The organism is Neobacillus canaveralius, from assembly GCF_047237705.1.
Classification (GTDB): domain Bacteria; phylum Bacillota; class Bacilli; order Bacillales; family Cytobacillaceae; genus Neobacillus; species Neobacillus niacini_K.
Genome location: NZ_JBDFLL010000001.1, coordinates 3,945,007 through 4,060,349, shown reverse-complemented (window position 1 = coordinate 4,060,349; position 115,343 = coordinate 3,945,007). Strand labels below are relative to the sequence as shown.

Below are 115,343 nucleotides of genomic sequence, written 5' to 3'. Positions count from 1 at the left end.
TTCTCTGCTAAAAATTTGAAGATATCCTCTAGGCTCATACGCTTATTTAAATATTCATCCTGCAAACTATACAAACTTACGCATGTTTTTAATTTGCTCATTAAAAAATCTCCCTTCGTCTTTTCTTATTTGATGTGTTTTACATATGTATCATAACCTGTGTTCTCCCCCATTCCTTTTCATTAATTATCTTAGTAGATAGATATTTTCGTCTCATTTTCGTTTCTTTTTCTTAATGAGTAATAGAGGTTAAAAATAACAGTTAAATTTTTAACCTCTTCATTATTTTGATATGTTATGAAAACAAAATGAATTAAAATCTATAATAAATTGGTTAACAGCTGGGGAGATGAGTATAAACAAATTGATTAAAATAAGATTGTAAGCGTTACTTAAAAACAATTTGTTATATAGATGGGAAGACCAATAATAAAGATGAAAAGAGTGGATTAAATATGATGCAGCTTGGAATTATTGCCACACCTACAGAGGAAAGTTTTCAAAAAGCAAAGCGAAAAGGACTTGATTTTATTGAAGTCTGTGTGAATGAAGGTCAAGATGTAGACGTTTTTTCTCGCAATCGAGATAATCTAAAAAGATGGAAAGATGAATACGGTGTTGCAGTTGCCTCTATAGGAAGATGGAAGTCTTTGCGCATTGATGAAAAGGGAAGCGTCATAGAAGAAGAAGTAGAGAGATGCTTTCGATTGATTGATGTGGCAGAAGAATTAGGATGTACCAATTTTGTAAGTGGATGTAATTATGTCGAGGAATTATCCTTTTATGAAAACTGTACAGCAGCAATAAACTTTTTCTCACTGCTTATTGACTATGCTAAACCAAAAGGAGTTAAAGTCTCTACTTACAACTGCCGAAAAGTAAACTATGTCAATACTCCTGAGGTATGGAAAATCGTTCATGGTCATCTAAAAGACTTGGGCATTAAGTTTGACCCATCTCACAGCCGATATTTTGGCGGAGATTACCTGCAGGAAACCTTGGATTGGGGAGAGCGTTTTAATCATGTGCATTTAAAGGGTTCTATGATCATCAATGGTCAAAGAGTGGATGATCCGCCAGCAGGTTTGGATCAAACAGATTGGAAAACCTTCCTTTCATTATTAAGAGTAAAAGGCTATACCGGGGGCTTAAGTATCGAACCGCATTCACCGGTTTGGACGGGTGAACTTGGTGAAAGAGGAATCGATTTTACAATCGAATACATGAGGAAGCTTGTATTTTAGATATAAAGGAGAGGATTAGACATGAATAATCGAAAATTGAGATATGGGTTAATAGGTGCCGGGAGTAATGCGGAAAGAAAACATTTAAATAATTATATGAATCTCCCTAATATTGAATTAGTCTCCATCTGTGATGTGAATATTGAAAATGCCAACAGATTAGCTGATAAATATAAGATTGAAAAAGTTTATAGCAATTATAAAGATATGCTTAATGCTGAAGAATTGGATCTTGTAAGTGTTTGTACACCAAACTACCTGCATGCTGAAATTTCCGTTTATGCCCTTGTAAAGGGAGTAAATGTTCATTGTGAGAAACCATTAGCAATAAATGCAATCGAAGCTAAAAGAATTGTTGAAGCTAAAAATAAATCAGGGAAAAAGGTAATGCTTGGCTTAAATAACCGCTTTACAAATGAAGCTGTTTACCTGAAGAAATATATTGATGGTGGCTACCTAGGTGAAATATACCAGGCAAAGGCTGGCTGGATTAGAAGAAGTGGTATACCGGGCAGAGGCACTTGGTTTACCAATAAAGATTATGCCGGCGGCGGAGTAATGATTGATTTAGGTGTTCATTATCTTGATTTAGCCATGTACCTAATGGGTATGCCAGAACCTTCCTATGTGACCGGAGCCACTTATAATAACTTTGATCAAACGACTACACGTAATCGAAATGGATATAAGGGAAATCCAAATGGTATTTTCAATGTAGAAGATTCTGCCATGGGTTTTATAGGTCTTAAAAATGGAGCAACTGTAAATTTTGAATTCAGCTGGGCCTCCAATATTGAAAAAGACAAGCAGTATGTAGAAATACTAGGAACAAAAGGTGGAGTTTCTCTCATCAATGGTGAGTTGAAGATTCATTCTGAACTGCTGGATACGTGTGTTGATATTTCTCCAATTTTGAATCCAAATATTAAATTAATGAATGAATTTGAACATTTTACTAATAGTATCCTATCAGGTAGTACGTTAATCGCTCCTGCTGAGGATGGGGTTTATACGATGAACATTATTGATCATTTTTATCAAGCTGCAAGTAAAAATGAGCCTGTTTTTTTCGAAAAAGATAAAAATAATATTCTACGACTCTCTTCATCGTTTTGATGAAAAAGTATCCTCTAGTAGATTTATGCAAGCTCTACTAGAGGATACTTTATGTATTTTTATATAAAAGTTGAAAGGAATGATTATAGTAATGGTAGAAATGGCTATGCAGGAAAAAATGATAGTTGAAGATCAAGAAAGTAAAATAAATGAATTAATTGGTAAAATGACTTTAGAAGAGAAGGTTGGTCAATTAACACAAATAGTTCCATCCCTTTATGGTGCATTTGAAGTGATTATAACAAAATTAGTTGAAGGCGAGATTTCCTATCAGGAATTTCAAGCGATGGAGAAGAATTATCATAAGGATGAAATAAGAGAAGGTATCCTTGGCTCAATGGGTGGAGTGACAGGAGCAGAAATCTCTAATGAATTACAAAAAATAGCTATAGAGGAGTCAAGACTTGGAATTCCAATGCTTTTTGGCTTGGATGTTATCCATGGATATAAAACCATTTTTCCCATTCCGCTTGCAGAAGCGTGTAGTTGGGATTTGGATTTGATCGAGAAAACAGCAGAAATTGCGGCAAAAGAGGCATCGGCTGCTGGAATTCATTGGACCTATGCGCCGATGGTAGATATAACCAGAGACCCGCGTTGGGGACGAATTGCAGAAGGTGCAGGAGAAGATACTTATTTGGGCAGTTTGATTGGAGCTGCGCGAGTAAAGGGGTTTCAAGGCGATGACTTATCTGGCTCTCAAAGGATTCTGGCATGTGCAAAGCACTTTGCTGCCTATGGGGGAGCTGTGGGCGGTCGAGATTACAATACAGTGGATATGTCGCTTCAAACACTTCATGAGGTTTACCTGCCTCCTTTTGAAGCAGCTGCAAAAGCAGGTGTCGGAACATTTATGAGTGCATTTAATGATTTAAATGGAATCCCGTGCACAGTTAATAGCTACCTTTTAACAGATGTCTTAAGAGAACAATTAGGATTTAAAGGCTTTGTTGTTAGTGATGCAAATTCTATAGCGGAAGTGGTAGTTCATGGGGAATCCGTAGATCGGAAGGAAGCTAGTAAGAAGGCATTATTGGCAGGCCTAGAAATGGATATGAGTCACGGTACGTACCAACAGGATTTACCAGAACAAATCAAAAATGGTGATATACCTATAGATGTATTGGATGAAGCAGTTCGACGTGTCTTACGTGTGAAATTCCATTTAGGACTATTTGATAACCCATATAGAACGAATAAAGATATGGAAGAAAAGACTCTGCTTGCTCCTGAACATGTTGAAGTGGCTAGAGAAATGGCGCAACGATCCATTGTATTGTTGAAGAACGAGGACAAGATTTTGCCATTAAAGAAGAATCTTAAGAAAATTGCTGTTGTTGGTCCATTAGCTGATAATCAAAAGGAAATGTTGGGTACATGGGCTATAACAGGTGATCCAGAAGAGGTAGTTACTGTTTTGTCCGGAATCCAATCTGCGGTTGATAAGGATACAGTAGTCGTCTACTCAAAGGGCTGCGAAGTAATAGGGAATGAAAATATGGACTTTGATGCGGCAGTACAATTAGCAAATGAATCTGATGTGATCGTTGCTGTCGTTGGTGAGAGTGCTGACATGAGCGGAGAAGCTTCAAGTCGTATGGATCTTAACTTACCTGGCAGACAGGAAGATTTATTAAAGGCGTTGCATCAAACAGGAAAACCGTTAGTTGTCGTCCTCATTAACGGAAGACCTTTAACGATTCCTTGGGCAGCTGAGAACGTATCTGCCATTGTGGAAGCATGGCAATTGGGCACCAAGAGCGGTAATGCGATAGGTGATGTTTTGTTTGGAGACTACAATCCAAGTGGTAAACTTGTAGCTACATTTCCTTATTCAGTTGGACAAGTGCCAATCTATTATAATCATCCTAAAACAGGAAGACCGGCAGGTAAAATAAAATTCACATCAAAATATATAGATGGTCCTTCGGAGCCATTGTATCCTTTTGGTTTTGGATTAAGTTACACAACGTTTGAATATGAAAACCTTCTTATTTCGTCTTCTGAAGTTACGAAAGAGGGTAAAGTTACAGTAAATATAGATGTAAAAAATACAGGCGGCCGTGCAGGAGAAGAAATAGTCCAGCTTTATATTTCTGATGTTGTTGCAAGCAGAGTAAGACCAGTTAAAGAGTTAAAAGGATTTAAAAAAGTAGCGCTTCAGCCAGGGGAGTCAAAAACCGTTTGTTTTGAGATTGAGATCAAGAATCTTGGTTTCTACAATGAGGCAATGGAGTACATTATTGAACCAGGTTTATTTAACGTTTTTGTCGGTCCTAATTCGAAGGAAGGGCTCGAGGGAGAATTTACACTAGTTGGAAATTAATTTATTTAATAAATAGTTTAATTTTAGACGCAACCATTTAATTTATTATTAATGGTTGCTTTTTTTTGACTACTATTTGTTCAGTTAAGCTAGTTAATAATGTGATAAAATGCTAGAAAATAGTCAATATGACTATAAATACTTAATAAATTCCGAATATTGGAACAGTAGATTAAAAATCACAGTTAAATTTTTATCCTAATATAAATGAAAGCCCTTTAAATATGAAAGAGGTTAAAATAATAGAGTTATATGTTTAATAATATGAAGGCGTTTGCATAAAGGGTCAGATAATATAATGGTAACAGTAGCTACTGTAATGAAGAAATATACATGTTGGGGTCAGTACTTAATACTAGGAGGAGAAATATGGCAAATGTTGTTGTTCAGCAAACTAATGATATAATTGCACCTCAGACTACTGAAAAGCTAAGTTTTATGACCAAGTTAAGTTATGGTTTTGGTGAGTTTTCAGCTAGTGTTGTATGGAGTTTAGCGTCATCCTATTTATTATTCTTTTATACGGATGTTTTCGGTATCGCTGGTGGTGTGGCTGCTATCATTTTATTAGTTGCTAGGGTTTGGGATTGTTTCGTAGATCCAATACTTGGCCTAGTGATGGAACGCACGAAAAGCAAACACGGACGTTTTAGACCATATATTCTTTACGGGGCATTAGCTCTTTGTGCCCTAAATATCTTGACTTTTTACACTCCAGATCTTTCAACTGCCGGCAAGGTGATTTATGCTACAATAACCTATTTATTATTAGGTACAGTTCACTCAGTGGTTAACGTACCATATGGTGCACTCGCCACCGTAATGACAAGGGATACAAACGAAAGAACGAATTTAAACGTTTATAGAGGAGTTTTTGGACAATTAGCAGGTATTCTAACAGGTGCTGCTGTAATGCCTTTAATTACTTTTTTAGGTAAGGGAAATCAACAAAACGGTTTCTTCTATGCAGCAATTGTTTTATCACTGGTATCAGCTCCACTTCTAATTTTAACGTTTAAAAACTGTAAGGAAGTTGTTACTCCAGCAAAAGAAGAAAGACCAACTATTAAGGAATCATTAAAATCTGTTTGGTCTAATAAACCAGTATTATTAATTCTAACTAGTCTTTTCATTGTTTTACTTGGTGTATTTGGTCGAATTGGAACAATCGTTTATTATGCAATTTATGTATTAAATCGACCAGATTTAATCGCGGTATTATTTACAATATTATCGGTTTGTGGAGCAATCGGAGCATTTGGAGTTTCTTTTATCGCGAAATACTTTGAGAAGAGAACTCTATTAATTGGTGGATCCATCATTATGGGTCTTGGTTGGATTGTATTGTATTTAACACCTGTGACAAATTTTACAATGATTTATATTGTGTCAGCGATTTCATGTATTCCTCTTGGTTTTAGCGGTCTTATGGTGTTCAGTATGGTTGGTGACGCTATCGATGAGAGTCAATTGAAGACAGGCGTACGTGCAGATGGTGCAATCTATTCCTTTACAAGTTTAGTAACCAAAATTGCAAGCGCTTCAGTAGGAGCCTTAAGCGCAACTATTCTAGGAGTAATTGGCTATGTTGCGAATACACAGCAAACGCCGGAAGTAGTGAACGGAATAAACATCCTAGTAAATTTAGGACCTGGTATATTATTAATTATCGGAACGATTCCTTTGTTCTTCTATCATATTACAAAGGCAAGAGCTATGAAGAATACAGAAGAACTTCTAAAAAGACAAGGATTAACAATGTAATAAAACTACATGGAGCTTATAAGTTACGCAGGATTTGTGTAGCTTATAAGCTATTTTAATAGGAGGATCCATCATGGAAAGAACCCTAAAGGACTTAATCAATAATAAAAATGAAAATTACATTCTTCCTTTTCTTTGGATGAAAGGGGAAGATGAACAAATAATCAGAGAAGAAATTTCAAAAATCTATGAATGCGGAATACGAGGCATCTGTGTAGAAGCACGCCCGCATCCCGATTTCGCCGGTCCAGGCTGGTGGCATGACCTAGATGTTGTTATGGAAGAGGCCAGAGAGCGAGGTATGCGTGTTTGGGTGTTGGATGATGCTCATTTTCCAACCGGATATGCAAATGGTTTAATTGAGAAAAAATATCCAAACCGGAAGAAGACCTATATTAACTTCAATACACTCGATATCTTAGGAGCACAAAATGAGGTAACGGTACATATTCCCCCAATGTTAAAACCAAAGAGTTCTTGGCTTGATATTGGTAAACCGATCGACAAAGAAGAACAAAAAAACAATAAGTTAATGTGTGTCGTAGCAGCTAAGTTAGTAACAGACGGAATTATTTCAGAAGAGTTGATCGATTTAACTGAAAGTGTTTATGAAGATTTCTTAACATGCACTTTGCCAGAGGGACCGTGGAGACTGTTTGTGATTTATGAAACGAAAACAGATGGCGGTAACCCGAAGTATATTAATATGATCGATGAAGAGTCTGTTAGTACGCAGCTTGAAGCGGTATATGAACCACATTTTGAACGTTATAAGGATGAATTCGGAAAGACTTTTGCTGGGTTCTTTTCTGATGAGCCAGCTTTCGGTAATGTAAATGGATTTGACTTTAATGAATCGATTGGTAGAAAAGATATGCCATTACCTTGGAGTGAAGAAGCAAAAAATATGATTTTAGACGCTCATGGGGAGAATTGGAGATTGTACCTGCCATATTTATGGGCTAATTCTGAGGAAATGAATCAATGTGTCCATACTCGATATACCTATATGGATATCGTTACTCGGTTATATCAGAAGAACTTTAGTAACAAATTAGGAAATTGGTGTGAAGAACACAATGTTGAATACATTGGCCACGTTATTGAGGATAATGATCAGCATAGCCGATTAGGCAGCGGGGCGGGGCATTTCTTTAGAGCTTTGTCTGGTCAGCATATGTCGGGAATTGATGTGATAGGCGGTCAAGTAATTTTTGGTGGTGCCGGTCTAGAGAGAAGGGGAGTCTTCAAAGGAGATGGAGAATTCTATCATTATACACTAGGAAAACTCGGGTCTTCTTTTGGACATCTTGATCCGAAGAAAAAAGGAAGAACGATGTGTGAACTTTTTGGAGCCTATGGATGGAAACTTGGAGTAAGGGATATGAAGTATATTCTCGACCATTTGTTAGTCCGAGGTATCAATTATCTTGTGCCTCACGCATTTTCCATGCGAGAATACCCTGACTTCGATTGCCCGCCACATTTTTATGCAAGAGGACATAATCCACAGTTTAAGCATTTTGCCCATCTCATGCATTATGCAAATCGCTTATGTCATATTTTTAATAATGGTACTCATGTTGCTCCTGTGGCCGTTTTATATCACGGTGAAAGTGAATGGACTGGGGAATATATGAAAATGCAAAAAACAGCCAGATTACTGACTGAAAATCAAATTGATTTTGATTTTGTTCCGATTGATATCTTAAGTGACCTAAGTACTTATAACGGAAAAGTAGAGAATAGCGCTTTACACATTAATGGTGAAGAATTTAAATGTTTAGTGATTCCTTACAGTCAATATATTACGAAAGAGTTGGCTGCTTTTATTAAAAAAGCAGAAGACTTAGAGATTATTTTTGTAGATGGAAGACCTGAAGGGATTTCGAATATAGTAGATGGACAGGAAGAATTAGAACTTTTGGGCGCTATTGAAAAATGTAAAGTGGTTGCTTTAACTGAGTTGGCTGCTAATCTTAAGGCACAAGGGATATTTGATGTTCAATTAAAGACACCTTTTAAGGATTTAACTTATTATCATTATATGAAAGACAATAATATCTATATGTTTCAGAACGAATCCGCACATGAGACATTTAGTGGTGAAATTGAACTAACCTCTGGAGAATTTGCTATTGTCTATAATGGGCTAGAAAATACATTCGAAAATCTACCAGTTAAAAAGGAAAATGGAAAAGCGATTATTTATTTAGAACTTAAGCCTTATGAATCTTGTGTAGTGTTTGTTAGTGATGAAGAACAAGCAAGTGAGTTCAGAGATTATCGTCCAGTTTCTATGAAGCTCTCTGAGTGTGAGGAGACAATTGATCTATCAACAGATTGGAACTATTCTCTAGTAAAGAATATTGAATACCCAAATTTCGGCGAAGAGAATCAAATGAAAGAATTAGCGCCGATTTCCAAAGAATATCCAACTTTCACTGGAATCATTAAGTACGAAAAGAAGATTGAAATTGAAGAAGTAACAAAACAAGGGATATTAACTTTCGAGAATATTTATGAAGCAGTAGAAATATGGATCAATGATGAATATGTGGGGATGAAAGTGTGCCCGCCTTATGTTTTTGAGGTGGCAAACTATTTAAAGAAAGGGACTAATACCATTCGTGTGGAAGTAGCCACAACATTAGATCGAGATCGTTTCAATCACCCAGAACCACCATTTATTGTTTGGCACGACGCAATCGATCCTACAGGTATGTTTGGAAAAATAACTCTTTCGATATAATTACACAGGAGATAAATGAGGTGTGATACACAAAGTATCGCACCTTTTTTCTGTTGATTAGTCCCAATATATTAATAGATTAAAAAAAACATTATAATATTTAACCTAATTTTATCTCGAAAAATAAGAAAAATACAAAAAAGACGAAAATCTATACCTGAAAAGGTTAATTAAAGAAAGGGAACATGTTTAAAAAGAGGTTAAGATATATATGTAAGCGGAATCAATGTATAAAACTTAATCGAAACAACATAGGAGGAGGAACAGACAGCAATGAAACTTGGATTTAACAGCGCCATTTTGAGTGAATGCAGCTTTGAAGAAGTAATTGACTACGCAGCTGAAAACGAATTTTCATGTGTGGAGATATGTGCATGGCCGCAAGGTAAAGCAGCCCGAAAATATGCGGGTGTTACCCATATAGATGTTGATAACTTAGATGTGGATTATATCAAGAACTATAGCGAAGCTAAAGGAATCAAAATTTCCGCTATTGCATATTATCCCAATGCCCTAGATCAGGATCCAGAAAAAAGTGATTACTATGTGGAACATATTAAAAAATGTATTGAGGCTGCCAATAAGCTTGATATTAACATGGTAACAACCTTTATCGGAAGAGACCAAAAGAAAACAGTAGAAGAAAATTTAGCAATTATGACTACTGTGTGGAAGCCAATCGTAGAATACGCTGAAGAACTTGGAGTAAAAATTGCAATTGAAAACTGCCCGATGCTATTTACTGAAGATGAGTGGCCAGGCGGACAAAACCTAATGACAACACCAGCCATCTTCCGTCGTGTGTTTGAACTAATTCCTAATAAAAATTTCGGATTGAACTTCGATCCTTCTCATTTTGTATGGCAGCAAATGGATTATATTAAGCCAATCTATGAGTTCCAAGAACGGATGTTCCACATCCACTTTAAAGATATTAAGGTATACAGTGACAAATTAAATGATGTTGGAATCATGGCAACACCACTTGAATACATTTCTCCTAAACTACCTGGTCTAGGTGATGTAAATTGGGGACAATATGTATCTGCTTTAACCGATATCGGTTACCGCGGATATGCTGTCATTGAAGTAGAGGACAAAGCATTTGAAGATTCACTTAAATCTAAAAAAGATTCTATTAAAATTAGTAAAAACTATTTGAGTCAGTTTTTTGCTTAAATAGATTATTAAATATAAAACTAAAAAATCATTTAATAATGAAGAAAAAGGAGAATGAAAATTATGGGTAAATTAAAGATTGGTATTATTGGCTGCGGTGGTATTGCAAATCAAAAGCATTTTCCGGCATTAGCACAATTTAAAGAAATTAGTGAGATCGTTGCGTTTTGTGATATCGTCGTTGAGCGTGCAGAACAAGCAGCGAAAGAATTTGGAACACCAGATGCTAAAGTTTACGCAGATTATCGTGAGCTATTAAAGGATGAATCTATTGATCTTGTACATGTTTTAACTCCGAACGTTAGCCATAGCCCAATTACAGTTGCAGCCTTTGAAGCAGGCAAGCATGTTATGTGTGAAAAACCAATGGCTCACACTACAGAAGCTGCTCAAAAAATGATCGATGCTTGGAAGAAATCTGGCAAGAAATTCACAATCGGTTATCAAAACCGTTTCCGTCCAGAAGTACAATCTCTTCATAAAGCTTGTGAAAAAGACGAGCTTGGGGATGTTTATTTTGCAAAAGCGCATGCTCTTCGCCGCCGTGCCGTACCAACTTGGGGAGTATTTCCTGATAAATCACAACAAGGTGGCGGTCCATTAATCGATATCGGTACGCATGCTCTTGATATTACCTTATGGATGATGGATAATTACAAACCAGTTTCTGTAACAGGTTCTGTTTTCAATAAATTAGGTAATCTGCCTGAAGCTGTTGAAGGCAATATGTTTGGACCATGGGATCCAGAAACTTATGAAGTAGAAGACTCTGCTTTTGGTTATATTAAAATGGAAAATGGAGCGACAATTTTCCTTGAATCATCTTGGGCACTTAACGTATTAGAATCCAGAGAAGCGGCTACTACTCTTTGCGGAACAAAAGCTGGAGCACAAATTAATTCTGGCATGAGCTTCCGTACAAATGAATTAGTTTATAATTCTGCACGCAATGGTATGTTAACAGAAGAGAAAAACTCAGCTGGTGGAGCGATTGCGTTCTTTGAAGGCGGAGCGAATAAACCAGAAGTATTAGAAGCAAAACAATGGCTAGAGGCCGTTTTATATGATAGAGAACCACTTGTAAAACCAGAACAAGCATTTGTTGTAACGAAAATTTTAGATGCGGTTTATAAATCTGCGGAAACTGGCAAAGAAATTGTGTTTGAAGACGAGACTGTTTTAAGCAAATAGGAGAGAAGGTAGAACCATGGCATTTAGTATGAGGTTGCCATTCGTCGATGTTGTTTGTGATGAAAGTCTAGTAAACACATACGTGAATGGGAAAAAGCTAGGATATGAATTCCAAATCCGTTTGAGTAACTACCGTGGACATTTCTTATCTTGTATTGAGGAGTTTGTTGTTACCGTTGATGGTAATGAAGTAAATTCAGATGATATAACGTTTTGTCTTAATGAAAAAGAGTTTACCTTAAGGCAATTACCAAGTCTTATTTCAGAGTTTTGGAATTTAATAGAGCCAGCTACGATTAAAGTGTTTGCACCAGGCGGTTTAACTGAAGGAGAACATCACATCGATGTGAAATTGATGCTGCGCATCCCTTATATGGCGGTTCCTGGAAGTAAAAAAGAGCACGATTATGCTAAATTAGATTCTTGTGGAAGTAAAACATTATCAGTTAGAAATTAAGAGAGAGGAGGTTACGTCCAAGTGGGTAATATTAAGTTAGGAATTTCTTTATATAGCTTTACAGATGAATATATTAAAGGTAAATTTACATTAGAAGATTGTATTCGTACTGCTGCGGAATATGGAGCAGAAGGATTCGAATTGGTAGGAACCCAAATGCTGCCTTCTTATCCATATGCTAGTGACAAAGTAATAAATGAATTCAAAGCGATGACAGATCATTATGGGATTGAATTTGTTTCTTACGGAGCCAATGCGGACCGCGGGGTAAGATCCGATCGCGATTTGACGGAAGACGAATTGCTGCAATCGGCCATTATTGATTTGAAAACGGCCAATAAATTGGGATGTAAGATCATGCGTGCCCAGTACCTTTTATCGCCGACAGCATTCGGCAAACTAGCCCCTTATGCGGAAAGCTACGGTATTAAGGTTGGGGTTGAACTTCATAATCCAGAGACACCATCATCTCCTAATATTCAAAAATATTTGGAAGTGATTGAAAAAACTGGATCAAAATATCTTGGAATTGTAACAGATTTTGGAACTTTTGCGACTCGCCCGAATAAACCTCATTGGGATGAGGCTCTTGCGAATGGGGCACCTCTTGAATTGCTAGAAATGGCCGCACAACTCCGTTATGACGGTGTGCCAAGAGAGGAAGCAAGACAGCGGCTGATTGAAGCTGGTGCGAATGGTCCTGTAATGGGTGCTCTCCAAGGAATGTATGGATTTGTGACATTCTATAATGAGCCTGATTTGGAAGGATTAAAGAAAATCATGCCATACAATATCCACTTCCACGGAAAATTTCATTATATTGATGAAAACCTTAAGGAAGCGAGTATTCCATATCAGGATATTCTACCAATTATCCAAAACTCTGATTTTGATGGATATATTGTATCAGAATATGAAGATCATCTATCGGGCAGAGCTGAAGTAATGACGAAACGTCATTTAGAAATGCAAAGAAAAATACTAGGACTATAATTTATGAGAATACAGGTGAAATTCACCTGTATTCTTTGCCAAGGGTGGGGAAAAAATGAAAAAATTAATTGGGATTGATTTAGGTGGCACGACTGTCAAGTTTGCCATTTTGACGGAAGATGGAGAGGTCCAACAAAAATGGAGTATTGAGACTGATATTCAAGAAGGCGGGAAGAACATTGTCCCAAACATTATTGAATCGATTAACCATCGTCTAAGTTTATATGGACTTTCAGCTGATGATTTCCTTGGAATTGGAATGGGTTCTCCTGGAACGGTTGATCGTGAAAGAGGAACTGTTATCGGGGCATATAATTTAAATTGGACTACCTTGCAGCCTGTGAAAGAATTGATTGAAGCTGGTACAGGAATTCCGTTTTGTATCGATAATGATGCGAACGTTGCAGCATTAGGCGAGCGCTGGAAGGGTGCTGGTGAAAATGGTGCGGATGTGGTCTTTGTTACACTTGGAACAGGTGTTGGCGGCGGAATTATTGCAGATGGCAATCTGATTCATGGTAAGGTTGGAGCAGGCGGAGAAATTGGCCATATTATTGTAGATACAGAAGGTTATCAGTGTACTTGTGGAAATAAAGGCTGTTTGGAGACGGTAGCTAGTGCAACAGGTGTTGTCCGCTTGGCTAGGGATTTTTCTGAAAAATTTTCCGGAGAATCTGAATTGAAATGGTTAGTTGACGATGGACAAGAAGTAACAGCAAAGACCGTGTTTGATCATGCCAAACGTGGAGATAAATTAGCGTTAATCGTTGTTGATAAATTTTATTATTACTTAGGACTTGCTTGCGGCAATATTGGGAACATGTTAAATCCTGAAACTATTGTGATTGGCGGGGGAGTTTCAGCAGCTGGAGAAATGCTGTTAACAGGAGTGGAAGAATACTTCCATAAGTTTGCCTTCCCAACCGTAAGAACAAGTACAAAATTGAAATTAGCACAGTTAGGCAATGATGCAGGAGTAATTGGGGCTGCATCATTGGTTAAAGAATCAAGTAAGAATTAAAAAATAAAAGATGCCAACTATTCACTAAAGAATGAATTGGCATCTTTTTTATTGTCATATTAATATTTATTATTAATACTCATATAACTGAATTTTGTAAGCTGATGGCATATCTTTCAACTGTATCATCATCTTTTCGTCACCGTTTAAGATACGTCCCGCTTTCCATTCTCCGTTAACAAATTCGCCTTCTTCAAATCGTAGTAAATCCACGTGTGTATTTTTTCCTGGTTTTGAAAAGAACTGAACCTTCATCATAGTTCCAATAACGACAAACTCATTATCTGATACCTCAAAAATCATACCGCCAGAAGTTGGCTTATAGGGTGTTTTCGGCGAGTAAGATACGAGAATATCATATTCGTCAAAATGAAGAAGTTTACCAAAGTCATGTTCATTTCTCTTTACAAAACTCTGTAAACGGGTAGTGTTTCTATATTTAAAATAGAGCGGCTTGATATTCTCGATAATAGAATAGCTCTTGGCAAGATACGCTGCGCTGCCTTCAATTTCGAATGCTGAAGGATCAATATTTAATGCCACCATCAATTCTAGTGGTGGTTTTTCAATATTTTCAGGATTCATTAATAGTTCCTCAATGCCAAATGGTGAGTAACAAATTGCGTTACAGCCTCCAACCGCATATAAAGCATAGGTAGCAGACACTGCATCTTTCCTGACTTCTGGGACGAATAGTGGGTTGCCATTTTGACTATATTGGTCTAAGACCTCAGGTACATTTGGAACATAAATATCCGGTGCTAGACAAAATAGAGAGGGAGCCATTAAATTCCACATTTTTTGCATCTTCATTACAGGTCCGCCGCTCGGATAGGTTCCTGCACGCCACGGGTATTGTTCCAACCATGCATTGGCGTAGCATGGAAGTGGATAAGCACTTTGTCCAGCCTGAGTAATTTTTTCTACTGCAGATGCAAAATTATAAGCCATAAAGTATTCTGTTGCATCATAGCCAAATGCTTCTTCCCATGTTCCAGAAACTTGGAATTCTTCCACTACGATACCAGGAATTTCCTGAGAAAAAGCTTCATTTGCATTAACAGAATAATCCCGGTCAGTACCTAAAAGTCCGATTTCATTTTCAACCTGCATAACAATTACAGTATTTTCTTTTGAATCAATAGATTTGATAAAATTCATAAGGTGATAAAAAGCTTTTGCATCCTTTTCCACTGCTGCTTCACATAATGGTGAAATAGTATTTAAAGGTTCTCCGGTAGCTTTACAAGCACGGAAATAAGTTCGTGTATCTTGCTTCATCCAATGTGGTACATATTTTGATTCTGAATTTTTCCATAAGCCAAACCAGAGGAAAATAAGATGCATGTTATTTTCCCGCGCTTGATTGATTAGTCCTTCAACGAGGCTAAAGTCAAATTGATTTTCTTCAGGTTCGATTAATTCCCAGTAAACAGGGACAATAACGGAATTCATGTTTAATGTTTTTATATTTGGCCAAACGTTTTTTTCCATATATTCGAGGCTAGAGGCACTGGAATTACGGATTTCCCCCGCTAAAGCAATAAAAGGTTCGTCATGAACGTATAACGTTGGAAGATCATTGCTCATTTTAATGTGAGGTATAGTTGACATACTATAAGCACCCTTTCATAATAAGAATATATTAATATGATAATAAATAATGAGTAGATAAAAAATCTTAAAATGTTATAGTTGATATGAATATATTAAGAAAAAGAGATGGAGATTCTCTCAAATATGAAAAAGACATTTTTTACAAAATATACAGACCAAAATATAAAACTTCCTTTTGTATTATATTCCCTTGGTTTAGATCATAGGCAGGAATACATTAACAGACCCACAGGCTTGCCATTTTTCCAGTGGATCCAAGCTGTCAAAGGGAATGGTGTGCTTGAAATTGATAATAAACAGTATGTGGTAGAAGAAGGTAGTGGGATGTTATTCTTCCCAGATGTTGGTCATAGATATTACGGAGTGAGCAATGATTGGATTGTTCATTTCATGTGTTTTACAGGCTATGGAATAAAAGATTTTTTTGAGAACATAGGAATTAAACAATCTGGTATTTATAAACATAACGATATCGAAATAATAGAACAATTAATGGAAGATTTACTTCTAGTAAATACACGGAATAGTCCAACAGAAATGTATGATTTTTCAAGAGTACTTTATGAAATCTTATTGGAAATTGCAAAATCAACAACGATACAAAATGAAAAGTCCTTTCCAAATCAGAATAAGAAAATACATCTCATTATGGACTACATAAACGAAAATTATAAAGAGCCTATTGTGTTATCTGATTTAGCAGAAATAGTAGATTTGTCAAAAGAATATCTTTGTCAATTATTTAAAAAAATGAATGGATTCTCTATTTTTGACTATATTACAGATGTTCGTTTAGCCAATGCGAAAACCCTACTCATTCAAGAGAGGAACGAGAAAATTAAGAACATAAGTAGATTGTGTGGATATGAAGATGTTAGTTACTTTGGGATGGTATTTAAGAAACATGAAGGTATGACGCCTGCAAAATTTCGAGAAATGCATTAGAAGTGGTATTTGCTCATGGTTAACATTATTTTTCCCATTCGACACAGATAGACTATGTATTTAGCAAACTGTTAATATAAAGGAAGAATGGTTTTATATAAAGGTTTTGTTTCTATGAGGGGGATGGAATTGGTTGGTACGCAAGGTTTTCAGTCTTCAATTGGCTCAAAGTTAGTCACTATTTCAATTATGAACAATAAGAATAACTTGGATCATGCACATCGTGATATTGAATTAATTTATATGATAAAGGGTAATTTGCATGTAAAAGTGAATAATGAAATCCTTCATTTGAATAACTCAGATTTTATATTGATAAATTCGAATGAATTTCATTCATTTCAATCCGAAAAGGATAGTTTATTTGTTATCATCCATTTTAATTATTCCGAACTAAGTTCACTGCTAGGTCAAAAGAATCTATTATTTACTTGTAACTCAATCGAACATGCTTCCCCATATGATCAAGATTTAAGATACGTTATAGAAGAGTTATTAACCATTTATATGAAAAAGAACAATGATGTTCTTGTAGAATTTTTAGAAAAAGCACTTAAATTAATTTCAAAATTAAAAATTAATTATTTGAAGAATAGAAACTTAGAAATAGCTAATTCTCCTGGAAAAAATCAAAATGAAAGATTAACTGATATTATTGATTTTATTCAAAGCAATTATCGCGAACCCATTACATTGGAGGAAGTTGCAAGACTACATTACATATCTGTACCTTATTTGTCTAAAATCTTTAAAAAACAAACAGGTAAAAACTTTTCTCAATACTTAAGTGAAATTCGTCTCGCTTATGCTGTTAATGAATTAGAAAACTCGGATAAACCGATTACACGTATTGCTTTAGATAATGGATTCCCTTATTTAGCAGCATTTAACAGAGTTTTCTATGAATATTATCATTTAAAACCCGTTGAATATAGAAAGAAAATGACAAAATTGGCAAAGAATACGGAAGAAGATACCGCAGAATTACGTTACCAGGAGGAGAATCAAGCATTATTTGAATTGGGAAGATATCTAAGTAGTACGACGACGAATAGAAACCAAACAGCAATTGAAACACTTGATATGGTAGAATCTCAGGTTGTTAGAATAAAGAATACGGAAGCATTCATAAAGTATTGGAGTAAGTTAATCAACATTGGATATGCAAAGGATATTTTAAACTCGGATTTACAAGAGCAAATTACCATCCTGCAAAATGAAATCGGATTTACATATGCTAGATTTTGGGGATTGTTTGGCGATGATATGCATATTGAAGACCGATCCGATGGGATGATTAGATACAATTTTTCCAATACGAATAAATTATTAGATTTTCTTATTAAAAATAATTTTAAACCCTTTATCGAACTAGGTCCTAAGCCCAAAATAATATCCAAAACGCTTGATGAAATCTATATTATCCAAACAATCAGTGATAAGTCATTGGAGGAATGGAAAAACCTAACGAAGGCTTTTTTATTACACAGTATTGAACGATATGGGTTTGAAGAAGTTGAATCTTGGTATTTTGAAATATGGAGTGAACATATCGATCCATTTACCGATGAGACACAGGATGGAAATAACAGTACAAAGAGTATTAAATATCAAGAGCCTAGCCAATTTGAAGAGTATTTTAAAATATTTACAGGATTTAAAACAATTATTAATGATATTGTCCCATCCGCAAAGGTTGGTGGATGTGGGTTAAGTATGGAATTGGAAGGTGATAAACTGGAATTGTTACTCAAACAATGGAAATCAGAAAAACTCCAGCCTGATTTCCTATCGGTTTATCTTTACCCTATTGAAATAGAAAAAGAAGAAAAACGAATTCCGATAAAAAATCTGCAATCTGCCAATCCCAATTATATTAGTAATAAATTGACTCAAATTAGAAAGTCTATGAAAAAGTCAGGATACGAGGATCTTGAATTGAACGTAACTGAATGGAATATCTCACCGGTTAACCGAGATTTTCTTCACGATAGCTGCTTTAAAGCAACCTATATGGTAAAGAACATCATTGAAAACTTATCACAAAATAAGGTTAACATGGTCGGATACTGGTTATGCTCAGATATCTTTAGTGATTTTAGGGATGCTAAAAACCTTCTGCATGGCGGTGCAGGTTTGCTGACGAAAAGTGGGATAAAAAAGCCAAGTTATCATGCTTTTGCTCTGTTAAAACAGTTAGGAGAAATACTAGTTGCAAAAGGTGACAATTATCTTGTTACGAAAAAATCAGGAGAGCGGTATCAAGTATTATGTTTTAACTATAAACATTTTAATTATTCCTATTATTTACATCCTGAAGGAAGTACCGGAATTCACGAGCAATATGAGATTTTTGAAAACAATGATCCGGTAAATCTTTCACTAGAAATACAAGGAATTGCTAATGGGAAATATCGTATAAAGGAACTTAGACTGAACCGGGATCAGGGTAGTATTCTGGATGAATGGTTAAAGTTTGGTGCTGTTGTTGAAATGAAACCGGATGAAGTTGAATATTTAAAGCAAATTTGTGTCCCTTACATGAAAGTTGAGTATGAAAGTGTAGAGAATAATTCAATCGTTTTGAATGGAAGGCTCCAACCGCATGAAGTAAGATTATACGAGCTTAGTTTGTTATTAGGTGGAATGTAAAATAAATTAAATACACTGAAGGTTAATAACCTTTATTTTTGATATTAAGGTATAACAAAAGCCAGCAAATTAGTAACTTGCTGGCTTTCATAAATATTATTTTGCAACCACAAATTGCATGGTCTCCCTTTTCTTCCTCAATGCTATCGATGATAATTTAACTCTCCTGGCAGGAACCCTTTTCATAAGAAAGAGAAATTAATTTGATTTTACCTGCTTAAATACCCATTCGATCATTTCTTTATTTTCGTAAGCAGGTACCCATGATCCATGATTATAACCCAGTTCTGCCGGATACTCCGTGTAAATTGGGTTACCGCCTGCATTTTGTATTGCTGAAATAATATTTCTTGAGTAGGATACAGGAATGACGACATCGTCTACTGCATGGAATGCCCAGATTGGTTTATTAACAAGCTTGTGCGCCTCAGAAGGATTTCCACCGCCTGCAATCGGAACCATAGCGGCAAACAAATCAGGGTACTTTAGATTTATATTAAACGTCCCAAAGCCGCCTTGTGATAACCCAGTTGAATAAAGACGAGTGCTATCGATATTGTATTCGCTTCTTACTTTTTGAAGAATATCATATGCTTTTTCCAGGTCTGGAGAAAACTCAAAAACTCGGCTTAAACTAATCATATTATTAGAGTCACGAGTAATACCGAACCCACCCTCGTGTACATTACGTGCTTGAGGTGCAAGTACAAAGGCCTGATGTTTTACTTGGTTCTCAGGTGCAGCCCATATTACTGCCCCATCATTCCCCAAAATTTGTTTCTCATTGTCTGTACCTCGTTCTCCACCACCGTGTAAAAATAGTACAAGGGGATAAGATTTAGAAGGATCATAATTCTCAGGTACGTAAAGGCGATATGGCATTTCCTCATATGTAAAGCTTAAAAATTTAGAAGCAATGTCTGCTTTTGTTACAAAATTGAATGTAAAAGTAGCAACTTCACTATGCGTATTTCCATTGTTGGCAGCTATTGCTTTACTATTTACATTCCCACGAATTGCAACCGCCTTAATTGTCATGTCTTGATTAACTTTGATAGGTTCTACATATAAATTACTTTCTTTTGATGGGTTACTTCCATCAGTAGTATAGTAGATTTTTACGTTAGGTGTTGGTGAACTTAAATTAACAGTTTGAGCTTTATAGTAAGAGCCTGGTTCGACACTGGAAATTGGAGCTGCCACCTTACCATTATTCTCAAGATTATCTGCATAAGCATTTAAGCTTAAAACAGGCAGGATAAGTATTGCCAACAATATAGAACTAATAATTTTTTTCATTTAATTATATTCCTCCTACTAATACAATGATAAACTGTAAAACTTGTAATAAACCTTTTTGTTTGTAGATTTAATTAAAGAGAAGTCCACATCCTTTCCGGAATTACAGTAGCTACTGTTTCGATAATTGTAGCAGGACAAAAATGTAAACGCATTTATTAAATTAACCACCTAACAACACTATCTTATCCTCCTTGGACAATATTTCTGGGACGCTAGGAAAAAGAATAAACATTCACGCAATATTTTTAAACTATTTTAAGAATATTTGGAAAGTAGATTTTATGTTGAAATTGCTTTGTACTTCTAAATTATCCTTAGTAACAATTAGTAGGATAAAATCTTGTCTTAAATTATTAATTTCTATTACAAACTTAATAAAAAAAAGAAGAAAAGGAGAGCGATTTTTATAACAACTTGGTTAATTAATTAAAGGGAATACATGTATAGAACGGTTAAAATAATATTGTAAGCGAAACCAATTTTCGAAATAATGCTAGATACAGGAGGAACAAAAATGAGCAAATTAAAGATTGGTATTATTGGGTGCGGTGGAATTGCACATGCTAAACATTTTCCAGCACTATCAAAATTAAACGATAAGGTTGAACTGGCAGCCTTCTGCGATATTATCTTAGAAAGAGCGGAAGAAGCTGCAGCGAAATACGGAGTACCAGGTGTTTTGGTAACAGAGGATTATAGAGAAGTGCTTGAAGATAAGTCCATTGATGTTATTCATGTATTAACACCAAATGTGTCCCATTCGGAAATTACTGTTGCAGCCCTTGATTCAGGAAAACATGTTATGTGTGAAAAACCAATGGCTATTAATTCTGCAGAAGCACAATTAATGATAGATGCTGCAAAAAGAAGTGGTAAGAAACTAACAATCGGGTACCAAAACAGATTCCGTGCTGATTCCCAACAGTTATATAGTGCCGTTCAAAACAATGAACTAGGTGAAGTTTACTTCGCAAAAGCTCATGCCGTTAGACGTCGCGGAGTACCAACCTGGGGGGTGTTCCAAGATAAGGAAAAGCAAGGCGGGGGCCCACTTATTGATATCGGCACACATGCACTTGACCTTACTTTGTGGTATTTGAACAATTATAAGCCAAAGAGTGTTTTAGGTTCAACATTCCAAAAGCTGAAAGACAAGCCAGAAGGTAATATGTTTGGACCGTGGGTTCCAGAAACATTTGAAACTGAGGATTCTGCTTTTGGATTAATAAAAATGGAGAACGGGGCAACAATCTATCTTGAAGCATCCTGGGCATTGAACATTCTAAATGGTAAAGACGCCCAAGTAACACTTTGCGGTACGGAAGCAGGAGCAGAAATGTTCGGTGAGACTTGGAAGGATCAAGGATATGTTGTCTATAACAAAGTAGCGCATAATCAAATGGTTGAAACAAAACCTTCTGGTGCAGGCGGGGTATACGGATTTAGTGGAGCAAATATTGCAATGCATGACGCTGAAGCGATTCAATGGATTGATTCCATTCTTAATGATACAGAACCACTAGTAAAACCTGAAGAAGCGCTGGTTGTTACTCAAATTCTTGAAGGTATTTATAAATCTGCTGAAACAGGTCGAGTGGTAGAATTTGATAATCGCGATTCTCTATAAATTAAATAATACAACAAAGAAGGAGGAGATTTTAAATGCCAACAGTATTCATAAAACTGGGATTTGATAACAAAGTTCTTTGTGAAAAAAGCTTTAGAAATATTTACCTTAATGAAGTTCCAGTAGGGTTCAATTTAGGGATAAATTTAAATTATTATCGGGGTTTACATGTTTCCTGCATCGAAAAACTCGAAGTTAAGGTGGATGGAGAGATCCTCCCAGAACATTTATATTTATTCGGTATTAATGGTAAAAAGTTTGCTATAAGTCAATTAAAAGACCTTTACGCTGAATTTTGGGGAATTAAAGATACCGCAAATCTTGAAATCTACAACAATGGATTATCTGAGGGAGAGCATGATGTGGAGTTGACTTTACACTTCCGATCTCCATATATGAAATTTGCGCCAAGATTTTATGGAACAATAGACAGTTCATCCCGGAAAAAGATGACTTTACAACGAAATAAACAGGAGGTCCATATTCAATGATTAAGAATATAGATTTCGGAGTATCACTATATGGTTTCACGGAAAAATGGTGTACTGACAATAGCTATCATTTTGAAGATATGTTTAAAGAGTTAAATAGATTAGGGATCAAGAAATTTGAAATTGTTGGCTCCCAAATGTTTAATCATTACCCAATCCCATCTGACGAAGAAATAAAAAATTTGCTTTCCTTATGCAAAAAGTATGATGTAGAGCCATTTAGCTATGGAGGCTATGTGGATGTTGGAAAATATTCTGATCATGATATGAACGATCAAGAAATCATTTCAGAAATCACTTTTGATCTTATGACTGCACATAGATTAGGCTGCAAATATATACGCGGTTTTGGTATTCCTGCTCATTTGGTTAAGGATGCAGCACGTTTTGCTGAATTTTATAATGTAAAAATAGCGTTTGAGGTCCATGCACCATCCCGTCCAAGTGATCCAGAGATTCAAGAACTTTTAAGAGAAATAAAAGAATCAGGATCGTCGTACGTTGGTTTTGTGCCTGATTTTGGATGCTACATAATAAGGCCAAATCCTTTAGTAGTTGAAAGATACATCGGGTTAGGTGCAAATAAAGAACTCTTAAATTACATTGTGGAAAATAGATATAATGGTTATTCAGAAGAAAGCATGTGGCAGAAAATCCAAGAAATGGGTGGAACTGAAGCAGAGAGAATTGCAATAAGTGAATTATTTGGGTTTTTAAGTTTTGCCCCAGCTGCAGACTTAGAAGGCTTTAAAACACTGTTGCCGTATAGTTTTTACTTCCACGGAAAGTTCTACCATATCGGTGAAGATTGTGTAGAAACGACAATTCCTTATGAGGATTTACTAAAACTGATAGTAGATTCAGGATTTGAAGGTGTCATCATGACTGAATATGAGGGACATTGTTTTTACTTAAATGATGCAGAAGAACAAATAGGACGCCACTTACAAATGGAACGAGATATATTAAGCGCACTTTAATAGAAAACATTAACACGAACAGCTTAAAAGTTTACGATCTTTTAAGCTGTTTTTTCAATCTAATTAAAGGATGTGGAGAAATGAGTGATTTCCTTATTAAGCAGGAAGCGCAAGAGTTGAATGTCGGAAAGCGGGTAGCTATTATTGGTGCTGGTCCGGGGGGATTGTCTGCTGGTATTGCACTTCAACAAGCAGGGTTTGACGTCAAAATCTTTGAAAGACATAAGCAAACAAAGGCACTTGGCGGAGCCATTATTCTTAATGCAATTGGAATCAATATCTTACGTAGTTACGGAATTAATACGGATGACATGGCGACAACCGCCATTCAAAGATTTCGGCGATTTGATGGGCACCAAAGAGTACTGCAACAATTTGATCCCAACTTGCTAAACAAGGCCAATGTATCAGGCTGGATGGCAGGCTTAATGCGCTCAGAACTTTATGGTAAACTCTTAAACAAAATACCGGACGATAAGATTGTAAATGACCATGAATTTATATCATTTATAGAGGGGCCAGAGGGAGTAAAAATCTTTTTTGAAGGTGGAAAGACCTATACAGCAGATTTGCTAATTGGAGCAGATGGGGTAAATTCACTCGTGCGTCAACAACTATGGGGTAATTCTGAACTGCAGCATCTAGGTATAGCGGTCTGGCTGGGATGGACTGAATATGAAGGAACTGACAGGAATGAAATTGTCCTTAATCACAGTGATATCCACCAATTTGGATATGCCCCGCTTGTCTTTAAAGGGAAAAATTGTTTTGAATGGTGGTTTGTAGAGCCCTGTGAGGAAAACCAGCCAGAACCAAGTGATCCATTAACATATATTCGAGAACGAGTGAAACACTTTGCTTCTCCTGTACCAGAAATGCTTAAGTCAACGAACTCCCAAAACCTATTTCGCTGGCTGATTAAATATAGAGAACCATTAAGTGCTTGGTCAAAGGGGCGTGTAACGATTCTAGGGGACTCAGCTCATCCAACCTCACCTTATGCTGCATATGGAGCAGGTATGGCACTTGAAGATGGCTATTTCTTAGGCAAGTATTTACAGGGTGTGGACCTCTCGGATGTTAACGCACTTAAGAATGGGTTATTGAAATATGATAACCAACGTGTCAATTATACTAATGGTGTGGTTGGATTTGCTAGGACCTTAGGGAAGGCGTTTCATAATGCTCCCAAACCAGTGCGGATGGTAAGAGATTTTATGCTTGATCATACAAAAATTCCTGAACGCCAAATTATTAAAAACAGTGTGAAGGAAGCAGAGACTCTTCTAAAGACAGTTCTTGAACTGGAAAAAGGAATCAATCTTAAACCGTTTACCGAGATTGAATACAAAGAAGATAAATCTATTAAACTCTAAATAGAAAAGTGGACCATGTATAGAGTTGAGTTTTTTTATTGTATGGATAAAAATTAGACTATAATTTTTATCCTATTTTTAAAAATAAATGAATGGGCGTTAAAAGAAACAAGAATCTACATCTATAAAGTTAATTTAACGAAAGGATGAAGAGAAAACAAACGGTATGATTGTATGTAAGCGGAACCATTGTAAAGTGAATAAAAAAGGAGTGTAGGTTGGAATGACTAATCAGGTGGAGATTAATACCAAACCAAAACGGGGAGTTTCTCTATATAGTTATGCTGGTGAATATGGAGTTACCATGAGTTTGGAAGATATGTTTGCAGAAATGCATGATATGGGGGCAAGGGGATTAGAAATATTAGCAAACTCTCATATTGAAAGCTATCCAAATCCTAGTGAAGAATGGCTAGAGAATTGGGATAGATTAATTGAGAAATATGATATTGTACCAGTTGAGTATGGGCATTGGGTAGATTCACGGCTTTATCAGGGAAGACATCTTACCCCCGAAGAATCATATGAAATGTTGGTTCGCGATTTCAAACTGGCCAACCGACTTGGATTTACTGTTCTTCGTACAAAATTAGGTGTAATAGACAATGATTTGACTCCTGTAGAAAATTGGAGAGAGATTATTAAAATGGCCCTTCCAATGGCAGAAAAATATAATGTACGTATGTGTCCGGAGATTCATGCTCCTACTCTTCTAAAATCTAAAATGGTGGATGAATATGTTGAGTTAATTGAAGAGACTGGAACGAAACATTTTGGACTAAACATCGACTTCGGTGTTTTTACGACCCAGACAATTCCTGCGAGTGAATGGGGGCCAAATGAATTTATCATGCCTGAAAGTGATCACAGCCCGGTAGAGGATATTATTCCATTGTTACCTTATGTATATTGCTGCCATGCAAAATTCGTAAAAATGTCAGATGATTTCGAAGAGATGACGATTCCGTACGAAAATATCATTAACACACTGATAGAGCACAATTGGGACGGTTATATGGTAAGTGAGTATGAAGGACCAAAGAAAGATGTGCCTGGTTATGCTGTTGAACAGGTTCGGAAACACCATGTTATGATGAAAAGAATTTTGGGAGAATAGGAGAGAATCGAAATGTTAGAAAAACCTTGTATTCAATCGAGAGGATTTAAAAATGTAGAAAGTAATGGAAAAGTCACAGGTTTTCAAGTTAATATCCGTTCCTTATATTATAGAGGCCTCTGGCTTTCCCAGTTGCGCCCTGCTACGGTTACAGTGGATGGCGAAACATTTTCTGGAGATCAGATTACCTGGACAATTAATGGTGTTACCTATACACAAGCAGAAATGGCGGAACTCGGAGATGTTCACTGGGGTCTTTTAGAACCTGCCACTCTAACTGTTGCAAAAGAAGGCGGCTTGGAATCAGGAAGTCATGAAATTGAAGTCAACTACACGTATAGCTGCTCCTATTTTCCTCCGGTGGTGGATACGATTCTTGGTGGAACACAAAAACGGACACTGATTTTGGTTTGATTATTTCTTAAGTTATGAGTGAGGAAAGGGACTGAACCTTTTACAGGACCGTGCCACAGTCACCTGCTAGGGCTCTTGGTGCCCTAGCAGGTGAACGGAACCGGTGCCGCGGTCACCAAAAAGTGCTCTTGGTGCCCTAGCAGGTGAACGGAACCGGTGCCGCGGTCACCAAAAAGTGCTCTTGGTGCCCTAGCAGGTGAACGGAACCGGTGCCGCGGTCACCAAAAAGTGCTCTTGGTGCCCTAGCAGGTGAACGGAACCGGTGCCGCGGTCACCAAAAAGTGCTCTTGATGCCCTAGCATGGGAACGGAACCGGTGCCACGGTCACGAATATGGACTATTACAATATCCCAAGTAAAAGGGAGTGAAGGCAAATGGAAATCATACATACAAAGTATGGCAAAATTTCAGGTGTGGAGGAAAATGGTTTTACCGTTTATAAAGGTATCCCCTATGCAAAACCGTCAATTGGAGAACTTCGATTTTGTGCACCAGTGGAAGTAGAACCGTGGAACGACATTTATCAGGCTGATTCCTTTAAAAGCAAATGCATACAAAGTGAACTGCCGCCAGAAATTCAATTTTATATTAAGGAATTTTATTCAAACCCAGAGTTTATGCCTGAGGGCAGTGAAGATGGTCTTTATTTGAATATCTGGACTCCGGCAAAGAATCCTTCTGAAAAATTACCGGTTGCATTTTGGATACATGGCGGTGGTTTCTTAGGTGGATTCGGCTCGGAAATGGAGTTTGACGGAGAAGCATTTTGTAAGCAGGATGTCATTTTAGTCACGATTAATTATCGGTTAGGATTATTTGGTTTCCTTGCTCATGAGTGGTTGAGCGAGGAAAATGAAAAAGGTGTATCGGGTATTTATGGAATATTGGACCAAATGATGGCGTTAAAATGGGTGTATGAAAATATTGAAGCTTTTGGGGGCGACCCTGAAAATATCACGATTTTCGGGCAGTCAGCAGGTGCCATTAGTGTGCAGACGTTAATCTCCTCACACCTTACTGGCAACATCATTAAGAAAGCAATAATGCAAAGTGGTGGAGGCTATAAAAACCCATTAATTCAAGGTAAAAGCCTACAAGATGCAAAACAATTGGGAGCGGACTTTATCAATTTCGGAAAAATAAATAGTTTGCAAGAATTACGTGAAAAACCTGTAGAAGAACTATTGTTTTTAGCAGGTGAGTTCTCAAAGCAAAAAAGGTTGGCCGGAGAAGTAGGTTTGTTGTTTACACCGATTGTGGACGGTTATGTATTGGCAGAAGGATATGACCAACTGGTCGAAAAAGGAGAAATAAAGGATATTCCTTATATGCTGGGATGCTGTAAGGAGGATGTAACGGTTACCTCTGAAGGTGGGGAAAATTCACCTATTTATTTGGGGTGTCTCGGTTTTAGTCAAAAATTAGAAGAACTCGAAAGAAAACCAACATACCTCTACTATTTTAAAAGAGATCTTCCTGGGGATGAAAGTGGTGCATTTCATTCCGGAGAACTGTGGTATATGTTCGGAACATTAAAGAGAAATTGGCGTCCAAATTCTGCAGCTGATTATGAACTGTCGGATAGAATGGTAACGGCATGGACCAACTTTATAAAAAACGGAGATCCTAACAACACGAACCAAAATATTGGATGGATTCCATATTCCAGTAATAACCCTTATGTAAAAGAATTTGATGTAACTTCAGACTAACTGCTTTTTCTAGTAGATTAATAGATATAAAATCAAAAATTCACAAATAAAGAGGCGATTTACTTGGAGAAAAAACAGTTAATAAATCCGATTTTACCAGGCTTTTATCCTGATCCCTCAATCTGTCGGGTAGGTGATGATTTCTACATGATTACCTCAAGTTTCTCCCTATTCCCAGGAGTTCCGATTTTTCATAGTACGGACCTGGCAAATTGGGAGCAGATTGGGAACATACTCGACCGAAAGTCTCAACTGCATACGTCGGCTGATCATATGACAGCGGGAATCATGGCCCCAACACTTCGTTATCATGACGGTACCTTTTATATGATTACGACAAATGTCAGCGACAAATGGAATTTTATTGTGACTGCTACTGATCCAAAGGGTCCATGGTCAGATCCGTACTGGATCGAAGGCTGTCCGGGAATCGATGCATCCTTATTTTTTGACGACGATGGGAAGGCATACATCACCGGTACCAGAGGAGAAGTCAGTCAAGAAGGAACACATGGAAGTCAAGTAATCTGGATTGGTGAAATTGATCTGGTCAATATGCAACTTGTCGGTGAAAAAAAGACGATTTGGGGTGGGGCCTTAAATAATTGTGCTTCACCTGAAGCTCCACATCTTTACAAGAAGGATGGGTATTACTACTTGATGATTGCAGAGGGAGGTACGGAACACTTCCATGCAGTTACAATTGCTCGCAGCAGAAATATCTTTGATTATTATGAGGGCTATGCGGGGAATCCAATTTTGACACATCGCCACCTGGGAAGAGATTATCCTATATGCAATGTTGGACATGCGGATTTTGTAGAACTGAAAAGTGGAGAATGGTATAGTGTTATGCTAGCCTCTCGCCTTATTGAGGGCTATCATAAAAACCTTGGAAGGGAAACCTTTATTGCACCAGTTGTTTGGGAGGATGGTTGGCCGGTAATAAGCCCTGGAACAGGAAAAGTAGAATGGAGCTATCCCGCACCTGAACTCCCTGCCACTGCGCAAAAGCCTAGAGCGGTAAGGGATGATTTCGAGGGCGAAATGCTAGGAATGGATTGGGTATACTTCGGCACACCTTATGAAGATTTTCATACGCTCTCAGATAGCAAGTTGACTTTGAAATTGCTGCCGCGTTCCATGAGCCCGGAGTTACGTAAAATCGACTTGTCTGCAACCGAAACGGTTAAGGGTGTTCCGAGTTTAAGCTTTATCGGACGCAGACAACAGCATGCAAACTTTCGAATTTCGGTTAGTATGCGTTTTGATGCATTATCAGAGAATGAGACAGCAGGACTTGTCGTGATGCAGGCATCTAATCATCAATTCCGGTTTGAACGGTCGATGGAGAAAGGACAGCAAATTCTTAGGCTGACCCAGTGTACCAGTGAGCTAACTGGATACCCGCACCAACCGCACTTTAAAGGTGTTACCACTGAAACAGAGCTAGCCAAAACTGTAGTCGATGGTGGAGATATCATTCTGAGCATTATTGCAGAAGGACAAGATTATAGCTTTTATTATGGCAAAGTGGACGAGAGCCTCACCTTACTATACGAGAACGCAGACGCGAGAAAAATAAATCCCGAAATTGTTGGCGGTATGGTGGGAACAATGCTTGGCATGTTTGCAAGTTCGAACGAACAAAAGAGTACTAACAATGCAGAATTTGATTGGTTTGACTATAACGGAACAGAACAATAAGTGATCGTTGCTAGAGAGATTAAAAATCATAATTAGATTTTTAATCTCTCTATTTTTTAAAGAAGTTCCCGAAAAACAAGGATAAGAATTGTACCATTAAGAGATTAAATAAGAGAAATGAAATTAGTGTAATGGCAGGTAAAATTAAATAAGTATCGTTTTAATTTTTAGAACAGGAGAAAGGGAATGCAAAGATTTAATTTTTTAAAAGTAAAAAGGAATATGCCGCTACTAATTCTCATGATAAACACATTTATTGCATTAGTAGGGGTTGGGCTTGCGATTCCAGTTCTTCCAAAGTTTATTCTTGAGATTGGTGCCAGCGGTAAAGATATGGGGTACCTTGTAGCCGCAACAGGACTAACTCAGTTTCTTTTTTCACCTCTGGGTGGGAAGCTTTCAGATCAACATGGTCGTAAAATCATTACGATAATTGGGTTATCAATCATTGCGATATCTCAATTTATGTTTAGTGTCGGTACCGACCTCTGGATCCTCTATCTATCACGCTTCATTGGGGGAATCGGTGTTGGCTTGCTTATACCCGCTACGATGGCATATGTGGCCGATGTTACCACATTAGAAAATCGCGGGAAAGGGATGGGGTTACTGGGTGCTTCCATTTCGCTAGGTTTTGTTATTGGTCCAGGAATTGGTGGATTTCTTGCAGAGTTCGGTATACGTGTACCGTTTTATGCTTCAGCACTTGCTGCAATTATCGCAATGATTGTCTCTCTATTATTTTTACCTGAGTCATTGTCAAAGGCACAACAACATGAGTTTAAAAATTCAACGTTGGAACAAAATGGAATGATTCACGACATTAAAAGGTCTTTTAAAGTTTCTTACTTTGTACTTTTGCTGCTAATTTTCACCATGACGTTTGGCTTGGCAAACTTTGAAACGATCTTTGGATTCTATGTTAGTGAGAAGTATGAGTATACCCCTAAAGATATTTCCATCATTATGACGATTGCAGCTTTGGTCGGGGTTATCATTCAGGCGCTTTTAGTAGACAAACTTCTTCAACGATTTGATGAGATTAGAGTTATTAATGTTTGTTTCTTTCTATCTGCTCTAACGATGGTTGTCATGTTACTATCTGGTAATTTTTTATTTATGTTGACGATGAATATCTTGTTTATTTTATTTACATCGATTCTCCGCCCGGCAATTAATACGTTGCTATCGAAATTGGCAGGAAGTGAGCAAGGCTTTGCTGCAGGTATGAACAATGCTTATAGCAGTTTAGGTAATATTATCGGACCCTCTTTAGCGGGAATCTTATTTGATATATCATTTAATGTTCCATTTATATTTGGTGCCGTTATTTTGTTAGGCAGTATTGTCATGTGTGTGGCATGGAATCAAAAGGCTAGACAAAATTCTGATTTTGTTTCGATTTTAAGCGGTCAAAAATAAACAAGTGAAGGAGAAAATGATATGACAATGGAAATTGGATTAAATTTATTCTCAGTATTTAAGGAACTTAACGAAGATTACTTTGGTACCTTGGAGCATGTTGCAGAAATGGGATATAAGAATCTTGAATTGCTAACGGTGAATTTTTCCACGGGAGAGCGATATACTGATGCTTTTTCCCTTCCGGTTATTAAACAGAAGTTGAAGGACTTAGGGTTGAATGCATTTTCAGCACATGAAGGTGTTGCTCCAGGAAGCGCAATAATGGATGCTGATTGGGATCGGATTGTTGAAGAAAATGCAGCACTTGGATGTCAGTCGATTGTTTTCCCCATGGCGTTTATTTCAGGCCGTGAAGACACATTGCAAACAGCAGAACATCTTAACCAAATAGGGAAGAAATGCAAAGAAGCGGGTTTAAGCTTTTATTATCATAACCATGCTCATGAGTTTAGGAGAGTGGGAGAAACATCATTATTTGAACTACTTGCAGAAAATACAGATCCAGCACTCGTTAAATTTGAATTGGACCTGGTATGGGTGATGAGGGGTGGATATGATCCCTTGATATTACTAGAAAAACTGGGCAGTCGCTGTGATATGATCCACCAAAAGGATTTAGGACAGCATGTAAATCCTGTTACTATTTTTCCATCTTCACCGCAAGAAACTGACCTAGATACGATGAAAATTTACACAGAGATTGTTAAACCAAATGATTTTGTTAATCTAGGGACTGGTATCGTCAATTTCCAAGAGACGTATCAAAAACTACATCAATTAGGATACGTTCGATATGCAATCGTAGAAAACGAAGGACAGCTGGGGGATAAATTCACAAGTATTGCAAACGATTTAAAAGTCATGGAGAAATATGTTCAGGGACTTTAAAGGATATTACATTTTTTTGTAGGATTGGTTAACCGCAAAGTTATAGAAAAACTTTTGCGGTTTTTTTGAATTTTTTCAAATCTATTACCTTATTCATTTGTTCAGGAGGTTTTATGAAATATCCATATGAAAGTGTAGTAGTGAATGAAGAAATACCGATGTTTATGTTGATGACGAGTGTAAAATATGTAGCGATGCACTGGCATGACCGGATTGAATTCCTGTTTGTTCTGAAAGGAAGGATTCATGTATTTGTCGGCAGAGATGAGTATTTTTTACAAGAAGATGACTTGCTGCTAATAAATAGTAATGAAGTTCACGGAGTAGAATCGAGTGAGGATAATAAACTAATAGTCCTTCAAATCCCTGTCTCATATATCAAAAAATGGTACAAAAACATTGAAAATGAAACGTTCTACTGCCAATCCTTTCAATATGTGGAACAAGACAGATTTAGTGAGATACGATCGTTAATGGCACGTTTAATGCTAATCTCAAGAAACAAAGAGGAAGGGGATGAAGTTAAAATACATTCCCTATTGTTAGATATAGTTTACAAACTTCTTTGCAATTTTAGAGTGAAAAATAATCTTCAATTATACAGAAACAGCAAGAAAGATATAGAAAGACTTACTAGGATAACAAGCTATATTCAACAGAATTTTATGCACCCACTAACATTAAATGAGATAGCAGAAAATGAACAACTAACGGTCCCTTACTTATCCAAGTATTTTCAACAACATATGGGACAATCCTTTTTAAAATATTTAAATGGTATTCGCCTGGAACATGCTGTCCGAACGATGCTGGAATCAGATTGGCCCATTATTCAAATTGCAATGGAGTCTGGCTTTTCTAACCTAAATACCTTTCATAAACTGTTTAAAGAAACCTTCCACTCAACTCCCTATCAATATCGAAAAAAGCAATCGTATAAAGCTATCAGTATACGACAAAAGAAAAAAGGAGTAGAAGGGTATCAATATCAAGAAGAAGATGATTTGAATTATTTGAATGAATATTTGTTATTTTCTGAATAATAATAAAAATTGATATCATTTATATTAAAATACTGAACGTTTTCTAGTAAATTCCTCTCTATAATAGTCAATAATAAACCGCTTTCATAAAGATGAATTCTAATAATGAAGGAATCTTTCTAAAAGGCGGGTTATTGCTGAATAAAAATAGGGGGTAAATGAATGAGAAAATTAATTAGTATTATTTTAGTAGTTTTTTTACTGTTGATTACAGCGTGTAGTCCGAAACAGGAAACCTCATCGAAAGAAAGCTCAGGATCTGATAAAGGTACATCAGAGGTTAATGTTGTATTATTTTCAGCATCCGTTCCGAAAGATTTAAAAATAGTAGAAGAAGAAATTAACAAGATTACCAAAGAAAAGATTAATGTAAAAATTAAATTGTCACCCATTAATATTGGTGCTTATGTTCAACAAACGAATTTGATGTTATCGAGCAATGAAAAAGTAGACTTAATGCTGGTTGCTTCCTTTTTTGGCTACACATCCCAAGCATCAAAAGGACAATTACTCCCTCTGGATGATCTGGTAGACAAATATGGCCCAGATATTAAAAAGGTAATGGATAAAGATTATCTGAATGCATCGAAGGTCGGAGGAAAGTTGTATGCGGTCCCAACACTACGTGATATGGCTTCAGCCAGTGGAATTTTAATGCGCAAAGATTTAGTAGAAAAATATAACATTGATGTTAGTAAGGTAAAAACGTTAGATGATGTAGAGACAGTATTGAAAACGATAAAGGAAAACGAGAAAGATTTGACTCCACTTGTTCCTTCTAATCCAGGACAGCAGCCAACAATGATCTATAACTGGTTCGATCGTCTAGGTGATGGTTTGGGTGTACTACCAAATTATGATAATAATCTGAAAGTAGTTAACTTGTTTGAAACAGACGAATATGCAGAGTATGTTAAGAAAATGAGGAAATGGCAGAACGAAGGACTTCTTATGAAAAATCCAGGAACAAATACGGAAACGGGCGGAAACTTAGTAAAGTCAAATGTAGGTTTTAGTTATTTAAGTCCGTTAAAACCTGGGATAGATTCACAAGAATCTAAGAATACGCAAATGCCTATGGTTTCTGCATCACTTGGAGAACCAGTGTCGACAACATTTGGTGTAACAACGATGATGTGGGGAATTCCTCAAAGTTCTAAGATTCCAGAAGACGCGATGAAATTTCTTAACTTAATGTATCAAGACAAAGAAATAGTCAATTTGTTAAGTTGGGGTATTGAAGGAAAGCATTATGAAAAAGTATCAGAAACCTTAGTTAAGTATCCGGAAGGCGTGGATGCAACAAACAATGGTTACAATTTAAATATGAATTTCGCTATGGGCAATTCCTTCCTCTCTTATATATTTGAGGGTAATGACCCAACCCTTTGGAATCAAACTGATAAATTTAACAAGAGTGCGATTAAATCTAAGGCACTAGGTTTTAATTTTGATAGTTCAGCAGTTAAAACAGAAGTTACAGCGGTTACCAATGTCGTAAATAAATATACAATCGGCTTGGAGAACGGTGTGTTAGATCCCGAAACGGAATTACCAAAATTTATTAAAGAATTAAAGGCTGCTGGTATTGATAAGATTGTTGCTGAAAAACAAAAACAATTGGATGAATGGGCTAAAATGCAAAAATAATTATTAAATATGGAGATTAAAAATCCAACTATGATTTTTAATCTCTTTTTTTTAAATAAGCTTATAGGTAAAAATCATAGCTTCAGTAACTAACTATTACTTTTCTATAAGTATACAAAATATCTCTATGAAAATAAAGTGAAAATTACTGAAAATTAATATTGAGTTTCTGAAAACAATCAAGTATATTTATATTGAATTACAGAAAATGTTTACAATTTAAATAGGATAAGGGGGAATAGCTTTGTCAGAAGTTACTGTAAAGAACATGGAATCAGGTGTCCATACCATACCTGTCAAAAAGGTAAATACCAGACTAATTAAATTTAAAAGGGCTTTACCACTTTTAATCATGATGCTTCCTGGTTTGATTTATTTGCTAGTCAACAATTATTTGCCAATGTTTGGACTTATCATTGCATTTAAAGATATTAACTATGCAAAAGGGATCTTAGCTAGTGATTGGATTGGATTTAAAAACTTTGAATATTTGTTTAGTACAAGAGACGCATTTATCATTACCCGAAATACAATTCTCTATAACGGAGGATTTATCATATTAAATACGGTACTCGCAATCGGTGTAGCTATTATGTTAAACGAAGTTAAAAATAAACTGGCTAAGAGTTTTTATCAAAGTGTGATTCTTTTGCCATTCCTAATCTCAATGGTTATTGTTAGTTATTTGGGATTTGCTTTCCTTAGTGAAGATGCAGGTTATCTGAACAATACAATCTTACCGATGCTTGGTCTAGACAGTGTTTCGTGGTATTCAGAAGCAAAGTATTGGCCGTATATATTAACCTTTACTAATATGTGGAAGGGTATTGGGTTCTTGTGTGTCATTTACTTGGCCGCTATCATTGGAATTGATCAAGAGTATTATGAAGCTGCTACACTAGATGGAGCAAATAAATGGCACCAAATCATTCATATAACGCTTCCTTCGATTATGCCAGTTATTATAATGATGACATTATTGGCAATAGGACGGATTTTCTACTCTGATTTCGGATTATTTTATCAAGTTCCAATGAATTCAGGAGCCATTTATGACACAACAAACGTTATAGATACATATGTTTACCGAGGGTTAATGCAGCTTGGAGATATTGGAATGTCAGCAGCAGCTGGGTTGTATCAATCCATTGTCGGATTTGTTCTTGTGTTGCTATCAAACTATCTAGTGCGCAGAAAAAGTAAAGAAAATGCATTATTTTAAATTGGAGGTGGAGTAGAATGTATAGAACAGATCGAATAACACAAGGGGTTTCCCATTTCTTCTTAATCATCTTGTCGGTGGGCAGCATAATTCCGCTTATTATACTTTTGTCTTCTTCCTTTTCAAGTGAAGCGTCTATCTTAAAGGAAGGATATTCCTTTCTTCCGAAGGAGTTCAGTTTTGCTGCTTATGAGTACCTGCTAACGAATTCAGCAAGCATTTTACGTGCATATGGAATCACTATTTTCGTTACGGTATTTGGCACAATTGTAAGCTTAGCGATGACGGCGCTATTGGCATATGGACTTTCTCGCCGGGATTTACCTTACAGAAATGTGTTTGCTTTCATCGTTTTCTTTACATTATTGTTTAACGGAGGGCTCGTTCCAACTTATCTCGTTTATACGCAAGTATTTGATATAAAAAATACAATCTGGGCATTAATCGTGCCAGGTTTACTCATGAACGGGTTCAACGTGTTACTTATGAGAACCTTCTTTATTACTTCAATACCGGAACCAGTCATTGAATCAGCCCGGATGGATGGTGCAGGTGAATTTAGGACCTTTTTTTCAATCGTCCTGCCACTTTCATTGCCAATCCTCGCTACAATTGGCCTGCTTCAAACGATTTTTTATTGGAATGATTGGTTTAATGGACTTATCTACGTCACAGAGCCAACCTTATTCAGTATTCAGAACATCTTAAACAGGATGCTTTCGGACATTCAATTTTTAGCTAGTAGTAATCTAGGAACAAATACAAGTGCAGCTGCTGCACAAATTCCTACCACAGCAGTACGAATGGCCATTGCGGTAATTGGTTTCTTACCAATACTCATCGCCTATCCTTTCTTTCAAAAATACTTGGTAAAAGGAATTGCGTTGGGTTCTGTTAAAGGATGATCATTTCTTATTTTACCGTGGAGGGCCGTTTTATTAAAAATGGCCCTCTTTTGTTAAAATAAAGGCACGAAATCTGTTCTTTTTAACTTCTAATTGTTGTGGTACTATTAAATCAATAATCATTGAAAAAAGCAGAGTTATTTACAGAAAAACAGGTGATATAATGGTAACAGTTGTAGATGTTGCAAAAAAAGCAGGAGTATCAGTTGCGACGGTTTCTCGTGTATTAAATAGTAATTATATGGTGACAAAAGAGAAAAGAGATAAAGTCTTAAAAGCGATTAACGAGCTTGGATATGTACCTAAAACTACCGTTCGAAGTGAAAAAAATGGTGATAAAAAAGTAATTGTTGTGGTTGCAGCAGCGATTATTCATGAAGTTATTGCTGGAATACAGGATTTTGGTGAACAACATGGTTATGAAATCATGATTAGTTATCATGCGAGTCAAACGAAAACTTCACAACCCTGGAGTTTTTTGCCAAAGGAACAATTAGGCGGAATAATTATCTTAAATATGTTACTAGATGAACAAGAACTTCAAGATATGAGTGACAAAGTACCAGTTGTTCAATGCAGTCAGTATGCTTCTATCCCAAATGCTTACGCCGTTACAGTTGATGATGAAAATGCCACTAATCATGCAGTTTCACATTTAATTGAGACTGGTAAAAGAAATATTGCGTTTATTGGGCTTGGAATAGATGACAGAGAGGGACTTATTTCACCAAACTTTTCCAAAGATCGATATATAGGTTATCGAAGAGCATTGGAAGACAATGGTATCTCATTTAATCCAGACTTAGCAAAGTTTGGTGACTATACCTATGAAAGCGGTGCCCAATCAGCAGGAGAACTATTGGAACAAGAAATTCCATTTGATGGGGTTTTCTGTGTAACTGATAATTTGGCTGTAGCATGTATAAACACGTTTAAAGAGGCGGGGTATCGAATTCCAGAGGATATTGCAGTTTGTGGATTTGATAATCAGGAAATTTCCGAGATGACTAATCCGAAGTTAACCACTGTGGATCAGCCTTTTTATGAGATTGGATATGAATCAATGCGTATGCTTGAAAGTATTATCAGAGGCGAAATTTCTACTGGCAGAAGGGTTTTAATTGAACATAAACTGATTAAACGTGGATCAACAGTATCGAAATGATATAGCCACTAAACCTGGGGAATTAGTTCACCCAGGTTTTTTTATATTTAGATAAATATTTTTCTGAATATTTATGTAATAAAAAGAAAAAATATGAAAATACTATATTGTTTTTCTGAAAATTAAGTGCTATATTTTTAATAGAAAGTATCATAAAGCGCTTTCATCTTATGAAAACCAAGGAGGTGAGGAAATTTATCCGTCTTTTTACTGTAATTTGTGGTGAAAAATGAAAAATATTATTTTTGGGGGAAAAAAATGAAAAAGAATTACACACTATTGTCTATCGTTATTTCTATCTTCATTCTTCTTGCTGCATGTAGTAATACCACCACGAACTCAGATGAAAAAAATGAATCACAAAGCGATAATAAAGATGGTAAAACAGTTGAATTAACCATGGCCTTTTTAGCATTTGGACCGCCGCCAAAAGACTTAGAATTAGTACAAAATGAAATTAATAAACTGACCAAAGAAAAAATTAACGCAACTGTTAAATTATTACCGATTAATGCTAGCCAGTACACACAACAAACGAATTTAATGTTATCAAGTAAGGAAAAGCTAGATTTACTTATAACTGGAAACATTCCGGGATTTCTTGATTATTCTGGACAGTCTGTGAGGGGACAACTTCTACCTTTAGACGAATTGATTGAAAAACATGGAGAAGGTATTTCTACTGCTCTTGGCTCACAATTTATCGGTGCCAGCAAAATTGACGGTAAAACGTATGGTATTCCAACAGTAAGAGATTTGGCTGGAGATCGCAGTTTAATTATGAAAAAAGATTTAGTAGATAAATATAAAATCGATATTACTAAAATCAAATCTCTTGATGACGTAGAAGCTGTTTTAAAGACAATTAAGGAGAATGAACCTAATGTTTCTCCATTAATGCCGGGTCAAGTAGGGGCTGCAACAGTTGTTGATGGAGTCTATCTTCCAGAAGGTGATCCGCTAGGTGATAATTTTGGTGTTCTCCTTGATTCATCTAAATTAGAGGTTAGCAATTATTACGAATCTGATGAGTATTCGGATTTGTTAAAAACTGCTAGAAAGTGGTACAAAGCAGGCTATATTTTACCAGGTGCAGCAACAAATAAAGAATCTGCCGAATCGTTAATGAAGGCAAATAAAATTTTCGCATTCATTGCAAGTTCAAAACCGGGTATTGAAGGACAAGTAACAAAAAATGTTGGTGCTGAAGTTGTTAGTGTACCATTAACTCCAATTTCAACCAACACGCAAAAAGTAACTGGTTTTATGTGGGCTGTCCCACAGTTTGCAGAAAATCCTCAGAAATCAGTTGAATTACTTAACCTGTTATACTCTGATCAAGATCTAGTCAATTTGATTGACTGGGGCATTGAAGGAAAACATTATGTGAAAACAGATTCCGGTGTGATTGATTACCCTGAAGGTCTTGATGCGACCACAACTGGGTACGCGTTAAATTCAGGTTTCCAATTCGGTAACCAATTTTTATCGCATATTTGGAATGGAGACTCTCCGGAGCTTTGGAAGGAAATGGATTCGTTTAATAAAAATGCAAAAGCATCCAATGCTCTTGGATTCTTATTCGACTCCTCTCCGGTTAAAACTGAAGTTGCGGCAGTATCAAACGTTATGAACCAGTTTAAGGGCAGCTTAGAAAATGGTATGGTTGATCCGGAAACGGAATTGCCGAAATTTCAAGAAAAACTAAAAGCTGCCGGAATTGAAAAGATCATTGAGGAAAAACAAAAACAACTTGATAAGTGGTCGAAAGAAAAATAGAATACAAGATTTGAGGACCTAATTTGGAATAGCTAGTTAGGTCCGTTTTCATGAAAAATATGAAAATAATAGTGAAAATATTCATTGATTTTCGAAAATAAATTGATATATTAATAGTGTGGTTACAGAAAACGTATACAAAAATTAGGGGAGTGATTTCCGTGTTTGAACAATACATGGTATGCGAAGATGGATTTAGGAATGTGGTAAAAGACGGAGATGTCGTTGGATTCGAAGTGAAATTAAGGGTTCCATACTATAGGGGGATTGCACTATCCTTGATCAATAGCATTGATTTATTGGTAGATGGGGTCTCTTTTTCTCATGATGATATGGTCTTTTCTGTGGAAACAGGCAGTTTTCCTTATAACGAATTATCAACCGTAATCAATAATCGCTGGGAATTTGGCGAAAAGGCAATCTTGTTTGTAAAAAAACAGGGTGGCTTAGCAGAAGGAATACATAAAGTGCACGCTGTAGTAAATCTAAGAATTTCATACTTACCGTGGCCGAATATCGGGGTAGATACCAAAGATATTACACTTGAGAATGATAACGTTTTAGTTTAGGAATGGAGGGCAAATCAGATGAATAAACAACATACTATTAAACGCGGTGTTTCACTATATAGTTTTCAAGAAGAATTTTTTACAAGAAAGTTATCTTTGGAAGAGTGTATTGCTGAAGTAGCAAAAACAGGTGCCACAGGCATTGAATTGTTACCAGAACAAATGATTAAAGGATTCCCTAAAATTACTGATGAATTTGTGGATCAATGGTTTGGGTGGATGGATAAGTACGGAACAGAACCTATTGCATATGACGCCTTTTTAGATACAAAGTTATTTCCTAATCGCCTATTAACTTTAGATGAATCTGTGGATATGATGGTTCGAGATTTAAAAATTGCCAATAAACTAGGCTTTAAAGTGTTGCGTACATTAGTATCTACGCCTTTGGAAGTCATTGAAAAAAGTCTTCCATATGCTGAGGAGTACGGAGTGAAAATTGCATTGGAAGTGCATGCTCCATTTACATTTGGGACTCCTTGGTTTGAAGAAAGATTGGAGTACATTATAAAAAGTGGCACGAAATGGTTTGGAATTATGCCGGATCTTGGGATTTTTGTAAAACGAATGGCGCCTGTTATGGAGCAGCGATATGTGCGTGACGGGGGAACACCGGAAATTCTTAAATTTGTTAGTGATAACTATGCTGATGGTGTAAACAAAAATGAAACCTATGAGGCTGTAAAGAAAATGAATAATGCAAATGAGATTGATATAAAGTATGCAGAATTAGCCACTCATTTTGTTTATACCGATCCGAAAATATTAAAAGATTATATGCCTTACATCATGCATGTTCATGGTAAATTCTATGAAATAAATGAAAGCTATCAAGAACCGAGTATTCCGTATAAAGATATTATCGAGGTCTTAATCGAAGGAGGGTATGAAGGATATATTGATAGTGAATACGAAGGGAATCGCCATATCCAAGATTTCATGGAAGTGGATAGTGTAGAACAAGTACGACGCCACCAAGTATTATTAAAAAATATACTTGGTGAATAATAGAGTAGGGAAGGCTAGTCGCCTTCCCTATTTTATTTTAAAGGAAACATCCGCTTCAAACAGAATTTCTTAATGAATATTCGGCTAGCCAGGCAGGTTGCGGTCCTCGTTTGTTTGATTTAGTGTCGCATTCAATTCTTTCCCGACCCTTCTTTATCCATTCCTGTAACGTGGCAGGAACATGATTTTCTTCAAAGTGGAATACAGCAATATCACCAATGGCAGGAGGAAAGGGACTTTTCCGAATGTGGTTTTTCAGGTTCGATAATACCTTTTCATAATCCATTTCAGAACAAAAATGAAACCATTGCTGAACAGTTTCGTCTTTAAATATGCAATTGGAGTAAACCGATTCAATCATTACTAAGAGTTTGACAACCTCTTCCTTGGTCATAGATTTTCCTCCTGTTACAAGATTTTACCTTCCTGAATCAACCGTTCAACATGATAAGATATTAGCTTTTTCTTTAATTTTTCTTCTCGTTGGCATTCTCTCCGCTTCTAGTTTTGTCCCAATGACCTTTTCTCAATACAATACGCTGCTAATTTTGCGTCGTTAACCTACTAAAGAATAAATTTTAAATTTTATTTGTTTTAGGTGACATAAATGCTGCACTGATTCGACTAATTTATGAGTATAAAAATTTGGAGGAAAAATGGAGTTGACCAGCTGATGATTAGTGACAAGATTTCGGAGTGGTTTTCCTTGTACAACAAAGATATATACCATTTCTTAGTTTATTACATTGGGTCAAGTGATGTAGAAGATCTGGTGCAGGAAGTTTTTATCCGAGCCATTAAAGGCTTTGATACTTATCAGAAAAAATCAAGTCCTAAAACCTGGCTTTTTTCGATTGCACGCCATTTGGCGATAGATGAAATGAGAAAAAGGAAGCGTTTAGGGATGATGCAAAAGATTTGGTTCTGGGATGAGCAAACAGATAAGGAAACACCTGAGAAAGTTCTCCAACTAAATGAAAATAACAAGGTGCTTTATCAAGCAATCCAATCCTTAAAAGTCAATTATCGAGATGTCATCATCCTTCGAGGGATTAAAGAATTTTCTGTATCAGAAACCGCATCCATATTAAATTGGAATGAAAATAAGGTTAGAACTACCTATCATCGTGCGTTAAAGACACTTCAAAAAAATTTAGGAGGAATTTCTCTATGAAAGATAATGAGAAATTTTATGAATTGGAGAAGAAAATTCGAGCATTACCTGAACCTGATTATGATAAAAAGTTTACGAAAGAGACTCAAGATAACATCCATGAAAATCTATTACAAATTGCAAGGGTATATGACAAGAAGAAAAAGAGAGCTGCAATAATGAAAAAGATTTCAGTAGGTTTAGCAAGTATTGCTGCTTTCGTGTTAATCTCCATTCTTACGATTCCAATAATAGGTCTTGATTCAAATCAACAAGGGCAACCAGGTAAAGGAGAACCTACTGTAGATAAAAACAAGGATAAAGAGGATATAGATCAAAATAAACATGAAGAAAACCTGTATGAAAATGCAGAATATGGATTTAGCTTTACGTTACCCGTAAGTTGGGAAGGCTATCAGATTGTTTCGGATTCTTGGGAAGGAATTTCTACTGATCAACAACAGATAGAAAATGGGCAAATTCTTTTAATAAGACACCCTGATTGGACGGAAGAAAAACCGAGACAAGATATTCCTATTATGATTTTCACTCTTAAACAATGGTCATCACTTCAAAATGGGGAATTTCATATTGGTGCAGCACCGATTGGTCCAACCTTGCTAGGACAAAATACTGAATATGTTTTTGCACTTCCAGCTAGATATAACTTTGCATTTCTAGAGGGCTATGAAGAAGTGGAAACCATTATAGAAAACAACCCGCTTCAACCGAAAAATGTAGTGAAGTAGCTTTGTTAAGTATCACTTTAACCAAATTCGGTTTATGCAAGATTATGGTAAAATGATATTACTATCTTAAATAATCCCTATCCATTACCTGGTCAACACCTTCAGGGGTAAACTGCTTAACAGGCTCTTAGGAAAATTCCTAAGGCCTGAATATTATTATTAATTTGGATATTTTTAACTAATGATAAATATTGCATTCTTATATTTTTTTTGATAATATCGTTTCATAGCTAACGATTATGAAAATTAAAAGAGGTGATTCAACATTCATTCATTTAATGAGGATGGACAACTGCTTCCTGAAGAAATAGATACTATCAACAGCTTAACTAAAATCCCTATACATTCGTTAAATCTTGATGCAATTGCTGTCGTTACGAATATTTATCGAGTCGCACAAGGATTAAGAAACAAAATGGAACAGGAAGTTTTATCTCAATATGGATTATCATGGACAGCATTCTCCATGCTTTATGATTTATGGATATGGGAGTCAATCGAAACAAAAAAGCTAGCACACTCAGCAGGGGTCTCAAAAGCAACAATAAGCAATATAACCAAAACACTTGAGAGAAAAGAGCTTTGTTTCAGAAAAAGTGACCCCAGGGATAGAAGAATGACCTACGTTTTTCTAACAGAAAAGGGAAAGCAAGTGATGGAGAAACTATATCCACTTTTCCACAAAAACGAGGTCGAGATTGTATCTGGTTTGTCAGTAGATGAACAAAAACGGATGACAGTACTACTTAGAAAAGTAATTCGGGAAAATCAGTTTTAAAAAATCACACTAAAATATAGGAAAAGCTAGGACAGGAAACCCAGTAGTAGTTATCTCCCTGTTAACAGAGAGTCGATGGTTGGTGAAAATCGATACAAAGATAACGATGAATTACATTCCTTGAGCTTTCTTTGTGAAAATAAGTAGCAAAGAACGGACGAGCCGTTAATCGTTGAGTGGAAGGATTGTGTCCTTCAATTAGGGTGGTACCGCGTGTAAGAGTTAAAACCACGTCCCTTTTTATGGGATGTGGTTTTTTTATATTTATTTTAGGAGGAAACGAACATGACCAATTTTTTAGAACTATTGAACGAAATGCAAAGAACCGAGGTAAAGAGACAAATGGCTATTTACAGCCAAGGTGTCCAGGAAATTATTCCAACTGAAGAATTAGAAAATAAAATTGCCAGGTCAATTTTAGAGAAAAAACCGTTAAAAATAAAGTTAGGCTTAGATCCTTCTGCTCCGGATGTTCACCTTGGACATACAGTGGTACTTAACAAAATGAGGCAATTTCAAGAAAATGGACATATCATCCAACTCATTATTGGTGACTTTACTGGGAAAATTGGGGATCCGACTGGAAAATCCATAGCTAGAAAACAATTAACTGATGAGGAAGTCAAACATAATGCTAAAACCTACTTCGAACAATTTGCCAAGGTGATTGATATGGCAAAGGTCGAATTACACTATAACTCTAGTTGGTTGTCCAAATTAAATTTTGAAGATGTCATTCAACTTGCCGGAAAAATCACTGTAGCTAGGCTTTTAGAAAGGGATGACTTTGAAGAAAGAGTTGCTTTAGGGAAGCCTATTTCCCTGCATGAATTCTTCTACCCTTTAATGCAGGGTTATGATTCTGTGGTATTAGAATGCGATATAGAACTAGGTGGAACGGACCAGCATTTCAATATTTTAATGGGTAGGCATTTTCAAGAAAAGTTTGGAAAAGAGAAGCAAGTCGCCTTGTTAATGCCTTTATTAGAGGGGCTTGATGGTGTTGAGAAAATGTCTAAATCAAAGAAAAACTACATTGGTATAGATGAAAGTCCACAAGAAATGTACGGAAAAGCAATGTCTATACCTGATGAGTTAATGAATAAATACTTCCAATTGATTACAGATTTTACACCTGAACAAATTCAGAACATTAAAGAGCAAATTCATTCGGATATATTACATCCAAGAAATGCGAAAATGCTGCTGGGGAAGACAATCGTTAGAATGTACCACGGACCTGAAGAAGCGGAAAAGGCTGAACAGCACTTTATTTCGGTATTCCAACAGGGGTCAATTCCTGAAGAAATCCCAGTAAGGGAGTGGCAAGGAGATTTATTAATTTCAATTATCGACCTACTGGTTGATTTGGAATTGTTTAGCTCTAAGAGTGAAGCTAGAAGAATGATAGAAAATAGAGGCGTAAAAATAAATGGAAATACGATTGAAGATACTAAAATGGAGCTTACTATCGTTAATGACTTAATTGTTCAGGTTGGTAAACGTAAATTTGTAAAGATACAGCTCTAAATGAGAATGAAGACTAGACAGGCTTTTTTAGTAAACTAAAGGTAAGAAGGTGTAATATGAAAAAGGTTATTTTTATGGATGTTGATGGAACGCTGGTGAATGATAATGGTGTGATACCAGAATCAGCTAAAATTGCAATACGTAAGGCTAGGGCCAAAGGACATCTTGTCTTTCTATGCACAGGGCGTTCTAAAGCTGAACTATTTCCAGAAATATTAGAAGTTGGATTTGATGGTATTATTGGTGCAGCTGGAGGCTACATTGAGGTAGGACAAGAGATATTATTACATGAACGTGTGAAAAAAGGGGACGTTTCCCATCTCGTTGATTTTTTTAACAAACACGAAATTGACTTTTACTTAGAGTCAAATGGGGGCTTATATGCCAGTAAAAACTGTAAACAACATATCAATACGATAATAGAGAAATTACTAATTGATAAACCTGAAGCCAGAGAAGAAGTTGAAAAGGGATTACAGCCTTTTCATGACTGTTTAATTGATGATGAGGATTTGGTTCGAGATGATATTAATAAAATCTCATTTTTAGGGTCAGATTTACCCATTGAGATTATTAGAGGAGAATTTGAATCAAAATTCAACGTTATTCCCAGCACCGTACCACTATTTGGAAAGAATAGTGGAGAATTATCAGTTCCTGGTATTCATAAGGCAACAGCCATTACAAAGCTGCTTCAGCATTTAAAAATAGATAACGAAGATACCTTTGCATACGGAGATGGTTTGAACGATTTAGAAATGCTTGAATTTGTTCAGCATGGTATTGCCATGGGAAATGCGAAAGAAGAAGTTAAGAAAGCAGCTGACGATATTACCGATACACACGACAATAATGGTATTTATAACAGTTTTAAAAAATATGGTTTGATTTAAATAGACATTGAAAAATCAGAGATTAATTAGTCTCTGATTTTTTTATATATTGACCATTATTACGAACAGAACCCACTTAAACATCGTTTCTGTTCCTTCGTGAACAAAATGGACAAAATGATTATTAAGTTTTTAATGCTGTTTAAATGTATAATCTATAAAATATTCAAAAATTTTGTAAAATTAAGAAAACGTTTACAAGGGGGAATTGAAATGTTTTCTATCAAAAAAATCTCGGCAGTAATGTGTGCAGGTGCATTAGCACTCAGCTTAGGTGCTTGCAGCAGCAGTAAAGAAACAGCAAGCACAGGTAAAAAGGAAGAAAGTACTGGCTATCCTACGAAAGCGATTACAATTGTGGCGCCATCAGGGGCAGGGGGCGGCTGGGATTTAACCGCTCGAGCGTTTACAAAGGTACTGGGTGAAACGAAGCTGGTCGAACAGCCTTTAACGGTAGAGAACAAGCCTGGTGGCGGTGGTGCTGTTTTTATGGCGGAATACGCTACCCAACAAGTTGAAAATAATGACATGCTGTTTGTTAATTCACCACCGATTGTTATTAACAATCTGAAAAAAGAAGGAAATAGTCCTTATGGCTATAAAAATACAACACCATTGGCACAGCTGACAAAAGATTTCGGTGCCATTGTTGTCAAAGCGGATTCCAAATATACAGACTTAAAATCAGTGCTAGAAGAGGTAAAAAAAGATCCTAGTAAACTAACATTTGCAGGTGGATCTGCACCAGGCTCAATGGACCATTTAATTTCCATTCTCCCTGCTTACAAATATGGGGTGGATCCAACAAAGGTTAAATACGTTTCCTATGATGGAGGCGGTGAAGCGATTACTGCCCTGCTTGGCGGTAATGCAGATGTCATTGGTACCGATGCCTCTAGTGTAAAAGAATTTTTAAAGGCGGGTAAGGTGCGCGTGTTGGCGATTACCTCAGATGAGCGTTTAGCAGGTGATTTTAAAGACGTCCCAACTGCCAAAGAACAGGGTGTTGATGCAGAGTTTACAATTTGGCGCGGGGTTTTTGGACCGGAAAAAATGTCTAAAGAAGCCAAAACCTATTGGGAACAAGCCATTGATAAGCTCGTTAACTCTCCTGAGTGGAAAAAAGAAGTAGAGACGCAAGGCTGGGAATTGGAGTATAAAAACAGTTCTGAATTCAGTAAGTTTTTAGAAGAGCAAGAAGACCAAGTTCAGCAATTATTAACAGCATTAGGAATGGAAAAGTAAACAGGTGGGAAGGAGTTAACTTTCTCCTTCCTCTATTTTCTCTGAAGGGGGATTCCGAATGGCTTTAAAATTTGATTACATTGCATCAGTATTGTTCCTTACGGTAGGAGTTCTTTTTATTATTGGGAGCAAGCAGCTCGAAAATTCGTCCTATGGAAGTGCAGTTGGACCAGATATTTTTCCATTAATTCTAGGAAGCGCACTTGTTTTATTAAGTATTCGTTTATTTTATGAAACATTTATTACGAAGAACCAACAGGGAACGAAAGAAAAATTACAGTACAAGCCTTTCATCATCATTTTTGCGGCGACATTGGTTTATATTTTAACCTTAGAAACGATCGGGTATGTCATCACTACCTTTCTATTTTTATTTGTGTGTTTTCAAACGATGGAACGATCAAAAGTGATTCTTTCCCTTATCATATCTGCATGTTTTTCAGGACTTGTTTATTTTTTATATGTAGAGATTTTAAAAGGTACACTGCCAGACTGGCCAATTTGGTTATAGGCATGATAGAAAGGAGGAGACAAAATGAGTACACTAGATTATTTATTTCAGGGATTTGGAACGGCACTTATTTGGTATAATATCCTTTTTGCTTTTGTTGGGGTTTTAATTGGGACCGCTGTTGGTGTTCTTCCAGGTATTGGACCAATGAGTGGTGTTGCTCTTCTCATTCCAGTGACGGCTTCTATTACGGGTGGTCTTCCGCCAGAACATGCAGCAACGAGCGCGATTATCCTGCTTGCTGGAGTCTATTATGGGGCAATGTATGGAGGATCAACCACTTCCATTCTATTAAATACACCAGGTGAATCCTCCTCTGTCGTTACGACATTGGATGGTTATCAGATGGCCAAGAAAGGAAGAGCAGGAAGTGCCTTATCCATTGCGGCAATCGGTTCTTTTGTGGCGGGGATTATTACCCTTGTCGCACTGATTGCATTAGCCAAACCATTATCAGCTATAGCGCTTAAATTTGGGCCGGCAGAATATTTTTCCTTAATGCTTTTAGGGCTCGGGGCAGTCAGTGGATTAGCTGGAAAATCGGTTACAAAAGCATTAATTATGACCATTTTCGGTTTATTACTTGGTACGATTGGGATCGACAACGTTTCTGGTATTGCCAGATTTACCTTTAATGTTCCATGGCTGTATCAGGGAATTGAGTTTTTAACCATTGCGGTAGGGTTGTTTGCAGTAGGTGAGGTTTTTAAGACCATTTTGGAAAAAGAAGAGGAAGATAACGAGATTGCAAGGATTAATAATTTACTTCCATCAAAAGCTGAACTAAAAGAATCCGCAGGACCAATAGCCCGAGGTTCGCTCTTAGGCTTCTTTGTAGGAATTTTACCTGGTGCGGGTGCAACACTTGCTTCCTTCTTTTCCTATATTCTCGAAAAAAAGATTTCAAAAACACCTTCAAAATTCGGAACAGGGACGATTGCAGGGGTTGCTGCACCAGAATCTGCGAATAACGCTGCATCTGGTGGGGCGATGATTCCATTATTAACATTAGGTATTCCAGGTTCAGGTACTACAGCAATATTAATGGGAGCATTAATGATGTATAACGTCCAGCCGGGGCCGTTATTGTTTGAAGACCATCCACAAGTAGCGTGGGGACTAATTGCCAGCATGTTTATCGGGAATATCATGCTATTAATATTAAATCTACCACTAGTCAAAGTGTTTGCGAAAATTATTCAAACACCAAAGCAGTTCTTGATTCCTATGATTATTGCCATTTCGATTTTTGGTGTCTACGCGGTCCAAGTATCAACTTACGATCTTTTACTTTTATTGGGATGTGGAATTCTTGGCTATTTCTTAAACAAAAACGATTATCCAATTGCGCCTCTCGTTCTTGGATTGGTCTTAGGGCCGATGGTAGAGAATAATTTACGAAGAGCTTTAACAATATCTAATGGAGATTTCAGTGTATTCTTTACACGACCGATTTCACTGCTTTTTCTGATCATTACCTTCCTTTGGCTGATAATACCGTTCCTCATGAAAAAAAGAGGAAAGGATGTAATTATAAATATTGAAGGATAATTTTTTAATAATGCGAAAACTCCTTTATTTAAGGAGTTTTTTTACTATAATAAGAATGGAGGCGATTGTGTGCGTTTACATTCGAAATTAATGCTAGTCATTCTTCTTCTTATTATCTCAATCGGAGGTATTTTTGAAATTACGTTTAAAAATCTAATGGAGACCAATCTAAAACAAGAAATAGGTTCTAAAGCCTTATCTGTAGCCCAATCGATTGCTAGTATGCCAGATATCCAGGAGGCATTTCAATCGAAAAATCCTGCTTCTACTATTCAGCCAATCGCAGAAAGCATTCGTAAACAGGTTGGGGCAGAATTTATTGTTATCGGGAATCGAGATGAAATTCGATATTCGCATCCTAATCCAAAGCGTTTAGGACAAAAAATGGTTGGGGGAGATAATGGACTTGTTTTTAAAGGAGAATCTGTCATCTCAGAATCTACCGGAACACTAGGTCCTTCACTAAGAGGAAAAGCACCTATCTTTAGCCAGGGAGAAGTTATCGGCGTAGTTTCTGTTGGTTATCTCCAGACGGAAATCGAAAAGGAAGTTTCAAAAGTACAGAAAAAAATCTTTTTTGCTACGCTGCTTATTTTAATAGGAGGATTACTAGCAGCACTACTCATTTCTTTAAATATAAAAAAAGCAATGTTTGGACTAGAACCGAAGGAAATCGCCTGGATGTACCAAGAAAAACATGCGATATTAGAGTCCATTCATGAAGGAATCATTGCGATCGATACGAATGGAAGAATCACCGTAGTGAATGAAACGGCTCATAAAATTTTAAGAGTTCCAAATGAGACACTGCTCCGAGGAAAAAGAATTGAAGAGGTTCTAGAAAATACGAATCTCCTAGAGGTGGTTCGAAATGGACAAGCAGAATATGATAAGGAAATCATCATCTTTGGGGATGTATTTTTGGCAAATCGGGTTCCGATTTTTAATAAAAAAGGTGTTGTGATTGGTGCTGTAGCAAGCTTACGAAATAAATCAGAGCTGGCCCAATTATTGCAGGAATTGTCGCATATAAAAGCCTATGCAGAAGGTTTGCGTGCTCAAACCCATGAGTATTCCAATCGTCTATATACCCTGCTAGGATTGATACAGCTTGGATCTTATAAAGAAGCGATTGATTTTATCTCAAAAGAGGTGGATGTTACACAAGGATTCATTCAATTTTTAATGAAGGAAATACCCGATCCAATTATTGCTGGATTTATATTAGGGAAGGTAAGTCTAGCAAGCGAATTAAAAGTTAATTTTTCAATAGATAGAGAGAGTAGTTTCAAAGAAATCCCACATGAAATAAGCAGAGATTCATTAGTGACTATTATTGGCAACCTTGTCAATAACGCCTTTGAAGCAGTTAGAGAGAATGAAAAAGAAGAGAAAAGAGTCTCGCTATTTTTAACCGATCTTGGAAAGGATCTGATTATTGAAGTCGAAGATAACGGGAAAGGAATTGATAGCACAAATTACGAGCAGATTTTCAATCAAGGATATACAACAAAGAATACGAATAGCAATGCAGGGCTTGGGCTTAGTCTAGTTCAAAAGGCAATTAAGGGCTTAGGTGGATATGTCACATTTTCATCAACTATTGGGGAAGGTACGATTTTTACTGTGGCGATACCAAAGAGCAGGGGGAGTGTGTATGATGGGGAATCGGGATATTGAAGTTTTAATTGTTGAAGATGACTTAAGGATAGCAGAAATACAAAAGAGGTTTCTTGAACAGATTGAAGGCTTTCAAGTGGTCGGGATTGCAGCCAGCTACCTAGAGGCAAAAACCTTAATTGATATTTTGCAGCCGGACTTGCTTTTGTTAGATGTTTATTTTCCTGATATGAATGGAATAGATTTACTAAAAGAAACAAAGCAACAATTGAAACAAATGGATGTTATTATGATTACAGCTACAAAAGAAATTCATAGAGTGCAAGAAGCTATTAGTATAGGAGTATTTGATTATATTATAAAACCGGTAGTTTTTGACCGTTTTCGGCAATCACTACTAAGATTTAAGGATTATCATACGAATTTATTACAGTTAGGAAAAGATCATACTCATGTGACACAGCAGCAGGTGGACAAGCTATTACGTAAAGAAGGTGATGGAGGAGCCGGAAACGAAAAGTCTTACCTCCCGAAAGGAATCGATCCACTAACACTTGAAAAAGTGATGGAGGTTCTTGGTAAGTTTGAATATGGTCTAACTGCAGAGAGTGTTGCGAAGGAAATTGGTGTAAGCAGAACAACCGCAAGAAGGTACCTTGAACATTTAGTATCCAATGAAAGCATAGAAGCAGATTTATCATATGGAACAGTCGGACGACCAGAACGTGTTTATATCGTTTTAAACAAAGCAACTAAGATTTAATCAAATTTTTTTTACTAGGAGGTTTTCTGCCTGAGGACAATAAAAGTTTCCCTACAAACAAAAATATTCGGGCTGGCTCTCTCACTAGGTTTATTGTTAATCATCCTAATGTCAGGATTTTATAGTTATATGGAAAGTAAACAAATTGAGGAAAATAAGGGAAGGCTGGCATTGGAATTATCAAAAACCGTTTCATTTATGCCGACTATCATCGATGCTTTCCAAACGAGCGACCCTTCTAAAACGATACAGCCTATAGGAGAGAAAATACGAAAAGAAACAGGTGCGGAATTTGTAGTCATTGGAAATAAAGATGGCATACGATATTCGCATCCTTTGACCACAAAAATTGGGCAGAAAATGACAGGTGGAGATAATGAACGAGCACTTGTTCAAGGAGAGTATTATATCTCGAAGGCAGAGGGTACACTGGGGCCATCTATTAGAGGAAAATCCCCTATTTTTAATCATCAGGGGGAGGTTATCGGAATCGTTTCTGTAGGATATCTACTTGAAGATGTCAACCAGCAAATCCTAAATAATCTCAGAAGAGTACTCATTGTTTCTTTCTTTGCCCTTTTGATTTCACTTATTGGGAGTGTTTTACTGGGGCGCAATATCCGCAGGGATACGATGGGACTTGAGCCCTATGAAATTGCTTCTCTCTATAAAGAAAAAAACGCTGTACTGCACGCGGTAAAAGAAGGTATCTTAGCAATTGATAAAGAGGGCTACATTACGATGATGAATCAGCAGGCGAAGCGGCTTCTACATCTTCATGGATCAGTCAGAAATATGAAAGTGGATGGGCTGTTTCCATCTAATTATTTGTATGAGGTATTACGAACGGGAAACTCTCAATCGGATAAAGAAATGGTCTGGAATGATAAAACCATCATCGTTAATAGTACTCCCATCGTTGATGAAAATGGTATTAAAGGGGTTGTTGCTTCTTTTCGTGATAAAACAGAAATAGAGCAAATGCTAAATACTATATCTGAAGTAAAAAGATATTCGGAAGATCTTCGTGCCCAAACGCACGAATTTACCAATAAATTATATGTGTTATTGGGTCTGCTTCAACTTGGTGAATATAATGAGGCAATAAATATGATCCAAAGCGAAACACAAACACTGCAATTTCAGAATTCAGTCGTTTTTAACCAAATCAAAGATACAAAAGTGCAGGCCATCCTTTTAGGGAAATTAGGAAAAGCATCAGAAAAGAAAATTAAATTTGAGATTATTTCAGACAGCTATTTGGATCGTTTACCGTCTCATATTAAACTCTCAAACTTGATCGTAACCCTTGGAAACTTAATAGATAATGCCTTTGAAGCAGTCTTAGAATGTGAGATCCCAACGGTTACGTTTTTCGCTACAGATATTGGTCGAGATATCATTTTTGAGATTTCAGATAATGGGAAGGGCATCAGTGAAGGAGAATTTCCTCTTCTTTTTGAAAGAGGCTATACCTCTAAAAATGCCAATGAGCCGAGAGGATTTGGTTTATCTAATGCTGAAGAAGCTGTATTGGAAATGAATGGGATTATCGAGGTGCAAAGCAACCTAGAAAGTGGAACTGTTTTTACAGTTTATCTACCTAAGAATCTGCAAGGGGATGAGAATTTTGGATAAGATAAAAGTGGCTATAGCCGAAGATGATTTTCGAATAGCGGATATACATGAGAAATTTTTAGAGAAGTTTAAGGAAATCGACGTAATTGGAAAATCATTGAATGGTGAGCAGACGTTGCAATTATTAGAGCAGGAAATCCCCGACTTACTGCTTCTAGATGTATATATGCCGGATATGCTAGGTTCTGAGTTACTCCCCATCATCCGGGAGAATTTCCCCAAGGTCAGTATTATTATGATAACAGCAGCAACTGATAAAGTTTTTCTTGAAAAAGCTTTAAGGTATGGAGTTGAGAATTACTTAATTAAACCTGTAAGCAGGGAGAGATTCGATGAAGTCATACAGGAATTTATAAAAAAACACTCGCTTCTTTCGGATGCTCAAGAAGTAAATCAGAATTATGTAGACCTTCTATTTCGTAAAGGAAAAAGTGAAGATTCAGCAAAGAGTATCGGATTGCCAAAGGGAATTGATGAAATCACGCTAGGAAAAGTTAAGGCTGTTTTCCAAGGGAGAAGAGAAGGTCTTTCCGCAGAAGATGTTGGTAAGGAAATTGGTGCTTCTCGAATAACTGCACGAAGGTATTTGGAGTATCTCTCCTCCATACAGGAAGTAAGGACAGAAGTGGTTTATGGAATAGTTGGAAGACCGGAAAAGAAATATTATCCAGTAAAGTGAGGGGGCAAACAATTGCCTCCTCTTCCTATGAACAAAATGAACAAAAACTATTTAATTTACGATAATAACTTTATTTTGGTAACGTTTTCACATCTGAATATTTAGATTATATTTAATTTACTAACAAAAGAGGTGAGGACGATGCTTGCAATATTAGGATTTTTGATGATTATCACTTTTATGATTTTAATTATGACTAAACGCCTTCCTGCTATGATTGCGCTTATAGTGATTCCAGTAGTTTTTGCATTACTTGGCGGATTTGGTAAGGAAATGGGGCCAATGGCGCTCGAAGGTATAAAAAGTGTTGCCCCAACTGGAATTATGATCCTGTTCGCTATTCTCTTTTTCGGTATCATGATTGATGCAGGAGTATTTGATCCGATTATTTCGACTATCTTAAAAGTTGTAAAAGGAGATCCCGTTAAAATAGCCATCGGAACCGCCGTTCTTGCACTTTTAATATCCCTTGACGGGGATGGAACTACCACATACATGATTACGATTTCTGCCATGTTACCTTTGTATAAACGTATTGGTATGAAACCGTTAATCCTTGCTGGAATCGCTGTATCTGCTTCAGGTGTCATGAACCTTCTTCCATGGGGTGGGCCAACTGCTAGAGCAATGACAGCTTTACATCTTGAGATGTCAGATGTCTTTACGCCGGTAATACCTAGCATGGCGGGTGGAATAATATTCGTATTGTTCATGGCCTATTTCCTTGGGAGAAAAGAGCGGAAACGAGTTGGCATCCTGCAGATTGATTACAATACGATGGCGATGACAGCGGCTACATCAGAAGACGCCTACCTAAAACGTCCTAGGTTAATTCTTATTAACTATTTAATTACAATTACTCTATTAGTTGCTCTAATCAACGAGGTGCTGCCAACAACTGTATTATTTATGCTTGGATTTGCTTTGGCGATCACGATCAATTATCCAAAATTAAGTGATCAAAAAGAAAGAATTGCAAATTATGCAGATAATGCGTTATCCGTAGTTTCTATGGTTTTTGCCGCAGGTATTTTTACTGGTATCCTAACTGGCACGAAAATGGTTGATGCTATGGCAAACTCCATGATTTCGTATATTCCAGATGTATTTGGTTCACATTTTGCACTTATTACCGCGATAATCAGTGCCCCTTTAACATTCTTTATGTCAAATGATGCCTTTTACTATGGTGTTTTGCCATTGCTTGCCAAAGCAGCAAGTGTCTATGGAATTGATCCTGAGTTCCTCGCGCGTGCATCACTATTGGGGCAGCCTGTCCATTTATTAAGCCCGCTTGTACCTTCAACATACTTATTAGTCGGTATGGTGGGAGAAGATTTTGGGGACTTACAGCGCGCATTCCTTAAATGGGCATGTGGTTCAACTCTTGTTATGATGGCCGTTGCAATACTATTGTCAATTATTCCTTTTTAACTATATGTAGAACAAAGGAAAATCGATAGGGGATGAATGTTAATGTGGATAATCACTGTTTATTCAAAGGGAAACAATATTTCAATGTTTGAATTTAATTCTGAACAAGAAGCCAAAGAAGCTTTTAACAAAGTTTCAGGATGCAAAATTCTTACAGAAGTTATATATTTTAACGATTAGGTAGTGCAAGCAGTAGGAAAATGCCTTTTATTATTTAATAATAAACTGCATTTTCCCTTTTTTCATTAGAGAGAGAAGGTAAGTTGTATGAATATTTTGTATCATATATTACTAGATATTATTTTTCCAATATTCGTGTTAGTAGGGGCTGGCGCATTACTTCAACGTTTCATTAGGCTTGACTTATCAACACTGTCAACATTGACGGTGTATTTTTTGTTGCCTGCCGTTTGCTTTGTCAATATATATGAGAGCAATATGTCAAGCGAGTTAATTAGCCGAACATTATTATTTTTAATGCTTTTTAATATTCTCCTTATCTTAACCAGCATGTTGATTGCGAAAGTGAATAGGTTTGATCGTAAGCTGTCAGCTACTTTTAAAAACAGTATGGTCTTGAGCAATTCAGGTAATTACGGTCTCCCAGTAAGTGAACTAGTTTTTGCCGCTAATCCTGGTGGTATGTCAATACAGATTATTGTCTCTATTTTTCAAAATCTCCTTACTTTCACATATGGTTTTTTCAATAGTGTCTCGGCCGAGAGCAGCGGTAGAGATATCTTACGTAATATTATACGTCTTCCGGTTATATACGCTTTATTATTGGCTATATTGTTGAAATGGCTCCATATTGAAATTCCTGAATTTTTGTGGAAGCCAATTGAAAATTCCTCGAATGCGTTTTTAGCGGTTGCACTTGTGACACTTGGTGCTCAAGTAGCGTTTTTAAAGATTACACGAATTTCAAGCCCGATTGTTTGGATTGTAATCGGCAGACTGATTATTTCTCCTCTCATTGGGTTATTAGTTATCTATATTCTTGGATTAACAGATATTACTGCTCAGGCACTTTTTATCGCCAGCTCATTTCCTTCCTCAAGAAATAGTGCTTTACTGGCTCTAGAGTATGATAATTACCCGGAATATGCCTCACAAGCAGTCCTATTGACTACCATCCTAAGCGGAATCACTGTTACGATTGTAGTTTATCTATCAAAAATCCTTTTTTAGATAATATATTTCTTATTTAACCGTACGGTGATTCTTCACTCGTGCGGTTTTTACTTTTTTATAGATGTAAATACTTCATCTCTATTTATTTTTTAAAAGATATTAATCTTCCACCAAGTTTTCACCAACCTCTACTAAACTAAATCCATCGAGAACGAAAGGAGGAGAAAAAGATGAATACTAAAGTGAAAAAAAGAATTTTCTGGGGAGCGATGATTACTCCCATGATTTTAGGGGTCTACTTTCTTTTAGGAGGAAACAGTGCCTTGGCAGCAGGACCACATGGACATGGTCGAGGAGGAATGGGGCAACGTGGAGGCTTCGGGGGTCAACAGGTAATGAACGGAGCACACCATGGAGGTTTTTCCTGGATTGGATTCCTACTATTCCTGATTATTGGGATTGCTATTGCGGTTCTATTAGTAAAGTGGTTGAGAAAAAAATCAAAAGCTTCTTCCATGCAACAGTTTATCGATACATCTATTATCAGTTCACCTAAACCAATGATGAACCAAAATACAAGTATTTTAGATCAGTGGGAAAAAAATATAACAAATAAAAAGGAGAATTACTAACATGGGTATTTTTAAACGAATTAAAACAATTGCTAAGGCTGATATGAATGGTCTTTTGGATGGCTTAGAAGATCCGATTGCGATGTTGAATGAATATTCAAGAGAAATGGAACAACAAATTGCGAAGGCCGAGAGTGCACTTTCACGTCAGATTTTTGTGGAAAATAAACAAGCGGCACTAATTCTTGATACTAAGCGTTTAATGGAAAAAAGAACACGTCAGGCGAAACTAGCCCTTGAACAGGGTGAAGAACAAATGGCAAAATTGGCCGTTCAAGAAAAAATGAATCAAGAAAACCAACTCAAGGTTTATGAGCAGCAATATGAAACAATCAAAGGACAAACACAAATCCTCAAAGATAAATTGCTTGAATTGCAAGAAACATACAATGAATTGCAGCATAAGAAAATTCTATTAGCATCCCGTGCGAACGTGGCACAATCCATTAAACAGATTCAAAAAACTACTGTGTCCTTCCAAACGGATACTATTTTACGGGGTGTTGCACGGGCTGAGGAACGGATTTTATTAATGGAAGCAGAGGTACAAGCAGGCAGCCAATTAGCAAAGCCTTTGATACAGCATGAGGCAACTTACCGGAACTATGTAAATGAAGAAGAATTAAATCGAGAGTTAGAAAAACTAAAGACTGAAAAAGTGAGTCTAGTCTAAACAGGCAAGTATAAAAAGAATAAAAATAGCAGCCTCTATTCACAAATAGGGGCTGTTATTTTTGTGAAAATCTGTTACAATTTTTAACATTTTGTTCATAATTTGGTAACAATCTTTGGACATCCTATCATCGTAATACCCAAACTATTTTTAGGAGGAATATACAAGATGAGAAAGATGTACATGTTATTTGCCCTTACATTGTTGTTTGGACTTTTCGGTTCCCTCCAGACTTATGCAGCAGCAGAGGAAAAATCAGAAGTACAGAGTCGTGGTCATCATTTCAAGCACAATTCTGAGTTTATTAAAAAGCAGGCTGAATCGCTGGGAATTGAAACAGAAGGAAAAGACACTGAGACCATCGCTAAAGAAGTTAGGGAAACCGTAATTAAACAAAAGGCTAAAGAACTGGGGATTGACACCACTGGTAAAGATTTTGAGGCATTAGCGAAGGAAGTATGGGAAACCGAAATAAAAAAAGAGGCAAAAGAGTTGGGAATCGCGACAGAAGGAAAAGATCTTCATAATCTAGCTAGAGAAGTCCATGAAACCCAAATTAAAAAGGATGCAAAAGAGCTGGGTATTTCGACTGATAATAAGGATCTTCACACCATAGCACACGAAGTCAGGGAAAAAAGGATATTCCAAGCGGCAGAGAAGTTAGGAATAGAGACAAAAAATAAGTCCTCTGACGAACTTTTTAAAGAAATCATGACAAACCATGCTGATAAGGCAAAGGAGCTAAATCTTTTTCCTCGTAAAGGCGGAAAGATGCATTTCTTTGACAAGTCAAAAGAAAATTAATCCGATTTTTAATAGGATAGCTACAGGCTATCCTATTTTCTTTTTTTTAAAATTACACCGTCGAAAAATAGCCTTTAAAGCTTCTAAGTCTATTACAGTATTATTAATATTTTATTCATATGTTGACGGTATCATAGATTTAACAAGTAAGTTAATCCTATGAGGAGGCTATTAAAATGATTGAAACAAATAAATATAAATCTGATGAAATTATCAAACCAGTAAGACGCAAAAGATGGAGGGGAGTTTTACCAACAGTAAGTGCTGGCGTTATTGGTTCCATGCTAACCATAGCAATCATTCCCTATTCTGATCAGATAGAAAGCTTGTATTCTGCTATTGAGCAAAAAGTCTCCAATCAGACCGAGAGCAGTAGAAGTAATAATTCGGATCAAGTCATTGCACAGCAAACATCAGCAACTAATACATCTAGTACTTCAGGTACCATGGCAGACATGGTAGAGGAAGCTTCCAAAGCTATTGTAGGTATTGTAAATAAACAAACACAAGGTAACAATTACCCAAATGCCAATAATTCCCAAACTATTGAAAGTGGTAGTGGAACAGGAGTTGTTTTTAAGATCGATGATGACAGTGCATACATTGTGACGAATAATCATGTGATTGAAAATGCATCTGAGCTAGAAATCACTGTTTATGGCGGGGAGAAGACAAATGCTGAAGTGATTGGCGCAGATTCACTAACCGACTTAGCGGTATTAAAAATTGATGCGAAATATGCGACAACGAAATTGGATTTTGGCGATTCTAGTGTTCTGAGAGCTGGAGATTCGGTCTTAGCGATTGGAAACCCGCTTGGTTTAGAGTTTTCCAACACCGTAACGCAAGGAATTGTAAGTGCGGTTAACCGAACTGTTGCCGTTTCTACTTCTGCTGGAGAATGGGATTTAAATGTCATTCAGACCGATGCAGCGATTAACCCTGGAAATAGTGGCGGGGCATTAATCAATACTTCTGGTCAAGTAATTGGTATTAATAGTTTGAAAATCTCAGAGGATGGGGTTGAGGGATTAGGATTTGCCATTCCAAGTAATGATTTGATCCCAATTATTAATGAAATTATGGAAACAGGACAAGTAGAGCGCCCTTATATTGGAATTGGATTAGCCAGTTTAGATGAAATTCCCTCAATGTATTTGCAAAATCTTCCCCAAAATATTGAAAGCGGAGCAATGGTAACAAATATTGATTCGAACTCAGCTGCTGCAGAAGGTGGCCTTAAAGTACAAGATATTATTACATCTATTAATGATAAGACGATAACAAGTTCTGATAACTTAAGACAATATCTATATTCTGAGCTTGAAGTGGGAGATCAGGTGTCCCTTGGCGTATACCGTGGAGGTGAAAAAATCACGATTGAATTAACACTAACTAGCAGTAATTCTCCGAAATAGTTTATAAAATTGTAGGGAGCTATATTAAGCTTCCTTTTTATACGTGTAAGGAAGGAAGGAAAGAATGATAGAGAAGAAGGGAAACAAACTGCTCTACTCTCGGTTACGTATTCTATTCATTATTGTAATTTTACTATTTTCAATATTGATTATTCGCTTGGGCAAAATACAAATTGTACAAGGGGAAGAATTTAGAGAGGAAAGTCAAAAAACTACAAAAACAGTCTATTCTTGGAATACCCCCCGTGGGAAAATCTATGATCGAAACGGAAATGTGTTAGTCGAAAACGAGCCGATATATACGTTAACCTACACAAATCTTTCAAATGACGATTCCCAGCAGGACAAGCTAGATTTAGCCAAGGCGTTAGCTGGAATCATTACCATGTCAACAGAAAAAGTAACCGAGCGTGATAAAAAAGATTACTGGATTTTAACGAAAAAGCAAGAAGCCTTTGCAAAATTAACAAATGAAGAACAAAAGAAACTAGATGATAATGAAGAATATCAACTTATTCTTGAGCGAATTACGGAACAAGAGCTAGCAAGTATACCAACCGATGAAATGGAAGTCCTGGCAATTAAAAGAGAAATGGATGTAGACTCTTCTTCAGCAAATCGAATCAAATCTGGATTAACAGTTGAAGAAATCGCGATTGTGAATGAGCGGTTAGAAGAACTTCCTGGGGTAGAGGTGAAAATTGACTCAGAACGTAATTACGTATACGGTGACACCCTTCGCCAGTTATTTGGAAATGTAGGACAAATCCCAGAAGAAGAAGCAGAATCCTACAAAAGTGAAGGATATGCGTTGAGTGACATGGTTGGAACGAGCTTTCTTGAACAGCAGTACGAAGAGGTACTTCGTGGAACAAAAGAAAAACAAACCTATGTTGAAGATATTACTGGAGCCATTTCTGACGTAAAGCTGACTTCTGGGGAACCCGGTAAAAATTTGATGTTGACCATTGATCTACCGCTTCAACAAGAATTGGAAAAAATCATTGAAGAAGAGTTAATAAAGGACGAAGGTGCAACAAGTGCCTACGTGGTAATGAGCAATCCTACTACTGGTGAAATATTAGCGATTGCAGGGAAAAAGGAAGTTGATAATCAACTATCAAATGAATTATATGGTGCATTTTATAACTCATATGCCATGGGATCTGCTGTAAAGGGCGCAACGGTATTAACGGGGTATGAAACAGGTGTAATATCACCTGGAGATACATTCGTCGATTCACCTATTAAAATTAATGGAACACCTGTTAAAAAATCTTACGTAAATATGGGGACAATCAATGATTTAACCGCACTTGAACGGTCATCCAATGTTTATATGTTTCATATTGCGATGAAAATCGGAGACTATGATTATGCTAGAAAATTAGGTTTTAAAAATCCAGAGAAAGCTTATGAAATGATGAGAAAGTATTTTGCTCAATTTGGACTTGGAGTAAAAACAGAAATTGACTTACCTGATGAAGCAACAGGTTATAATGGCGGGGTACAAAAATTAGGAAATTTAATGGATTTCTCCATCGGCCAATTTGATACATACACTCCTCTTCAACTGCTTCAGTATGTATCAACCATTGCCAACGACGGTGTGCGGGTTCAGCCACATTTCATGAAGGAAGTACGTGAATCAAGTAATGAAAATGGCAAGTCTGGAGAAGTCATTGAAGAATTCCAAACCAATGTATTAAATACTGTAGATATGGACCAATCCTATATCGAACGCGTTCAGAATGGATTTCATCTCGTTATGAACGGAAATCAGGGAACTGCGACATCGACATTCAAGGGTGCAACCTATGATCCTGCCGGTAAAACGGGTACAGCTCAAGTTTCCGATGGAAGTGGAGGCTATAATTATAACTTAACGTTAGTTGGGTATGCGCCATATGAAAATCCTGAGGTGGCAATTTCAGTAGTCGTTCCTAATGTAGAAAATGATAGTAGTGGCATAAATAAGTCAATTGGAAGAAAGATTCTTGATTATTATTTTCAGAATAAGTAAAAGAAGGAAAGGGCTACTCCGAAAATAGAGCAGCTTTTTCCACGTGTTTTATATACCTTATAATTTTACAAAAGGGATACCTTTTTGAAAAAAGAAAGAATGTTAACGTTAACAATATGTATTTACATTGTTTTTCAGATTTGTTAGACTGAAAACAAAGGGTTTTGTTAACGTTAACATTTTATAATAGGATGGTGCACAATGGAAAAATTTATGGATGAAAACTTTTTACTTAAAAATGAAACGGCGATCTCATTATTCCATGATTACGCAAAAGACATGCCAATTATTGATTACCACTGTCATTTAAGTCCGAAAGAAATCTATGAAAATAAGAAATTTAAAAATATTACCGAAGCCTGGTTGTATGGTGATCATTATAAATGGAGAGCCATGCGGGCAAACGGAATTTCAGAGGAATATATAACCGGCAATGCAAGTGACTATGAAAAGTTCCTCGCATGGGCAAGAACAGTACCAATGACAATAGGAAATCCGCTATATAATTGGACGCATTTAGAATTACAGCGTTTTTTCGGTATCTATGATGTATTGAATGAAAAAAGTGCACCAGAGATTTGGGAAAAAGTAAATGCCAAACTTAACGAAGAGGAATTTAGTGTAAGAAATTTGATTGAAAGATCAAAAGTTAAAGTTGTTTGTACAACAGACGACCCTGTAGATAGCCTGGAATATCATCTAAAGTTAAGAGAAGAAAATAACTATCCTGTTAGTGTTGTACCAGGTTTTAGACCTGATAAGGGATTAGAAATTAGTCGCGAGGGCTTTATTAATTGGGTAGGTAAGCTCGCAGAGGCTGCTGAAATTGAGATTACTAGTTATGAAGATTTCCTTGCAGCACTTGAATCAAGAGTCCATTTTTTTCATGCATCAGGCGGCAGAGTGTCGGATCATGCTTTAGATTCTATGGTATATGAAGAGACCAGTTTTGAAGAAGTGGCTGAAATTTTTGCTGCAAGAATATCAGGCAGTGGTATATCCCTTGAGGAAGAGAAGAAGTTCAAAACGTTTACGTTAATCTTTCTTGGCAAGCTTTATGCAGAGCTGGACTGGGCGATGCAATTACATATCAATGCTCATCGTAACAATAATAACAGGATGTTTAAGATTCTTGGTCCTGACACCGGTTATGATTCTATTAATGATGACCAAATTGCAAAGCCGTTAGTAAAAATTCTAGACGCGTTAGAGCAGGAAAACAAGCTTCCAAAAACCATTATTTATTCATTGAATCCAGGTGATAATGTCGTTATTGCAAGTATCATTAATAGCTTCCAAGACGGGAAAACTCCAGGGAAAATTCAATTCGGTACAGCATGGTGGTTCAACGATACAAAGGAAGGCATGCTCGAACAGATGAAGGCATTGTCTTCTGTAGGTCTCTTCAGCCGTTTTATCGGAATGCTGACCGACTCAAGGAGTTTTCTTTCTTATACAAGACATGAATATTTCCGGAGACTGATTTGTAATTTAATTGGAGAATGGGTTGAAAATGGTGAGGTTCCAAATGATTTAGAGTTGCTTGGAAATATTGTTCGTGGAATTTCTTATAACAATGCCAAAGATTATTTTGCTTTTCAGGAAACATCAATAGTTGAACAGACCTCTCACAATTAATAGATGAAAGCTGGCGGGGCAGGGCAGATAAGGTATAATGAACGAAAGAGAGAATCCAAAAGGAAGGTCAGACTATGGTTACCATAAAAGATATTGCAAAATTGGCCAATGTTTCACATACAACTGTATCAAGGGCACTAAATAACAGTCCCCTTATCAAAGAGCCTACAAGGAGGAAAATCCTTGATATTGCCTCACAGCTAAATTATACCCCTAATTACAATGCTAAAAGCCTGGTCATGCAAAAGTCGCATACGATTGGTTTATTTTTAACAAGCATTAGCAATGGAACATCGGCAAGCTTTCTTGCTGATACAATAAAAGGTGTAAATAGTGTCATTAGCGAGGAATATAATCTGTTTATCCGTGGTATTGATGATTATCAGGATTATACGAGTATTAATTCGCAAAGATTTGACGGGATCATTTTAATGAGCCAAAGCGTACGAGACCATTCATTTATCTATCATGTGCTGCAAAAGGAAATTCCTCTTGTTGTTCTTAACAGAGAAATTGAAGAAGATTATATTATCAATATTCTTTCTAATGATACTGAGGGTTCAAGACAAGCTGTGCAGTATTTGATCGATTGTGGACATACAGACATCGGCGTGATTGAAGGAATTCCAACCTTTAAATCTACGCAAATGCGTAAGGATGGTTATCTTACAGCGCTAATAGATAACGGCATTTCGATTCATCCGGAGTATTCAGTGAGTGGAAACTATGATATGGAAAGCGGTTATCTAGGAATGGAAAAATTATTATCTTTGAAAAAGCCACCGACAGCCGTTTTTTGTTCCAATGACGATATGGCCATTGGTGCAATGAATGCTGTGTTTGCAAGTGGGTTAAATGTACCGAATGACATTTCCATTGTTGGATTTGATGATATCGGTTTTGCCCAATATACAACACCTAAGCTAACAACGGTAAAACGACCAGTAGAAAAAATCAGTGTACTAGGTGCGGAAAAAATCCTTTCACTCGTAACAGGCGAGGAACAGAACGTGACCAAAGTTTTTGCCAATACAGAATTAATCATTAGAGATTCTGTTAAGAAGAGGGGTTAGTTAAAACCTTTCTTTTTGAATAAAAATGTTAACGTGTGCATATTTGAAAGGGGAAAAGATTGGTGCAAAGACTTAATAATAAAATTTATCAGGACTATATCTCTTATCCCGAGAAGGTGCTTCAGTTTGGGGAAGGAAATTTTTTAAGAGGGTTTATTGATTGGCAATTCCAAGTTCTTAATGAAAAGACGGATTTTAATGGAAGTGTAGTAGTTGTCCAGCCGCGAGGCAATAACAAGATTGAAAGGCTAAATAATCAGGATGGGCTGTTTACCCTTTACTTACAGGGGATAAAAGATGGTCAATTAGTAAATCAGCATCAGGTGATTGAGTCAATCAGTAGAGGTATTAATCTTTTTACAGATTATCCGGAATATATCAAGCTTGCAGGGACAGAAGAACTCCGCTTTATCGTTTCAAATACGACAGAAGCAGGAATTGTGTTTGATCAAACAGACAAGTTAGAGGATCGACCGCAAAAGAGTTTTCCAGGAAAACTTACTGCGTTCCTCCATCACCGTTTCCGGGCATTTGCCGGTGATCAAAAGCGTGGCTGTATTATCATTCCATGTGAACTCATTGAAAGAAACGGGGAAAAGCTGAGAGAAATCGTATTGCAATATGCAAGCTTTTGGAACCTTGAGGATGAATTTATTGATTGGGTAAGGAACGCGAATACCTTCTGTTCAAGCCTTGTAGACCGAATCGTGCCAGGATTTCCAACCGACTCCTTTAAAGAAAAAACCGAACAACTTGGATATGAGGATGAATTGATGGTGGTAGGGGAGCAGTACCACCTTTGGGTCATCGAGGGTCCGGAATGGATAAAAAATGAGCTGAAAGTTGAAGGGACAGGGCTAAATACGCTGATTGTCAATGATTTAACTCCTTATAGGGTACGGAAAGTCCGGATTTTAAACGGAGCACATACTGCGATGACTCCGGTCGCTTATCTTTACGGTTTAAGCGTAGTGGAAGAAAGTGTAAATCATGAAGAAGTAGGCATGTTTATAAAAGAAATGATCCGAAAGGAAATAATCCCGACTTTAGAAGGTCCGAAACCAGAGCTATCCAGCTATGCGGATGATGTGATTAACCGTTTTGCTAATCCATATATTAAGCATTATTTAATGAGCATCGCACTAAATTCTATTTCTAAATTTCAGACAAGAAATCTGCCCGTATTATTGGATTATGTTGAAAAATATAACAGTCTGCCAAAACGAATGATTTTTTCATTAAGCTGCCTGCTTTATTTTTATCGGGGAAAAAGAGGAAATGATGTAATAGAATTACAAGATGATCCAGAAATTGTTGAATTCTTTAAAACTCAATGGGGGAAATTTGAGCAGCAAGAACTTACCATGGCAGAACTCGTGAACATAATTCTGGCGGAGCGAAGGTTATGGGGGATGGATTTGACCTCTATTCCAAATCTGGAAAATACCATCAGTACCAACCTCCTTACCATTTATAAAAGGGGAGTTAAGGAAGCTCTTAGAGAATTGTTTGAAACATCTTTTAAGTAGGAGGCCGCAAAAATGAAGGATTTTCTTCAAATCACTGACAACGATAATATTATTCTAGCACTAAGAAACTTTAAGAAAAATGAAACCATTCATCTTAATGGAAAGGATATTCAAATAAAAGAAGATATCATCCGTGGCCATAAGATAGCGGTAAAAGATATTTACGAAAATGAGGATATAATTAAATACGGTTATCCAATTGGGCATGCATTGGGTGTGATTGCACCCGGTGAACATGTCCATACCCATAACACAAAAACGAATCTATCAGGAACACAGGAATACCAATACGTGTTTAAGGAATCTCAGAATCTATATAATAATGAAAATCGAACATTTCAGGGATACCGTCGCGAAGATGGTAATGTTGGCATTCGGAATGAATTATGGATTGTCCCTACAGTAGGCTGTGTGAACGGAATTGCTGAGAAAATTATCAAACGATTTGAGCGTCATGTTGGCGACATTAGCCCGTTTGATAATGTCCTTGTCTTAAAGCATAACTACGGATGTTCCCAGCTTGGAGATGACCATGAAAACACAAAGCAAATACTGATCAATGCAGTAAAGCATCCCAATGCTGGCGGTGTTCTTGTTTTAGGTCTTGGCTGTGAGAATAATGAGCTGCCAGAGTTTAAAAAGGCGTTGGGTGAAGTGAATGAGGAAAGGGTGAAGTTTCTAATCTCCCAAAATGTTACCGATGAAATTGAGGAAGGCTTTAAACTGGTAATGGAAATCTATGAAAATGCCAAAAATGACAAAAGAGATTCCGTTCCTCTTTCAGAATTGAAAATTGGTTTAAAATGCGGTGGATCCGATGGTTTTTCTGGCATAACGGCAAATCCACTTCTAGGTAAATTCTCTGATTATTTAATTGCACAAGGTGGAACAACCGTCCTCACAGAGGTCCCGGAAATGTTTGGAGCAGAAACGATATTAATGGAACGTGCTGCCGATGAAAAAGTTTTTGGGAAGATTGTGAATCTAATTAACGACTTCAAGGAATATTTTTTGCGTCATAATCAACCTGTTTATGAAAACCCTTCCCCAGGGAACAAATCTGGAGGCATTACGACACTAGAAGACAAATCCCTTGGGTGCACACAGAAAGCGGGAACGAGCACCATTGTCGATGTCTTAAAATATGGCGATACACTTAATACAAAAGGATTAAATCTATTAAGTGCACCAGGAAATGACCTTATCGCATCGACAGCTCTTTCGGCAGCTGGCTGTCAAATGGTTTTATTTACTACAGGGCGGGGAACACCATTCGGGACCTTTGTTCCAACGATGAAAATTTCAACTAACACACAAATCTATGAAACAAAACCACACTGGATTGACTTTAACGCTGGAGTACTGTTGGAGGATGGTGTTCTGCCAGAACAAGTGTTAAATGATTTTGTAGATTATATTGTTCAAGTCGCAAGCGGTGAATTTGTCAATAATGAGAAAAATGACTTTAGAGAGATTTCAATTTTTAAGAGTGGAGTTACGCTTTAATAAGAGACTAATAATCCCTTTTGAGGAGACAGTGATACAGTCCCTCAAAAGGGATTTTTTTGCTGTGTCTGATAGTTTCGATAATTTGTGGAGCCTTGGTTTTTGGTTTATTGGCACAATCCTGGCCAGATAGTTCCGATAAATTGTGGAGCTTTGGTTTATCGGCACAATCTCGGCCAGATAGTTCCGATAATTTGGGAAGCTTTGGTTTATCGGCACAATCCCGATCAGATAGTTCCGATAAATTGTGGAGCCTTGGTTTATTGGCACAATCCCGGCCAAATAGTTCCGATAAATTGTGGAGCCTTGGTTTATCGGCACAATCCCGGCCAGATAGTTCCGATAATTTGGGAAGCTTTGGTTTATCGGCACAATCCCGGCCAAATAGTTCCGATAATTTGGGAAGCCTTGGTTTATCGGCACAATCCCGGCCAGATAGTTCCGATAATTTGTGGAGCCTTGATTTATTGGCACAATCCCAAACAGGTAAAAAAGATGCCGGGATTGATTTCCTCCTTAGCATCAAAAATTTTCCATTTTGCTAGTCTACTACATTTGTAATTGCTTCAATTCATAAAACTTCCCTTTAGTGAACATTAATTCATCGTAGGTACCGAATTCTACGCAACGTCCATTTTCGATCACGGCTATTTTATCCGCATTACGAATTGTCGAAAGGCGGTGAGCCACGATAAATGTAGTCCGGCCATGGCATAAAGTATTCAAGGCTTCTTGAATTTTTTTCTCAGAATGACTATCCAATGCTGATGTCGCTTCATCTAAAATAATCACTTTTGGATTCCGAATTAACGCTCTTGCAATCGATACCCTTTGCCTTTGACCCCCTGAAAGCTTATCCCCATGTTCTCCGATTCTCGTGTGTAAACCATCCGGAAGCTTCTCAATGACATCCCACAGGTTAGCAGCTAATAAAACCCTTTTTAGTTCTTCTTCTGTAACAGTCGGCATGCCGTAGGTTATATTTTGAAGAATGGTTCCGGAGAATAGAATGGTTGATTGAGGGACTACTGCTAAATGATGTCTGAAGGATCGTAAATCAATGGAGGACATATCGTGACCATCTAAAAGAATTTTTCCTTCAGAAGGTTGAATAAACCCAATGAGCAAATTTAGGATCGTTGATTTACCTGAACCAGATTCCCCGACAAAAGCGACTGTTTCTCCTTGTTTAACCTCTAAATTAATATCATGGAGGATTGTCTGGTCGTTATTACGATACCGGTAACAAACCTGTTGTAAGGAAAAATTTCCATCTACTTGTTTAATTTTTGGTTTATTTTCATGATTCTCTACTTCACCAGCCGTCAAAATTTCACCAATCGAATTGACGGATTCCAGACCTTTTGCGATAGTGGGAATTAATGTTATCATACTAGAAACAGAATTTACTACTGTTGTAAAGTACGTTTGATACATCACCACTTCCCCAGGAGTAATCGAACCGCGTAATGCCAAAATACCAGTGAAAACTAAACAAATAATTTGAAATACTTGAAAACTAGCCCAACTAACAGAACCAAATAATGATTGAATAATATCTAAATGAAACCCTTTTGTTAATATTTGTTGGAACCTGCGATTTAAACGGCGTACCTCTTGATTTTCTAACGCATGCGCACGTGCAATCGGTACTAATTCAATCATTTCAATAACACGCGCAGAGGTTTCTTCCATTTCCTGACGAAATTCAGAATTTGAGGTTTTGATTTTTTTACGGAAGACCACAATGATAAGAGCTGAAATGGGTACAGTTAATATGAAAAATAGAAATACTGTAGGACTGTTATATAACGTAATGGCTAAGGCAACTATTAGATTGACAAAAATATTTAAACTACTTACAAACACTTGAGAAGAAAGCGTCTGGACAGCTTCTACATCCCGCATAATTTTTGATTGAAGCCTGCCAGATTGCATCTCCTTTTGATAAGGTATCGAAAGTTCTTGCAACTTTTTAATAAGCGAGGCGCGCAAACCGGATTCGACACTACGAATCGCATAACTATGCAGTTTAGTATGATAATAATTTGTTGCGATGTTTTGCAGTACCAATATAAACATAATGATCGCATTAAGATAGATCGTTCGTATGCCACCACCAGCCTGTATCGTAGCTGCATTAATCACATTAGCAATTGCGATGGGCATCACCCAAGCGGGGATATGCTTAATGATAAACAAAACAGCAGAATAAAATATTCTTAAGTAGTTTCCTTTATATAAACCTACTAGTATCTTAAAGGAATTTTTCTGATTTTTGTTATAGATTTGCTGTACAAATGATTCCTCCATTGATCCAACTCCTTATAAAGGCTCATAGATATAGTAGTTCACTATTTCAATAGGTTCTTTAGAGGTAAATGACTTTGTTGGATTGCTTCAATAATTATTTGGGCTACTTTTTTTGCTCCATCTTCATTGAAGTGGGTGTTGTCCGTGATCCCCTCAGGATAGTTTTCGGATTGACCCGGTGGTAAATGCAAATAGTATTTTTTTGATTCCTCGTCACCGGCTTTTGCCATAAACTCTGTGGTAATTTTATGTATGTCTAGGACAGGTACCTGGTATTTTTCGGCAAATTGAATCATGGCTTGAGGATAATCTCCAACTGATATGCTATCAATCTTTTCATCTTCAAACTTTCGACGAGTAACTGACGTTAATAATAATGGATAGGCATTTTTTTGTTGTGCCACCAGAATGAACTTGCCGAGGTTATCTTGATAGTCACCATAAGGGTGAGTTCCTCGTACAGGATCCTCTATTTTTTGATCATTGTGGCCAAATTGGATGACTAAGTAATCTCCGGGTTGAATGGTTTTCTCAATAGCAGCTAAATGACCCTCTTTTATAAATGATTTTGTGCTACGACCATTAATAGCACGATTTTCAATCTTTACATTTTCTTTAAAGTACGCTTGAAATGCTTCCCCCCAGCCCGTTTCTGGCCGTTTTTCTGGTAGTTTTATAGCAGCAGTAGAATCTCCTGCTATATAAATCGTTATTTGATTCTCCATTGGCATTCACTCCCATATATAAATATCTTCCTAATTGTTGCTAAAAGCATATGTACACGTTAACATTTTTATGTTAAAACAAAAATAGAACCTATTTTCTTTGATGAGTACTATTGTAATGTGGATTTGGTTGGATTGTACGGAGAAATGTTAACGTTAACATTGTATAATCTAACAGTTTTTGTGTCAATGCAAATAACATGCAAAGTTAAATGAAAGATTACATAGTCTTGTAAGTATGGAAATTGTATTATATTATTACGTAAGCGTTATCAAATTTTAGAAAATTTATTTTTTTTACGATATAGTGGAAACCAGTAACGAAGGAGTGAAATTATTGAGAAAAGCAAGAATGTTTTACAAGCTGTTTATCCCGTTTTTCTTAGTAGGAATAGGGCTTGTCATTGGATTTAGCATATTTATCTATAATTCCACTTATAATTCCGTTGAGGAAAGTTTCTTAAAGGATAAGAAAAATTATACGAAACAAATTCTTAACAATGTTGAACAAAAAGTAAGAACAATCGAGTATGGATATACTGCCTACAGTGCAACTTCTAAATTTGGTGAGATCTTTAAAAACCCTTTGTCAGGTAAAGATTTTGATATATACCGAGATATCAAAAAAGAGATGAGTTACATAGATATGATGGGGATAGAAGGCAGTAGCAATAGTTTAGTAAGCTTAGAAGGGAACTGGGGAATCATTAACGGCTCTTTAAAGGCGCTTACAACCGAGGAAGTTACCGAATATAAAAATACATATATTAACAATAATACCAATAACCTTTTTTGGAAACCAATAAAATCCGGAATTGAAATGGTTATGACTTTACCAATGTATAAGAGGGAAAAGTTCGCTTTAGGAATTTCCTATATTCCTAGAAGAAGTATTGAACAAATTATAGGAGATAAAAACAATACAGTAGAAATTTATAATAAGAAAAATCAATTACTTTACTCTAGTATGATGAAAGAGCCTGAAGTGAAAAAAGGTAGTTTTCAAGACTTTAAAGCAGTTTCTAACGAAAGCGGGCAAACCGCAAATGTTTTAGAAACAGACGATGGAAAGAAATATGTTTATATGCAGTCTGATTATAATCGGTGGCTTTATGTGGTGGAGATAAATGAAAAAGAGATTGGCAGTATTATTCATAACACGAGAGTGGGCCTTTTTATTGTATCAGCCCTATTAATTTTTTTGGTGGCAATTATATCATATGTGCTGGCGGTATCGTACACACGACCGATAAAGAAAATACAGGCAAAACTGGACATTCAGGGAGAACATAAAAAACAAAATGAACTTTCCTTTTTGGCTGACTCTATCGATAAAATTGTTGGACAAAATGAGTTGTTAACAGCTAGTCTATCTATTCAGAAACCTCAATTGGAGACATTATTTGTTTTAAGTTTATTTAGAAAACGGATCCCTGAAAACGATGTGACGAATCGTTTAGAGCAATTTGGCTACCATTTTGAAGAGGAAAAGGTGTTTTATACAGGTTTGATACAAATTGATAACTTTGATGATCAGCAAATTGGAGATAAAACTCTTTTATTATTGGCAATTAATAATATCGTAGGAGAAATGGTCCCAAAGGCTGAACGCTTAAATCCAATAGTACTAAATGATGAAATGCAGGCTACCATCTTTATCTTAGATAAAAGCGACCAAGAACCTGAGCGTCGGATCATGAAGTACTACGAGGAAATACAAGCAGCCGTGAAAGAGTCGCTGAATATCATTATTAGTGTTGGTATTAGCCCAATCTACGAATCGTTAATTGATAGTAAAAAAGCGGTAGATTTAGCAAAAGAATCACTCCATTACCGAGTCAATGTTGGAACAGAGTCAATCATTTTCTATAAAGATATTTCTTCGATGTTAAATGATGCGTCTATTTCCAAATTCCCTGTCGAATTACTTAATGAGTTATTAAATGCAATTCGTTCTGGTCATGAGGAAGACGTCATGAACTTGGTAGACCGGCTTGTAGAAGAGATTTTTCGTTTAAATAAAAATCCTATTAGCTTAGGAGTGACCTTAATACGAGTCATAAATGAGCTCGTACAATTAGGACAACTATTAGGTGCTGAATCAAAAATCTTTGAAAATATTAAGAAATTGTATCAAGCAGCCATGAATGCCTATTATCCAGAAAAAATTAAGGAAATGTTAATTAACGATTTAATCAAACCGGTTATTATTAGTACCCACGATAAGACAGAAAGAGGATTTAAATCCTTGTCAGAAAAAATCGTTTATATTGTACAAACGGAATATGATCAAGAAATTTCCCTGGATATTATTGCAGATCGCCTGCATTACAATCCTAATTACTTAAGCAATGTATTTAAAAAAGAGTATGGGGAGAATTTTGTAGACTTTCTGATGAATTATCGTCTACAAATGGCACAAACCTTGTTAAAGGATACCGATTTGGCCATTAAAGAAATCGCAGAACGATTGCAATACCGAAATTCTCAAAACTTTATTCGTTTCTTCAAAAAGAAATTAGGAATGACCCCAGGAGATTATCGTAAGGAATATATGCATTAGAACTTTATTCCATTAAAAAAAAGCTTCAATAGCGAAGCTTTTTTTTGATGGAAATTTATATTATCCTTTTACAGATCCAACTAATGCACCTTTAACGAAGTATTTTTGCACAAATGGGTAAGCAATTAACATTGGAACAGTGGCGATAACAATTACAGCCATCTTAATCGTTTGAGCAGGCGGTACAACATCGACTGAAGACCCTTCCGCTTGCATACCACTAGAGACAATGACAATTTGACGTAATAGTACTTGTATCGGCCATTTGGTAGAATCATTAATGTAAAGAATGGCTGTCATATACGTATTCCAATAGGTGACTGCATAAAACAATGAAATGGTTGCGATTGATGGTAATGCCAGCGGAAGCATGATTTTAACGAATACACCAAAATCTGTGCAGCCATCCATTTTTGCAGATTCTTCTAAGCTATCAGGTAAGGCTTGAAAAAAGTTTCTCATGATAATTAAGTTGAACGCGTTAATGGCGACTGGCAAGATTAATGACCAATAAGAATCAATTAAACCAACGGATTTAACAACTAAAAAGGTTGGAATCATACCGCCGCTAAACAGCATGGAGAAAACAACAATAAAATTAATCGAATTTCGCCCGACTAGATATCTTCTAGACAAGCCGTAAGCCATTAAAGCAGTAAGAATCATACTAACTAAAGTACCAATACCCGTTACGCCAATCGAAACAGCTAATGACTTAAAGAGGGTAGGGGTTGATAAGATATAGCGATATGCATCCAAAGAAAAAGTACGTGGAAATAAGATAAACTTTCTTGCGACCACTTCCTGAGTAGATGCAAATGAACTTGCGATCACATTGACAAATGGAAGAAAACAGATTAGTGCAATCAAAACTAGAATGGTTCCATTAATAATGGGAAAGGCTAGGCCTCCTTTGTGTTTTTTATTCTGTTTCGTTTTCTTCATGTAAATCCTCCTCGCTTCCAAAATAATAAGCCATTTATCTTTTAGTAAGATAAATCAACCTTATCATTCGATCAAAATTCCGTATATAATCAATATCCCACTATTGATTCAATAACAAAGAGAGCGTTTTTATGGTAAAAAAATTACTCTATAAACGGATAATCACAACCAAATAAAAACTATCATTATGGTGGATACAATGTTCAAAAACCCTGATACCACAGGGTTTTGTAAGCGTAATCATAAAATGATTATGTACGTAATTTTTCAATTTCAGTATGCTTAAAACAAGAAAGGAAAACAAAATGAATAGAGGAGGAATGAAATGGAAGGTGCTGTAAACCAAAATAATCAACCATTGTCCATTTTGACAGCAAGGGAGCTAAAAATTAAAAAAAGACAAAAAATCATTGCGGGATTAAAAACGAATAAGTTCTTATATTTAATGATTTTTCCTGGATTACTTTATTTCATTATATTTAAGTACTTACCTATGGCGGGTCTCATTATTGCGTTTCAAGACTATCAACCATTCTTAGGGATCTTAGGAAGTCCATGGGCGGGTCTCAAACATTTTATTCGTTTATTTACGGAACCCACTTTCTTCATGTTATTAAAGAATACATTAATTTTGTTTGCTTTAAATCTTGTAATCTTTTTCCCATTACCTATTATCGTGGCTCTCATGTTGAATGAAGTGAAGAATAAATATTTTAAAGCTGGAATTCAAACGATTATCTATATTCCTCACTTTATGTCTTGGGTAATTATTGTTTCAATCTCTTTTATCTTTTTAAATGTTGACGGCGGTATTATTAATGAATTCTTAGCTTTAATAGGAATGGAGAAAATCAGCTTCTTAACAGCACCTGATTGGACAAGGACCATGTATATCGCACAAATTATCTGGAAAGAATTAGGCTGGTCAACGATTATTTATCTGGCGGCTATTACAGCAGTGGATACACAATTATATGAAGCAGCTGAAATGGATGGTGCAGGTCGTCTTCGAAAAACTTGGCATGTAACATTACCTGCTATTCGTCCAGTCATTATTACTCTATTAATCTTGAAGATTGGCAGCACCTTGGATCTAGGTTTTGAGCATATGTACCTGTTACTTAACTCCTTAAACCGCAGTGTGGCAGAAATTTTTGATACTTACATCTATACAGCAGGTTTAAAGAATGGGCAGCTAAGCTTCAGTACTGCTGTGGGCTTATTTAAAGGGCTTGTTGGATTGGTATTGGTCATCCTTGCGAATAAACTAGCGAAAAAATTTGGAGAAGATGGAGTGTATTAGAGAAGAGAAGGAGGGGATATCATGCTGAAATCAGTGGAAAGGTTAAACCACGTTTTAACGATCATCCTAAACTTGGTATACGTGAATTTTTTATGGATACTATTTACCATTTTGGGATTAGGTATATTCGGTATTGGCCCCTCCACTTATGCCTTGGTTAGTATTTGCAGGCAATGGGTTCGGGACAGGAGCCTGCCTGTTTTCAAAACCTTCTGGAAGTATTACAGAGAGGGTTTCAGAGAGTCTGTTATCATTAGTTGGATCTATCTATTAGGCGGGATTGTTTTAATCGTTGATTTAATGCATGTATCCAATTGGTATATTAGAGTCGCATTATTTGGGATCAGTTTTATCTATTTATTATCGCTAGTTTATATCTTTCCGATTATGGCTCATTATAATTGGAAAGGAATTCGCATTAAGATCAAGATGTCTCTATTATTTGGTTTTTCCTGTCTACAGTATTCACTTGTTTTACTTTTGGTTACAGGTGTAGTGTACTGGGCCGCAGCCAACTTTTTTCCAGGGGTTATAACCTTTTTAGGTATTAGTTTCTTATTCTATTTGATTACTTGGACAGCTAATCAAGTGTTTACAAGAATGGAAACGATGAATGCCGAAGAGCTAGAAGATAAATATATTCACCAAAATGCAAAGGAGAATTGGGATGAAAAAACAAAAGGTATCAAAGTTAGCCAGTGTTAGTTTAGCAGGTGCGCTTCTATTAGCAGGGTGCAATAGTACAGCTTCTACCGACAAAAATTCCTCAAAAAAAGAAGATCAAAACAGTACAGCAGAAATTTCTTGGTTAAACATTCTGCACACAGCTTCACCACCGACAGATACGGTGTTAGACCAAATTGAGAAAAAAACAAAGACAGAAATTAAATTCTCTTGGATTCCAGATGCCTCAAAAGAGGAACGTCTCAATACAGCATTAGCTTCAGATTCATTAGCAGATATTGTTACTTTAACCATTTTGGAAAATTCTTCTGTACGTAATGCCTTGAAATCAGGGATGTTCTGGAATGTAGAAGATTATTTAGACGAGTTCCCTAACTTAAAAGCGATTTCAAAAGACATTCGTACGTCAGCCTCCATTGAAGGTAAGCTTTATGGGATACCGTTTCAAAAGGATTTATCACGAAATGGTGTCGTTCTACGTAAAGATTGGTTAGATAAATTAGGTTTGCCTGTTCCTAAAACAACAGAAGAATTAATGGAAGTGGCGAAAGCGTTTACAGAAAAAGATCCTGATGGTAATGGGAAAAATGACACGACCGGATTTATGGATCGAAGTGATTTAATCTATGGTGCTTTCAAAACATTAGGTTCATACCACGGTACACCAAATAATTGGCAGGTGGACTCGAAAGGTAACTTTGCTGCTGAGTTTGAAACAGATGGCTATATTGCAACAATGGACTACATGAAAGAGTTATATGAAAACGGCTGGATTAACAAGGACTTTGCTGTAACAGCAAAAACAGATCAACAGCAAAACTTCGCTCAAGGCAAGGCAGGTATTTATGTGGGAGCCTTATTTGATGCTAAAAACCTACAAACAATGGCAGCAGGTATCCAAGATAATATGGAAATTGCCTTAGTCAATGAGATGACATCCGATGCAAATTCTGAAAGAGCCATATGGTCTGCAGGTAATGGTATTGGTGGATTATTAGCATTCCCACGTTCAGAAGTAAAAGATGAAGCAGAATTAAAACGTCTTTTGAAATTCGTTAATGATTTATTAGATTCAGATACCTATACATTGATGACTTATGGTATTGAAGGTACACATTATAAGATTAATGATGAGGGTGCTTATGAAATTATTAACCAGGACTTATGGCAACAGGAAGTACAGCCTTTTGCCGCTTCACGTCCAAAAGAGGCTGGCTATGGTTTAAAAGATCCTAACCCAATTAAATCGTTAGCAGATGATATGATCGCTGAAAACGCTAAATTTGCTGTCTTTAACCCTGCCGTACCTTTAGAATCACCAACTTTCACCACACAAGGTTCTGAATTACAAAAAATCATTACGGATGCTACTTATCAATACATTTTAGGTGAAATATCTCTCGAAGATTTTAAGAAAGCAGTTAAAGGTTGGAATGACCAAGGCGGAAAAACAATAAAAGAGGAATATAAAGCAGCGTATAACGAAGCAAAATAATCACCAATGGAGGTCTTTTTATTGAATTTTGTTCAATAGAAAGTACCTCCATTCTATATCCTGAATGTCAAAATAATAGAAATGAGAATTGGAGAATTATAATGATGAATTGGTCCGTTAAAACAGCAAATTCAATTATGGAAAGATTACCTCGTTTGTATGAGGACAAAGGGTATAAAGGTAAGTGGTCCTATGATTATGGAGTGATATTTAAAGGGTTTGAAAGAGTCTGGAAGCAGACGGAAGAACGAAAATATTTTAATTTTATAAAGGAAAACATGGATTATTTTATCCAAGAAGATGGATCAATTAAAGGGTATCAACTAGATGAATATAATATCGATCATATTAACAATGGAAAAATGTTATTTGTCCTTTACAAAGAAACCGGAGAGGGAAAATATAAAAAAGCTGCTGAGTTATTACGCAGACAGCTCGAAACACACCCTAGAACATCTGAAGGTGCATTCTGGCATAAACAAATTTATCCTTATCAAATTTGGCTCGATGGCTTGTACATGGGCTCACCTTTTTATGCAGAGTATCAAACAACCTTTGCTGATGGGAAAGGTTTAGAAGATATCATTCAACAGTTTAAACTTAGTTATCAACATTTAATAGATGAACAAACAGGGCTATTATATCATGCTTGGGATGAGGAAAAGGTTCAGCCATGGGCCAATAAAGAAACTGGTTTGTCTGAAAATTTCTGGGGTCGCTCAATGGGCTGGTATTTATTAGCGTTAGTAGATACTTTAGAAATCTTGCCTGAAGATACGCCAAATCGAGACTTTCTTGTACACATAACAGAGAAAACTTTAAAGGCACTAGTAAACTACCAAGATGAAGCAAGTGGTGTCTGGTATCAGGTAACAGATAAGGGTCATGAAAAGGGAAATTACTTAGAAGCTTCGTGCAGCAGCATGTTTGTATGTGCAATAGCAAAAGGGATTCGCCTGGGAGTTCTTGATCGAAATGAATGGGAAAACCAATTAAGAAAATCGCATCAAGGAATATTGGACGAATTTGTCTTGCTAACAAAAGAAGGCTGGGTGAATTTAAATAAGAATTGTCAGGTTGCAGGACTGGGTGGACTTGATCAACGTGATGGTACCTATGCGTATTACATTAGTGAGCCGATTATATGTAATGACCAAAAAGGGCTGGGTGCGTTTTTACAAGCTTTAGCCGAATTTGAAGAAGTCATGAATGAGGAGTAAGGATATGACAACTTACTATATTACCGATTTTGGTGCATTAGCCGATGGGAGTTTATGTACCAAATATATCCAGAACGCTATTGATGAAGCCTCTATAAACGGTGGCGGCCAAATTGTCATCCCCTCAGGTGTATTTTTATCAGGTGCTTTATTTTTAAAAGATAATATTGAATTACATCTATCTATTGGGGCCACTTTGAAATTCTCGGATGAACAAGAGGACTATCCAGTGGTAGTTTCTCGGTGGGAAGGTGTGGTACGAGAAGTATATGCGTCATGTATTTATGCAGCAGATGCAAAAAATATTGCTATCACTGGTTTCGGCACGATTGATGGAAATGGAGAGAAATGGTGGCATATTTTTCGAAATGAGCGAGAAAAGCTGGCTTACCCGCGTCCCAAATTAATTAGTTTTGACGGGTGTGAGCATATTACCATTCGAGATGTATCCTTAATCAAATCACCCAGCTGGACCGTAAATCCGATTCGTTGTCACGATGTAACAATCGATAATCTTTCTATTCTCAATCCATCTGACTCCCCTAATACGGATGGAATTGATCCAGAATCTTGTAAGAATGTAAGAATCAGCAACTGCCACATTGATGTAGGAGACGACTGTATCGCGATTAAAGCGGGTACGGAAGATACTGCGGAAAGGGTATCTTGTGAGAACATTACGATTACGAACTGTACGATGGTTCACGGCCATGGGGCAGTGGTATTTGGCAGCGAAATGAGTGGTGATATCCGAAATGTTACGATTAGTAACTGTACTTTCCAGGATACTGATCGGGGGATTCGCTTTAAATCACGGCGTGGACGGGGAGGAGTGGTGGAAGATATTCGAGTCGACAATATTGTCATGGAACGGGTAATCTGTCCATTTATTCTTAACCTATACTACTTTTGTGGACCTAAAGGAAAGGATAAATACGTCTGGGATAAAAATCCATACCCAATAACTAAAGAAACACCATCCTTTAGAAGAATACACTTTTCTAATATTACGGCTCGGAACGTTCATGCCTCAGCGGGGTTTATCTACGGCTTAGCGGAGCAATACGTTTCCGAAATTACATTTAATAACATTGATATTTCTATGGCAGAAGATCCGATTCCTGGGAAACCAGCAATGATGGCAGGATTAGAGGATATGAATAATCGGGGTTTTTATGTAGGGTTTTCAAAAGATATCCTAATTAATCGAGTAACAATTGAGAATCATGAAGGTCCAGCTTTTTATGTCGAATATAGCCAGGATGTAGAGATTACCCACTGCAAATCAAAGAATACAAAAGTTGAAGAAGTACTCCTTAAGGAAGTAGGGGTAGTGTGAGTGAAAAAAGGCGCAGCCAACTGATCGATTTGTTAGGAGGATGTTCGCAATCGGAAAACCTATCTGCACAATTAATCAGTATAGAGAAAAGGCAGGGGTTTGTTTTAGAAAGTTTAATGCTGCATTTAAATGATATTGAAACTGTCCCGGCTTATTTTGCTAAACCATTGAATGCTGTTGAACCTTTACCAACGGTTATCTTTAATCATTCACATGGCGGCAATTTTGACCTAGGGAAGGAAGAACTCTTAAGCAGCAGCTCTTATTTGCAAAGCCCTTCCTTCGTTGAAGAAATAATCGAACTTGGGTTTGCAGTTTGTTCTATTGATATGTGGGGCTTTAATCAACGTAAAGGGAAACTGGAAAGTGAATTGGTAAAGGAAATGCTGTTAGATGGCCAAACTTTGTGGGGAATGCGCCTATTCGATAACATGGCCTTGTTAGACTATCTAGAAACTCGGCCAGATGTCGATTCTGCCAGAATTGCTGCAATTGGCATGTCCATGGGTGGTTTAATGAGTTGGTGGTTAGCTGCACTAGACGAGCGTGTAAAGGTTACAGTGGACATAGCAGCCCAAGTGGATATCGAGACATTAAAACAGAAACGCGGTTTAGATCATCATGGATTCTATTATTATGTTCCTGGATTCCTAAAGCATTTTTCTACATTAGCAGTTCAAGAAATGATTGCCCCAAGACCACGCCTCAGTATGATCGGTAAGGATGATCGAATGTGTCCCATTGAAGGTGCAGAATTCTTGAACGAGCAATTGAAAAAAACGTATGAACAACAATGTGTTCTTCAAAATTGGGAAGGCAGAATTCTTACAGGGGGACATCAGGAAACAAAGGAAATGAGATCATTATGGAAAACATTCTTAAAGAAACACCTTTAAAGTTTCTTAAAAGTCTAGTAGTTGGAAGAAATCAAATATGTGACTTTTTTAGTATTCAAGAGGCTCTAGATAGTTGTTGTGATGAAAATGGACCGGTAAAAATAACGGTTCTAAGTGGAGAGTATTATGAAAACATTTCCTTATATCAATCTAACATTACATTGATAGGAATAGGCTCAGTTAAGGTTATTGGAAATCGATACGCGTTACAAAAAGATGAACATTTCCGAGAAATAGGTACCTTCCAAACCGCAACTTTTTTTATTAATGGTGAAAATATAACTCTAGAAAATCTTGAGATTATTAATAATGCAGGTCCAGGAGAAGAGGTAGGCCAGGCGATTGCCTTATATAGTGAAGGAAACAACGTAACCTTTAAAAATTGTTCTTTTAGAGGGCAGCAAGACACTATTTGTCTGGGGCCGCTGCCAGAAATGCAAAAAAATGGCCAGCCTTTTTCTACTCCTGAAATTAGGACGATATATGCAGATAACAAGAGTTATTTTATTCATTGCTATATAGAAGGGACTGTTGATTATATTTTTGGTGGTGGTGAAGCAGTGTTTCATAGCTGTGAAATTAGGTCATTGAAAAGACCGAACAACAAGGATGGCTATGTTACTGCTGCTTCTACTTTAAAAAATAAAAAAGGTTTTTATTTTAATCAATGTTTTATTACTGCAGAAGCAGATGTTATAAATGTCTTTTTAGGAAGACCATGGCGCCCCTTTGCGAAAACTACATTTGCTAACTGTACGATAGGTTCACATATACATCACAATCGATGGGATGATTGGGGAAACAAAGCTAATAGAATAACGGTAGCTTATAAGGAATTTAACAATAGATATAGCGATCAAGGTGATATGAGCACAATAGATTGGATCGATTTCATACAACTAGATTAATAGGAAAGGAACTATGGAGAATGAAGCGAAAATGGGAAGTGATAATTGGAATAGCGGGTGTCCTGCTTTGTGTGATTTTCTTAGGCGGGTTTTCATTGACGATAACTTCTATGGAAGAAAGTACTTACGCGACAACGGTTTTTCCGATCCTGCAGGAGGGTGTTTCGGAGGAATACGTTTCAGAGGGTTTTGAAGCAGTGAAAGCGTTAGCTACATGGTTTGGTGTTACCCTGCTAATCGTATTTATTCTAGTTGCTCTGGCCACATTATCGATTTGGCGAAATAAGTATCCTAAAAGAGGAGCTGTGCTATTTATTTTTGCCTGCTTAGTAACATTAATTGGTACCCAATTTATTGCTTTTCCCATTGCTTTTCTCTTTTTTATTGCTGCAGGCTTGTGCTTGTTTAGAAAATTAAAGGAAAAAGAAGGAGTAGAACATGTATCAAACAAAAATTACCAATCCGATTTTACCAGGGTTTAATCCAGATCCATATATTTTGAAGGTGGAAGATACGTATTATATTGCTGTATCTTCCTTCGAATGGCTGCCAGGTGTCCGCGTGTATCAATCAAAAGATTTAGTAAATTGGGAACATGAAACGGATATTTTAACAAATCAGATAGATTTACGCGGCAATCCACAAAACGGAAGTATCTGGGCGCCTCAGCTTAGTTACTCTGAAGGTTTATTTTTTCTCGTCTATACCGATGTAAAAAGTACAATACGGCCATTTAAAGATAGCCACAATTACTTAATTTCTGCACCAAGTATCAACGGTCCTTGGTCAGCACCAGTGTACTTAAATAGCAGCGGTTTTGATCCGTCTTTATTCCATGATACCGACGGACGTAAATGGCTGTTAAATGAAATTTGGGATTATCGTATAGAAACGGGCAATAAATCAGTAGGAGTAGTCCTACAGGAATATGATGTTGAAAAACAAAGTTTAGTAGGATCAGTCTATAAGATTTTTGATGGTACTGAATTGGCTAAAACAGAAGCACCGCATATCTATCGTCATAATGATTATTACTATTTAATCACCGCAGAAGGTGGAACAGGTTCAGGTCATTCGGTTACGGTTTGCCGTGCAAAAGAACTTACCGGACCATATGAATTAGATCCACTCTATCCCATGTTAACTGCTAGTGATAAACCTCAATCACCATTACAATGTTCAGGTCACGGCAGCATTGTTCAGACCCCTATGGGCAACTGGTATATGGCCTATTTATGCACTCGACCTTTAATGGGGAAAGCAGCGATACTAGGACGTGAAACGGCTATTCAAGAGGTTTACTGGACAGACGATGGCTGGTTGCGATTTGTCGATGGAGGCAATGGACCATTGGTAGAAACTGAGATTATTACAGCAGAGCCAGTTGTACAAAGGAAAAATACGAACTTCCGAGATGATTTTACTGGCATTCTCGACAAAGAGTGGAATAGCTTGCGTATTTTGGCGGATGAATCTTGGTGTGATTTTACTAGTAGAGAAGGATATTTACGTGTAATCTCAGGTGATTCCATCCAATCCTTATTTGAACATCATATATTGGCTATCCGTCAAAAGGATTTCCAGTTTACTGCATCCACGAAAATTGCCTATACCCCAAAAACCTATAATCAAATGGCTGGATTACTGCTGTACTTAAATGATAGGAATTATCTTTATGCCTATCTGACTTATGATGAGAATAAAGGCCGTGTTCTTCGATTGATGAAATGCAGTGATGGTGAATTTACTTTATCTCCAGACATTATTTCAACAGAAGAGGGAGAAGTAGAATTGAAGATTGAGGTCAACGGACCAGTTGGAAGTTTTCATTATAGAATGGGTGACAAATCTATTTGGCTAGAACTTGGAGAACCTCAGGATTTGTTATTCTTGGCGGGAGGATTTACAGGTAACTTTGTAGGAATTGCTGTTCATGATATGGACCGAAAAGCTGGTTCTTATGCTGATTTTGCCTACTTTGAATATCTTGGTTTAGATTCAAAATAACAGGATTAGGAGATGATTAAATCTTGAAAAAACGAATATTAAAAGGAAAGAAAATCCAAGCTTCCATCATAACTGCCGCATTAGCCATTTCAAGTTTGGCAGTAGCACCAACAGATAATAAAGTAAAAGCAGGTACGGCAACATTTGATGATAAAATATTGGCATTTCCAGGGGCCGAAGGTGGAGGACGTTATACTTCTGGTGGTAGATTTGGGGAAGTCTATATCGTTAATACTCTAGAAGACTATGGAACCGGTGAAAAAGCAATTCAAGGATCGCTGCGTGATGCCTTGAGTAAGGACAATCGGTTCATCGTTTTTAACATTTCCGGAACAATCAATTTGAAAGAACCATTATCTCTAAGAAAACGAAAGAATGTGACGATTGCCGGACAAACGGCCCCTGGGGATGGAATTACTATCACTGGTTACGAAACCAATATCAGTGATTCTGAGAATGTGATTATTCGCTATCTTCGATTCCGTCCAGGAGCTGAAAATGTGCATACCGGTGATTCTATGGATGCTATTTGGGGTAGAAGCATGAAAAATGTCATGATTGATCATCTATCAACAAGCTGGTCTACCGATGAAACGATGTCGTTATATCGTGCGGAAAACATGACTGTACAGTGGTCAATTGTAGCAGAGAGTTTAGCAATGAGCGGGCATACGAAAGGACGTCATGGGTACGGTGGAATATGGGGAGGGGTAAATACCACATACCATCACAATCTAGTGGCAAACCATACTTCTCGAAATCCGCGTTTAGGTGGTGGTACAGCAGAGGCAGATGACAACAACCATCTTGGCTTATTTGATATAAGAAATAATGTGATTTATAACTGGGGATTTAACACGGCATACGGCGGCGGCAGAGCCTATGCAAATTATATGAATAATTATATGAAGCCAGGATTAGGAACACGTACAAGTGTAGAATCAAGGGTGATTGATGCAGGGGAGAAAGATAAACCAGGTAAATTTTACATTAACGGAAATGTACTTGAAGGAAATGAGGAAGTATCAAAAGATAATTCAAAAGGTATTTATGTTTCTGAAAGCGCTGCCCCAACAACAGAGATAGTGGATGAAGAGTTTATGATGGATGGAACAGCTGAAGAAGCACTTCGAACAACGACTGCTGAAGAAGCCTATACAGAGGTTCTAGCGAAAGCTGGAGCAACTTATCCAAAAAGGGATGCCTTGGATGCAAGAATTATTAACGAGGTGAGGAACAATTTAGGGAGATTTGTTAACCGCCATGAAGAAGTAGGAGGTCTTCCATATAATGAAACAATTTCTCGTCCAGCAGATTTTGACAAAGATCAGGACGGGATAGCAGATGATTGGGAGCTTAAAAATGGGTTAGATCCGAATAATGCTAATGATAGCCGAGAATTATCAGCAGATCAAAGCGGATATTCTAATATTGAAAATTACGCTAATTCTTTGATTGATATGGAATACAAACCAGAAAACCCAGAAGTATCACTGAAAAGCCCAACAAATAATCAGATTTATAAAACAGGTGAATCAGTTACCATTGAAGCAAATGTTACCGGTAGGACCGAGATTGAAAGAGTAGAATTTTATAATGGAGATCAGATTATTGGAACCGTTACAAGCGAGCCATTTACTCTGAACACCAACTTACCAGATGGTACCTATTATATTTCCGCCAAGGCAATTGATCAATCCGGTCTTATGACACAAGCGACTGCATCCGTTATACATGTCAATAGCGAAACGAATCTAAAACAGTGGAAATCAATAGATATTGGTTCGCCAAATATTCCAGGTCATGCATCTATAGCAAATGATGTAATGACTGTTAAAGGTTCAGGAAAGTTAATATCAGATGATGATAAATTCCACTTTACTTATCGTAATCTAGCAGGAGACGGAGAATTGATAGCAAAGGTAGAGACTATGACACCCGTCGATCACCATGCTTTTGCTGGATTAATGATCCGAGAAACTCTTGAAAAAGACGCAAAGACGGTGGCGTTAGGTCTTTCCTATACCAAATCTTATTCTTGGAAGGAAAACGGAACCACTTACTATAGAAATCCATGGTCCGCCTATTTAGCTTCACGTTATGAACAAGGTGGGAAAATGGACGAATTAGGTGAGAACCTTGATTCACCAACAAGTGCAGAAGAGTCTGGAGTTGCGTTATTAAATGATATACCATTTAAAGATAAGGACCAGCACTTGGGGTATTATCTAAAACTTAAACGAACAGGTAATGTCTTTAGAGCGGAAGGTTCTGCAGATGGTATCAACTGGACCTTAATAGGAGAACGAGAAGTAGAAATGAATAAGAAAGTTTACATTGGTATGGCTGTAGACGGAAACAAAGTGTCTAACCATATCGATAATCTAAATACTGCTACTTTTTCTGATTTTCAATTCAACTTTTCAAAATCAAGCAATTAATTCCGTTGAACCAAAAATAAACAGACAAAATCCAAAAAATCCAACGCTTTCATTTCTTTTTCGATTGAAATAAACTAATTAATATCATCGAATCAGGAGTTGGTGTTTTGAGCATTCAAAAACTACAAAATCATTTAATAGTACGAAATGAGCCTTTTATCGACCAAGCAGAAAATTTAAAACCTCTCCTTAATGAAAAGATTGTAACGCCAATTTCAATGGTAGAAATAAAAAGCGATAAAGAAGTGATTCACGGCTGGAAGTCGGAGTTTGTTGCTCCTGCTTCCACTCTAGATAACTGTGTATACGGAAAAGGTGATTCCGTTATTCTTGATTTTGGTGACCACCAGGTTGGGTATCTTTCTATCAATATTCGACCAGAGGGAAGTCCACCGGATGCGCCTCTTAAATTGAAGCTAACAATTGGTGAAATGCCGGTTGAAATTGCGGAACCATTTGAAAACTACAATGGATGGCTTAGCAGCTCGTGGCTCCAGGAAGAAACGATTTTTGTGGATGTACTGCCAGCCGAAATTAATTTACCGCGCCGGTATAGCTTCAGGTATGTGAAATTTGAGGTAATGGATACATCGCCAAAATATCGTGTTGTATTTGAAAATGTAGAATGTCGTGCCGTCTCATCCGCCAATACTAATAATGTGAAAATAATTTCTCATCAAGATAAACAGCTTCAAAAAATGGATGAAATCAGCATCAAAACACTGGCAGATTGTATGCAGGATGTTTTTGAAGACGGTCCGAAACGAGATCGAAGACTGTGGTTAGGCGACTTACGGCTGCAAGCATTAGCAAACTATGAAACCTTCAAAAACAATGACCTTGTCAAACGGTGTTTATACCTTTTTGCAGGTGTTCCCGATGACAAAGGGAAAGTTCCAGCTAATGTATTTGTTGCGCCAAAACTGATTGCTGACGATACTTATCTATTTGATTATTCCTTGTTCTTTGCCTCCACCTTACATGATTACTATTTTGCTACAAGTGATATACAGACTTTACAAGAGCTTTGGCCAACTGCTTATAAGCAGGTTGAAATTGCGCTTGAACGACTTGATGAAAACCATATTTTAATCGACACAGCTGACTGGTGGTCATTCATTGATTGGCAGGAAGGATTAAACAAACAAACTCCTTCTCAAGCTATATTAATTTATACAATGAAACAGGTAATTCGACTTGCCAAAGAATTGAATTCACCTGAAAAGGACCTTTTGAGTGCCCGTTTAGAAAAAATGGAGACAGCTGCGAAAACTCATTTGTGGGATGAACAGCAGCAATTCTTTATTAGCGGTGCAGAACGTCAAGTATCCTGGGCAAGTCAAATTTGGATGGTGCTTGCTGGAGTTTTCAGTAAGGAGGAGAACCAGAAACTTATGGATCATTTGTTAAAAGAAAAACCTGAGGTTGGCATCGCTACCCCATATATGTACCATCATCTTGTCGAGGCACTGCTTGTTTCTGGAGATAAAGAACAGGCAAAAGCTGAAATGAAAACGTATTGGGGCGGAATGATTCAATATGGTGCGGATACATTTTGGGAATTGTATGATCCAAATAACAAAGATTTTTCACCTTATGGAAGCCATTTAATCAACAGTTATTGTCATGCCTGGAGCTGTACCCCAACCTATTTAATAAGAAAATATGATTTGTAGAATGATAGATATTACGAACAACCCAGGCAAATTTTTGCTGGGTTGTTCTTTTTTTGGAGGTTTATCCTGTTTTCGATTGTCCTAAAAAATACCTACATAATCAAAAAAATCGTACACTATCTGTTCTACTAGGGGATAGGCTATGATGTTTATATAGGAGACCGGTCCTTATTAAATAAACAGAATTTTGAAAACGCTTTATATTTGGGGAGGAAGTGAAAGGAATGAAGAAATCCCACCTCTTTGCGTTGGGAAAAAGAACACTATCAGTCATTCTTGTTACTACGCTTGCAACAGGTTTGGTTAACTTCCATGCACCAGCGAAACAAGCAGAAGAGAATATTGTCTTTAAAAAACAAGTTGGCGGTGTATTTGACGGAATGCCTTTGTTTGATGGTGAGCCTGAACATCTGGATGAGTTTGTGGACACCTACTTTGAATACACAGGCTTAGAAGGACCAGCAGTTTATGCTACCGGTTCGAGGAATCATTATACTCTACAGCGTGGAACAAATGCCGGAAAAGTTATTCCGGGTGCTCTTTCCGCAGCTGATAACGTTCAAGGGATATCTACAGACTTTCCGGCATTAGTTGGAATGGGGCAAACCTGGAACAAAGATCTCCTTTCTGATATCGGAAAAGTAATGGGAAGTGAAAAAATCAGTACTCTTAAGGTAAAACAGGGAGAATCAAACATTCATGGTGGTGCCAATGCCTCGGCCACCGTTGCCTTCACGGTTGTAAGTGATATGCGGATTAATCCATTGAGCGGGAGATTTGACGAGGGATTCTCGGAAGATGCTCATATGGCTGCTGAGATGATTGACGGAATGGCTGCTGGTCTTAGTGGAACAGACCAACAAAAGAGTGACGATGGGTTCTGGATGCGTGCGGCAGTCGGAACAAAACACTTCTCCGTATATAATGCACAGTGGTTCCGCCAAAGTGCGAATAATAGTGCAGGAGCACGATCAATTTTTGAATATCAAACACGCAGTCCTTTAAAAGCGCTTAGCACCGGCTCAGTTGCGGGAGTAATGACATCATTTGGCCGTACCAACGGCATACCTAACATCCTTTCCCCGTATCAAATTCATGCCAATAATTTCTCAAAATACGGAGTTTATAGTTCTCCGGACTTTAATGGAGACCAACTTGTATTTCAAGGAGCACAAGGAAATGGTTACGACACGCATTATGCAACGGATCGAACGAATGCAACGATCTTAATGATTTTGGCAAACGCTAATGCAGGGCGCCCAGGACCGAACCCACAGTTTGCATTGGCAGATGTTGCTGCTTTAGTAGGTGCAGTTGAGCAAGGCAAATATGGTATTACGAAAGAAGATTTAATAGAAGCTGCACGGCAGCATGTTAACCAATTAGTTCGTGTTGGTGTCTTTAATGAAGTAGATGAAAATGGCTTTCCAAAAAATTACCCTTTTGCACAAGAAGCAAAGGATGTAAGAACGGTACCGGCAACGTTTAATGCACCTGAACATCAAGAAGTAGCCTTGCAGGCTGCTCAAGAAAGTATCGTGCTCCTTAAAAATGATGGCACGCTGCCACTTGAGAAAAATAAGAAAGCTGCAGTTTCTGGTGTCTATGCAGATTCTAGATTCAAAACTACCTATTCTGTAGGAACAACTCCAAGTATTGAAAACTCTGGAATCTCACCATTGTCGGCTATTATTAAAGCCAATGGTGCAAGCAATGTATCCTACGACCCAGCAGTTAAAGTTGTTGCATTGAAATCAAAATTAAACGGCAAAACCGTCTCAGCTGACGTTAATGCTCCTAACGTTGCTAATGGTTCTCAACTTGTGACGACTTCCGAATCCTTAAATGTAAATAACCCTGCCCACTTGTTCGAGGTTTACAATTGGGGACAGGAAGGGTCCAGCTTACGTTCAGTAAAGAACGGGCGTTGGGTAACATCACCAAATGCAAATAACTCTGCAGTCGAAAATTCAAATAATACAGCATTAAACCTTACCAACAACGACTGGGACCTTGCGCAGATGGTCGGACAAACGAGTGCAATCCCGCCAACCATTCGTGTAGAGAAAAATGAAGATAAATCGGTTTCACTAATCGCCAGCGGATTCCGGACTGGTTTCTCAGGGGATTTCGCCAACTGGTATTATTCAAATGGGCGCTTTATTGCCACGGGTTCTGATGGGAAATTGAAAACATCTGCAGCACCGCTTGGTAATAAAGAAAACGCAGCTAACCGAAATGATGAAGTGAAATTTGAAGAAACCGTTGTTAAAGAAGTAGGCTCAGAAGCTGTTAAACGTGCAGAAACGGACGACTATGCGGTTGTTTTTGTCGGAGCAATTCCACGCCACAGTGCAGGGGAAGGTAATGACCGCTCTGACTTGAATATGAGTAGTGCAGACTACGAACTAGTAGATAAAGTCTCTGCTGCATTTGCCGCAAAAGGGAAAAAGACGGTAGTCGTGGTCAAAACAAGCTTCCCTGTTGGCATGGAAAAGATTCAAAACAATCCGAACGTATCTGCTATCGTCTACCAGCCATATGGCGGACAGTATGACAGCACAGCACTAACTCAAGTTCTATACGGTGACTATGCACCAACAGGCCGATTGTCTTCTACTTGGTATGCAGATATGTCCGCATTTCCAGCAATCAGTAAGTATTCTATCCCTGAGGGGAATACAACAATTGGACTTGCAGATATCGACCCGCGTTTTAAAGTGGATATGACGAATGCAGACCCTATCGAACAAGAACTAACATACATGTACACGAATGCAAAGGTTACTTATCCGTTTGGATATGGTCTTTCATACAGCAGCTTCACATACAGTGATTTCACTGCACCGGTAAATGCTGACGGAAAGACTACATTTGAAGTTAGTGTAAATGTCAAAAATAACGGAAATGTAAATACCTCAGAAGTTGTTCAACTATATGCAAAAAATAATAAATCCGTTTACGGCAATTATGCTCCACAAAAGCAGCTGGCCGCATTTGAAAAAGTTTCCCTCGCTGCAGGTGAAACAAAAACAGTGACCCTTTCCGTCAATCCTAAAGATTTAGCTATCTGGGATGTTAATAAAGGTGATTTCATTGCTGAAGAAGGAAACTATACGTTAATGGTAGGATCTTCATCAAAGGATGTCAAAGCAGAGAAGGAAATCAAGCTAGCCGGCGAATCTCTTGCAGCGCTGCCTGCAAATAAGCCGTTTAATGTCTTTGACCATGCATTTGCTTCTAACGAAGTAGTCTATCATGAAGTATCTAAACAAAGAACCGCAGAGAGCTTAAAAGCCGAGAAAGTCGTTGGCGGATATCATGCTGTCCGTTCAAAAGAAAATGGATCTTGGGTAGCATTGCCAAAAGTAGTTCTTACAGGCTCGAAATTGGTAACAGCTTCTGTTGCTAGTGATGCAGCTGGCGGAAAGATTACCTTGCATGCTGATTCTGTAAACAGCGCTCCATTTGCGGAAATCAATGTTCCAACCACCGGCCAGAAAACGTATACCATACAAAATGCCGGTGTAACGGTAAATGAGTTAGGATACACTGATGTAACAGTTGCCTTGGGTAAAAATGCACCAAAGGGACAGCATACGATCTATGTCAAATTCCATTCACCAGACCTTCGGATTGACAGCCTTGCTTTTAAGGTAAAGTAAAAGTATTACCTGTTATAAGTAATAGAAATACAGCCCTTGCCAATCGCAGGGGCTGTGCTCTATTTTTTCTTCGAGACGCATAAAGTAAAGATTCATATAGAAAATCTTTATTTTTCGGTTTATGATAAAAATATAAAAATAGATACATAACTTTTGATAAGGTGGACGATCATGAGAAAAATATTCAGAAGAGTCAGAAACCATTTCTACGGTGACAAGATTAGATATAAATATTTTTTCATCATGATCTGTTTATCTATTTTTCCACTTATTTTACTAGGTATTATTTCTTTCAATATTGCCAAAAGTACACTAGTTCAAAATCAGTTGGAAACTACCGGAAATAATCTACAGTCATATAGTGAGGTGACTGATCTATTATTTCGAAACATAATTAATATGGAACGGGTTATTTCATGGAGCACTAGTGTACGCCAGGAGTTGGTGGATAGCGCTGCTTTTTCAGAAATAGGGAAGAATGTCTTAGACGAGAACACAACAAAACGGATGCAAGATTTAATTTCCAGTTATTTTATTGATACAGAAGATATTGATTCTGTTTGTCTGTTTGATGTTCAGTTTCGCCCTGTTTGTTACGGCAATCATAATAGTATTGGAAGTTATGATACTAGCCAAATATATAAGGATATTTCAAATTCGTATTGGTATAAAAAGAGTGTTCATGCACAAGGAAGACCGATATTCTTCAGTTATAATGTCCTCGCGATTGCAGAGGATGATACCACTTTTTCATCGGTCAAACTGTTACGTGACCCGCAAAATGTCTTTAATCCAAAGCAGATTGGCTTACTAGTTGTTAATATTAAAAAAACAATGTTTTCTAGAGTCATAAATGATGATAGTGAAAGTGTTATTGCTGTTATTGATTCTTCAAAGAATGAAGTAAATACCGTTTTTAGTAATCCATCCACGGTGGATAGCAATCTGAGTCAGGGGCAAAACATCCAGACCACGTTTCAAAAATTGAAACAGGAAGGTTATCTTATTAGCAGCTATACAAACCAAACAACTGGTTGGACCTTCGCGAATATAACCAAAGAAAAGGACCTGTTAAAGCAGTCTAATAAAATTGGAATTATTACTGCCAGTATTTCTTCTATTATCGCTTTTATGGCGCTGCTATTCTCTTTCATTCTATCTGGAAAAGTTGCAAGACCATGGGTGCAGTTAAAGAGAATGACAATAGACTGGGCCAAAGGGCTGTGGGGATCTGGTGAAGATCATGAGGCTGATACCATTGGAGCAATCGGGGAGACATTTCAAAGAATAACCGTTGAAAATAAAGAGTTAAATGAGCGGCTGATTCATTCCCAGTTAAAGGAACGGGAGGCAGAACTTCGTGCTTTACAAGCTCAAATAAAACCACATTTTTTATACAATACCTTGGACTCTATTTATTGGATGGCAATCTTGCAAGACAACCGTGAAATCGCGGAAATCGCGGTAGCATTATCGGAGAGCTTTAAATTAAGTCTAAATAATGGAGAAGATAAGATTCCTATAGCAAAGGAATTGGAACATATCCACCACTATCTAACAATACAAAATCTTCGTTACAAGGACCGTTTTCGTTATATCGAAGATGTAGATCCGGAATTACTACATAAACCTATACTTAAGCTTCTGCTCCAGCCATTTGTAGAAAACGCGATTTATCACGGCTTAGAGCCAAAATTTGGGGAAGGGTGTATTGAGTTAAAAGGGAGAATTTATGATGAATGGATTCTTTTCACGATCTGTGATGATGGAGTCGGAATAGAGGATTTGAGTGTTACTGAAATTGGTTATGGACTTAAAAACGTTCGTGAAAGACTCATGTTGTTTTATGGACAAGATAGTTCACTTACAGTAACCAGTAAGGTAAATGTAGGAACATGTATAGAGATTAAATTTCGTGATGTTCGGGGGGATTAGATATGTTAAAAGCAGTGATTTTTGATGACGAATACATAGTCCTTCAAGGTTTACAAAGGATGATTGACTGGTCAAAATACGGAATAGAATTAGTCGGAACAGCTAGTAATGGGTATGCTGCTATTGATCTTGTTGAAACCCACTCACCGGACATTGTTTTTACTGATATACGAATGCCTGGGATGGACGGTTTACAGGTTGTGGAGAAGATTCTCGCCGCTGCTCCAGAAATTATATGTATCGTTTTTAGCGGTTTTAATGAATTTGAATATGTAAAAAAAGCGATAAAGCTTGGTGTTTCTGATTATCTCGATAAGCCGATCACCATTCCCATGATGGAGGAAACGCTTAAAAAAATACAAGAAAAAGTACAACAGCAGAAAATCGTCTTATCACTTGAAGAAAAATGGGAGGATAGCCGTAACGAGCTAATAGAAAAAGCCACATTAGATTTACTCCTTCAGGGTGGGGATGCTTTTCCTAAGTGGGGGAAAAGTTTTGGAGAATACTCAATGGATGTTGTCGGGATCACGGTCCTTGCGCTATCAGGAAAAATTCAAGACTTGCCAAATGACCCCACTTATCTTCCAGTCTATGTCCGGAATGGAGCAGAACATTTACTTGTCATATTTCATTATGATGTTGATACCACATCCCTTTTGAAGCAATTATTATATTGGCCTGGTGAAAATGGGATATCGATAGGTTCTGGCCGTACTTACCAGAACCTTACGGATGCACCCAAAAGCTACAAAGAAGCACTGCAGGCATTAAGATATGGTCACTTTCTGGAACAGGGAGGATGGACACGATTTGAGGAGATTGGAGAGAATCCAAATATACCTGGTGATCTATCTGAACTGGAAGAGTCTATCATTTTTTATTTGCGTACAGGTGATAAAGCTGGGCTAGTTAAGCAACTTAATGAATTTATTAGCAAAATCCAATCCCAGCGATTAAATCCAGATTTGATTGAGAGGGAAATATTAAAGTTAATTTATCTTGGAATGGAAATAGCGAAAGAAACAGGGGAAGATATTTCAAAAATCAGTCAGGGAAATTACTTGCCCCATATAGAAGTTAGGATGCTGAATACAAAGGAGCAAATGTTCAATTGGCTCAAGAATCAAATGGAAATGATTATGGATTGGTTCCTCCGGATTCGACGAGATAAGAAGCATGATGCAGTAGAAAAAGCTTGTGTATATATAGAAAGAAATTTTTCTAAGGATTTAACTTTACAGGATGTGGCGGAGTATGTAGGAATGAATCCTACTTATTTTAGCCTTCTCTTTAAAGAAGAAATGAAGATTTCCTATATAAAATATTTAACTAAGTTTCGGATTGAGCGGGCGAAGGGACTCTTACAGGAAGGGTATAAGGTGGCTGATGTAAGTGAAAAGGTGGGCTACCATACGTACCGGCATTTTTCTGAATTATTTAGGAAACAGGTTGGGGTAAATCCTGGTCAATATCGAGATTCTTTTTAATACTCATTAATAAATAAACAACTACTAATGAAGAAAGAAGCGGGAATGAGTATGTTAATCGGTAGCAAAGTTTTAACGGTATTATCAATAATAGTGCTATTTTTGGGTGTTTTGACAGGCTGCAGCAGCAACGAAGGAAGGATATTAAATACAACCAACCCCAAAGAGAGTACCATTAGTATTTTGATTGATAATCAAATAGAACAGGATGGCATCAGAGCGGTTGCGGCAAATATTGAAGAAAAATATCACATTAAAACAGAAATAGAAACACGGCCAAGTGGAGCTGAAGGTCACGAGGTAATCAAAACCCGTTTAGCGACAGGTGATATGGCTGATTTGGTTTTTTATAATTCCGGTTCGCTTTTACAGGCGCTCAATCCAGAGCAATACTTTGTTGACTTAACGAATGAGCCTTTTATGAACAATGTCTATGACTCGTTTAAAAAATCAGTTATGGTTAATAACAAAGTATTTGGACTTCCATTCGGGAATGCACTCGCAGGTGGCTGGCTGTATAACAAAAAGGTTTATCGCGAACTCGGACTTTCTGTACCAAAAACTTGGAATGAATTGATCGTAAACAGTGACAAAATTAAGGCTGCTGGTAAAACGGCAGTGATAGGTACATACAAGGATGATTGGACCTCTCAGCTTATCGTCCTTGCTGATAATCATAATGTCATTGCTCAAAACACAACATTTGCTGAGGATTTAGCTGCCAATAAAGCGAAGTTTGCGACTACACCCACAGCATTAAGAAGCTTTGAGAAATTATCAGAAGTATATCAAAAAGGATATTTAAATAGTGACTTTAAAACAGCCTCTTATATGGATGGGGTAAATATGCTGGTAGAAGGGACTGGAGTACAATATCCGATGGTCTCAGGGATCCTGAATGCAATCGAAAAGAATCATCCTGACCAAATTCAGGATATTGGCTTTTTCCCTCAGCCTGGAGACAGCGCTGAAACAAATGGAATGACCGTATTTATGCCTGCAGCTATTTATGTAAATAAGAATACGCAGAACATTGAAGCCGCAAAAAAGTGGTTAACCTATTTTGTTTCTCCAGAGGGAGTAAAAACATATCATTCCAAGAAAATTATAGTCGGTCCATTCGCATTAAAGGGGATGGAGTTCCCAGCTAATATCATACCTGCAGTGAAGGATATGTTACCTTATTTTGAATCTGGAGACACCACTCCGGCACTTGAAAACCTTATCCCATTAAAGGGGCCGAATTTGCCCCAAATAACTACACAAGTCGGCAGCGGGCAAATATCAGCAAAAGCCGGTGCAGTATTATACGACCAAGATGTAGAGAAACAAGCTAAAGAACTGGGACTCACAGGCTGGTAATAGATAAGTTATTTATGAGTCTTCTTTCTATTAAAAAAGAAAGAGGACCTTTTTATGTACCATATCTAAAAAAATCAGACGTATATCCAAAAAAAGCATCACTTAAAAACTCTTTTGAAAGCGCTTAAAATAGAGATATCACCAAGTAATTGCCAGGTAATTTTAGATTAGACACTTTATAAGGGGGAAAAAGGATGTTCAAAACTAAAAGAAAAAAATTAGTACCATTATTACTTAGCAGTGCACTAATGGCGGGAGTATTAGCAGGCTGTACCAGCAATGAAGAAACCAGTTCCGGTGATGGAAAGAGTTCAGAAACAGAAACGGTAACATTTTTAATCGATAACCAAACACAACTAGATGGTATTGAAGCAATTATCGATGAATTTGAAAAGAAAAATAATATAAAAGTAGAAATAGAGACTCGTCCGGGCGGGTCTGAGGGCGATAATATTATCAAGACACGTCTTGCAACTGGAGACATGACAGATTTGGTTTGGAATAACTCAGGATCGCAACTGCAGGCACTAAATCCTGAGCAAAATTTTGTCGACCTAAGTAAAGAACCTTTCATGGAAACTATCATGGACGATTACAAAGAAGCCGTTTCTGCAAATGGTAAAGTGTTTGGAATTCCAGGTACTCCGACAAATGCGGGCGGCTGGTTATATAACAAAAAGGTTTATGCAGACCTTGGCCTTTCTGTTCCTAAAACATGGGATGAACTGATGGCTAACAACGAAAAAATTAAACAAGCTGGTAAAACAGCGGTTATTGGTTCATACAAGGATACTTGGACTTCCCAAGTTATTGTTCTTGCTGATAACTACAATGTCCTTCAAGAAAATCCAACTTTTGCAGAAGATTTTACTGCAAACAAGGCAAAAATCGCTACTACTCCTGCTGCACTTCGCAGCTTTGAGAAATTAGAAGAAGTATTTAAAGCTGGTTTCATGAATAAAGAATTCCTAGCTACTGGCTATGATGCAGGATTAAAAATGTTAGCGGACGGTGAGGGAGCCCATTACCCAATGATTACGTTTGCATTAGCAAATCTTGCCACAACCTTCCCAGACAAAATGCAAGATATCGGAGTTTTCGCTCAGCCAAGTGACAGTGCAGACAAAAATGGTTTAACGGTGTGGATGCCAGCAGGTATCTTTATTAACAAAAATAGTGAGCATATTGATGCAGCAAAGAAATTTTTAGAGTTTTATGTTTCTCAAGAAGGTGTGACAATCTATTCATCTAAAATTCCGCCGACTGGACCGTTTGCCATTGAAGGTGTAGAACTTCCTGATGATGTGTACCCAGCCGTGAAAGACATGATTCAGTACTTTGATGCGGGTAATAATGCTCCAGCTCTTGAATTCTTGAGCCCTGTTAAAGGTCCAAGCTTGGAGCAAATTACAACACAGGTTGGAAGTGGAATTAGTTCTGCAAAAGAGGGCGCAGAGCTATACGATAAAGATGTTGAAAAACAAGCAAAACAACTAGGTCTTGAAGGTTGGTAAAAAATCATTTTCATCAATAAATCATTGGCCCTGACTAGATTCTAGCAGGGCTACTATTTTCTCAAGGGTTGAAGGGAGGAGCAGCAGGTGAATAAGTTAGCAAATAAAACCTATACGTATTACTTTTTATTACCGGCAGGAATTATTTATTTTATTTTTTTCTTGTTGCCAACGATTATGTCCCTGTTTTTCAGTATGACATGGTGGACATTAACAGATTGGGAATTTATAGGTCTGGAAAACTTTAAAACCTTTTTATCAGAACCATCTTTAAATATTGGTTTTAAAAACACATTAATATATGCAGTAGTAACAAGTGGTTTGAAAGTTATTTTAGGCTTATTGCTCGGAGTGTACTTAAGTTCCAAGTTGAAAACAGTAGGATTTATTCGTTCGATGATCTTTTTTCCGACACTGTTAAGTACAATTGCAGTTGGTATTGCCTTTACGATGATGATGCACCCTTCACAAGGAATTATTAATATTGTACTTTCAGGTTTAGGAATTGTCGGTCCTGACTGGTTAGGGGATACCGATATTGCCCTTTTATCTGTTGCATTAGTGGATGTGTGGAAAGGTGTCGGGATGGCGACTGTCATTTTCATCGCTGGTATTATGTCGATTCCACAGGATTATTATGAGGCACTTAAAATTGATGGCGGAAATGCATGGCATAATTTTAAAAGCATTATAATACCGCTTAGCCGTCCTGCAATGAACACAGTTATTATTCTCTCTTTTATTGGAGGGTTACGTTCTTTTGATTTAATCTGGACAATGACAAAAGGAGGACCAGGATTCAGTACGGATTTGATTGCCTCTATTATATATAAGCAGTATCAGGCTGGCTTTTTCGGTCTATCAACAGCAGGTAACGTTATTTTATTCATACTGGTTTCTGCCTTAGCATTCCCTCTATATTCGTATCTCAATAAAAAAGAGGTGGATTTATAATGAGCAAGGTCGTATTGGGGGATTTTGAAACAAACCCCATTATAAATAAAAAAAGTAAGACCAAAACAGGCAAGAAGCTATGGAAGATTTTTATTGAAGCTTTCGGGGTTCTGGCAACATTAGCAATCTTTGGAATTCCTTTTTATTTTGTCATTATTAATGCGTTTAAAAATACACAGGAATCTTCTTTATTGAATATGAACTGGCCTAGTTCCTTTCATTTGATGGAAAATATCCAAGAGGTCATCACGGCGAGAGATGGAATGATTATTCGTGCGTTCTTTAATAGTGTAATGATCACTGGTTTGTCTATCATTCTATTAATCATCCTCGGTGCAGCTGCTGGATATGTATTGCAGCGAAAAGTGACGAAAGTGACTCCTTTTTTTAACTTTCTGATACTTGCGGGGCTGATTATTCCCCCAGCTGTTGTTCCGACCATATGGGTACTGCAAGAAATCGGATTGTTTAAAACACTGCCAGGAATAGTCCTAATAGAGGTGGCACTAAATTTGCCCTTTACGATTATTTTGTATCGAGGGTTCATGGTTACGATTCCAAGGTCGCTGGATGAGGCTGCACTAATTGATGGTTGTGGAAAGTTTCGATTATTCTTCAATATTATTTTACCATTGTTAAAACCAGTTTCTGCCACTGTCATTGTATTAACTGCTGTTAGCGTCTACAATGACTTCGTTAATCCTTTATACTTTTTTCCTGGGGCAGAAAATGCCACATTACAGTTAACACTTTATAATTTCATGAGTATGTACATTACAAAGTGGAACCTGCTGTTCACTAATGTCCTATTAATTTCTATTCCACCGCTTATCTTGTTTATAATCTTCAACAAGAAGATTGTTGCAGGAATGACAGCCGGATCTGTCAAGTAATGGGACTATCCTACTGGTATTAACTATATATATAAAGTAATAGAACGGGGACCCAGATTTGCAGTTCTTCTGTATGAATCGGGTCTTTTCCAATTAGGGAGTATCAGGAACTAGAGGTGGTAACATGTTCATTTTCAATAAATTTAACTCATTAAAGATTTATCCAAAACTAGTATTAACATTTTTACTTGTCCTTTCGCCGATTTACATTATTGGCATAATGATGAATGAGTCTGGTGCACAACATGTGAAAGAGGAAATTGCTCATTCACTTGATTCAAGGGTTAATCTATATATGGAACTACTAGACTCTGATTTTAACCGAACGATGGAATTGATGAAAGAATATATAAATGACGAAGATTTACTGGATCTAAGTACTTCTGCAGAAATTATGTCTGAATTGGAGAAAAATAAGGCGATTCTCCGATTAAAACAGCGGCTCGATATCCTAAAAGGATCGAGTAAATTCGTTGAAAACGCTTTTGTTATGATCCCCTTAATTGACAGGACTGTGTCCTCAAATGTGGATGCGATTACAGAGCTAGACAGAGAAGAATTTGATTCACTAAAGAAATTAAAAAATTTATATGAATCACCGTTTATTCAAATGGGTGATCAAATATTTATAAGTATTCCATATCCAGATCCCAGTATCAGCAAGGAACAAACTTTTGTGCTGGTAGTGGAGGTTTCGAGGCCACAACTTGCATCAGCACTGAAGAGTTTTACCGAAAGTGGCGGTGCTGCGGTTTTAGACGGTAGAAATATCCCTTCGATTGTAGCAGAAGACTTAAAGGGAGAGGGCCAGCAGCTGTTTTTACAAGAAATGAAGGAGATAGGAAACGCAAATTTCACCTCGATTCGAAATGTGAAAATAGGTGATAAATTCTATATGGTTGCACATAAGGAATCTGAACGGCTTGATATAAGAATGAGTATGTTTGTCCCTTCAACCGAAATTAACAATTCCCTCCAAGACTATCAAAGATGGCTCCTCTTGCTGTCAATTGCTTCATTAGCTCTGATTATGATTTTCTCTTATTTAATTTTCAGAATGATTCATCAACCTTTAAAAAACCTGATACAATCGTTCCGCAATATTGAAAAGGGAAACTTTGATATAGCCTTAAAGTACCCCCTTAATGATGAATTCGGGTATTTGTATGACCAGTTTAATTCCACTGTACACCAGCTAGATATACTCGTCCATGAGGTTTATGAGCAGCAGTATAGAGCAAGCTTATCAGAATTAAGACATTTACAATCCCAAATCAACCCGCATTTCCTTTATAACACGTATTTTATTTTGTATAGAATGGCTAAGCTTAGAGACCATGAAAATATCATTCTTTTAGCCAATTATTTAGGAGAATACTTTCAGTTTATTACAAGGGATGGTGCAGATGAAATCCCTTATGAAAAGGAAGCGAAACATGCCAAGAATTATTTAGATATTCAAACGATGAGATTTGCAAATAGAATCAGTGTACATTTTGACAAGATTCCAGAAGGGGCTTTACCTATTATAGTGCCAAGGCTAATTCTACAGCCTATCATCGAAAACGCTTATGAGCACGCACTAGAAAAGAAACCAAAAGATGCTTGGATAAATGTTAAAACAAAATTAAATGAAATGTATCTAATTGTTACGGTAGAGGACAACGGCGGTGAATTGACCAACGAGAAAATTGTTGAACTAAACACTATGTTGCAGAATCCCAAAGAAGTAGCTGAAAGTACTGGAATCATAAATGTTCATCGTAGAATTCAGATTAAATATGGCGGTAAAGGCGGCATCACTCTCAGCATGAATGAACATAACGGATTGAAGGTTGAGATGATCATCCCATTGGAGGGTAACTAATATGATAAAGTTATTAATCGTTGATGACGAGCCTTATATCGTTGAAGGGCTATTTGAGATGTTATCTGAATTAACTTCTTTGGACATTGAATTATATATGGCATACTCAGCAGACGAAGCCATTCAGAGATTATTATCTACAAAAATGGATATTGTCATCAGCGATATTCGGATGCCTGGTATGAATGGTTTGGAACTTCAACGATGGATTTCTGACCGGTGGCCAAAATGTAAGGTAATATTCCTTACTGGTTTTGGTGATATTCACTATGCTCAGGAGGCGATACGCTTTGGGTGTTCAGATTATATACTGAAGACAGAAGGGGACGAATCCATTTTAAGAAGTATAAACAATGCAATAGCACAGATAAATGCTGATGTGAAAAATGACCAAATATTGATAAATGCTCAACAACAGTTTCTACAGGCACTTCCCGTCCTTCATAAACAATGGTTCATGGAAGTAATAGATCCTAAAAGAGTGCATATGAACTTAAATGAACAGAAATTCCATGAGCTGAAAATCCAGTTATCTTTAAATGAGAAAGTTCTTCTTTTGGGGGGAAGGGTAGACTGTTGGGACGAGCACAAGGATTTTTCAACTCAATTACAGCTAATGCATATGGTTCAGAATATAGTTGAAGAAAATTTGAATCGTGTTCAAATTCAATCGATAGTAATGGAAGAGTCAGAAATAATCTGGTTAATACAACCCAAATTGAATAAAAGTGCTTCATTTAATTTACCTCTAGCTTCTATTAATCCTTGGGAAGACACTCTTTCTTATGTTACTGGGTCTATGGAGAGTATTCAGGGTCGGTGCAGACGGTTGTTAGAGTTGCCTATTTCACTTGTGTGTACTGGTGAGCCGATAAATTGGGATGATATGGAGATGGTTTATAGCCAAATAAAGCAAACTATGGATCTTGGTCTTGGTAACGGGCAAGAAATGTTAATCATCAAATGTGATGAAGAACAAATAACAAAAGAGTCAGAGGTTTATCGCAATTACCTAACACAAGATGAAAAAACACATCATGTTATTAAAAAACTAAATAAATATATTCCTGAAAACCTTTCTACGGATCTATCTTTAAACACACTTGCAAATCTTGTATACATGAACCCCTCTTACTTATCAACATTGTACAAACAGTATACTGGGAAAAATATATCAGATTATATTACAGAGCTTAGAGTAGAAAAAGCGAAGGGACTCTTACAAAATTCTTCTTTTAAGATTCATGAAATAGCTGAGGAAGTTGGCTTTAGCACTTCTGGATATTTCACTCGTTTTTTTAAAAAACATGTTGGTGTGACCCCTCAGGAATATAGAAATTAAGGACAAACCTATCTATCTTGTATTTCACAAACAAAAGTCAAGAAATCTAATGAAAGTGAAATATACAAGGCTGTGTAAGCGCTTTATACTTTGAGGTGTAGAACTTATTACAACCTTTAAGGGGGCCAATGGAACATGAAAAAGAGAAAAAGTAAAGTAGTCTTAGTTTCTGTGCTTCTTAGTCTTTCATTAGTAATAACAGGTTGTATCAACAGCAAAAGTAACGACACCAGTGGAAAGGTAAATGATGGCGGGGGAACTTCGGTTGAGAATCCAAATGATCCATATTTAGGAAAGTACTTAGAGACTATAGAAGTTTCTACGGTCAGGATTATAGGGGATAATGTAAAGTTTGCAGACGGTGAAGATATGGATAATAACCAATGGACTCGAACGCTAATGGAAAGATTAGGTATAAAAGTGAAAAACGATTGGATTGTAAAAGGCGAGCAGCCAGGGGGACCCGGAGAACAAAAAATGAATGTATCTATTGCTTCTGGTGATTTACCTGATATCTTTCCTGTTAATGCGACACAGTTAAAACAATTATCAGATGCAGATCAATTGATGGATTTAACAAAATTATATGAAAAATATGCTTCACCTTTGGTAAAAGATATGATGGAGAAAGCAACAAACGGTTTGGCTTCAGCAACGTTTGATGGAAAGATGTTAGGGATTCCACGACCATCCTCTACGATTGATGGTGCTAGTATGCTTTGGATTCGCAAGGATTGGCTGACAAAACTTGGCCTTCCTGAACCGAAAACAATGGAAGATGTTCTCAAAATTTCAGATGCGTTCACGAATGATGATCCTGATGGAAATGGACAGAAAGATACTTATGGTCTCGCTTTAACCAAAAACCTGTATGGATCTACCTTTAAGAATGGTGACTTCGGTACGCTTGAAGGTTTCTTTAATGGTTATCATGCATTCCCACAGCAATGGATTAAAGATGATAAGGGTGACCTAGTATTCGGAAGTATTCAGCCAGAAATGAAAGACGCTCTCATAGAACTCCAAAAGATGTATAAAGACGGACAAATTGACAGGGAATTTGGTGTAAAAGATGAAGCGAAGGAAGGCGAGCTATCAGCTGCCGGAAAAATTGGCATGACATATGGTCAAATGTGGATTACACTAAGCGACTGGCTTAAAAATACCAAGAACAATGACCCAAATGCTGAATGGCAGGCTTATCCGATTGTATCCAACGATAATCAGCCGGCAACAACCCAAATCTCAGGGATTGGTGTTGACCGCTTCTACTATGTGGTAAATAAGGATGCTAAAAATCCAGAGGCTTTATTTAAAATGATGAATTTATTTGCTGAGTTACAATTTGGTCCAGATACGTCTGCAGAGGATTGGCAAAAGCACTCGAAGGTTGACGGATTTGAAATATGGACATATTTCCCATTCCCTGTTGGCCAGCCGGATAAAAACTTAAACATCCATCAAAATGTGGTAGCAGCACTTGATAGTAAAGATGCTTCAAAATTAAACCCAGAAGAAACAGATGCCTATAAGAAAAGTGCGGCAATGGAATCAGGTAATTTCACAGTAGACGATTGGTCTTACGATAAAGTCTTTGGACGTACTGGTTCCCAAGCTGTAATCAAAACGTATGTGGATGGAAATCTCTTGAAACCTGCGAATTCTATGGGGTATCTACACCAACAATGTCAGAAAAATTCGAAACACTTCGTAAGATGGAACTAGAAATGGTAACAAAAATTATCCTGGGTGAATCCATTGGTGAATTCGATAAATTCGTTGAAAACTGGAAAAAACTTGGCGGTGATGATATCACGAAAGAAGTAAATGAGTGGAACGATTCAAAATAATAGATTCAAAGATATTTAAAGTGGTACAGAGTTGCAACCGCAGAATGCTGGAGCTGCCTCCAGCATTCTCTATCTTAAGAGTAATGGAAGGAGGGGATTACTATGGGTGAAAAGGTCATTGAGGGCAAATCAATTTTCATTGAAACAGAGAAGGTAACCCGAAAAAGATACAAATTTACCCGGACGCTACCCCTGCATCTCATGATTCTTCCCGGACTTATTTTAGTACTTATCTATAGTTATGGCCCCATGCTAGGACTTGTCATTGCATTTCAAAAATTCATTCCTGCAAAAGGGGTATCTGGTTCTCTATGGGTTGGACTAGAAAATTTTCGATATGTTTTAGAATTACCAGGTGCCATACAGGTATTATGGAATACACTGTGGCTTTCTTTTTTGAAAATCATATTTAATTTAGCTGTGCCGCTGACTGTATCCATCTTATTAAACGAGGTACGTAAAGAAGCATTTAAAAGAGGAGTTCAAACATTAATTTATATGCCCCATTTCCTATCTTGGGTAATCCTTGGCGGGGTGTTAATTGATATCTTAAGTACGAATCACGGACTTGTAAATGATTTTCTTGGTATCCTTGGAATTGAGCCGATCTATTTTTTAGGGGACAATAATTGGTTTAGAACTGTTCTTGTATCTACAGATGTCTGGAAGGAATTTGGTTTTAATACAGTCGTTTATATTGCTGCACTTACTGGTATTAATCCAGCTTTGTATGAAGCAGCCGTTGTGGATGGTGCAAATAGATGGAAACAAACTTTACATGTGACATTGCCAGGAATTGCTCCGATTATTATTCTACTGTCGGTGTTAAGTTTAGGAAATGTCCTTAATGCAGGTTTTGACCAAGTATTCAATTTATACAGTCCACAGGTCTATGAATCTGGTGATATTATCGACACTTTTGTTTATCGAATTGGTCTCCTTGAAGCACAATATGGTGTTGCCACTGCGGTCGGGTTATTTAAATCTATCGTATCACTAATCTTAATATCTATCTCTTATTTTCTAGCATATCGCTTTGCAAAGTATAGGATTTTTTAAGAAGGAAGTGCTGGAAAATGATTAGAGATAATTCCCTCAGTAGAAAATTGTTTGTTGTATTTAACTATATCCTATTAAGTTTAATCGCCCTAACCTGTGTCTTACCGTTAATTCAAGTGATTGCGATTTCATTTAGCTCTCCTGAAGCCGCAACAGCAGGTTTCGTAAAACTGTTTCCAGTCGACTTTACAACAGCTGCATATGAATATGTGCTAGGAAGGGAAGAATTTTTTAACTCTATACTTGTTACGCTGAAAAGAGTCGGAATTGGAATCCCTCTTAATATGCTGTTAACGATACTGATTGCCTATCCTTTATCTAAGGAATCGAAAGTATTTCGATCTCGGACCTTTTATGCCTGGCTCTTTGTCATAACGATTTTATTCAATGGCGGACTAATTCCCTTATACATGGTGGTTAAGGCTACTAATATTTTAGATACTGTATGGGCGCTTATTTTACCAGGGGCGGTTCCTGTCTTTAACGTGATCTTACTTCTGAATTTTTTTAGAGGAATGCCTAAAGAATTGGAAGAAGCTGCATTTATCGATGGAGCAGGACATTGGACGGTTTTATGGAGAATCTACTTACCACTTTCAATCCCTGCTATAGCAACGATTACATTGTTAACGACCGTCATGCATTGGAATTCATGGTTTGATGGATTAATTTTTATGAATTCTCCTGATAATTACCCATTACAAAGTTATATGCAAACAACCGTAATTCAACAAAATACACTTTCAATTATTAATGATTCAGGGAGTGTAGATTTAAGCAAAATCAGTGACCGAACGGCAAGAGCTGCCCAAGTCATTCTCGGAGCACTTCCGATCCTGATTGCTTATCCATTCTTACAGCGATTCTTTGTTAAAGGAATTGTCCTCGGCAGTGTTAAGGAGTAAACAATTTATAGGGTAAAGGAGAATGTGATATATGGAGAATAAATCAATTAGACCAGGACAAATTTGGCTGGATACCGAAGGGAAAAGGATTCATGCACATGGCGGATCGATCATGCATATTGGAGACACTTTTTACTGGTATGGAGAAAACAAGGAAAAAACGCTGCCAGGCAGTGGAATTTGGCATTGGGGTGTCAGATGCTATTCTTCAAAGGATTTATATAACTGGGATGATAAAGGGGTAATCATACCACCAGATCTAAAGGATAAGGAATCTCCTCTTCATCCAGCTAGCTTAATGGACCGCCCTCACATTATTTACAACCGTTTTACAAAAAAATATGTTTGTTGGTTGAAGGTCATGCAAAAGGATGAAAGCCAGAAATCAACAGTCCTGGTCGCAGATGAAATTCTTGGACCTTACACGATGGTTAGGCAGAACCTTATGCCCCTAGGAATGAGTGCTGGGGATTTTGACTTGGTCGTAAACCCTTCTGATGGAAAGGCATATTACTATTTTGAAAGAGTACACAGCGAAATGATTTGTGCGGACCTTACAGAGGATTATACGGATGTCACAGGCTACTATTCTACCCATTTCCCGCAGCCATATCCACCATTTGTCAGAGAAGCACCGGCACATTTTTATCGAAAAGGACTTCATTATTTGGTGACTTCCGGTACAACCGGTTATTTTCCAAATCCTTCTGAGGTGGCATGCTCTCCGCTATATCATGGTCCATTCGAAGTACTAGGAAACCCTCATGTAGGGGATGAATCCAATACTTCCTTTCATTCTCAGATTTGTTCTGTGTTTAAACATCCTGGTAAAAAGGATCTGTACATTGCACTTGCAGACAGATGGATTTCAGATTTATCTGCATCTCTTCCTTATGAGAAATCTGCAGAGATTTTTGAGAGAATATTTAATCCGGACTTTGATAAAGCAGAGATTGAAAGAGGACCAGAATTTGTAGTAGATACTACAAAGGCAGGATATGTATGGCTGCCATTTAGGTTTGATGGAAAAATGGCTTATCTCGATTGGAAAGATGAATGGCGGATTGAAGATTATGAATAAATCTATGAATTTAATAAACTGCACAGTGATTACCACTTGTGCGGTTTTTTGATTTAAGAAAATTTTTATTTTTTTAATATATTGTCATAACATTATTATCATGTTACTATTAGTTGAAATTAGATCCCTTTAATTCTGGTCCAGAGAGGCCAAAAAGGCGAATGTTAAACTTCATACATAATTTATTATGTCTATGAATGCCTTTTTGTCCTCTGGATGGAAAGGCATTTTATTTTTCCAAAATCTTTTAATCTGAGTCCTGTGAGGCTTGAAAGGAGAACAACAAGAATGGATTATCGTAAAAAAACAGTAGTGGCGTCAGTAGCAGGTTTAACACTTGAGGGCATGGATATCATGTTTATATCCTTTGCCATGTCGATGATTATTGCAGAGTTTCATATTGATATGACAGCTGGTGGACTTATTTCTTCTATTACTAATTTAGGAATGCTCGCTGGTGGAGTTATTTTCGGTGTTTTAGCAGATAAATTTGGTAGAGTTAAAGTTTTCACCTATACGATTTTATTATTTGCTATCGGAACTGCGTTAACTGGGCTCGCACAAAATATTGAACAAGTATATTTATTTCGGTTTATTGCCGGCTTAGGCGCAGGTGGAGAATACGGTATTGGTATGGCGCTTGTTGCTGAGGCATGGCCAAAGAAGAAACAAGGGCGTGCTTCTTCATACGTTAGTGTCGGTGCTCAATACGGGGTTATCCTTGCAGCACTTCTTAGTGCGATGATTCTTCCGTCTTGGGGATGGAGAGGGTTGTTCTTCGTTGGATTGGCCCCTGTTATATTCGCCTTTATCGTACGAAAGAAACTAGACGAATCACCTGAATGGCTTGCTTCACAAAAGAAAAAGCAACTGGTTCAGAAGCAAGGGAAATTAAAGCAATTATTTGCTACTCCTAAAATTACAGTAACCACCGTCGCTTTAGCAATCATGGCAACCGTTCAAATCGCCGGTTATAATGGTTTAATGATTTGGCTGCCATCCATGCTTCAACAATCCCAAGGATTATCCGTTTCAAGCTCGGCTCTTTGGACCATCAGTACCGCTGCAGGAATGATTGCAGGTATGTTAACATTTGGACAATTTATGGATCGTTTTGGAATGAAACGCTCATATGGAATTTTCTTAATAGCTTCCGCTGTTGCGGTCTTCCTATATTCCTATGCTTCAGGCAGCACAGGACTTCTTATTGGCGGTGCAATTGTAGGATTCTTCTCGAATGGAATGTTTGCAGGTTATGGAGCATTAATTAGCAAGTATTATTCAGTAGAAATTCGCAGTACAGCAACGAATACCATTTTTAACTTCGGCAGGGCTTTAGGGGGATTATCTCCTATTTTAGTAGGTTACATTTTGCAACACGCAAATGTAACGGTAGCGATGTCGTACCTAGCACTGCTCTATTGCATTTCCTTTATAGCCATGGTTAGTTTGCAAAAAGGAAAAGGTAAACAAGAAGAAATCACTACTTTATCTGAAGCAGTGTAAGGAAATTAAATAGCCATTCTCTCTTAACTAAATTAAGGAGGGAATGGCTTTTTCATTGTAAAAAAAATGAATTTTTGGAAAATAGATTGACTCGTCCGAAGGAAACATGATATAAACACAGTAAGAATTTTAGTACTTTAAAGTATTTGACTTACAAATAATGACAAAATAGGATTTACAGGAGGAATTACTTTCATGGGACATCGTAGTAAAATTATAGACTGCACCATTCGAGATGGAGGCTTAGTTAACAATTGGGATTTTAGTATCGAATTTGTTCAAGACTTGTATAATAGCTTAAGTGCAGCTGGTGTTGAATATATGGAGATTGGTTACAAAAACTCCCCAAAACTACTAAATGCAACTGAGCCAAATCCATGGAGATTTCTAGACGATAACTTCTTGAAAGAAATCTTCCCTGAGAAGAAATTCACGAAGTTTTCTGCTCTCGTAGATATCGGCCGTGTCGATCCGAATGACATTTTACCACGTGAACAAAGTGTTTTAGATATGATCCGAGTGGCATGCTACATCCGTGAAGTTGACAAAGGTTTAGAGCTAGTACAAATGTTTCATGATTTGGGTTATGAGACATCACTTAATATTATGGCTTTATCGAGTGTACCTGAAAAGCAGCTTACGAAAGCATTTGATATGGTGAAGGAAAGCCCTGTAGATGTTGTTTATATCGTTGATTCTTTCGGAAGCTTGGATCCTTCGGATATTGAGCACCAAGTGAAAAAATTCCAAGAGTTGATCCCTAATAAACAGCTTGGAATCCATACCCATAACAACATGCAGTTAGCATTCGCCAATACATTAGCGGCAATGCAAAACGGGGTTACATACCTGGATTCATCTGTTTATGGCATGGGGCGTGCTGCAGGGAACTGTAACACAGAACTTCTTGTCAGCTACATCCAAAAGCCAAGCTATGAACTGAAGCCAGTACTTGGAATGATTGAAAAGCACATGCTGGAAATGCGCCAAAAGTGGGAGTGGGGTTACATCATTCCTTTTATGATTTCTGGTGTATTGAATGAACATCCACGTGTCGCTATGGCTTACCGTGACAGCGAAGATCGTGATAAATTCGTTGATTTTTATGACAAGGTAACATCACCCGAAGTCTCTCTAGCACCAAATACGAAATAAGTTAAAGTGCGAAAAGTACCTCTCATTGAGGTGCTTTTTTTGTCTCTAGTTTCTGCCAGAAAATTTAGCTTTCATATATTAGCTCTGAAGAACTATATTTCTAAATCAGTTCAATTCCTACTTTACTTATTGGGTTAATTGGAGTAAAATTTAGAAAATTCATAAATAATTTTAATTTGCCGATTGGACATCCAAAGGCTCCTATACGCAATCCGCGTAAAGGGGCCTTTTTTATTTCTTAAAATTAGAAAGGGGTTGGGGAAATGAACATTGATCATCTTGAAGCATTTATGTATGTAGTCCATTTGGAAAGTGTTCATAAAGCAGCGGAAGCACTATATTTATCACAGCCAACCGTTACTGCGAGAATCAAAACGTTAGAACGAGATCTTGGGATCGAATTATTTTTGCGTAACGGTAGAAGTTTGACAATATCTGAGGAAGGAAAAGCTTTTATCCCATACGCGGAGCAAATTATTGGTGCATATCAACAAGGGAAGAAGTTATTAAAGAAGGAAGATAATCCTGATGAAATTGTGATTGGGGCTAATATAATTACATCACAATACTTTATTCCATTTGCTCTTCCTTTTTTGAAGAAAGCAAATCCCCAAATACGATTTAAATTTCATTCAGCGACAAACGATGTATTGCTCGATAAACTGCTTCAGAAGCAGGTGGATATCGCCTTTATGAAGGATGTTACCCATCGTGGAATACAAAAGCATGAGCTTCTAAATAATTCTGTCCGCTTGGTCGTTTATCCGGGACATTCCTTTCAATTTCAAGAGAACTTATCTGTTGGGCAGTTAGCTAGCGAACCTATGGTTTTTTTCGAATGCGGCGCTTTTGACTGGAATCGGATCCATAAATTATTTGAAATGGCAAACGTTAATCCTCGCATAGAATTTTTAGTCGACCATCTTGAAGTAGCAAAATCTATTATTCTAAGTGGAAATGGCATAGGGTTTTTACCATACTTATGCATTAAAGATGAGCTTGAGAGAGGCAGCCTGATTGAAGTAGATGTTTCTCATATACTTCAAATTAACCAGCATATTTTTGCCGCACACTTAAATAATGGTTTTATGTACCCCGAGCTCTGGAATAATATTCTTCAGTCCGTTAAAGAGTTTGAGAAGGAAAAGATTCTCTCTTTAGATTAAATTTTCTAATGTAAAGATTACATTTTTCTATCAGCTATCGTATTGCCATTACAATCATCTCGGTGATAGGATTAACACAATAAAATAACAAGCAATGTACTCTTGGTAAGAGGGAAACGCATAGCTTTAATTCCTACTATTCAAGTGGGTATTATTGGATATAAAGAGGAAGGATGATAAGTATGACAACGCAAAATAGCAATGATGTGAGGCTATTTGTAGAAACAAAAAAGGAAAACTCCCTTGAAACAAATAAATATCTAAATTTGCCAGATTTACAGTTTTTTAATTGGTGCAATCGACAGTACCAGGTTAACAAAGGTGTTTATAATACTATTGATCAATGGTTTTACGAATATGGAATTGTTAATGTTCATTCCCGTAGAATTCAGATTTTGGCGTTTTTAGATTTTGTCAAAGACGAGATGTTAGAAAAACAACCTAAATTTATCCGATTTGGTCATGGTGGTCTTACTAAAAGACTAAATGAATTTATCAATTATTATGGGCAAAGCAATGTAATTCCCCTAAAAAAACCAGGAAAATGAATTAGATAATAGATTAATTGATAGAATTTTTTAATTAACATTCAATTTTTTCCTATCCAGTAAAGTATTGCCAGTTTATTATTTTCAGTGATAGGATGAGAATCAATAAAAAAACATAATTTTCTTATCAATTAAGTCGGGATAAAACCGTAAAGGAGAAATAACATGAGCTATAAGCTAAGTATTTTAGATCAAAGTCCAATTTTCCCAGGGAGCACTGCTTTTAATGCGTTACAGAATACCGTTCGATTGGCTCAAAAAGCAGAAAAATGGGGCTACTCACGTTTTTGGGTATCAGAGCATCACCATACAGATCAATTGGCAGGTTCCTCCCCTGAGGTATTAATTTCGTATATTTTAGCTCGAACGAATTCGATTCAGGTAGGTTCAGGGGGTGTTATGCTTCAGCATTATAGCCCTTATAAGGTGGCTGAAAACTTTCATGTCTTATCAACTCTTGCACCGGGAAGAGTGGATCTTGGAATTGGTAAAGCACCAGGCGGGCTCCCATTATCAACAAAGGCGCTCCAGTATGGCACCGTTAATGATGGAAAGGACTTTTCTGAGCGGCTATCTTTTTTAAATGAATTAGTTGAAAATTCCGTTGATGAACAACACCCACTTACTGGAATTCAAGCAACACCGATTCCTGAGAAAAAACCTGAAATTTTTTTACTTGGTGCAAGTGTTAATAGCGCTCAGCTTGCGGCACATCAAGGGATATCATTTGTATTTGCAAAATTTATCAATAGTGATGAAAGGGTATTGGAACAAGCGGCAAAGGTTTATCGTGAAGGTTTTCCAAATGGAAGATTCATAATCTCATTGGCTGTTATTGCTGCTCCAACTCAATCAGAAGCAGAAAAACTCGCTGGAGACAGAAAGATAGTTAAAGTCCATCTCGAGAGCGGCCGCTCGGTAACTTTACAAACTATTGAGCAAGCGGAAGTGTTTGGGAAGCAGTCGGGAGAACCATTTGAAATTACAGAACACAAAGCAGACATTGTTGCTGGAACCCCTAACTATGTCAACGAAATTTTAGAAAAACTTCATCGAACGTATCAGGTGGATGAATTTATTATACATACACCTGTAGAAAAAGAAGAAGAAAGAATTCAATCATTTCAGTTGTTAAGGCCTCGTAACAGGAATCGAAATACAGAAATAGAGATTAGAGAAGAGTACCCATATATCGCAAGTAAAATCTTTCTAAACCAGTGAGAACTGTTTAATTAAGGATGTATTTGTATTCAATTCCGAGTATTCAGGTAAAAATAATATGATAAATTTTATACTTGCGAAGTTAAATGTTAGATTCCAGTTTAGAAAATTGCTAAAAATTGGGAAGGGGCGTTTGATGTGAAACTAGTAAATTGGACTAAGATAATATCGATATCAATGGCGTTATTGCTTCTGTTATCTGGATGCGCAAATAGTACTGGTACAAAAAATAGTTCGGCTGAAACAAAAGATAAAGTCGAAGCACAACATAACCAGGGTGGGGAATTAACCTTCGCGCTCGCAACATCTCCCGATTCACTTGATCCGCATCGAAGCGGTTTAGCTGTAGCAGGACGTGTATTTCGAACCATTTTTGATAACTTAGTTATTCAAGCAGAGGATGGTACAATCCAACCATGGCTGGCATCGGAATGGAGTGTTTCGGAGGATGGAAAAAGTTATACATTTAAATTGCGCGAGGACGTGAAGTTTCACGATGGGACACCCTTTAATGCTGAGGCTGTAAAATTTAGTTTTGATCGTATTATTGATCCAAAAACAAAATCAGGAAATGCACTAAGTCTTCTACGACCTTACGTATCTTCAGAAGTTTTAGAAGAGTATACGATAAAAATTAACCTGGCAACGCCTTCTGCTGCTTTCTTAAGTAACTTAAGCCAAAACCAGATCGGGATTGTTTCACC

The 115,343-nt window shown here is 37.1% G+C and carries 93 protein-coding genes and 1 other annotated feature (2 of these 94 only partly in view); of the genes, 86 read left to right on the top strand and 7 right to left on the bottom strand.

The genetic code is table 11. From position 1 onward, the window contains the following. Positions 1-101: the beginning of a sugar phosphate isomerase/epimerase family protein gene (locus ABC255_RS20145; protein WP_412996315.1), read on the bottom strand. Its footprint begins 919 nt before the window's first position; 101 of the gene's 1,020 nt are visible here — the first part of the coding sequence; it begins with the start codon at positions 99-101; the stop codon falls past the left edge of the window. Between the two features lie 354 nt (positions 102-455). Between ABC255_RS20145 and ABC255_RS20140 the strand changes: the two genes are divergently transcribed. From ABC255_RS20140 to ABC255_RS20095, 10 genes are all read left to right on the top strand, one after another. After that, on the top strand, positions 456-1,244 hold the full coding sequence (locus tag ABC255_RS20140; RefSeq protein WP_412996313.1) for a sugar phosphate isomerase/epimerase family protein: 789 nt from the start codon (positions 456-458) through the stop codon (positions 1,242-1,244). A 21-nt stretch (positions 1,245-1,265) separates the two neighbouring features. Then, entirely contained in the window at positions 1,266-2,360 is a 1,095-nt protein-coding gene (locus ABC255_RS20135; protein ID WP_412996311.1) for a Gfo/Idh/MocA family protein, read from the top strand. A 79-nt stretch (positions 2,361-2,439) separates the two neighbouring features. Then, positions 2,440-4,686, top strand: a complete 2,247-nt coding sequence (locus ABC255_RS20130; protein WP_412996309.1) for a glycoside hydrolase family 3 N-terminal domain-containing protein — start codon at positions 2,440-2,442, stop codon at positions 4,684-4,686. Between the two features lie 369 nt (positions 4,687-5,055). Next, positions 5,056-6,450 (top strand): MFS transporter, encoded by a 1,395-nt coding sequence (locus tag ABC255_RS20125; protein WP_412996307.1) that lies wholly within the window; start codon positions 5,056-5,058, stop codon positions 6,448-6,450. A 73-nt stretch (positions 6,451-6,523) separates the two neighbouring features. Then, positions 6,524-9,202: a glycosyl hydrolase gene (locus tag ABC255_RS20120; RefSeq protein ID WP_412996305.1), complete on the top strand. Its 2,679-nt coding sequence runs from the start codon at positions 6,524-6,526 to the stop codon at positions 9,200-9,202. 273 nt (positions 9,203-9,475) lie between these two features. Beyond that, entirely contained in the window at positions 9,476-10,381 is a 906-nt protein-coding gene (locus tag ABC255_RS20115) for a sugar phosphate isomerase/epimerase family protein (protein WP_412996304.1), read from the top strand. Between the two features lie 63 nt (positions 10,382-10,444). After that, the gene (locus ABC255_RS20110) at positions 10,445-11,572 is read left to right on the top strand and encodes a Gfo/Idh/MocA family protein (RefSeq protein ID WP_412996302.1); all 1,128 of its coding nucleotides are present in this window, start codon (positions 10,445-10,447) and stop codon (positions 11,570-11,572) included. Positions 11,573-11,588: 16 nt separating this feature from the next. Then, positions 11,589-12,029, top strand: a complete 441-nt coding sequence (locus tag ABC255_RS20105; RefSeq protein WP_412996301.1) for a C-glycoside deglycosidase beta subunit domain-containing protein — start codon at positions 11,589-11,591, stop codon at positions 12,027-12,029. Positions 12,030-12,050: 21 nt separating this feature from the next. After that, positions 12,051-13,022: a sugar phosphate isomerase/epimerase family protein gene (locus ABC255_RS20100; RefSeq protein WP_412996300.1), complete on the top strand. Its 972-nt coding sequence runs from the start codon at positions 12,051-12,053 to the stop codon at positions 13,020-13,022. Between the two features lie 55 nt (positions 13,023-13,077). Further along, positions 13,078-14,043 (top strand): ROK family glucokinase, encoded by a 966-nt coding sequence (locus ABC255_RS20095; RefSeq protein WP_412996298.1) that lies wholly within the window; start codon positions 13,078-13,080, stop codon positions 14,041-14,043. Between the two features lie 72 nt (positions 14,044-14,115). Here ABC255_RS20095 and ABC255_RS20090 read toward each other — a convergent pair whose 3' ends face one another. Further along, positions 14,116-15,657 carry a GH35 family beta-galactosidase gene (locus ABC255_RS20090; RefSeq protein WP_412996296.1) on the bottom strand — a complete coding sequence of 514 codons (1,542 nt, stop codon included), beginning with the start codon at positions 15,655-15,657 and terminating at the stop codon, positions 14,116-14,118. A 126-nt stretch (positions 15,658-15,783) separates the two neighbouring features. Between ABC255_RS20090 and ABC255_RS20085 the strand changes: the two genes are divergently transcribed. Both ABC255_RS20085 and ABC255_RS20080 read left to right on the top strand, forming a co-directional pair. Then, a complete protein-coding gene (locus tag ABC255_RS20085; RefSeq protein ID WP_412996294.1) occupies positions 15,784-16,605 on the top strand; it encodes an AraC family transcriptional regulator in 822 nt (273 codons plus the stop codon). Positions 16,606-16,734: 129 nt separating this feature from the next. Then, positions 16,735-19,257, top strand: a complete 2,523-nt coding sequence (locus tag ABC255_RS20080; RefSeq protein WP_412996293.1) for a GH39 family glycosyl hydrolase — start codon at positions 16,735-16,737, stop codon at positions 19,255-19,257. A gap of 198 nt (positions 19,258-19,455) precedes the next feature. Here ABC255_RS20080 and ABC255_RS20075 read toward each other — a convergent pair whose 3' ends face one another. Then, complete coding sequence (locus ABC255_RS20075; RefSeq protein WP_412996291.1) at positions 19,456-20,556, bottom strand: chitobiase/beta-hexosaminidase C-terminal domain-containing protein; 1,101 nt, start codon at positions 20,554-20,556, stop codon at positions 19,456-19,458. 517 nt (positions 20,557-21,073) lie between these two features. Between ABC255_RS20075 and ABC255_RS20070 the strand changes: the two genes are divergently transcribed. The 18 genes from ABC255_RS20070 to ABC255_RS19985 all read left to right on the top strand — a co-directional run bounded on the left by ABC255_RS20070 (position 21,074) and on the right by ABC255_RS19985 (position 41,637). Beyond that, on the top strand, positions 21,074-22,186 hold the full coding sequence (locus tag ABC255_RS20070; protein WP_412996289.1) for a Gfo/Idh/MocA family protein: 1,113 nt from the start codon (positions 21,074-21,076) through the stop codon (positions 22,184-22,186). 35 nt (positions 22,187-22,221) lie between these two features. Continuing rightward, positions 22,222-22,677: a C-glycoside deglycosidase beta subunit domain-containing protein gene (locus ABC255_RS20065; RefSeq protein WP_335536650.1), complete on the top strand. Its 456-nt coding sequence runs from the start codon at positions 22,222-22,224 to the stop codon at positions 22,675-22,677. Then, positions 22,674-23,657 carry a sugar phosphate isomerase/epimerase family protein gene (locus tag ABC255_RS20060; protein WP_335536651.1) on the top strand — a complete coding sequence of 328 codons (984 nt, stop codon included), beginning with the start codon at positions 22,674-22,676 and terminating at the stop codon, positions 23,655-23,657. Before ABC255_RS20065 ends, ABC255_RS20060 begins: the two co-directional genes overlap by 4 nt. An 80-nt stretch (positions 23,658-23,737) precedes the next feature. After that, complete coding sequence (locus ABC255_RS20055; RefSeq protein WP_412996287.1) at positions 23,738-25,033, top strand: FAD-dependent oxidoreductase; 1,296 nt, start codon at positions 23,738-23,740, stop codon at positions 25,031-25,033. Between the two features lie 223 nt (positions 25,034-25,256). Then, entirely contained in the window at positions 25,257-26,150 is an 894-nt protein-coding gene (locus tag ABC255_RS20050) for a sugar phosphate isomerase/epimerase family protein (RefSeq protein WP_412996285.1), read from the top strand. Between the two features lie 12 nt (positions 26,151-26,162). After that, a complete protein-coding gene (locus ABC255_RS20045) occupies positions 26,163-26,564 on the top strand; it encodes a C-glycoside deglycosidase beta subunit domain-containing protein (RefSeq protein ID WP_412996283.1) in 402 nt (133 codons plus the stop codon). Between the two features lie 374 nt (positions 26,565-26,938). Next, the gene (locus ABC255_RS20040) at positions 26,939-28,276 is read left to right on the top strand and encodes a carboxylesterase/lipase family protein (protein ID WP_412996281.1); all 1,338 of its coding nucleotides are present in this window, start codon (positions 26,939-26,941) and stop codon (positions 28,274-28,276) included. 63 nt (positions 28,277-28,339) lie between these two features. After that, complete coding sequence (locus ABC255_RS20035) at positions 28,340-29,983, top strand: glycoside hydrolase family 43 protein (protein WP_412996280.1); 1,644 nt, start codon at positions 28,340-28,342, stop codon at positions 29,981-29,983. A 186-nt stretch (positions 29,984-30,169) separates the two neighbouring features. Then, entirely contained in the window at positions 30,170-31,405 is a 1,236-nt protein-coding gene (locus tag ABC255_RS20030) for an MFS transporter (RefSeq protein ID WP_412996278.1), read from the top strand. Between the two features lie 21 nt (positions 31,406-31,426). After that, positions 31,427-32,296 carry a sugar phosphate isomerase/epimerase family protein gene (locus ABC255_RS20025; RefSeq protein WP_412996276.1) on the top strand — a complete coding sequence of 290 codons (870 nt, stop codon included), beginning with the start codon at positions 31,427-31,429 and terminating at the stop codon, positions 32,294-32,296. 113 nt (positions 32,297-32,409) lie between these two features. Beyond that, positions 32,410-33,339 (top strand): AraC family transcriptional regulator, encoded by a 930-nt coding sequence (locus tag ABC255_RS20020; protein WP_412996275.1) that lies wholly within the window; start codon positions 32,410-32,412, stop codon positions 33,337-33,339. A 162-nt stretch (positions 33,340-33,501) separates the two neighbouring features. Next, complete coding sequence (locus ABC255_RS20015; RefSeq protein WP_412996273.1) at positions 33,502-34,989, top strand: ABC transporter substrate-binding protein; 1,488 nt, start codon at positions 33,502-33,504, stop codon at positions 34,987-34,989. A gap of 352 nt (positions 34,990-35,341) precedes the next feature. Beyond that, entirely contained in the window at positions 35,342-36,211 is an 870-nt protein-coding gene (locus tag ABC255_RS20010; protein ID WP_412998601.1) for an ABC transporter permease, read from the top strand. Between the two features lie 17 nt (positions 36,212-36,228). Then, complete coding sequence (locus ABC255_RS20005) at positions 36,229-37,116, top strand: carbohydrate ABC transporter permease (RefSeq protein WP_412996271.1); 888 nt, start codon at positions 36,229-36,231, stop codon at positions 37,114-37,116. Between the two features lie 163 nt (positions 37,117-37,279). Next, positions 37,280-38,281 carry a LacI family DNA-binding transcriptional regulator gene (locus ABC255_RS20000; RefSeq protein WP_412996270.1) on the top strand — a complete coding sequence of 334 codons (1,002 nt, stop codon included), beginning with the start codon at positions 37,280-37,282 and terminating at the stop codon, positions 38,279-38,281. Positions 38,282-38,539: 258 nt separating this feature from the next. Then, positions 38,540-40,060 carry an ABC transporter substrate-binding protein gene (locus tag ABC255_RS19995; RefSeq protein ID WP_412996268.1) on the top strand — a complete coding sequence of 507 codons (1,521 nt, stop codon included), beginning with the start codon at positions 38,540-38,542 and terminating at the stop codon, positions 40,058-40,060. A 161-nt stretch (positions 40,061-40,221) separates the two neighbouring features. Then, on the top strand, positions 40,222-40,629 hold the full coding sequence (locus tag ABC255_RS19990; RefSeq protein ID WP_412996266.1) for a C-glycoside deglycosidase beta subunit domain-containing protein: 408 nt from the start codon (positions 40,222-40,224) through the stop codon (positions 40,627-40,629). Positions 40,630-40,647: 18 nt separating this feature from the next. Next, a complete protein-coding gene (locus tag ABC255_RS19985) occupies positions 40,648-41,637 on the top strand; it encodes a sugar phosphate isomerase/epimerase family protein (protein WP_412996264.1) in 990 nt (329 codons plus the stop codon). A 55-nt stretch (positions 41,638-41,692) separates the two neighbouring features. Here the strand turns inward: ABC255_RS19985 and ABC255_RS19980 are convergent, their stop codons facing one another. Then, complete coding sequence (locus ABC255_RS19980; RefSeq protein WP_412996263.1) at positions 41,693-42,031, bottom strand: replicative helicase loader/inhibitor; 339 nt, start codon at positions 42,029-42,031, stop codon at positions 41,693-41,695. A gap of 237 nt (positions 42,032-42,268) precedes the next feature. On the opposite strand from ABC255_RS19980, the gene ABC255_RS19975 reads away from it, so the two are divergent. The 24 genes from ABC255_RS19975 to ABC255_RS19860 all read left to right on the top strand — a co-directional run bounded on the left by ABC255_RS19975 (position 42,269) and on the right by ABC255_RS19860 (position 69,156). Beyond that, positions 42,269-42,811, top strand: coding sequence for an RNA polymerase sigma factor (locus ABC255_RS19975; protein ID WP_412996261.1), 543 nt, complete (start codon positions 42,269-42,271; stop codon positions 42,809-42,811). Continuing rightward, positions 42,808-43,539 (top strand): hypothetical protein, encoded by a 732-nt coding sequence (locus ABC255_RS19970; protein ID WP_412996259.1) that lies wholly within the window; start codon positions 42,808-42,810, stop codon positions 43,537-43,539. Before ABC255_RS19975 ends, ABC255_RS19970 begins: the two co-directional genes overlap by 4 nt. A 265-nt stretch (positions 43,540-43,804) precedes the next feature. Next, a complete protein-coding gene (locus ABC255_RS19965; protein WP_412998600.1) occupies positions 43,805-44,317 on the top strand; it encodes a MarR family transcriptional regulator in 513 nt (170 codons plus the stop codon). A 19-nt stretch (positions 44,318-44,336) separates the two neighbouring features. After that, positions 44,337-44,558: a binding site (T-box leader), on the top strand. Positions 44,559-44,602: 44 nt separating this feature from the next. Then, the gene (gene tyrS, locus ABC255_RS19960) at positions 44,603-45,847 is read left to right on the top strand and encodes a tyrosine--tRNA ligase (RefSeq protein WP_412996258.1); all 1,245 of its coding nucleotides are present in this window, start codon (positions 44,603-44,605) and stop codon (positions 45,845-45,847) included. Positions 45,848-45,903: 56 nt separating this feature from the next. Then, positions 45,904-46,740, top strand: a complete 837-nt coding sequence (locus ABC255_RS19955; RefSeq protein ID WP_412996256.1) for an HAD family hydrolase — start codon at positions 45,904-45,906, stop codon at positions 46,738-46,740. Between the two features lie 213 nt (positions 46,741-46,953). Next, positions 46,954-47,985: a Bug family tripartite tricarboxylate transporter substrate binding protein gene (locus ABC255_RS19950; protein ID WP_412996254.1), complete on the top strand. Its 1,032-nt coding sequence runs from the start codon at positions 46,954-46,956 to the stop codon at positions 47,983-47,985. A 58-nt stretch (positions 47,986-48,043) separates the two neighbouring features. Continuing rightward, entirely contained in the window at positions 48,044-48,496 is a 453-nt protein-coding gene (locus ABC255_RS19945) for a tripartite tricarboxylate transporter TctB family protein (protein ID WP_412996252.1), read from the top strand. A gap of 24 nt (positions 48,497-48,520) precedes the next feature. Continuing rightward, positions 48,521-50,047 (top strand): tripartite tricarboxylate transporter permease, encoded by a 1,527-nt coding sequence (locus ABC255_RS19940; protein ID WP_412996250.1) that lies wholly within the window; start codon positions 48,521-48,523, stop codon positions 50,045-50,047. Positions 50,048-50,116: 69 nt separating this feature from the next. Beyond that, positions 50,117-51,727, top strand: a complete 1,611-nt coding sequence (locus ABC255_RS19935) for an ATP-binding protein (protein WP_412996248.1) — start codon at positions 50,117-50,119, stop codon at positions 51,725-51,727. Next, positions 51,705-52,430: a response regulator gene (locus ABC255_RS19930; RefSeq protein ID WP_412996246.1), complete on the top strand. Its 726-nt coding sequence runs from the start codon at positions 51,705-51,707 to the stop codon at positions 52,428-52,430. The genes ABC255_RS19935 and ABC255_RS19930 overlap by 23 nt, the downstream gene beginning before the upstream one ends. Positions 52,431-52,460: 30 nt before the next feature. Then, on the top strand, positions 52,461-54,068 hold the full coding sequence (locus tag ABC255_RS19925) for an ATP-binding protein (RefSeq protein ID WP_412998599.1): 1,608 nt from the start codon (positions 52,461-52,463) through the stop codon (positions 54,066-54,068). Next, positions 54,061-54,747 (top strand): response regulator, encoded by a 687-nt coding sequence (locus tag ABC255_RS19920; RefSeq protein ID WP_412996244.1) that lies wholly within the window; start codon positions 54,061-54,063, stop codon positions 54,745-54,747. Before ABC255_RS19925 ends, ABC255_RS19920 begins: the two co-directional genes overlap by 8 nt. Before the next feature lie 141 nt (positions 54,748-54,888). Beyond that, positions 54,889-56,181, top strand: coding sequence for a CitMHS family transporter (locus ABC255_RS19915; protein ID WP_412996242.1), 1,293 nt, complete (start codon positions 54,889-54,891; stop codon positions 56,179-56,181). Positions 56,182-56,448: 267 nt separating this feature from the next. Next, positions 56,449-57,372, top strand: a complete 924-nt coding sequence (locus ABC255_RS19910) for an AEC family transporter (protein WP_412996241.1) — start codon at positions 56,449-56,451, stop codon at positions 57,370-57,372. Between the two features lie 173 nt (positions 57,373-57,545). Then, the gene (locus ABC255_RS19905) at positions 57,546-57,947 is read left to right on the top strand and encodes a hypothetical protein (protein WP_412996239.1); all 402 of its coding nucleotides are present in this window, start codon (positions 57,546-57,548) and stop codon (positions 57,945-57,947) included. Position 57,948: 1 nt separating this feature from the next. Continuing rightward, complete coding sequence (locus ABC255_RS19900) at positions 57,949-58,620, top strand: PspA/IM30 family protein (RefSeq protein WP_412996238.1); 672 nt, start codon at positions 57,949-57,951, stop codon at positions 58,618-58,620. A 168-nt stretch (positions 58,621-58,788) separates the two neighbouring features. Next, entirely contained in the window at positions 58,789-59,424 is a 636-nt protein-coding gene (locus ABC255_RS19895; RefSeq protein WP_412996237.1) for a hypothetical protein, read from the top strand. Positions 59,425-59,600: 176 nt separating this feature from the next. Beyond that, a complete protein-coding gene (locus tag ABC255_RS19890) occupies positions 59,601-60,842 on the top strand; it encodes a S1C family serine protease (RefSeq protein ID WP_412996235.1) in 1,242 nt (413 codons plus the stop codon). A 64-nt stretch (positions 60,843-60,906) separates the two neighbouring features. After that, the gene (locus ABC255_RS19885; protein WP_412996234.1) at positions 60,907-62,865 is read left to right on the top strand and encodes a peptidoglycan D,D-transpeptidase FtsI family protein; all 1,959 of its coding nucleotides are present in this window, start codon (positions 60,907-60,909) and stop codon (positions 62,863-62,865) included. A gap of 201 nt (positions 62,866-63,066) precedes the next feature. Continuing rightward, a complete protein-coding gene (gene uxaC / locus ABC255_RS19880) occupies positions 63,067-64,503 on the top strand; it encodes a glucuronate isomerase (protein WP_412996233.1) in 1,437 nt (478 codons plus the stop codon). Between the two features lie 74 nt (positions 64,504-64,577). After that, positions 64,578-65,576, top strand: a complete 999-nt coding sequence (locus ABC255_RS19875) for a LacI family DNA-binding transcriptional regulator (RefSeq protein WP_412996231.1) — start codon at positions 64,578-64,580, stop codon at positions 65,574-65,576. 62 nt (positions 65,577-65,638) lie between these two features. Continuing rightward, positions 65,639-67,105 carry a tagaturonate reductase gene (locus ABC255_RS19870; RefSeq protein WP_412996230.1) on the top strand — a complete coding sequence of 489 codons (1,467 nt, stop codon included), beginning with the start codon at positions 65,639-65,641 and terminating at the stop codon, positions 67,103-67,105. 12 nt (positions 67,106-67,117) lie between these two features. Next, positions 67,118-68,611, top strand: a complete 1,494-nt coding sequence (locus tag ABC255_RS19865; protein ID WP_412996228.1) for a UxaA family hydrolase — start codon at positions 67,118-67,120, stop codon at positions 68,609-68,611. Positions 68,612-68,670: 59 nt separating this feature from the next. Then, positions 68,671-69,156, top strand: a complete 486-nt coding sequence (locus ABC255_RS19860; RefSeq protein WP_412996226.1) for a hypothetical protein — start codon at positions 68,671-68,673, stop codon at positions 69,154-69,156. Between the two features lie 4 nt (positions 69,157-69,160). Here ABC255_RS19860 and ABC255_RS19855 read toward each other — a convergent pair whose 3' ends face one another. Then, positions 69,161-70,924, bottom strand: a complete 1,764-nt coding sequence (locus ABC255_RS19855; protein WP_412996225.1) for an ABC transporter ATP-binding protein — start codon at positions 70,922-70,924, stop codon at positions 69,161-69,163. Between the two features lie 41 nt (positions 70,925-70,965). After that, a complete protein-coding gene (locus ABC255_RS19850) occupies positions 70,966-71,649 on the bottom strand; it encodes a rhamnogalacturonan acetylesterase (RefSeq protein ID WP_412996223.1) in 684 nt (227 codons plus the stop codon). A gap of 337 nt (positions 71,650-71,986) precedes the next feature. On the opposite strand from ABC255_RS19850, the gene ABC255_RS19845 reads away from it, so the two are divergent. After that, on the top strand, positions 71,987-74,212 hold the full coding sequence (locus ABC255_RS19845; RefSeq protein WP_412996221.1) for a helix-turn-helix transcriptional regulator: 2,226 nt from the start codon (positions 71,987-71,989) through the stop codon (positions 74,210-74,212). Between the two features lie 60 nt (positions 74,213-74,272). Here the strand turns inward: ABC255_RS19845 and ABC255_RS19840 are convergent, their stop codons facing one another. Further along, complete coding sequence (locus tag ABC255_RS19840) at positions 74,273-75,157, bottom strand: carbohydrate ABC transporter permease (protein ID WP_412996220.1); 885 nt, start codon at positions 75,155-75,157, stop codon at positions 74,273-74,275. A gap of 445 nt (positions 75,158-75,602) precedes the next feature. Here ABC255_RS19840 and ABC255_RS19835 point away from each other — a divergent pair, with 445 nt between their 5' ends. The 31 genes from ABC255_RS19835 to ABC255_RS19685 all read left to right on the top strand — a co-directional run. After that, entirely contained in the window at positions 75,603-76,460 is an 858-nt protein-coding gene (locus ABC255_RS19835; protein ID WP_412998598.1) for an ABC transporter permease, read from the top strand. A 21-nt stretch (positions 76,461-76,481) separates the two neighbouring features. Next, positions 76,482-77,165 (top strand): YesL family protein, encoded by a 684-nt coding sequence (locus tag ABC255_RS19830; protein ID WP_412996218.1) that lies wholly within the window; start codon positions 76,482-76,484, stop codon positions 77,163-77,165. Next, complete coding sequence (locus ABC255_RS19825) at positions 77,110-78,639, top strand: extracellular solute-binding protein (protein WP_412996216.1); 1,530 nt, start codon at positions 77,110-77,112, stop codon at positions 78,637-78,639. The genes ABC255_RS19830 and ABC255_RS19825 overlap by 56 nt, the downstream gene beginning before the upstream one ends. A gap of 104 nt (positions 78,640-78,743) precedes the next feature. Further along, positions 78,744-79,859, top strand: coding sequence for a glycoside hydrolase family 88/105 protein (locus tag ABC255_RS19820; protein WP_412996215.1), 1,116 nt, complete (start codon positions 78,744-78,746; stop codon positions 79,857-79,859). Positions 79,860-79,863: 4 nt separating this feature from the next. Further along, positions 79,864-81,198, top strand: a complete 1,335-nt coding sequence (locus tag ABC255_RS19815; RefSeq protein ID WP_412996213.1) for a glycoside hydrolase family 28 protein — start codon at positions 79,864-79,866, stop codon at positions 81,196-81,198. After that, positions 81,195-82,094, top strand: coding sequence for a dienelactone hydrolase family protein (locus tag ABC255_RS19810; protein WP_412996211.1), 900 nt, complete (start codon positions 81,195-81,197; stop codon positions 82,092-82,094). Before ABC255_RS19815 ends, ABC255_RS19810 begins: the two co-directional genes overlap by 4 nt. Then, on the top strand, positions 82,064-83,002 hold the full coding sequence (locus ABC255_RS19805; RefSeq protein ID WP_412996209.1) for a pectinesterase family protein: 939 nt from the start codon (positions 82,064-82,066) through the stop codon (positions 83,000-83,002). Before ABC255_RS19810 ends, ABC255_RS19805 begins: the two co-directional genes overlap by 31 nt. A 20-nt stretch (positions 83,003-83,022) precedes the next feature. Beyond that, on the top strand, positions 83,023-83,484 hold the full coding sequence (locus ABC255_RS19800; protein ID WP_412996207.1) for a hypothetical protein: 462 nt from the start codon (positions 83,023-83,025) through the stop codon (positions 83,482-83,484). Then, positions 83,441-85,009, top strand: a complete 1,569-nt coding sequence (locus ABC255_RS19795) for a glycoside hydrolase family 43 protein (RefSeq protein ID WP_412996206.1) — start codon at positions 83,441-83,443, stop codon at positions 85,007-85,009. The genes ABC255_RS19800 and ABC255_RS19795 overlap by 44 nt, the downstream gene beginning before the upstream one ends. 23 nt (positions 85,010-85,032) lie before the next feature. Next, on the top strand, positions 85,033-87,450 hold the full coding sequence (locus ABC255_RS19790; RefSeq protein WP_412996205.1) for an Ig-like domain-containing protein: 2,418 nt from the start codon (positions 85,033-85,035) through the stop codon (positions 87,448-87,450). A 107-nt stretch (positions 87,451-87,557) separates the two neighbouring features. Beyond that, on the top strand, positions 87,558-89,126 hold the full coding sequence (locus ABC255_RS19785; protein WP_412996203.1) for an alpha-L-rhamnosidase-related protein: 1,569 nt from the start codon (positions 87,558-87,560) through the stop codon (positions 89,124-89,126). Between the two features lie 248 nt (positions 89,127-89,374). Further along, positions 89,375-92,791, top strand: coding sequence for a glycoside hydrolase family 3 C-terminal domain-containing protein (locus tag ABC255_RS19780; RefSeq protein ID WP_412996201.1), 3,417 nt, complete (start codon positions 89,375-89,377; stop codon positions 92,789-92,791). 171 nt (positions 92,792-92,962) lie between these two features. Continuing rightward, on the top strand, positions 92,963-94,726 hold the full coding sequence (locus ABC255_RS19775) for a sensor histidine kinase (protein ID WP_412996200.1): 1,764 nt from the start codon (positions 92,963-92,965) through the stop codon (positions 94,724-94,726). A gap of 2 nt (positions 94,727-94,728) precedes the next feature. Further along, complete coding sequence (locus tag ABC255_RS19770) at positions 94,729-96,216, top strand: response regulator (protein ID WP_412996198.1); 1,488 nt, start codon at positions 94,729-94,731, stop codon at positions 96,214-96,216. A gap of 27 nt (positions 96,217-96,243) precedes the next feature. Further along, the gene (locus tag ABC255_RS19765) at positions 96,244-97,578 is read left to right on the top strand and encodes an ABC transporter substrate-binding protein (protein WP_412996196.1); all 1,335 of its coding nucleotides are present in this window, start codon (positions 96,244-96,246) and stop codon (positions 97,576-97,578) included. 194 nt (positions 97,579-97,772) lie between these two features. Next, positions 97,773-99,092 carry an ABC transporter substrate-binding protein gene (locus ABC255_RS19760; protein WP_412996195.1) on the top strand — a complete coding sequence of 440 codons (1,320 nt, stop codon included), beginning with the start codon at positions 97,773-97,775 and terminating at the stop codon, positions 99,090-99,092. A gap of 87 nt (positions 99,093-99,179) precedes the next feature. Next, positions 99,180-100,046: a carbohydrate ABC transporter permease gene (locus ABC255_RS19755; RefSeq protein ID WP_412996193.1), complete on the top strand. Its 867-nt coding sequence runs from the start codon at positions 99,180-99,182 to the stop codon at positions 100,044-100,046. Continuing rightward, complete coding sequence (locus ABC255_RS19750) at positions 100,046-100,939, top strand: carbohydrate ABC transporter permease (protein ID WP_412996191.1); 894 nt, start codon at positions 100,046-100,048, stop codon at positions 100,937-100,939. Before ABC255_RS19755 ends, ABC255_RS19750 begins: the two co-directional genes overlap by 1 nt. A gap of 124 nt (positions 100,940-101,063) precedes the next feature. Then, positions 101,064-102,806 (top strand): sensor histidine kinase, encoded by a 1,743-nt coding sequence (locus tag ABC255_RS19745; protein WP_412996189.1) that lies wholly within the window; start codon positions 101,064-101,066, stop codon positions 102,804-102,806. Between the two features lies 1 nt (position 102,807). Then, a complete protein-coding gene (locus tag ABC255_RS19740) occupies positions 102,808-104,148 on the top strand; it encodes a response regulator transcription factor (RefSeq protein WP_412996187.1) in 1,341 nt (446 codons plus the stop codon). A gap of 135 nt (positions 104,149-104,283) precedes the next feature. After that, entirely contained in the window at positions 104,284-105,873 is a 1,590-nt protein-coding gene (locus ABC255_RS19735) for an extracellular solute-binding protein (RefSeq protein ID WP_412996185.1), read from the top strand. Continuing rightward, positions 105,864-105,998: a hypothetical protein gene (locus tag ABC255_RS19730; protein WP_412996184.1), complete on the top strand. Its 135-nt coding sequence runs from the start codon at positions 105,864-105,866 to the stop codon at positions 105,996-105,998. Before ABC255_RS19735 ends, ABC255_RS19730 begins: the two co-directional genes overlap by 10 nt. Positions 105,999-106,199: 201 nt before the next feature. Further along, positions 106,200-107,057: an ABC transporter permease gene (locus ABC255_RS19725; RefSeq protein WP_335535614.1), complete on the top strand. Its 858-nt coding sequence runs from the start codon at positions 106,200-106,202 to the stop codon at positions 107,055-107,057. 17 nt (positions 107,058-107,074) lie between these two features. After that, positions 107,075-107,962, top strand: a complete 888-nt coding sequence (locus ABC255_RS19720) for a carbohydrate ABC transporter permease (protein ID WP_412996182.1) — start codon at positions 107,075-107,077, stop codon at positions 107,960-107,962. Positions 107,963-107,993: 31 nt separating this feature from the next. Beyond that, a complete protein-coding gene (locus ABC255_RS19715; protein ID WP_412996180.1) occupies positions 107,994-109,043 on the top strand; it encodes a family 43 glycosylhydrolase in 1,050 nt (349 codons plus the stop codon). A 288-nt stretch (positions 109,044-109,331) separates the two neighbouring features. Further along, complete coding sequence (locus tag ABC255_RS19710; protein ID WP_412996178.1) at positions 109,332-110,549, top strand: MFS transporter; 1,218 nt, start codon at positions 109,332-109,334, stop codon at positions 110,547-110,549. A 195-nt stretch (positions 110,550-110,744) separates the two neighbouring features. Continuing rightward, complete coding sequence (locus ABC255_RS19705; RefSeq protein WP_412996176.1) at positions 110,745-111,704, top strand: aldolase catalytic domain-containing protein; 960 nt, start codon at positions 110,745-110,747, stop codon at positions 111,702-111,704. A 263-nt stretch (positions 111,705-111,967) separates the two neighbouring features. Continuing rightward, complete coding sequence (locus tag ABC255_RS19700; protein WP_412996174.1) at positions 111,968-112,870, top strand: LysR family transcriptional regulator; 903 nt, start codon at positions 111,968-111,970, stop codon at positions 112,868-112,870. Positions 112,871-113,052: 182 nt separating this feature from the next. After that, a complete protein-coding gene (locus tag ABC255_RS19695; RefSeq protein WP_412996172.1) occupies positions 113,053-113,418 on the top strand; it encodes a hypothetical protein in 366 nt (121 codons plus the stop codon). A gap of 165 nt (positions 113,419-113,583) precedes the next feature. After that, positions 113,584-114,639: an LLM class flavin-dependent oxidoreductase gene (locus ABC255_RS19690; RefSeq protein WP_412996170.1), complete on the top strand. Its 1,056-nt coding sequence runs from the start codon at positions 113,584-113,586 to the stop codon at positions 114,637-114,639. A gap of 177 nt (positions 114,640-114,816) precedes the next feature. Next, positions 114,817-115,343: the 5' portion of an ABC transporter substrate-binding protein gene (locus ABC255_RS19685; protein WP_412998597.1), read on the top strand. 1,081 nt of this gene lie beyond the right edge of the window; 527 of the gene's 1,608 nt are visible here — the first part of the coding sequence; it begins with the start codon at positions 114,817-114,819; its stop codon lies beyond the right edge, outside the window.

Coding starts and splice junctions, on each gene's coding strand:
- ABC255_RS20140 (WP_412996313.1), top strand. CDS start 456: ATGATGCAGCTTGGAATTATTGCCACACCTACAGAGGAAAGTTTTCAA.
- ABC255_RS20135 (WP_412996311.1), top strand. CDS start 1,266: ATGAATAATCGAAAATTGAGATATGGGTTAATAGGTGCCGGGAGTAAT.
- ABC255_RS20130 (WP_412996309.1), top strand. CDS start 2,440: ATGATTATAGTAATGGTAGAAATGGCTATGCAGGAAAAAATGATAGTT.
- ABC255_RS20125 (WP_412996307.1), top strand. CDS start 5,056: ATGGCAAATGTTGTTGTTCAGCAAACTAATGATATAATTGCACCTCAG.
- ABC255_RS20120 (WP_412996305.1), top strand. CDS start 6,524: ATGGAAAGAACCCTAAAGGACTTAATCAATAATAAAAATGAAAATTAC.
- ABC255_RS20115 (WP_412996304.1), top strand. CDS start 9,476: ATGAAACTTGGATTTAACAGCGCCATTTTGAGTGAATGCAGCTTTGAA.
- ABC255_RS20110 (WP_412996302.1), top strand. CDS start 10,445: ATGGGTAAATTAAAGATTGGTATTATTGGCTGCGGTGGTATTGCAAAT.
- ABC255_RS20105 (WP_412996301.1), top strand. CDS start 11,589: ATGGCATTTAGTATGAGGTTGCCATTCGTCGATGTTGTTTGTGATGAA.
- ABC255_RS20095 (WP_412996298.1), top strand. CDS start 13,078: ATGAAAAAATTAATTGGGATTGATTTAGGTGGCACGACTGTCAAGTTT.
- ABC255_RS20090 (WP_412996296.1), bottom strand. CDS start 15,657: ATGTCAACTATACCTCACATTAAAATGAGCAATGATCTTCCAACGTTA.
- ABC255_RS20085 (WP_412996294.1), top strand. CDS start 15,784: ATGAAAAAGACATTTTTTACAAAATATACAGACCAAAATATAAAACTT.
- ABC255_RS20075 (WP_412996291.1), bottom strand. CDS start 20,556: ATGAAAAAAATTATTAGTTCTATATTGTTGGCAATACTTATCCTGCCT.
- ABC255_RS20070 (WP_412996289.1), top strand. CDS start 21,074: ATGAGCAAATTAAAGATTGGTATTATTGGGTGCGGTGGAATTGCACAT.
- ABC255_RS20065 (WP_335536650.1), top strand. CDS start 22,222: ATGCCAACAGTATTCATAAAACTGGGATTTGATAACAAAGTTCTTTGT.
- ABC255_RS20060 (WP_335536651.1), top strand. CDS start 22,674: ATGATTAAGAATATAGATTTCGGAGTATCACTATATGGTTTCACGGAA.
- ABC255_RS20055 (WP_412996287.1), top strand. CDS start 23,738: ATGAGTGATTTCCTTATTAAGCAGGAAGCGCAAGAGTTGAATGTCGGA.
- ABC255_RS20050 (WP_412996285.1), top strand. CDS start 25,257: ATGACTAATCAGGTGGAGATTAATACCAAACCAAAACGGGGAGTTTCT.
- ABC255_RS20045 (WP_412996283.1), top strand. CDS start 26,163: ATGTTAGAAAAACCTTGTATTCAATCGAGAGGATTTAAAAATGTAGAA.
- ABC255_RS20040 (WP_412996281.1), top strand. CDS start 26,939: ATGGAAATCATACATACAAAGTATGGCAAAATTTCAGGTGTGGAGGAA.
- ABC255_RS20030 (WP_412996278.1), top strand. CDS start 30,170: ATGCAAAGATTTAATTTTTTAAAAGTAAAAAGGAATATGCCGCTACTA.
- ABC255_RS20025 (WP_412996276.1), top strand. CDS start 31,427: ATGACAATGGAAATTGGATTAAATTTATTCTCAGTATTTAAGGAACTT.
- ABC255_RS20020 (WP_412996275.1), top strand. CDS start 32,410: ATGAAATATCCATATGAAAGTGTAGTAGTGAATGAAGAAATACCGATG.
- ABC255_RS20015 (WP_412996273.1), top strand. CDS start 33,502: ATGAGAAAATTAATTAGTATTATTTTAGTAGTTTTTTTACTGTTGATT.
- ABC255_RS20010 (WP_412998601.1), top strand. CDS start 35,342: ATGATGCTTCCTGGTTTGATTTATTTGCTAGTCAACAATTATTTGCCA.
- ABC255_RS20005 (WP_412996271.1), top strand. CDS start 36,229: ATGTATAGAACAGATCGAATAACACAAGGGGTTTCCCATTTCTTCTTA.
- ABC255_RS20000 (WP_412996270.1), top strand. CDS start 37,280: ATGGTAACAGTTGTAGATGTTGCAAAAAAAGCAGGAGTATCAGTTGCG.
- ABC255_RS19995 (WP_412996268.1), top strand. CDS start 38,540: ATGAAAAAGAATTACACACTATTGTCTATCGTTATTTCTATCTTCATT.
- ABC255_RS19985 (WP_412996264.1), top strand. CDS start 40,648: ATGAATAAACAACATACTATTAAACGCGGTGTTTCACTATATAGTTTT.
- ABC255_RS19980 (WP_412996263.1), bottom strand. CDS start 42,031: ATGACCAAGGAAGAGGTTGTCAAACTCTTAGTAATGATTGAATCGGTT.
- ABC255_RS19975 (WP_412996261.1), top strand. CDS start 42,269: ATGAGTATAAAAATTTGGAGGAAAAATGGAGTTGACCAGCTGATGATT.
- ABC255_RS19970 (WP_412996259.1), top strand. CDS start 42,808: ATGAAAGATAATGAGAAATTTTATGAATTGGAGAAGAAAATTCGAGCA.
- tyrS (WP_412996258.1), top strand. CDS start 44,603: ATGACCAATTTTTTAGAACTATTGAACGAAATGCAAAGAACCGAGGTA.
- ABC255_RS19955 (WP_412996256.1), top strand. CDS start 45,904: ATGAAAAAGGTTATTTTTATGGATGTTGATGGAACGCTGGTGAATGAT.
- ABC255_RS19950 (WP_412996254.1), top strand. CDS start 46,954: ATGTTTTCTATCAAAAAAATCTCGGCAGTAATGTGTGCAGGTGCATTA.
- ABC255_RS19945 (WP_412996252.1), top strand. CDS start 48,044: ATGGCTTTAAAATTTGATTACATTGCATCAGTATTGTTCCTTACGGTA.
- ABC255_RS19940 (WP_412996250.1), top strand. CDS start 48,521: ATGAGTACACTAGATTATTTATTTCAGGGATTTGGAACGGCACTTATT.
- ABC255_RS19930 (WP_412996246.1), top strand. CDS start 51,705: ATGATGGGGAATCGGGATATTGAAGTTTTAATTGTTGAAGATGACTTA.
- ABC255_RS19915 (WP_412996242.1), top strand. CDS start 54,889: ATGCTTGCAATATTAGGATTTTTGATGATTATCACTTTTATGATTTTA.
- ABC255_RS19910 (WP_412996241.1), top strand. CDS start 56,449: ATGAATATTTTGTATCATATATTACTAGATATTATTTTTCCAATATTC.
- ABC255_RS19905 (WP_412996239.1), top strand. CDS start 57,546: ATGAATACTAAAGTGAAAAAAAGAATTTTCTGGGGAGCGATGATTACT.
- ABC255_RS19900 (WP_412996238.1), top strand. CDS start 57,949: ATGGGTATTTTTAAACGAATTAAAACAATTGCTAAGGCTGATATGAAT.
- ABC255_RS19895 (WP_412996237.1), top strand. CDS start 58,789: ATGAGAAAGATGTACATGTTATTTGCCCTTACATTGTTGTTTGGACTT.
- ABC255_RS19890 (WP_412996235.1), top strand. CDS start 59,601: ATGATTGAAACAAATAAATATAAATCTGATGAAATTATCAAACCAGTA.
- ABC255_RS19885 (WP_412996234.1), top strand. CDS start 60,907: ATGATAGAGAAGAAGGGAAACAAACTGCTCTACTCTCGGTTACGTATT.
- uxaC (WP_412996233.1), top strand. CDS start 63,067: ATGGAAAAATTTATGGATGAAAACTTTTTACTTAAAAATGAAACGGCG.
- ABC255_RS19875 (WP_412996231.1), top strand. CDS start 64,578: ATGGTTACCATAAAAGATATTGCAAAATTGGCCAATGTTTCACATACA.
- ABC255_RS19865 (WP_412996228.1), top strand. CDS start 67,118: ATGAAGGATTTTCTTCAAATCACTGACAACGATAATATTATTCTAGCA.
- ABC255_RS19855 (WP_412996225.1), bottom strand. CDS start 70,924: ATGGAGGAATCATTTGTACAGCAAATCTATAACAAAAATCAGAAAAAT.
- ABC255_RS19850 (WP_412996223.1), bottom strand. CDS start 71,649: ATGGAGAATCAAATAACGATTTATATAGCAGGAGATTCTACTGCTGCT.
- ABC255_RS19840 (WP_412996220.1), bottom strand. CDS start 75,157: ATGAAGAAAACGAAACAGAATAAAAAACACAAAGGAGGCCTAGCCTTT.
- ABC255_RS19835 (WP_412998598.1), top strand. CDS start 75,603: ATGATTTTTCCTGGATTACTTTATTTCATTATATTTAAGTACTTACCT.
- ABC255_RS19830 (WP_412996218.1), top strand. CDS start 76,482: ATGCTGAAATCAGTGGAAAGGTTAAACCACGTTTTAACGATCATCCTA.
- ABC255_RS19825 (WP_412996216.1), top strand. CDS start 77,110: ATGCAAAGGAGAATTGGGATGAAAAAACAAAAGGTATCAAAGTTAGCC.
- ABC255_RS19820 (WP_412996215.1), top strand. CDS start 78,744: ATGAATTGGTCCGTTAAAACAGCAAATTCAATTATGGAAAGATTACCT.
- ABC255_RS19815 (WP_412996213.1), top strand. CDS start 79,864: ATGACAACTTACTATATTACCGATTTTGGTGCATTAGCCGATGGGAGT.
- ABC255_RS19805 (WP_412996209.1), top strand. CDS start 82,064: ATGGAAAACATTCTTAAAGAAACACCTTTAAAGTTTCTTAAAAGTCTA.
- ABC255_RS19800 (WP_412996207.1), top strand. CDS start 83,023: ATGAAGCGAAAATGGGAAGTGATAATTGGAATAGCGGGTGTCCTGCTT.
- ABC255_RS19795 (WP_412996206.1), top strand. CDS start 83,441: ATGTATCAAACAAAAATTACCAATCCGATTTTACCAGGGTTTAATCCA.
- ABC255_RS19775 (WP_412996200.1), top strand. CDS start 92,963: ATGAGAAAAATATTCAGAAGAGTCAGAAACCATTTCTACGGTGACAAG.
- ABC255_RS19770 (WP_412996198.1), top strand. CDS start 94,729: ATGTTAAAAGCAGTGATTTTTGATGACGAATACATAGTCCTTCAAGGT.
- ABC255_RS19765 (WP_412996196.1), top strand. CDS start 96,244: ATGAAGAAAGAAGCGGGAATGAGTATGTTAATCGGTAGCAAAGTTTTA.
- ABC255_RS19760 (WP_412996195.1), top strand. CDS start 97,773: ATGTTCAAAACTAAAAGAAAAAAATTAGTACCATTATTACTTAGCAGT.
- ABC255_RS19750 (WP_412996191.1), top strand. CDS start 100,046: ATGAGCAAGGTCGTATTGGGGGATTTTGAAACAAACCCCATTATAAAT.
- ABC255_RS19745 (WP_412996189.1), top strand. CDS start 101,064: ATGTTCATTTTCAATAAATTTAACTCATTAAAGATTTATCCAAAACTA.
- ABC255_RS19740 (WP_412996187.1), top strand. CDS start 102,808: ATGATAAAGTTATTAATCGTTGATGACGAGCCTTATATCGTTGAAGGG.
- ABC255_RS19735 (WP_412996185.1), top strand. CDS start 104,284: ATGAAAAAGAGAAAAAGTAAAGTAGTCTTAGTTTCTGTGCTTCTTAGT.
- ABC255_RS19730 (WP_412996184.1), top strand. CDS start 105,864: ATGGAACTAGAAATGGTAACAAAAATTATCCTGGGTGAATCCATTGGT.
- ABC255_RS19725 (WP_335535614.1), top strand. CDS start 106,200: ATGATTCTTCCCGGACTTATTTTAGTACTTATCTATAGTTATGGCCCC.
- ABC255_RS19720 (WP_412996182.1), top strand. CDS start 107,075: ATGATTAGAGATAATTCCCTCAGTAGAAAATTGTTTGTTGTATTTAAC.
- ABC255_RS19715 (WP_412996180.1), top strand. CDS start 107,994: ATGGAGAATAAATCAATTAGACCAGGACAAATTTGGCTGGATACCGAA.
- ABC255_RS19710 (WP_412996178.1), top strand. CDS start 109,332: ATGGATTATCGTAAAAAAACAGTAGTGGCGTCAGTAGCAGGTTTAACA.
- ABC255_RS19705 (WP_412996176.1), top strand. CDS start 110,745: ATGGGACATCGTAGTAAAATTATAGACTGCACCATTCGAGATGGAGGC.
- ABC255_RS19700 (WP_412996174.1), top strand. CDS start 111,968: ATGAACATTGATCATCTTGAAGCATTTATGTATGTAGTCCATTTGGAA.
- ABC255_RS19695 (WP_412996172.1), top strand. CDS start 113,053: ATGACAACGCAAAATAGCAATGATGTGAGGCTATTTGTAGAAACAAAA.
- ABC255_RS19690 (WP_412996170.1), top strand. CDS start 113,584: ATGAGCTATAAGCTAAGTATTTTAGATCAAAGTCCAATTTTCCCAGGG.